This window comes from Streptomyces sp. NPDC001717 (genome assembly GCF_042892775.1).
GTDB lineage: Bacteria > Actinomycetota > Actinomycetes > Streptomycetales > Streptomycetaceae > Streptomyces.
Map to the genome: position 1 here is coordinate 115,344 of NZ_JBIAUK010000012.1, position 107,883 is coordinate 223,226.

Consider the following 107,883-nt stretch of genomic DNA (forward strand, 5'->3'; position numbering starts at 1 on the left):
GCCTGGGAGCGTGGCGAGATATCGCCCACGTCCGCCGAGCTCACCGCGCTCGCGGGCGTCCTGTGGTGTTCGCCCGGGGAGCTGCTCGCCGAGCCGGTCACCCTGCGGGAACACCGTATCGCCCGAGGGTTGGCCCCCGAGGAGCTGGCCCGGCGGATCGGGGTGGAACCGGGCTCCTACCAGAAGATGGAGGACTCCGGACGCTGGAAGGGCAACGAGCGCCAGTCCGCCGCGCTGGCGACGGTGCTGGGGCTGACACTGGCCCAGTTCCTGACCGCCACCGGCAGGAACGAGGAGCTCGCCGACGCCCTGCGCAGTGCGGTGACCACCCGCTGGCAGGCGTACGTGAAGCCGCTGGGCAAGCTGCTGCCGATCCCCCGGGGCCACCTGGAGCGGGTGCTGGAGCAGCTGCACGCCGAGTACCAGTCGCGGATGGTGGCGACGCTCAGCTGGGGCAGCGGGGGCGACGCGGCGAACGGGGACGCGGGCCGGGAGTTCCTCGCCGACATCGTGGACCGCTTCTGGAGCCTCGCCGGCGGTGCGGCCTAGTGTTCCGGTCAGAGCACTAGAGCACATCCGGTCCTGTGCGAACGGCCCCGGGCCGTCCCGGAGGGGGACGGAACCGGGGCCGTTCGGCCGCCGAAGTGGGGTCGGAAGTCCCGAGCTCGCGGCGAAGGACCCTGGGGAGCCGGAGGTCTCAGAAGACCGATTCGGCCTCGTACATGCGGCTCTCGGGGACCGTCTTGAGTTCGGTGACCGCGGAGGCCAGCGGGGCCATCACGATGTCGGTGCCGCGCAGGGCGGTCATGTTGCCGTACTCGCCGCGGTGGACGGCCTCGACGGCGTGCCAGCCGAAGCGGGTCGCGAGCACGCGGTCGTACGCGGTGGGGGTCCCGCCGCGCTGGACGTGGCCGAGGATGACCGGGCGGGCCTCCTTGCCCAGGCGGTGCTCCAGCTCGATGGCGAGGCGGTTGCCGATGCCGGCGAAGCGCTCGTGACCGTACTGGTCGATGGCGCCCTTCTCGTACGGCATGCTGCCCTCGGCGGGGTGCGCGCCCTCGGCCACGCAGATGACGGCGAACTTCTTGCCTCGGGAGAACCGTTCCTCCACCATCTTCACCAGGGCGTCCACCTCGAAGGGGCGCTCCGGCAGACAGATCCCGTGGGCGCCGCCGGCCATGCCGGACTCCAGGGCGATCCATCCCGCGTGGCGGCCCATGACCTCGACGACCATCACGCGCTGGTGCGATTCGGCGGTGGTCTTCAGGCGGTCGATGGCCTCGGTGGCGACCATGACGGCGGTGTCGAACCCGAAGGTGCGGTCGGTGGAGGAGATGTCGTTGTCGATGGTCTTCGGCACGCCGACCACCGGCATTCCGGCGTCCGACAGCATCCGGGCGGCGGTCAGGGTGCCCTCGCCGCCGATCGGGATGAGCGCGTCGATGCCGTACCGCTTCGCCAGTTCGTGCGCGTTCTCGGCGGCTTCGTGCAGCCGTGCGCGCTCCATGCGGGCCGAGCCGAGGATGGTGCCGCCTCGGGCGAGAATGCCACTGACGGCATTGATGTCGAGGGGGCGGTAGTGGCCGTCGAGGAGGCCCTTGAACCCGTCCTCGAAGCCGATGACCTCGTCGCCGTGACCGACCAGGGCCCGGTGTACGACCGATCGGATGACAGCGTTGAGGCCCGGACAGTCGCCGCCCGCGGTGAGAACTCCGATACGCATCGTGCTGTGTCTCCTGCTCCTGGTCGTCCGACCGGGCGCGTGCGGGCGACCGGTCGGCCGTAGATATGAAGGGCGTATTGGTGAAGCGTGTCCGATTGTTCCACGGGCCCGGGGTGGGGCGCGCTTCCGGCTGCTCCGCCCAGAAGGCCTTTCGACCCCCCTGACAGGCCCGTTTTCCGGCGGGCGTCCCATCCGGCCGCAGCGGTATCGTCAAAAGGGCAAGCCCCTACCAATCGGGTCAATCAGGTCCACCATGGAACGGAGATTCACGCGTGACGCGCAGCGTGTACGTGACCGGCATCGAGCGGGGGGACGGCCGTCAGGTCGTCGAACTGGGGATCATGGAGATCCTGACCCGGCAGACGGGACGCGTGGGCGTCTACCGTCCACTGCTCCACGACGGACCCGACCGTCTCTTCGAGCTCCTGAAGGCCCGCTACCGGATAGACCAGGACTCGGCGACGGCCTACGGGATGGAGTACCAGGAGGCCTCGGCGATCCTGGCGGAGAAGGGCACCGACGAGCTGGTCTCGCAGCTGGTCGACCGCTACCACCGGCTGGCCCGCGACTACGAGGTCATGCTCGTCCTCGGTACGGACTACGCCGAGACCAACCTCCCCGACGAACTCGCCCTCAACGCCCGCCTGGCCAACGAGCTGGGCGCGGTGGTCGTTCCCGTGGTGGGCGGCACCAAGCACTCCGCCGACGCCGTGCGCGCCGAGGCCCGCAACGCCTACCGCGCCTACGAGAGCCTGGGCTGCCACGTCGTCGCGATGGTGGTCAACCGGGTGGCCCCCGAGGACCGCGACGTCATAGCCGAGCGTCTTGCCGCCCGGCTCCCCGTGCCCTGCTACGTGCTGCCGGACGACAAGTCGCTGTCCGCGCCGACCGTCGCCCAGATCACCCGGGCGCTCGGCGGCGAGGTGCTGCTCGGCGACGAGGCCGGGCTGGCGCGCGACGCGCTGGACTTCGTCTTCGGCGGCGCCATGCTGCCGAACTTCCTGAACGCGTTGACCCCCGGCTGCCTGGTCGTCACCCCCGGGGACCGTTCGGACCTGGTCGTGGGCGCGCTGGCCGCGCACACGTCGGGCACCCCGCCGATCGCCGGTGTGCTGCTGACCCTCAACGAGCGCCCGACGCAGGACATCCTGACGCTGGCCTCGAAGCTCGCGCCGGGCACCCCCGTGGTCTCGGTGGCCGGCAACAGCTTCCCGACCGCCGCCGAACTCTTCTCCCTGCAGAGCCGGTTGAACTCGGCGACCCCGCGCAAGCTGGAGACGGCGCTCGGTCTGTTCGAGCGTCACGTGGACACCCAGGAGCTGCGCGACCTGCTGTCGGTGGCCCGTTCGGAGCGCATCACCCCGATGATGTTCGAGCACGGGCTGCTGGAACGGGCCCGCTCCGAGCGGCGCCGCGTGGTGCTGCCCGAGGGCACCGAGGAGCGCGTGCTGCGCGCCGCGGACGTGGTGCTGCGCCGCGGGGTCTGCGACCTGACCCTGCTGGGCGAGGAGCAGGCGATCCTGAAGAAGGCCGCCGATCTGGGCATCGACATCTCGGGCGCGCAGCTGATCGACCCGGCGACGTCCCCGCTGCGGGAACGGTTCTCCGAGTACTACGCCAAGGCCCGCGCCCACAAGGGCATGACGGTCGAGCTGGCCAACGACGTGGTCACCGATGTGAACTACTTCGGCACGCTGATGGTCCAGGAGGGCCTGGCCGACGGTATGGTCTCCGGCTCGGTGCACTCCACCGCGGCGACCATCCGCCCGGCCTTCGAGATCATCAAGACGAAGCCGGAGGCGTCGATCGTCTCCTCGGTCTTCTTCATGTGCCTGGCCGACAGGGTCCTGGTCTACGGGGACTGCGCGGTCAATCCCGACCCGAACGCCGAGCAGCTGGCGGACATCGCCGTCCAGTCGGCCGCCACCGCGGCCGCCTTCGGCGTCGAGCCCCGGATCGCGATGCTGTCGTACTCGACGGGCACCTCGGGTTCGGGCGCCGACGTGGACAAGGTCCGCAAGGCCACGGAGATCGTCCGCGAGCAGCGCCCCGACCTGGCGGTCGAGGGCCCGATCCAGTACGACGCGGCCGTGGAGCCCTCCGTCGCGGCGACCAAGCTGCCCGAGTCCGACGTGGCCGGCCGGGCGACGGTGCTGATCTTCCCCGACCTCAACACGGGCAACAACACGTACAAGGCCGTGCAGCGTTCGGCCGGTGCCGTCGCGGTCGGCCCCGTCCTCCAGGGCCTGCGCAAGCCCGTCAACGACCTCTCGCGCGGGGCCCTCGTCCAGGACATCGTCACCACCGTGGCGATCACCGCGATCCAGGCGCAGTCCCATCCGCTGCCGCAGGCCCAGTAGTCCTCCACCGCACTCGAAGGAAAGACCCCTCACCGTGACCGCATCGCGCGTACTCGTCCTCAACTCCGGCTCCTCGTCGGTCAAGTACCAGCTCCTCGACATGGCGGACTCCTCCCGTCTCGCGGCCGGCCTGGTGGAGCGCATCGGCGAGGAGACCTCCAGGCTGGTCCACGAGCCGCTCATCGGAAGCGGCGCCGCGGGCGGGCGGCGGGAGCGGCTCGGCCCCATCGCCGACCACGGGGCGGCGCTGCGGGCCGTCGCGGCCGAACTGGCCGCCGACGGGATGGGCCTGGACTCCCCCGAACTGGCCGCGGTGGGGCACCGGGTGGTGCACGGCGGCACGCGGTTCACGCAGCCGACCGTGATCGACGACGAGGTGCTGGCGGAGATCCGGAGCCTGATCCCGCTCGCGCCGCTGCACAACCCGGCGAACGTGACGGGCATCGAGGTGGCGCGCTCGCTGCGCGCGGACATCCCGCAGGTGGCCGTCTTCGACACCGCCTTCCACTCGACGATGCCGGAGTACGCGGCCCGGTACGCGATCGACGCCGCGACGGCCGACAAGTACTCCATCCGGCGGTACGGGTTCCACGGAACCTCGCACGCCTACGTGTCGCGGGCGACGGCGGCGCTGCTCGGCAAGGCGCCCTCGGACGTGAACGTGATCGTGCTGCACCTGGGCAACGGCGCCTCGGCCTCGGCCGTGCGCGGCGGGGTCTGCGTGGAGACCTCCATGGGGATGACCCCGCTGGAGGGTCTGGTCATGGGGACCCGCTCGGGCGACCTCGACCCTGCGGTCGTCTTCCACCTGGCCCGGGTGGGGGGCCTCTCGGTGGATGAGATCGATTCGCTCCTGAACAAGAAGAGCGGTCTGCTGGGCCTGTGCGGCGACAACGACATGCGCGAGGTTCAGCGGAGGGCGGAGGAGGGCGACTCCTCGGCGCAGCTCGCGCTGGCCTCGTACGTGCACCGGCTGAAGAAGTACATCGGCGCCTACTCGGCGGTGCTGGGCCGGGTGGACGCCGTCACCTTCACGGCCGGGGTCGGGGAGAACGCCTCCTGGATCCGGGAGGCCACCGTGGAGGGTCTGGCCGAGCTGGGCCTGGCGCTGGACCTGGAGGCCAACGCGGTGCGCTCCCCCGAGCCGCGGCTGGTCTCGGCGGAGTACGCCCGGGTGGCCGTGGCCGTGGTCCCGACCGATGAGGAACTGGAGATCGCCTCCCAGGCGTACGCGCTGGTTACTCGGTAGTCACTTGGAGTTTCCGCCAGACGGAATATTCCGCTACGAAACAAACGGATAGGATCCGCTTCATGCGCCGTTCCAAAATCGTCTGCACGCTGGGCCCCGCCGTCGACTCGTATGAGCAGCTGAAAGCGCTCATCGAGGCAGGTATGAACGTGGCCCGATTCAACTTCAGCCACGGGTCCCAGGCAGAACACCAGGAGCGGTACGACCGCGTCCGGAAGGTCTCCGAGGACACCGGGCGCGCCGTCGGCGTCCTCGCCGACCTCCAGGGTCCGAAGATCCGTCTGGAGACCTTCGCCGAGGGTCCCGTCGAGCTGGTGCGCGGTGACGAGTTCACCATCACCACCGAGGACGTCCCGGGTGACAAGTCCATCTGCGGCACCACCTACAAGGGCCTCCCGGGCGACGTCGCCAAGGGTGACCAGATCCTGATCAACGACGGCAACGTCGAGCTGCGGGTGACCGAGGTCGACGGCCCGCGGGTGCGGACCATCGTCATCGAGGGCGGTGTCATCTCGGACCACAAGGGCATCAACCTGCCGGGTGCCGCGGTCAACGTCCCCGCCCTGTCGGAGAAGGACGTCGACGACCTCCGCTTCGCCCTGCGGATGGGCTGCGACATGGTCGCCCTGTCCTTCGTCCGCGACGCCAACGACGTCAAGGACGTCCACAAGGTCATGGACGAGGAGGGCCGCCGGGTCCCCGTCATCGCCAAGGTGGAGAAGCCCCAGGCCGTCGAGAACATGGAGGCCGTCGTCGCGGCCTTCGACGCGGTCATGGTGGCCCGTGGCGACCTGGCCGTCGAGTACCCGCTCGAGAAGGTTCCGATGGTCCAGAAGCGGCTCATCGAGATGTGCCGCCGCAACGCCAAGCCGGTGATCGTCGCGACCCAGATGATGGAGTCGATGATCACCAACTCGCGGCCGACCCGCGCCGAGGCCTCCGACGTCGCCAACGCGATCCTCGACGGTGCCGACGCGGTCATGCTGTCCGCCGAGTCCTCGGTCGGCGCCTACCCGATCGAGACCGTCAAGACGATGTCGAAGATCGTCGCGGCGGCCGAGGAGGAGCTCCTGTCCAAGGGCCTGCAGCCGCTGGTCCCGGGCAAGAAGCCCCGCACCCAGGGCGGCTCCGTCGCCCGCGCGGCCTGCGAGATCGCGGAGTTCCTCGACGGCAAGGCGCTCATCGCCTTCACCCAGTCCGGTGACACGGCCCGCCGCCTGTCGCGCTACCGCGCCACGCAGCCGATCCTGGCCTTCACCACCGACCCGCACACCCGCAACCAGCTCACGCTGAGCTGGGGCGTCGAGTCGTACATCGTCCCGCACGTGGACACCACCGACGCGATGGTCGACCTGGTGGACGGCGAGCTGCTCAAGCTCGGCCGCAACAACGAGGGCGACACCGTGGTGATCACGGCCGGCTCGCCTCCCGGCGTCCCGGGCACCACCAACATGGTCCGGGTCCACCACCTGGGCGGCGGCGAGCGCGACTGACGTCGCGGCGCTCCGCACCGCTGCAACTCTGCCGCACAGAGGCCGAGGGCCGGCACCCGATCGATCGGGTGCCGGCCCTCGGCATGTGTGCGCACGCGGTGCGGGACCGTTCGGGACTACTCCGGCGGGCCGATGTAGTTCTTCAGCCCGGGCACCGTCAGGGTGCCGCCGAACTGGCCGGCCTGGACGACCTTGACGTTCGTGAAGAACGCGAACGGGACGTTCAGGGGCGGCGGGCTGTTCGGGGTGAACTCGATCGGGATCAGACCGAAGAGGTTGCCCTTGAGGCTCTCCGTGTACATCGTCACCGTGCCGCCGCGGATCTTGGACGTGGAGCCCGGACGCGACTTCAGGTGGGCGACGTTCTTGTCCTTGCCGACCGTCTGGTACAGGTCCTTGATGTCCAGCGAGTCCGCGGTGAACTTCAGGACCTTCTTGGTCTTGCCGCCGGCCGTCTTCACCTCGACGATGCCGTGGTAGTCCAGGCCGTAGAGGGTCAGGAGCGAGCTGTCGAGGTACCAGGGCTCGTCCGGCAGGAGCGGGATGCCCTGCTCCAGCTCGGCGTCGGCCAGGGCCTTCGCGTCGTAGGTCGGACAGGGGAAGGGTTCCTTCCCGTCCGGGTCCTTCGTCGCCGCGTCCTTGGCCTTGTCCTCCTCGGCCTTCTTGCCCGTCTCGTCCTTCGGGTTCGTGACGGTGTCCTTGACCTCGTCGGACAGTTCCTCGACGCCGACGCCCGCCTTCTTCGCGGCGTCGCGGATCGCGTCCGCGGCCGGATCCGGAGCGGGGGCCTTCGGCGGGGTCGTCTTCGGGGTCGTGGACGGCGTGGGGGTGGGGGTGGGGGTGACCTTCGGGTCCGCCGGGGGCTTGGTGAGCCCGTCGACGATGCCCTTGAGGGCGTCCCCGACACCCAGCGGGTCCAGCGGGTTGGTGGACTTGGTCGGCGTCGGCGTGGCCGAGGGAGCCGGCTGCTTGTCCGCCGTGGACCCGGCGGTCCGGGACTTGTCGGCCGCGGGCTTGGTGGCCGTCGGGGTCGGGGACGCCGTCCCGCCCGGCTTCGGCTTCGCCGAAGCGCTCGGCGCGGGGGTCTGCGTGGCCGACGCGCTCGGGGACGGCGACGTCGAAGGCGACGGCGACTTCGACTCCGCGGGTTCGTCGGACCGCGTCACACACGGCCCGGGCGCGAAGGGGATGTCCTTGTCGTCCGCCACGGCCAGCTTCGGCGCCATGCCCATTCCGACGAACACGGCCGTCGGCATCGCCGCCAGCGCCATCGTCTTGCCGACGGGTATCTGGAGCTTGGTCAGCAGCGACTTCCTGGGTGCCGCGTGCCGCGGCCCCTTGATCTCACGGGACTCTGCGCCGGGGGCCACGCCCCGCTGCGTCTCGTCACCCCGCACTGTTCCTCCCGCCATCGGCGTGGGCAGTCATCTCGCTCGGGTGTGCCGTTTCCGTCGCCCGGGGCGCGGGTACGCCCTGGGGACCCGCCATCGACTCCGCCTTGGTCATGTCGACCGCGGCGGCCGGAGGCTGGTCCGCGGGCTCCTCGTCCGCGGGCTGCCCGGGGGCCCACGACAGCGCGAGGGCGCCGCCGATCATCGCGGGGATGAAGCCGAGGCCGAAGCCGCCGAGGTTGGACACCGGGATCGAGACCAGGGCCAGCAGGATCGAGGCGACACCGGCGAAGACGCGGATGGCCTGCTGGAACCACAGGGCCAGACCCAGCGTGATCAGCAGGACGCCGATGATCAGCGCGCCGGCGCCACCCGTGGTGGCCATCGCGAGAGTGATGTTGCCCAGGCGCAGGTCGGCGTACGGGAAGTACGCGATCGGGAAACCGCTGACGAGCGTGAACAGCCCGGCCCAGAACGGACGGCGGCCGGTCCAGGCGTGGACGTAGTAGTACACCACGGTGAGCCAGGCGTCGTCTTCGGCGCGAACGTATACGGGGGCCTTGGGGTTCATGGACAACAGCTCCCTGGAAACGGGTGGTACGGAGAACTCTGTGGAGCCCGGACGGGGCGGACGGCGTCGCATCGCGCCGCCGGCCGCCCCTCCGGTCACTCAACCGGGACCGACTACTTCTCGTCCTGGTAGCACGGCTGGTCGCCGCCGAGCAGACGCAGCTTCAGGTCGGGAAGCTTGAACGTGCCCGCCGTGGTCGCCCACGCCTTCTGGCGCACGTTCGTCAGGACCGCCTTGTCCGCGCGCTGCGAGAACGCGTACGGGCTGGCGACCGTGCCGGCCTGCGGCTTCGTCTTGTGGCTCGGGTCACCGACCGCGACACCGATGTCCAGGTTCTGGAACTCGGCGTCGGTGTCGAGCTCGGCAACATCCAGGTAGATGTTGTCGGCGACGGCCGGCTTGCCCTTGTGGCCGGTGCGCAGCTGCAGCGTGATGTTGCCCAGCGGAGTCGGGGTCACCAGCGACTGGCACATGTTGGTGATCTCGGCGTGGCTGAACCCGGAGATGGTGACCGGGTGGTGCTGCGCGTTGCCCTTGAGGTCGTGACCCTCGGCCACGCCGCCGTACTGGATGAGGTTGTCACCGTCGAGCTTGTCGGCCGAGACCTTGAAGTCCTGGCCGGAGACGCTGAAGGACGCCGCGAGGGCACCCTGCGCCAGACCCACACCGACCGCGGCGGTGGCCGCGATGCTCGGCACCATGACGAGCGCGAAGCGCTTCCATCTGGTCCCGCCACGAACCTGAGAACTCATTTCGTTCCTCCTTCTCGGACGTACATCTCCGGTCCGGGCCCTGCCCGTCCTGGGATGGGAGAAGTGCTACGTCCTCGGGAAGGAGCGCAGGCGGCCGGGCCGCGGCTGTGCCACGTCCGAAACACCGGCGATCACCCCCGAGCGACAACCACTGGGCCACGCGTTCGCGCAACCTGGAGGACAGGCCCCACCGTGTGGCAGGAACCCCCCTGTCCAACAGCCGGTGCCACTGCCACCGGCCGGCTCGGTGGGGACCCTCCACCGCGTTCCGAGTGAGCGGCTCTGCGGGAAGGACCGAGCGTCGCCGATCGTGGTCCATTCCAGGCCGGGGCACAAGGGGGTTCGTTACTGGCGGGTAACGGCAAGATAACCGGGACACGACCCGCTGCCGCCGAGTGACGACACAGGGTGTCACCGAGGGCCACGACAGATCGGGGGAAGAGTGAACACTCCGGACAGTTCACGGGGTTCGACTTACTACGAGTAACAGCGACCGCGATTGCCAAGTTTTGGCAAAGTGCGGCCGCTGTTTATCTCTGTGTCAACAAATCGTCGGCTTCTCGAGCCGGTGCCGAGCGGGCGCCGGGACGTGCCGGAGCACGTGCCCGGGGCCGCTCAGGAGCCTCGCTAGAACAGCACCCGCGCCAGCGCCGTGCGCGCGGCCGTGACCCGCGGGTCGTCCGCGCCGATGACCTCGAACATCTCCAGCAGCCGCAGCCGCACGGAGTCCCGCTCGTCACCGAACGTCACGCGCACCGTGTCCACCAGGCGCCCGAAGGCGTCCTCCACGTGACCGCCGACGAGGTCGAGGTCGGCCGCGGCGATCTGGGCCGCCGGGTCGCGCGGGTTCTCGGCGGCCGCGGCGCGCACCGCCTGCGGGTTCATGTGCTGGACCCGGGCGAGGAGCTCGGCCTGCGCCAGGCCCAGCTTGGCCTCGCTGTTGGTCGGGTCGTCGGCGAGTACGTTCTTGTACGCCTGAACGGCGCCGCCCAGGTCGCCCGCGTCCAGCGCGACGACGGCCGCCTCCAGCAGCGCGTCGTGCGGACCGGCCGGGACCTCGGCCTCGGCGGCGTCCGCGGCGATCGCCTCCGCGTTCGGGTCCACCTCGATGCCGATGATCCCGAAGCGCTCCTCGGCGACCTGGATCAGCTGGGCGAGCGTCTCGCGGATCTGCTGCTCGGGGGCCACGCCCTGGAACAGCGGCAGCACCTGGCCCGCGACCACGGCGAAGACGGCCGGGATGCCCTGGATGCCGAACTGCTGCATCAGCATCTGGTTGGCGTCGACGTCGACCTTGGCCAGCACGAGGCGGCCGTTCGCCTGGACGGTCAGGCGCTCCAGGAGGGGGCTGAGCTGCTTGCACGGCTCGCACCACTCGGCCCAGAAGTCCAGGACGACCGGGACCTCTGCGGAAAGCTGGAGCACATCGCGTTCGAACCCGGCTTCGTCTACGTCGATGACGAGCGCGGACGGCGGCACGGCGCCGGCGGCCGGGCCGCTTCCGCCGCCCTGGCCGGCCTGGCGCGCCGCTTCGGCGCGGGCCTGCTCGGCCTTGGCCTTGGCCTCGCCGGCCGCCTTCACCGCGGCGAGGTCGACGACGCCGCTCATGGACATGTTTCTGGGCTGCATGCGTACATCCTCCCCCGTGTGCGCGCGCCGACGAAAAAGATCGCGTGAATTGGCCATGGTGCCGCCGTGGCGCGATCCTGGTGCCGCCTGTTGTCGGTCGGCGCCGGGTCCCCACCTGGCGCCTGTAGCTCTTCGCGTGGTTGTCGCTCTTACGCTACGAGCCGTAGCGTAACTCCTCCTGAGTCCTCGGCGCCCCGTGATTTGAACCACAGCGATTCGTGATCCGCCGGTTCCGCTACTGACGGGTATGGTCTCGGCCATGCGCAACGCCAGCCCCGGCCGCACCGGCCGCCCTCGCAGCGCCGCGGCGGACGCGGCGATCCTCGCCGCGACGCGGGACGCGCTGGTCGACCTCGGCTGGTCGAAGCTGACGATGGGCGACGTCTCGGCCCGGGCGGGCGTCGCCAAGACCACGCTCTACCGCCGCTGGGCGAGCAAGAACGAGCTGGTCGTGGACGCGGTGGCGGAGCTCTTCGACTCCCTCGAACTGCCGGACCGGGGCTCCCTCGAAGCCGACATCGAGGACGTGGTGCTCCAGTTCGCCGGGCTGCTCCGGCGCCCGGAGGCCCGTACGGCCCTGATGGCGGTCGTCGCGGAGTCCACCCGGGACGAGGCCCTGCGTGACCGGATCCGGTCGGCCATCGTGGACCGGCAGAAACGTCTCGTCGTACTGGGTCGCGAACGGGCGCAGGCCCGCGGCGAGCTCCCGCGCGAGGAGGACCAGGCCGTCGCCGGCCACACCACGGACCTGATCTTCGACGTGATCGCGGGCACGGTGGTGCACCGTGCGCTGGTCAGCTCGGAACCGGTGGACGAGCTGTGGGTCGGCATGTTCACGACCCTCCTGATGCACGGCCTGCGCGGCCCGGTCTGATCCTGCCCGGCCCGATCCGGATCGGGAGCCGGATCGGGAGCCGGAGCCGCCTGATCCGGCCCGACCGGCCGGACGTTCCCTAGAAGGTCCAGGCCCCCGAGCGGCGCGCGGATTCCCGTACCCGCTCCGCCAGTGCCGTGGCCCGCGGGTTGTCGCCGGGCCACGGGCGGCGGCGGCCCGGCCAGTTCGCCCAGCGCAGCGCGTCCGCCTCCTCCTCGGGCCGCAGCCCGGCCGCGACGAGAGCGCCCAGGGCCATCTGGGCGCCGGCGGTCCGGTAGCCGATGTCACGCGCGTCCGGCCAGTACACGCCACCGTCGGTGACGCACACGGCGGCCTCCACTCCGTCCAGCCCCAGTTCGATCCCGTCGCGCACGGCCGCGAGGAACTCCTCGGGCAGCCGCTCTTCCGGCGCCAGGTTCAGGATTTCGGTCCCTCCCGGGCCGGGAGGCTCGAAGTCGGCGACGACGTAGGCGTAATGGCCGCCGCAGCCGCCCCTGTTCATCACCACGCGCGCGCTGACGCCCCGTACGGGAACAGGAAGGCCGGTCATGGCGCCCACCCTACGGGTGGGGCCGTGACCGGCCTTGGGTCGCGCCGACTAGAAGCCCGGGGGCTCCGTGTAGGTGCCCCACTCCTCGCGGAGCACGTTGCAGATCTCGCCCATCGTCGCCTCGGCCCGCACCGCGTCCAGCATCGCCGGGATCATGTTCGACCCGTCGCGTGCGGCGGCCAGCATGGCCTCCAGGGAGGACGTCACCTTCGCGTCGTCGCGGCGCTCCTTGCGGGTACCGAGCGCGCGGACCTGCTCCCACTCCACCTCGTGGCTGACGCGGAGGATCTCCAGGTCGCCGGTGACGGAACCGTGGTGGACGTTGACGCCGACGACCCGCTTGTCGCCCTTCTCCAGCGAACGCTGGTACTGGAAGGCCGATTCGGCGATCTCCCCGGTGAACCAGCCGTCCTCGATGCCGCGCAGGATGCCCGAGGTGATCGGCCCGATGGGGTGCTGCCCGTCCGGGTGGGCGCGCAGACCGCGCTCCTTGATCTGGTCGAAGATCTTCTCGGCGTCGGCCTCGATGCGGTCGGTGAGCTGCTCGACGAACCACGAACCGCCCAGGGGGTCGGCCACGTTGGCGACGCCGGTCTCCTCCATCAGCACCTGCTGCGTGCGCAGGGCGATCTCGGCGGCCTGCTCGCTCGGCAGCGCGAGGGTCTCGTCGAGGGCGTTGGTGTGCAGGGAGTTGGTGCCGCCGAGCACGGCCGCGAGGGCCTCCACGGCGGTGCGCACGACGTTGTTGTACGGCTGCTGCGCGGTCAGGGAGACGCCGGCGGTCTGGGTGTGGAAGCGCAGCCACATCGACTTGTCGCTCTTGGCCCCGTACACCTCCTTCATCCAGCGCGCCCAGATCCGGCGGGCGGCGCGGAACTTGGCGATCTCCTCGAAGAAGTCGAGGTGCGCGTCGAAGAAGAAGGACAGGCCGGGCGCGAAGTCGTCCACGTCCATGCCGCGCGAGAGCCCGAGCTCCACGTAGCCGAAGCCGTCCGCCAGGGTGTACGCGAGCTCCTGCGCGGCCGTGGCCCCGGCCTCGCGGATGTGGTAGCCGGAGACGGACAGCGGCTTGTAAGCGGGGATGCCCTTGGTGCAGTACTCCATGAGGTCGCCGATGAGGCGCAGGTGCGGCTCCGGTTCGAAGAGCCACTCCTTCTGGGCGATGTACTCCTTGAAGATGTCGGTCTGGAGCGTGCCGTTGAGCACGGCCGGGTCGACGCCCTGCCGCTCGGCGGCGACCAGGTACATGCAGAAGGCGGGCACGGCCGGGCCCGAGATGGTCATGGAGGTCGTGACGTCGCCGAGCGGGATGTCCTTGAACAGGACCTCCATGTCGGCGGCGGAGTCGATGGCGACCCCGCAGTGCCCGACCTCGCCCAGCGAGCGCGGGTCGTCGGAGTCGCGCCCCATGAGGGTCGGCATGTCGAAGGCCACGGAGAGCCCGCCGCCACCGGCGGCCAGGATCATCTTGTAGCGCTCGTTGGTCTGCTCGGCGTTGCCGAAGCCGGCGAACTGCCGGATGGTCCACGTCCGACCCCGGTAGCCGGTGGCGTGCAGGCCGCGGGTGTAGGGGTACTCCCCCGGCCACCCGATGCGCTCGAACCCCTCGTACGAGTCCCCGGGCCGGGGCCCGTAGACGGGATCGACGTCATCCCCGGAGAGCGTGGTGAAGTCGGCCTCGCGCTTGCGGGCCTTGTCGTAACGGGCCTGCCAGCGGCGGCGGCCCTCCTCGATGGCGTCTGCGTCCATACCCGTGAATTTACTAGGACGTCCTAGTAAATGTCGATGGGAAACCCCGGGGAGTGTCTCCCCGGGGTCGGATGTCGCGGTGCGGCTCTAGCCGGTCACTAGGCGTTGACGGTGGCCGGGGCGCCGAGCACGAGCGGCTCGACCTCGGCGCGGACCTTGCGCTCGACGAAGAAGGCGGCCAGCGGGATGGTGCCGGAGGCGAGCACCCACAGCAGCTTGCCGAAGGGCCACTTGGCCTTGGAGCCCAGGTCGAAGGCGAAGACCAGGTAGATCATGAAGAGGACGCCGTGGGCCTGCGAGACCGCGAAGGTCAGGTCGGCGCCGGTGTCGAAGCCGTACTTCGCCACCATGCAGGCACAGAGGATCAGGAGCATGACCGCGGTCACGTAGGCCATGACGCGGTAGCGGGTCAGCACGCTTCGTTTCATGCCGTCGAGCGTACGCGTCCGTTTTGAGCGATCTTGACGCGGGCCGGTTCCCGGCCCGGGTCGTCTCTTCCGGATCTTGCCGGACGGCGCGGGTCAGGCAAGATCCGGAAGAGACGGCCTAGTTCTCGTCGAAGTCGGCGGCGGCCACGCGGAGCGGGCGCAGCAGCGCGAAGATTTCCCCGCACTCCTCCGCGTCGTACACGCCCAGACCGAAGTCGATCTCCATCAGGTCCCGGGTGGCGGCCTCGACGACCTCCCGGCCCTTGTCGGTGATGGAGGCGAGCGTGCCGCGCCCGTCGTTGGGGTTGGGCCGCTTGTCGACCAGCCCGGAGCGCACCAGCCGGTCCACGGTGTTCGTCACCGACGTCGGGTGGACCATGAGCCGCTCCCCGATCTTCGACATCGGCAGCTCGCCCGCCTTGGAGAAGGTGAGCAGCACCAGCGCCTCGTAGCGCGCGAACGTCAGTCCGTACGGCTTGACCACCGCGTCGACCTCGCCGAGCAGGATCTGGTGCGCCCGCATGATCGAGGTGATGGCGGCCATCGAGGGCACCGGCCCCCAGCGTTGCTGCCAGAGTTCGTCGGCGCGGGCGATGGGGTCGAAGGGAAGGCTGAGCGGCTTGGGCACGCACCGACCCTACCGGGCGGTCATTTGGTGACCACCCCCGTCTCATCCCTCGGCCGTCCCGCCGGCCCTCCGCGCGACCGGCCGCTCGCCCGGAGGTCGGCCAGGAGCACCAGGACGACCAGGGTCCCGACGACCCCGGCCCCGGCGACGACCCCGTGCACGGGCAGGAACTCGGCGGCGAGGCCGGCGAGGGCCATGCCGACGCCCTGGAGGGTCATCAGCCCGGCGCCGAGCAGGGTCATCGCGCGGCCGCGCAGCTCTTCGGGGACGGCGTCGACGTACCACTGGTCGAGCCCGAGGGTGTGCGCGTGGGCGAGGCCGGCGAGCACGAGGGTGAGGAGGACGCCGGGCACGCCCGGCCGGACGGCGAACAGGAGCAGGACGAGCGGCCCGGCGGCGGCGAGCGGGGCCACGATCCGGGAACGCGTTCGGGCGGTGAGTGCGGAGCCGGCCCAGAGCTCGCCCGCGATCGTGCCGACGGGCATGGCGCACATCAGCAGCCCGAGGACGGCGGTGTCGGCGCCGATGCCGGCGGCGTAGGGGGCGAGCAGCGCCTCGGGGACGACGAGGAAGAGCGGCGGCAGCCAGAAGAGCAGGGTGAGTGCGCGCAGCCGGCGGTCCCCGAGCACGGCCCGGGCGCCGGCGAGCGGAGAGGTGCGGACGCCGGAGCCGCGGGCGGGCCGGAGCGCCGTGCCGAAGCGCAGCAGCAGGGCGGAGGCGAGGAATCCGGCGCCGGTGAGCGCGATGGCTCCGCGCGGCGCGAGGACGGTGAGCAGGAGCCCGCCGAGTCCGAAGCCGATGAGCAGGGCGCTCTGGGCGACCATGCGCAGCAGCGAGCGGCCGAGTACGAAGACCTCGCCGGGGCCGAGGACGTCCGCGAGGGAGGCGTTGCGGGTGCCCTGGAACAGCGGCGCCACGAAGGCCATGGCACAGCGCAGTACGAGGAGCACCGCGACGGGCGCGCCGGGCACGGCCATGGCCGCCGCGCAGGCCGCGCAGAGCAGGTCGCACCCGACGAGCACCCGCCGGGCGGGGTACCGGTCGGCGATCCCGGCGAGCAGGGTGCCCCCGAGGGCGTACGGGAGGAAGCCGAGGGCGAAGGTGAGCGCGCTCATCAGGGGCGAGCCGGTGGCGCGGTAGACGAGGACGGTGAGGGCGATCTCGGCGACGACGACGCCGAGCACGGACATCAGGTGCGCGGCGAAGACGGCCCGGAACTCCCGTACCCGGAACACGGAACGGTAGCCGCGGGGGGCGGTGGTGGGGGTGACGATTGCCATGCGGGCAGCCTGGCGGGGCTACCGTGTCCGGCGTAGAGATTCGTCCTGAGCCGAATGTCCGTCCACGTGCGCGGCATCTCTGCCGGGTCGCCGCCCCCGCACCCCCGGTCCTCAAACGCCGGCGGGGCTGAGTTTTCCAGCCTCGCCGTCATTGAGGCGCGGGGTCCGGGGCGGAGCCCCGGGGAACGGTGGAAGGGCGGGTGGGGGACCGGCTCCGCGCAGCGGCTGCCGCTCGGCCCCGCCCGGCCGCAGCCGCGGCCACCGCCGGAGCGCGGTGGCGGAGCAAAGGGAAAGGGAAGGGAGGGGAACGGCATGGGGTTTCACTACCGGTTCGGGCCCGGGGACCTGTTGCGGTGCCGGTTCGCGGTGTCCCCGAGGTGGGAGACCCAGGAGGCCGTGCGGACCCTCCTGCGACCGCACCGGCAGGCGTACCACCTGCCCTGGTTGCGGCGGGTCCGGACCGCGGCCGAGGGGCTGGACCTGCGGCCGCTCTGGCTGCTCATGCCGCGGACCGGGCACAACCCGGACTTCCTCAGCCCGCCCCCGCTCGGGCCCTCCGTCACGTTCGAGGAGGAGCTCGTACGGGTGAGGGCCGCCGATCCGGGCGCGGCCCGGGAGGATCTGCGGCGGTCCCTCGTCTGCACCCCGGGGGCCCTGGAGAGCGACATCGGGCAGCGCCTGCTCGCGGATCCCGCCCGCGCGGTGCGCGAGCTGGCCGATCTGATGGAGCGGGCCTGGCGGACGCTGGTCGCCCCGGACTGGCCGCGGCTGCGGGCCCTGCTGGAGGCCGACGTCCTGTTCCACTCCCGGCGGCTGGCGGCCGGCGGGCTCCAGGCGCTGTTCGACGGCCTGCACCCGGACCTGCGGTGGCACGGGGACACCGACACCCTCACCATCGACCGGCCCGGTCGCCACGACCGGGCGCTCGGCGGCCAGGGCCTGCTCCTGATGCCGAGCGCGTTCGGCTGGCCCGAGGTGGTCGGCGGCTACGACCCGCCCTGGCAACCCACGCTGGTGTACCCCGCGCGGGGCATCGGCGCGCTGTGGACGGCCACCGCCGGGCCCGCGCCGGACGCGTTGGCCCGGCTGCTCGGGCGGGCTCGGGCGGAGGTGCTCTGCGCGCTGGACGAGCCGGGTTCGACGACCGCCCTGGCCCGCCGGCTCGGCCTGGCGCCGTCCACCGTTTCGGCGCACCTCGGCGCCCTGCACGCGGCCGGTCTGCTCACCTCGGTGCGCCACGGCCACCAGGTCCTGTACGAGCGCACCCCCCTGGCCATCGCCCTGGCCTCGGTGTCGCAGACGGGTGGTGAATGACCGTCATGTCACGATTGACGACGGTTTGTTCCTGCCCCTTCGTTCCGAGGAAGCCGGATGCACCCTGCCGCTCCACGACGCCGTCTGTCGACCCTCCTCGGCCTGCTCCTGCTCCTCGCGGCCGCCCCGGCCTGTTCCGAGGAACCCCCTCCGCCCCGGCCCGGCGCCCCGGCGGCCGCGCCCCCCGCCGAATCCCCCTTCTGGGTCGACCCGCAGAGCGCGGCCGCCCGGCAGGTCGCCGCCTGGGAGGCGGCGGGCCGCAATGCCGACGCCGAGGTGCTGCGCAGGATCTCCGACCGGCCGACGGCCCTGTGGGCGGCGGGTGACGACCCGGGCCCCGGGATCCGCCGGGCCGCCGCGGGGGCCCGCGCCGCCGGGCGGACGATGGTGCTGACCGCGTACGACATCCCGTACCGCGACTGCGGGCAGCGTCCGGCGGGCGGCGCCAAGGACGCCCGCGCGTACCGCGGCTGGATCGGCGCCGTCGCCGACGGCATCGGGGCCGCCAAGGCCCTCGTCGTCCTGGAGCCGGACGCCGTCGCGCACACCGTCGACGGCTGCACGCCCTCCAGTCACCACGCCGAGCGCTACCGGCTGCTCGCAGAGGCCGTGGACCGGCTCAAGCGGAACCCGAACACCAAGGTCTACCTCGACGCGGGCGCTCCGGACCGGATCCGCAAGCCGGCCGACCTCGTCGCCCCCCTCCGCGAGGCGGGCCTGGAGCGCGCCGACGGTTTCGCCGTGAACGTCTCCGGCTTCCGGAGCGATGCGGACGCCCGGGCCTACGGCGCCGAGATCTCGAAGGCCGCGAAGAACGCGCACTTCGTCATCGACTCCGGCCGCAACGGCGACGGCCCGCCGCCCGGCGACGACGCCCGGGCTCGGTGCAATCCCCCGGGCCGCTCCCTCGGACGGCCGCCGACCGACCGTACGGACGACCCGCTCGTCGACGCGTACCTGTGGGTGAAGCGGCCGGGCGACTCCGACGGAACCTGCCGGGGCGGCCCGTCGGCCGGCACCTGGTGGCCCGACTACGCCCTGGGCCTGGCCCGCCGCGCCAAGGAGTGAACCTCCCCGGACGACACACCTAGTGCTCTGGCCGGAAAGGTTTGCCGACTCGCGGCGTCCGGTGCGGTGCATCGCGAGGCGGAGGGCCACGGCTTGTACTGGACGTACTTGCGTGGCCCGACAACGCGGCGAGGTGCCGTGCCGGGCGTCGTGAGGCGGTGAACCTTTCCGGTCAGAGCACTAGGCGCCGGCGCCGCGCCGCAGGCCGTGCCGTACCGCGCGCCGGCCGAGCGGCCCGAGATCCTCCAGTACCCGGGCGAGCCCGGCGAGCTGTTCGAGGGCGTCGAGCGCGCGGCCGGCGCCCACCGGGTCCACCCCCTCGTAGAGCTCGATGCCGACGAAGGAGGCGGCCGTGGCGCGTGCCAGCCCCGCCGGGTCGGTGAACCCGGCCAGCGGTGTCGCCGCCAGCAGCCGGGTGAGCACCGTTTCCAACTCCTCGACCCACAGTCCGAGCCCGGCGGCGGTTGCGGCCGCGAGGGCGGGCGAGCTCTGCCCGGCGGCCAGCATCTGTCCGAGCACGGCGACGTGCCCGCCGGCCCGCTCCTCGGCGTGCATCTCCCGGGCGAACTCCAACAGCCCGGCGAGGCTGTCCAGCTCCGCGAGCCGGTCGCGGTAGCGGGCGACCCGCTGTTCGGCCCCGAACCTGCACGCGGCGCCGAGCAGTTCGTCGACGGAGCCGAAGTGGTAGAAGATCAGCCCCTGCCCCACTCCGGCGGTGGCGGCGATGGTACGGGCCGAGGTCTTGGCGATGCCCTGCTCGACCAGGGTGCGCAGGGCCCCTTCGAGGAGCTTCTCCTTGGTGGAGGCGCTCACGCGCGGGCCTCCTCGCGCACGGGGCGCAGGTCGCGGCGGACGCCGTGGGCGCGGACGTCCACGTACTCGGTCGTGAAGGTCCCCTCGTAGCCGAAGAGCGGGCCGAAGTGCCGGTTGACCACGCGCACCCGGACCCGGAACCGGCCGGTGGCCTCGTCGAAGGACTCGCGCAGCTCCGCGTCGCCGCCGATGAGTCCGGGGACGCGGACGTCCACGGGGCCCTCGCGGAAGCGGTGCTCGCCGGAGCGGATGAGCAGCGAGCCGTCGGGCTCGGCACTCATGTGGAGGTCACTGGCGAGGTGCTGGTGGGTGCCCAGGTAGTCGAGGACGCAGTCCCGTTCGGGGCTGTGCACCATCGTGGCGTCGAATCGGTGGGGACCGCCGGGCAGTCGGAAGGTCCGTACGAAGGTGACGGTCTCCCGCCCGAAGGAGTCGAGGTACGGCATGTTCTCGATGACGAACGGGACGTCCTTCCCCTCCCGCGGAACCAGGATGTTCCGCGTCCCGCCGATCCGCAGGAACGGCTTCACGAAGCGGCCGCCGTGCCAGATCCGCTCCATGACCCCGCGCCCGACGCACCCCTCCCCGCTCTCCAGCCCGACCGAGAAACGGCGTTGGACCTCGGGGTGCAGCCGGTCGAAGTCGGCGCCCATGTGGGCACGGAAGATCGAGGTCATGGCGCCTCCAGACGGACGGGGTTGAGCGATCGCTCAAAACGGCACCCTAGGCGGACTTGAGCACTCGCTCAACCACCTTTCCGGACATGCGAAAGCGCCCCCGGCCGCACAGGGCCGGGGGCGCTCGGAAAACACGGCGGCGGGCGGGTCAGCCCTCCGCGAGGTGGCGTTCCACCGTTTCGACCTTCGACGTGATCCCGTCCGTGACACCGGGGCGGATGTCGGCCTTGAGGATGAACGAGACCCGCGGCGCCCGCTCCTCGACCGCCGCGACCGCGCGCCGGACCACGTCCATGACCTGGTCCCACTCGCCTTCCACGGTGGTGAACATCGCGTCGGTGCGGTTCGGCAGGCCCGATTCGCGGACCACGCGCACCGCGTCGGCCACGTACTCGCCGACCTCTTCGCCGACGCCGAGCGGGGTCACGGAGAACGCGACGATCATGCGCCGGCCACCTCACGCGCACGGGCCGCCACCACGCTGTCGGCCTCGTCCCGCTTCAGGAGCTTGTCGCCGTACAGGCCGCCGAAGGGCAGCAGCGCGAGCACGAAGAACAGGGCGACCTTCTTGAACGGCCACTTCGCCTTGTTCCACACGTCCAGCAGGAAGATCGCGTAGATCACGAACAGGATCCCGTGGAGGATGCCCAGAGGCATCATCAGGTAGTCGACGTCCGAGATGCGGCTCAGCAGCGAGCCGAAGATCAGCAGGGCCGGGAAGGACAGCGCCTCCGGGACGGAGATGAGGCGCAGCCGGTGCAGGGCGGAGGCGGTCTTGATGTCCACGGGGAACCTTCGGGGTGGTGGTCAGTTCCTCCCAGTGTCTCAGCCGCTTTACGAGATCTTGCCCCGGCCCCCGGAACCGGAGGCGGCGGCGCCGCTCCCGGTTGCGTCGCCCGGGTGTGGCGTATATCGGCCGCCGCGCCCTGTTCGCGTTCACCCGCTGCCTATAACGTCTTCCCGTGGCTCAGTTCCGACTCCAAGGCAGCAAGGTGCTCGCCGTCGACCTGACCGGGGATGCCGTGAAAGCGAAGAACGGCTCCATGGTCGCGTACGACGGTCAGATGGCCTTCAAGAAGATGACCGGCGGCGGCGAAGGCCTGCGCGGCATGGTGACGCGCCGGCTGACCGGCGAACAGATGACCGTGATGGAGGTACAGGGGCACGGCACCTGCTTCTTCGCGGACCGCGCGAGCGAGATCAATCTCGTCAACCTGCGCGGCGAGAAGCTCTACGTCGAGTCCAGCAACCTGCTGTGCACCGACGCGGGTCTGCGCACCGGCACGACCTTCACCGGCCTGCGCGGCGCGACGACGGGCAACGGCCTGTTCACCACGACCGTCGAGGGTTCGGGGCAGGCGGCCATCATGTCCGACGGCCCCGCGGTGGTGCTCCGCGTGAGCTCCCAGTACCCGCTCTCCGTCGACCCGGGGGCGTACATCGCGCACACCGGCAACCTCTCGCAGTCGTTCCAGTCCGGTGTGAACTTCCGCACTCTGATCGGCGAGGGGTCCGGCGAGTCCTTCCAGATCCGCTTCGAGGGCGAGGGCCTGGTGTACGTGCAGCCCAGCGAGCGCAACACGATCGGCGGCAACCTCTGATGCCGTTCCGCGAGATCAACTCGAAGATGGTCGAGGCCCAGGTGGTCCCGGGCCAGAAGATGTACAGCCAGCGCGGCGCCATGCTCGCGTACCGCGGCGAGGTCTCCTTCACCCCGAGCCTGACAGGTGGTCAGGGCGGGGTGATGGGCATGATCGGGCGCCGCGTGGCGAACGAGCAGACCCCGCTGATGTCGGTCGAGGGCAGCGGCACCGTGATGTTCGGCCACGGCGGCCACCACATCCAGGTGATCAACCTGACCGGCGAGACCCTCTACGTCGAGGCGGACCGGCTGCTGGCCTTCGACGGCACCCTCCAGCAGGGCACGATGTTCATGGGTTCCCAGGGCGGGGTCATGGGCATGGTCCGCGGCCAGGTGACCGGCCAGGGCCTGTTCACCACCACCCTCAAGGGTCACGGCTCGGTGGCCGTGATGGCCCACGGCGGGGTCATCGAGCTCCCCATCCACCCGAACCGCCCGGTGCACGTGGACCCGCAGGCGTACGTGGCCCACCACGGGGACGTCCGCAACAAGCTCTCCACGGCGCTCGGCTGGCGGGACATGGTGGGGCGCGGTTCGGGTGAGGCGTTCCAGCTGGAGCTGTCCGGTCAGGGCGCGGTGTACGTACAGGCCTCGGAGGAAAAGCTGTGAACTACGGACCCGCATCCGGATACGGTTCGGCCCCGGTCCCCGGCCAGGGCGGCTTCGGCCCCCCGCCCGCGGGCCTCGGCGGCCCCGGCGGCCCGACGGTCTTCGACCCGCACACGCTCCCCTCCGACGACAACGTGAACGCCTACACCTTCTGCGTGGAGCTCAAGGGGAGCCAGTGGTTCCTGCAGAAGGGCAAGATGATCTCGTACTACGGGAGCATCGAGTTCAACGGCATCGGCAACGGCCGCTTCGACCGCCTGCTGCGCACCAGCTTCCACTCGCCGCTGCACGCCAGTGACTGGGTGGTGGCCGAGGGGCAGGGCAAGATGCTGCTGGCCGACCGCGCCTTCGACGTGAACTCGTACGACCTGGACAAGGGCAACCTGACGATCCGGTCGGGCAACCTGCTCGCCTACCAGCCGTCCCTCGCCCTCAAGCAGTCGATCGTCCCGGGCTTCCTGACGCTGATCGGCACCGGCAAGTTCGTGGCTGCCTCCAACGGGCCGGTGGTGTTCATGGAGCCGCCGCTGCGCGTGGACCCGCAGGCGCTCGTGGGCTGGGCGGACTGCCCCTCCCCGTGCCACCACTACGACCACGGCTACATGTCCGGGGTCATGGGCGGGCTGCGTTCGCTCACGGGCATCGGGGGAACTTCGGGCGAGGAGCACCAGTTCGAGTTCGTGGGGGCGGGCACGGTGCTGCTCCAGTCCTCGGAGATGCTGATGGCGGAGCAGAACGTGGGAGCGGTCGGCGCCGGCGCGGCCACGGGCAACGCGCAGGGCGTTCCGGGGGCCGGCCAGGGACCGCTGGGTCAGCTGGGCGTGCCGCGGATGCCGGGGCAGCTGGGTGATCTGCAGCGCCGCCTCGGACTGTGATCCGCACGACCATCCCGCCGATTTTTGTACGTAATTCAACTTCTTAGGTAGAGTTCACTCATGGAGACCATGGAGACCGAGACCGCCACCCGCTGGCTGACGGACGCCGAGCAGTGCCTCTGGCGCACCCACCTGGACGTCAGCAGGCTGCTGATGCACCAGCTGGAAAAGGATCTCCAGCCCTTCGGGCTCACCAACAACGACTACGAGATCCTCGTGAACCTCTCGGAGTCGGACGACCACCGGATGCGGATGAGCGATCTCGCGACCGCGACCCTGCAGTCCAAGAGCCGGCTGTCCCACCAGATCACGCGCATGGAGGCGGCCGGCCTCGTCGTCCGCGTGAACTGCGAGTCCGACCGCCGGGGCCTGTACGCGGTGCTGACCGACCAGGGCATGGAGACCATGCGCAAGGTCGCCCCGCACCACGTGGCATCGGTCCGCCGGCACTTCATCGACCTGCTGGCCCCGGAGGACCTGGCGGCCATCCGCGCCTCCCTGACCCCGGTGGCGGAGCACCTGCGCGCCAATCGCGGCAAGGCCTGAGGCCCGCCGAGCGCCACCGCGCGCCGCCGCGCGGTCGGCCGGACAATGGGCACTATCCGCCCGCTGCCGGCCGATCGCCGAGCAACCGTAAGCGCCATGGCCGGCCTGAGGAGGTCCAAGCCATGAAGCGCAACGTGTACATCTCCGCGGCCGCGTCCGTGGTCCTGATCGTGGGAGGCCCGGTGGCGGCCGCGGCAGCGGCAACCGCCGACACGGCGAGAACCGCCCCCGCGGCGGTGGCCCGGGCCGACCTGGACGCCCAGGGGGCCGCGGAAGCAGCCCTGAAGAAGTACCCCGGCGTCGTCGAGTCCCTCGACAAGGACGGCTCCGTCTGGCACGTCGACGTGATCAGCAAGGACGGCAAGGGCCACGCCGAGCTGGAGGTGGCCTCGAACGGCAAGGTCACCCAGGTCGGCAAGGACACGAACGACGACCCGGGCGAGTACAAGGCCCTGCTCGCCGCCAAGGTCACCGCCCAGCAGGCGATGAAGGCCGCCGTGGCAGCCCACCCCGGCACGGCCTGGGCGGTCGAATGGGACGACGACGACGGCGCGACCTACTGGCACGTCGAGGTCAAGGAATCCAACGGCAAGACCTGGAACGCCCACGTGGACCCCACGACGGCCAAGGTCACCGCCTCCGGCTCGGACTCCAACGACAACGACAACGACTGAACCCAGCCCCCACCGGCGCACCCGGCCCGGCCGGCACATCCAGCCCGCCGGCGTTTGAGGCGCGGGGTCCGGGGCAGCGCCCCGATCTTTCAGCCCCGCCGGCGTTTGAGGCGCGGGGGCCCGGGGGCAGAGCCCCCGCAACGGCGCCGCACCGCACCCCGCGCCCAAGCGCTCCGCGCCCGAGCGGTCAGCCCTCCGTCAGCGTCGCCAGCAACGCGTCGGCCGCCGCGTACGGATCCAGCTCACCGGCGGCGACCCGCCCCGCCAGCGCGTCCAGGTGCGCATCGCCGTGCAGATCGGCCATCCTCGCCCGCAGCGCGGTGACGGCGATGGTCTCCACCTCCCGCGCGGCCCGCGCCGCCCGCCGCTCGGCCAGCACCCCGCGCTCGTCCATCCACGCCCGGTGCTTCTCCAGCGCCTCGACGAGTTCGTCGACGCCCTCGCCCCGCGCCGCGACCGTCTTCACGATCGGCGGCCGCCAGTCCTCGCGGCCGCGCGCCTCCCCCAGCCCCAGCATGTGGTTCAGCTCCCGGGCCGTGGCGTCCGCGCCGTCCCGGTCGGCCTTGTTCACCACGTACACGTCGCCGATCTCCAGGATGCCCGCCTTCGCGGCCTGGATCCCGTCGCCCATCCCGGGGGCCAGCAGCACCACCGAGGTGTCGGCCTGCGAGGCGATCTCCACCTCCGACTGCCCGACCCCGACCGTCTCGACCAGGATCACGTCGCAGCCGGCCGCGTCCAGCACCCGGATCGCCTGCGGCGCGGCCCACGCCAGACCGCCCAGGTGCCCCCGGGTGGCCATGGACCGGATGTACACGCCCGGGTCCGAGGCGTGGTCCGACATCCGCACCCGGTCGCCGAGCAGCGCCCCGCCCGAGAAGGGCGAGGACGGGTCGACGGCGAGGACGCCGACCCGCTTCCCGGCCTTGCGGTACGCGGTCACCAATGCGGAGGTCGACGTGGACTTGCCGACGCCCGGCGACCCGGTCAGGCCCACCACGTACGCCCCGCCCGTCAGCGGGGCCAGGGCGGCCATCACCTCCCGCAGCTGCGGGGACGCCCCCTCGACCAGCGAGATCAGCCGGGCCACCGCTCTCGGCCTGCCCTCACGGGCCTGGGCCACCAGCTGGGGGACGTCCACCGCCGTCATACGTGCTGCGCTCCTCGGGTGCTTCTGGGGTACGGACCGGATGGGACTGCGGCCGTCAGGCCTGCGGCACGCGCACGATCAGCGCGTCGCCCTGCCCGCCGCCACCGCACAGCGCGGCCGCGCCGACACCGCCGCCGCGGCGCTTCAGCTCCAGCGCCAGGTGCAGCACCACGCGGGCGCCGGACATGCCGATCGGGTGACCCAGGGCGATGGCGCCGCCGTTGACGTTCACCTTTTCCGGGTCCACGTCGAGGTCCTTCATTGACTGCACGGCGACGGCCGCGAAGGCCTCGTTGATCTCGATGAGGTCCAGGTCGGCGACCTCCAGGCCCTCCTTCTTCAGGGCGTGCAGGATCGCGTTGGACGGCTGCGACTGCAGCGAGTTGTCGGGACCGGCCACGTTGCCGTGGGCGCCGATCTCGGCGATCCACTCCAGGCCCAGCTCCTCCGCCTTGGCCTTGCTCATCACGACGACGGCGGCAGCGCCGTCGCTGATCTGCGAGGACGTGCCGGCGGTGATGGTGCCGTCCTTCGCGAAGGCCGGGCGCAGCTTGCCGAGGGACTCGACGGTCGTCTCGGGGCGGATGCCCTCGTCGTGCGAGAAGACGACCGGGTCGCCCTTGCGCTGCGGGATCTCGACCGGGGTGATCTCGGCCTCGAAGACGCCGTTCTTCTGCGCGGCGGCGGCCCGCTGGTGGGAGGCCGCGGCGAACGCGTCCTGCGGGGCGCGCTCGATGCCGAGGCGGGTGTTGTGCTTCTCGGTGGACTCGCCCATCGCGATGTTCTCGAAGGCGTCGGTGAGGCCGTCGTAGGCCATCGCGTCGAGCATCTCGATGGCGCCGTACTTGAAGCCCTCGCGGGACTTCGGCAGCAGGTGCGGGGCGTTGGTCATGGACTCCTGGCCGCCCGCGACCACGATGTCGAACTCGCCCGCGCGGATGAGCTGGTCGGCCAGCGCGATCGCGTCGAGGCCCGAGAGGCACACCTTGTTGATGGTCAGTGCCGGGACGTTCATGGGGATGCCGGCCTTGACGGCGGCCTGGCGGGCCGGGATCTGGCCCGCGCCGGCCTGCAGGACCTGGCCCATGATGACGTACTGGACCTGGTCGCCGGAGATCCCGGCCCGCTCCAGCGCGGACTTGATGGCGAAGCCGCCGAGGTCGGCACCCGAGAAGGACTTCAGCGAGCCGAGCAGCCGCCCCATGGGGGTGCGGGCCCCGGCGACGATCACTGACGTGGTGTTGTTCGTTCCGGACATGAGGCACAGCCCCTTGAAGATGAGGAGTGAACGAGGGTTTACCCGAATGTACTGAGCGGTACCCGCGTCGTCACCGGCCTGTCGGTGTGATCGCTGGCACGTTGCGTGACCACCCCCGCGGGCGGTGCACTGGTCCCATGCTGACAAGAATCGACCACATCGGGATCGCCTGCTTCGACCTGGACAAGACCGTCGAGTTCTACCGTGCCACGTACGGCTTCGAGGTGTTCCACTCCGAGGTCAACGAGGAGCAGGGTGTCCGCGAGGCCATGCTCAAGATCAACGAGACCTCGGACGGCGGCGCCTCCTACCTCCAGCTCCTGGAGCCCACCCGCGAGGACTCCGCGGTCGGCAAGTGGCTGGCGAAGAACGGCGAGGGCGTCCACCACATCGCCTTCGGCACCGAGGACGTCCTCGGTGACTCCGAGGCCATCCGCGGCAAGGGCGTCCGCGTCCTGTACGACCAGCCCCGCACCGGCTCCATGGGCTCCTCGATCACCTTCCTGCACCCCAAGGACTGCCACGGCGTCCTGACCGAGCTCGTCACCTCCAACCCCGAGCAGTCGGCCGATCACCACTGACGCTCCCGCGTCACGGCACACCACCGCCGTGGTGTGCCGTCCGCCGTGCGGACACCGCGCGTTTTCTTGATCACATGCCGGGCGGTCCGCCCTTGCGGACCCGAACGCTCCGCATCCACGGTCGAACGCCGCAAAACACCCCTCCGCGGACCCGGCGGGGGAATTGCCGCGAGCCCGCCTCCCGGAGCAGCCGCAAGAGCGCACTGATGTCCCGTATCCCCGGCCGGTAGAGTGGCCATGGCTCGGCCGGGGTTCCGGTGCGGAGACGGGGTCGGGGCCTGTGAGCTCTGCCCCGATATCTGACACCATTCCCCCGGGGGCGTCGTTCAGCGGGCGAGCGATGCTCATTGGGAGTGAGCTTGCGACCAGGGGACGGATGGGACCGCGCTGTGCGGGGCTACGAAAGCCAGGAGAGCCATCAGGCCGAGGCCGACCATCTCTCGCGCTTCGAGGCCGAGATGGAGCGGCTGAAGAAGGAGCGCGGGAAGGCCGTCCAGCACGCTGAGGACCTGGGGTACCAGGTCGAGGTGCTGCGCGCCAAGCTCCACGAGGTGCGACGGGCCCTGGCGTCCCGACCCGCCTACGACGGCGCGGACATGGGCTACCAGGCGGAGCAACTGCTCCGCAACGCCCAGATCCAGGCCGACCAGATGCGCTCCGACGCCGAGCGCGAGCTCCGCGACGCCCGGGCCCAGACCCAGCGCATCCTCCAGGAGCACGCCGAGCACCAGGCCCGGCTCCAGGCGGAGCTGCACGCCGAGGCCGTCAACCGCCGCCAGCGGCTGGACCAGGAGCTCAACGAGCGCCGCCAGACCGTCGAGGCGCACGTCAACGAGAACGTGGCGTGGGCCGAGCAGCTCCGCGCCCGTACGGAGTCCCAGGCGCGCAGGCTCCTGGAGGAGTCCCGCGCCGAGGCCGAGCAGTCCCTGAACGCCGCACGCGCCGAGGCCGCCCGCGTCGCCGAGGAGACCCGGCGCCGGATCGCCGCCGACGCGGAAGCCGCGCGCGCGGAGACCGAGGCCACGCTGCTGCGCGCCCGCAAGGAGGCCGAGCGGCTGCTGACCGCCGCCTCCACGCAGGCCCAGGAGGCCACCGAGCACGCGGAGCGGCTGCGCTCCACCACCTCCGCCGAGGCCGAGCAGACCCGGCAGCAGACCCTCGACCTCGGCCGGGTGGCCGAGGCGCGGGCCCAGGAGGCCGATGCCGCGCTGCGCGGAGCCCGGGCCGAGGCCGAGAAGCTCCTCGCCGAGGCCAAGGAGAGCGCGGCCCGCCAGCTCTCGTCGGCGGAGTCCGTCAACGAGCAGCGCACCCGCACCGCCAAGGAGCAGGTCGCCCGGCTGGTCGGCGAGGCCACCAAGGAGGCCGAGACCCTCAAGGCGGAGGCCGAGCACACCCTGGCCGATGCCCGCGCGGAGGCCGAGCGGCTGCGCACCGAGGCCGGGGAGCTGGCCCGTACGGCCGCCGCCGAGGACATGGCGGCGCAGCTGGCGAAGGCCGCCCGCACCGCCGAGGACGTGCTGAACAAGGCCTCGGAGGACGCCCGGGCCACCACCCGCGCCGCGTCCGAGGAGGCCGAGCGGATCCGTCGCGAGGCCGAGGCGGAGGCCGACCGGCTGCGCCTCCAGGCCGCGGCGACGGCCGATGAGCTCAAGGGCGCCGCGAAGGACGACACCGAGGAGTACCGCGCCCGCACGGTCGAGCTCCAGGAGGAGGCCCGCAGGCTGCGCGGCGAGGCCGAGCAGCTGCGCGCGGAGGCCGTCGCCGAGGGCGAGCGGATCCGCGGCGAGGCCCGCCGCGAGGCGGTCCAGCAGATCGAGGAGGCGGCCCGGACCGCCGAAGAGCTGCTCGGCAAGGCCAAGGCGGACGCGGACGAGCTGCGCGGCGGGGCGACCGCCGAGAGCGAGCGGGTCCGCGCCGAGGCCGTCGAGCGTGCCGGCACGCTGCGCAGGCAGGCCGAGGAGACCCTGGAGCGGACCCGCGCCGAGGCGGAGCGGATGCGCTCCGAGGCCGAGGAGCAGGCGCAGGCCGCGCTGGCCGAGGCGGAGGCGGCGGCCCTCGCACGGCGCGAGGAGACCGAGCAGTCCCTGGCCGCGAAGCGCGCGGAGGCCGACGAGGAGCTCGTACGGCTGCACACGGAGGCCGAGGGCCGGCTGGCCACGGCCGAGCAGACGCTGCGCGACGCCCGCGCGGCGGCGGAGAACATCCGCCGGGAGACGGCCGAGGAGTCCGACCGGCTCCGCGCCGAGTCCGCGGAGCGCATCCGCACGCTCCAGACGCAGTCGGAGGCCGAGGCAGACCAGCTGCGCACCGACGCCGCGGACGACGCGGGCCGGGTGCGCGCCGAGGCCGAGCAGGTCGCCGTACGGCTGCGCAGCGAGGCCGAGACCGAGGCCGAGCGGGTGCGCACCGAGGCGCAGGAGACCGCGGACCGGCTGCGCGCCGAGGCGAAGGCGGCGGCCGAGCGGGTCGCCGAGGAGGCCGCGGAGGCGCTGGCCGCCGCGCAGGAGGAGGCCGCCCGGCGCCGCCGGGAGTCCGAGGAGACCCTTGCCTCGGCGCGGACCGACGCGGACAGCGAGCGGGCCCAGGCCCGCGAGCAGAGCGAGGAACTGCTGGCGCAGGCGCGCAAGCGCTCCGAGGAGGCGCAGGCCGAGGCGGTCTGGCTGACCGAGGAGGCCGAGCGGCGCGCGTCGGAGGTCGTGTCGGCGGCGGAGGCCACCGCACAGCAGGTGCGCGACGCCGTGGCCGGTCTGCACGAGCAGGCCGAGGAAGAGGTCAGCGGGCTGCGCAGTGCCGCCGAGCACGCGGCGGAGCGTACGAAGACGGAGGCCGAGGAAGAGGCCGAGCGGGTCCGCGCCGACGCGTACGCGGAGCGGGAGCGGGCCACCGAGGACGCCAACCGGATCCGCGGCGAGGCCCGCACCGAGACGGACGCGGCGAAGGCCCTGGCCGAGCGCACGGTCGCCGACGCGATCGCCGAGGCGGAGCAGCTGCGCAGCGACACGGCGGAGTACGCGCAGCGGGTGCGTACGGAGGCCACGGACGCGCTGGCCGCGTCCGAGCGGGACGCGGCCCGTACCCGGGCGGACGCCCGCGAGGACGCGAACCGGATCCGCGGCGAGGCGGCGGAGTCCCTGGAGGCGGCCCGCGCCGAGGGGGCCCGGATCACCGCCGAGGCCACCGCGGAGGCGGAGCGGCACACCGAGGAGACCCGCGCCGCGAACGCGGAGACCGTCGGCGAGGCGGCGGCGGAGGCCGAGCGGCTCACCCGCGAGGCCGCCGAGGCCGCGGACGCGACCCGCGCCGAGGCGGCGGCCACCCTGGACGAGGCCCGGGCCGAGGGCAACCGGCTGCGCACCGAGGCCGCCGAGCAGGCGGACCGGCTCATCACCGAGGCCACGGCCGAGGCCGAGCGCCTCACCGAGGAGACCCGCGCGGCCAACGAGGCCACCGTCGGCGAGGCCCAGGCCGCCGCGGAGGCACTGCGCACGAAGGCGGAACGACTCACGGCCCAGGCGGCCGAGGCGCTGGTATCGGCCGAGCGGGACGCGACGCGCGTGCTGGTCGACGCCCGTACCGAGGGCGACCGGCTGGTCGACGAGACGCGCGCGGCCAACGAGGCCACGGTCGCAGAGGCCGCGAAGGTCCTGGAGGACGCGCGGGCGGAGGGCGGCCGGATCATCGGCGAGGCCACCGCGGAGGCGGAGCGCGTCACGGCCGCGGCGAACGAGACCCTGGCGAGCGCCGAGCGGGAGTCCGAGCGGACCCTCGACGAGGCCCGCGCCGAGGCCAACCGGCTGCGCAGCGAGGCGGCCGAGCAGGCGGACCGGCTCATCACCGAAGCCGCTTCGGAGGCCGACAAGCTCACCGCGGAGACCGCCGCGGAAGCGGACCGGCTCACCGCCGAGACCCGCAAGGCGAACGAGCGGACCGTCGGCGAGGCCGCGAACGAGGCCGAGCGGCTGCGCGCGGAGGCAGCGGAGTCCCTGTCCTCGGCGCAGGAGCACGCCACCCGTACCCGGTCGGAGGCCGAGCGGGTCAAGGCGGAGGCGGCGACCGAGGCCGAGCGCATCCGAGGCGAGGCCCGCGACGAGTCCGAGCGGCTGCTGGACGAGGCGCGCGAGGCGGCCAACAAGCGCCGCAGCGAGGCCGCGGAGCAGGTCGACCGGCTCATCACGGAGGCCGCGGCGGAGGCGGACAAGCTCACCGCCGAGGCGGCGAAGCAGGCCCTGGCAGCCACCACGGGGGCCGAGGAGCAGGCCGACGCGATGGTCGACGCGGCCCGCAAGGAGGCCGCGCGGATCACCTCGGAGGCGACCGTCGAGGGCAACTCCCTGGTGGAGAAGGCCCGTACGGACGCCGACGAGCTGCTGGTCGGCGCGCGCTCGGACGCCGCGGCCATAAGGGAACGGGCGGAAGAGCTGCGCGGCCGCGTCGAGTCGGAGGTCGAGGAGCTGCACGAGCGGGCCCGCCGGGAGTCGGCCGAGCAGATGAAGTCGGCCGGTGAGCGCGTGGACAAGCTGGTGCGCGCGGCGACCGAGCAGAGCGTCGAGGCCGAGGCGAAGGCCAAGGCGCTGGTGTCGGACGCGAGCAGCGAGGCGAGCAAGGTGCGCATCGCCGCGGTGCGCAAGGCCGAGGCGCTGCTCAAGGAGGCCGAGACGAAGAAGGCGGAGCTGGCCCGGGAGGCGGAGAGCGCCCTGGCCGAGGCCAAGGCGGAGGCCGAGCGGCTCGTCGAGGAGGGCCGCCGTGAGTTGGAGGTCCTGGTGCGCAGGCGGCAGGACATTCAGGGTGAGATCTCCCGTGTCCAGGACGTTCTTGAGGCGTTGGAATCATTCGAGGCGCCTTCGGGCGGCGCGAAGCCGTCGATCGGCAGCCAGGGCTCGGGGGGAGCGAAGGCCGGCGCGACGGCGGGTTCCACTCGTTCGGGTGGGAAGTCGTCGGAGGGGTAGTCCGTGCGCGACGAGTGTGCTCCTGACGGTGGTTCAGGCGAACGAGTGACAAGCTTTCTGTCGCCTTGCCACTCAAAAGGGGTGTCATTGTCCAGATCAATCGCGGATTGACTCGAAGACACGCCGTCCTGGCGCCTAGGATTCCCCTAACACCTCACGCAGCACCTCATCGGTCTCATTCGACAGGAACCCCATGAGCGACCCTTCCTCCCCCTTCGGCTTCGAGCTCGTGCGGCGCGGTTACGACCGCGGTCAGGTGGACGACCGCATTACCAAGCTGGTCTCCGACCGCGACAGCGCCCTTGGACGTATCAACTCTCTGGAAAAGCGGATCGAGGAACTGCACCTCGAAACGCAGAACGCCCAGGCCCAGGTGAGCGACGCGGAGCCGTCGTACGCCGGCCTCGGCGCCCGGGTCGAGAAGATCCTGCGCCTGGCCGAGGAGGAGGCGAAGGACCTGCGCGAGGAGGCCCGTCGCGCGGCCGAGCAGCACCGTGAGCTCGCCGAGTCGGCTGCCCAGCAGGTGCGCAACGACGCCGAGTCGTTCGCCGCCGACCGCAAGTCGAAGGCCGAGGACGAGGGCGTCCGCATCGTCGAGAAGGCCAAGGGCGACGCCGCCACCCTGCGCGCCGAGGCGCAGAAGGACGCGGCTTCCAAGCGCGAAGAGGCCGACGCCCTGTTCGAGGAGACCCGCGCCAAGGCCGCCCAGGCCGCCGCGGACTTCGAGACCAACCTGGCCAAGCGCCGCGAGCAGTCCGAGCGCGACCTGGCTTCGCGTCAGGCGAAGGCGGAGAAGCGTCTCGCCGAGATCGAGCACCGCGCCGAGCAGCTGCGCCTGGAGGCCGAGAAGCTGCGTACGGACGCCGAGCGTCGGGCCCGCCAGACCGTGGAGACCGCGCAGCGCCAGGCCGAGGACATCGTCGCCGACGCGAACGCCAAGGCCGACCGCATCCGCAGCGAGTCGGAGCGCGAGCTGGCGGCGCTCACCAACCGCCGCGACTCGATCAACGCGCAGCTGACCAACGTCCGCGAGATGCTGGCGACGCTGACCGGTGCGGCCGTCGCGGCGGCCAACCCGATCGTCGACGACGAGCCCGTCTCCCGCGGCGTCCCGGCGCAGCAGACCCGCTGACGCCGCGTTCGCGGTTACCGGGCGGTACGGTTCGCCCGCTTCGCGACCAAAGCAGGGCCGTGCGTCACCTTTCGTAGGTGGCGTACGGCCCTTGGCCGTTCTAGCGTGGCCTGCATGATCGAGCTCGAGGGCCTCACCAAACGATTCGGCGCCAAGACCGCCGTGGACAACCTCAGCTTCCAGGTCAGACCGGGGGTGATCACCGGCTTCCTCGGCCCCAACGGGGCGGGCAAGTCCACGACCATGCGCATGATGCTCGACCTCGACAACCCGACCAGCGGTACGGTCCGGATCGACGGGAAGCACTACCGGGACCTGCCGGAGCCGCTGAAGTACATCGGGGCGCTGCTGGACGCGAAAGCCATGAACGGCGCTCGCAGCGCGTACAACAACCTTCTCTGCCTTGCCCAGTCGAACCGGATCCCCGAGCGGCGGGTCACGGAGGTCCTGGACCTGGTCGGACTGACGGCCGTGGCGAAGAAGAAGTCCAAAGGATTTTCGCTGGGCATGGGCCAGCGCCTCGGAATCGCCTCCGCGCTGCTGGGCGATCCGGAAATCCTCATGTTCGACGAACCCGTCAATGGTCTGGACCCGGAGGGAATTCTCTGGATCCGCAATCTGATGAAGGGTCTGGCGGCAGAGGGACGGACGATCTTCGTTTCCTCCCACCTGATGAGCGAAATGGCCCTGACCGCGGACCATTTGATCGTCATCGGCCAGGGAAAGCTGCTGGCGGACCTGTCGATGGCCGATTTCATTCAGCAGAACGCACGAAGTTACGTCCGACTCCGCTCTCCGCAGCAGGAGCAGCTGAAGGACGTCCTCCACGAGGCCGGGATCAGTTCCATCAGCGTCCCGGCCACCGGCGCGCTGGAGATCGACGGCGTGGAATCGGAACGGCTCGGCGAACTGGCGGCCCAGCACCGGATCGTCCTGCACGAACTCAGCCCGCAGCGGGCTTCACTCGAGGAAGCGTTCATGCGCATGACGGCGGACTCCGTCGAGTACCACGCCCACGCTCCGGGCGACCCCGGGCAGCCCGCCGCCCCGGGAGGCCCCGGCTCCAACCCGGCCAGGCCGGCCGACGTCCCCGCGTGGGGCGCCGGTTTCGAGACGACGCGCAAGGGCGGCGAGTGACCATGTCCTTCTCCGCCGTCCTCCGGTCCGAGTGGACCAAGATCCGCACCGTCGCCTCCACCACCTGGAGCCTGGCCTCCGCCGTGGTGGTCACCACGGGGATCAGCGCCCTGCTGTGCGTGTTCATCAACAGCAACTTCGAGGGCATGAAGCCCGAGGAGAAGGCCACCTTCGACCCGACGCTGACCAGCTTCGCCGGCATGAACCTCGGCCAGCTCGCAGTGATCGTCTTCGGGGTCCTGGTCGTCAGCAGCGAGTACAGCTCGGGAATGATCCGCACCTCGCTGGCCGCCGTGCCGAGGCGTGAGAGCTTCCTCGCGGCCAAGCTCCTCGTGGCCACCTCGCTGGCACTGGTCGCGGGCCTGATCACCAGCTTCCTGTCCTTCTTCCTCGGCCAGGCCATCCTGGGCGAGCGCGCCATCGGCATCGGCGAGCCGCACGTGCTGCGCGCGGTGATCGGCGCGGGCCTCTACATGGCCGTGCTCGCCCTGTTCTCCATGGGCGTCGCGACCATGCTGCGCAGCTCGGTCATGTCGCTCGGCATCCTGATGCCGTTCTTCTTCCTGGTGTCGAACATCCTGGGCGTCGTCTCCGCGACCCGGAAGGTCGCCCAGTACTTCCCGGACCAGGCCGGCTCCAAGATCATGCAGGTGGTCCCGGGCGCGATGGCCGGCGACGTCCCGCCCTACGGACCCTGGGGCGGCTTCGGGATCATGGTGCTGTGGGCGGTGGCCGCGGTACTCGGGGGCTACCTCGTCCTCAAGAAGAGGGACGCGTGAGCCCCGCCTCCGTCTGAAGGACTACGGGTGATCCCCGGGTCGGCCTCAGGGGCGGCTCGGGGATCGGCACGGGACGGAACCACGGGAAGCTCGTTATCCTCTTAAGCCTTACGCGGGCGAAAGTCGTCCCGGCCTGGTAAGGGGCAGTAAAGATGATCGAGGCAGTCGGCCTGACCAAGCGCTATGGCGCGAAGACCGCCGTCGACCAGCTGTCCTTCCAGGTCAAGCCGGGTCACGTCACCGGATTCCTGGGGCCCAACGGCTCCGGCAAGTCCACCACCATGCGCATGATCCTCGGCCTGGACCGACCCACGGCCGGCCGGGTCACCATCAACGGCCACCCCTTCCGGGAGCTGCCGAACGCCCAGCGCCACGTCGGGGCCCTGCTCGACGCCAAGGCCGTGCACGGCGGCCGCCGGGCGCGCAAGCACCTGCTGTCGATCGCCCAGCTCTCGGGGATCCCCGAGAAGCGGGTGGACGAGGTGCTGGCGGTGGTCGGCCTCCAGGACGTCTCCCAGGTGCGCACGAAGGGCTTCTCGCTCGGCATGGGCCAGCGGCTCGGCATCGCCACCGCCCTGCTCGGCGACCCCCAGGTACTGCTGTTCGACGAGCCGGTCAACGGCCTCGACCCCGAGGGCATCCTGTGGGTGCGCAACCTCATGAAGCGGCTCGCCGCCGAGGGCCGTACCGTCTTCGTCTCCTCGCACCTGATGAGCGAGATGGCGCTGACCGCCGACCACCTGATCGTCATCGGTCGGGGCCGACTGCTGGCCGACATGGGCACGCAGGAATTCATCACGCACAATTCGGCCGGATTCGCTCGGGTCCGCGCGGCCGACACCGACCCCGATGGCCGGGACGCACTGGGTGCGGCCCTGCGCGAGGCGGGCGGCCGGGTCCTCCAGGAGGCCGACGGGGCACTGCGCGTGACCGGCCTGGACCTCCCGCGCATCTCCGACCTCGCGCACGGGGCCGGCGTACGGCTGTGGGAGCTGTCACCGCACCGGGCCTCGCTGGAGGAGGCGTACATGCGGATGACCCAGTCCTCCGTGGAGTACACCTCCACCGAGGACCCCCGGGCAGAGCTGTGGGAGCCGGAGCCGCTCACGGTCCCGGCGTGGGAGGAGGACGCGGCCGCCCCGGAGGTCCCGCAGGCCGGGTTCTTCGCTCCCCCGCCGCCCGGAGCGGGCGGCCGGCCCTTCCTGATGCCGAGCAACCCCGGCGAGCTCGCCGGCGCCGTCAAGAACGACCCCGAGGACGCACGATGACCGCCCCGGCCACCTACAGCTCGCCGCTGCCGACACCGAAGCCGCATCTGGGGCACGCCCTGGCCTCGGAGTGGACCAAGATGGTCTCGGTCCGCTCCACCCTGTGGACGCTCGGGGCTCTCGTGGCGACCGTCGTCGGCATCGGGCTGCTCTTCGTCGTGCAGACCGTGGACCAGGACTACGCGAACATCTCCTTCACCACGCCGGCCCTCTTCGGCCTGCTGGTGGGGCAGCTCGCGGTGATGGTCCTCGGCGTGCTGACGATCACCTCGGAGCACGCCACCGGCCTCGCCCGGACCACCTTCACGGCCGCCCCCGACCGGCACCGCGTGCTCACTGCGAAGTACCTCGTCTTCGGCATCACGGCCTTCCTCACCACCGCGGGCTCCGTCTTCCTGGTCGGCATCGCCGCCGCCTTCGCCCACAACGGCTCCGCGGCCGGACCGCACGCGGCGGCCGAGTGGCTCGGCGCGATCGCGGGCTCCTTCTACGTGACCCTGCTCGGCGTGCTCGCACTGGCCGTCGGCGCACTGCTGCGGCACTCGGCCGGGGCGATCGCCGTGATGCTCGGCCTGGTCACGCTGCCGCCGGTGATAGGCGGGATGCTCAGCAGCTGGGAGGCGCTCCAGCCCGTCGGGGCGACGATCCTGCGGCACAACGCGCCGGTGGCCCTGATGAAGCTGTTCGGCATGCCGGCCGGGAGCGACATGGGCCCGCCGACCAGCGACTTCTCCCACTTGGTACTGATCCTGCTGGTCGCCGGCGCCGCCGTGACCGCCTCCTACGTGGCCGTCGGCCGCCGGGACGTCTAGCCGGCGTCAGTACCGGGGCGCGTTGCGGGACCGCTGCACCTTCGAGGTGCGGCGGTCCTTCGCGTTCCAGCAGGCCTTGTGCCAGTGGCGCCGGTCATCCACGCCGCCGTACTCCGGCCAGGCCACCAGGTGCGGGGTGCCGGAGGGGATCTCCTGGTCGCAGCCGGGGCAGCGGTAGCGCTTGCCCGCCGCACTGGCACCCGCGACGTGCCGCACCTTCCAGTCCTCGCCCAGGTACTCCTCGGTGCGCTCCAGCCCGTACCGGTCGAACCCGGTGCCGGTGCGTTCCTCCGGGGTCTCGCCGCCTCGGGGGCGGTTGTGGCGCGGTGACACGTATACCTCACGGATGAGCCGACGGCAGGGACTTTCTCCCAGACTACGCGCAGCGAGCCCCGGTACCCGCAGGGTGGTCGAGGAAGGCGGCCGCGCGACGGGAGATGGCCCGACAATCCCAATAACTTTCCTGTCAGCCCGTGCCTTTGGCACGTGTCAGACGTTGTTGCCATAGGAAGAACCGGTCCACCTGGGGGAGGCCGCGTCAGCCGCGAGGAGGCTAAAGGCGATGCGCGTAGGAGCGTTTGTACTGGCTGCCCAGTTCCCGGGCCAGGGACAGGGCGAGGCACTGCACCGGGCGGTGCGGACGGCGGAGGTGGCCGAGGAGGCCGGGCTCGACGCGGTCTGGCTCGCCGAGCACCACTTCGTCCCGTACGGGGTGTGTCCCTCGGCGGTGACCCTGGCCGCCCTGCTGCTGGGCCGGACCCGGCGGCTGCGGGTGGGCACGGCGGTGAGCGTACTGCCGAACGCGCACCCGGTGGCCCTCGGCGAGCAGGCGGCCCTGCTGCACCTGACCTCCGGGGGCCGGTTCACGCTCGGCGTCGGCCGCGGCGGGCCGTGGGTGGACCTGGAGGTCTTCGAGGGCGGGCTGGACTCGTACGAGAACGGTTTCCCGGAGGCGCTGGACCTGTTGCGGCGCTGGCTGACCGAGCCTCGCGTGGGAGCGGCCGGCGAGCGGTACGGCTTCCGCGAGGTGGCCGTCGTACCGCGCCCCTCGGAAGCGCTCGACGGGGACGGGACGGGACCGGAGGTCATCGTGGCGTGTACCTCGCCGGCCTCCGTCAGGCTCGCCGCGGAGCGGGGGCTGCCGATGCTGCTCGGCATGCACTGCGGGGACGAGGACAAGGCCGAGATGGTCGCGCTGTGGCGGCGCACCGCGCTGGCGGCGGGCCACTCCCGTGCCTTCGTGGCCGGCGCGGGCCATGTGTCCGCCGGGGTGTGCCAACTGGCGGACAGCACGGCCGACGCCCGTGAAACGCTGCTGAAATCGATGCCGGGCTGGTTGAAGCAGGGCCTGGACGCGCACGTGACGGTGGACGGCCGGAGCCGCTCGATGCGGGATCCCGTCGCGTACACGGAACTCCTGTGCGACCTGCACCCGGTGGGTACCCCGGCCCTGGCGGCGGACCGGCTGGCGGCCACGTCCGCCCGGACCGGCATCACGCGCTTCGCCCTCCTGACGGAGGGCTCCGGGGATCTCGCCGCGACGGAGGAGAACGTACGGCGCCTCGGCGCCGAGGTCCTGCCCCGTCTCGGCTGAGATCCGCCGGAGGCACGGGTGGTGCGGGTGGTGCGGGTGGGGCAGGTTGCGCGAATGGTGCGAGGTGTTGCGAGTGGTACGGGCTAGCAGTCGCGCAGTTCCGGCGACTGGTTGAGCAGCTGGCCCCGGATCGAAGTGAACTTGGCCAACCGGTCGTCCACCGAGGGATCAAGCGGGAACACCGCTACCCGGTGACAGTTCTGGAATGCCAGGCGCACTCCGAAGTGGCGCTGCAGGGCACCTCGTATCGCGTCACTCGCGAGAGCGCGCAGCAGCTGCCCACGCGCCTGCTCGTCCGGCGGCGGCGTCTGGTTGTCGGCGAACTCTCCGCCGTCCACTTTCAGCTGGGCCACCAGCGAGCTGATCATCTCCCATGCGTAGGGCAGGGAGGTCCGGACGCAGTCGACGAAGGCGGCTTCGTCGACCTCGCCTCGCTCGGCCTGTTCGAGTAGGGCCGGTGAGACGTCGAGCGACATGGGTTCTCCTCTCGCGGCCCCGGCCGATTGGGTTGCCGGAGCCTTACGGGCAGGGAAGGAGATCGCGACGCAGCGTGCACGCTCCGCAACCTCCCGCTCACCACGGTAGGCGCCCCATGGGTGACGCACCAGGAGAATGCGCATACAACGCGCCATCGGCGAAGGGGGCTTTCAGGGGCGAATCGCGTGGAGGCCTTCTCGTCGAGTAGCGTTGCCGACCATGCGTCTCGTCATTGCCCGCTGCTCCGTCGACTACGCGGGCCGGCTCACCGCCCATCTGCCCTCGGCACCCCGTCTGATCCTCGTGAAGGCTGACGGCAGTGTCTCGATCCACGCGGACGACCGGGCGTACAAACCGCTCAACTGGATGTCGCCTCCGTGCACCCTCAAGGAGGGGAGCGGCGACGAGGCCGGTGTCTGGACGGTCGTCAACAAGGCGGGCGAGAAGCTCATCATCACCATGGAGGAAGTCCTCCACGACTCCTCCCACGAGCTCGGCGTCGACCCCGGACTGATCAAGGACGGCGTGGAGGCACACCTCCAGGAGCTCCTCGCGGACCGCATCGAAACGCTGGGCGAGGGCTACACGCTGATCCGGCGCGAGTACATGACGGCCATCGGCCCGGTGGACATCCTGTGCCGGGACGCCTCCGGCGCGACCGTGGCCGTGGAGATCAAGCGGCGCGGCGAGATCGACGGCGTCGAGCAGCTGACCCGCTACCTGGAGCTGCTGAACCGCGACCCGCACCTGGCCCCGGTCCGGGGCGTGTTCGCGGCGCAGGAGATCAAGCCGCAGGCGAAGGTGCTGGCGACGGACCGCGGCATGGACTGCGTGGTGCTGGACTACGACGCCATGCGCGGCATCGAGGACGACAAGCTCCGCCTTTTCTGAGGCCGTTGCAGGACTGAGGCCGTTGCAGGACTGAGGCCGTCGCAGGCCGTCGAGACGGGCCCGTACGCCGGGGCGCCCTACGGGGTGCCCGGCTGCGGGCCCGTCTCGGTCGCCGAGGCCGACGGGGACACGGTCGCCGACGGGGACGCGGAAGTCTGCGAGGGCGACGGGTCCGGGGACGTCCCCGACGTCTGCGAGCCCGAGGACGTCGGCTGGGACTTCGACGGGGTCGAGGAGGGCTTGCGGGACGGGGTCCTGCCCGGGGTGGTCTGGGCCGTGCTCTCCCCCGGGGTCGGGGACTGCGACGTCGCGGGCGCCACGGGCGGCTGCGCGGCGGGGTCGGTGGTGCCGGGCGCCGAGGACGGGGCGACCCGGGTCGGGTTCGCCGACACCGAGGGACCCTGCGCCGGGGGCGTGGTGTCCTCGGAGCTCATGGCCAGACTCACCACGGTGCCCAGCACCACCGCCGTCAGCGCGCCGGCGCCGGCGATCAGCGCCTTGCGGCGGCGGCCGTGGCCCGCGTCCCGCCCCGCGGCGGGCTGCGGTTCGGGGGCGGCGGCGGGCTTCGGGTCGAGCGGGAACGCGTCCTCGAACACGGCCGACAGCGTGGTGGGCGTGTCCGTACGCGGCAGCAGCGGCACCACGGGGGTCACCCGCGTCACCGCCTCCGGTGAAACCGGCACGGGCAGCGGCGACGTCACCGCGCCGGTGCTCCCCGCCCCGTCGACACGGCCGACACCGGGGCCACCGACCGCGGGCCCCCGCAGTTCGACCCCGCCTCGCGCACCGACACCGGGGCCACCGACACCAGGCCCGCGCAGCTCGCCCCCGCCCGGCGCACCGGCGCCGGCCCAACCGCCGGAGGACCCGGCCGCACCGCGCTGTCCCGTGGGGGCACCGGCAGCCGCGGGCCCGCCCTTGCCCGCCCAGCCCTCCGAGGACGCGGCCGCGCCCTGGCCGCCGGCCGCCCCGGTCCCCCGCAGCGTGAGCCCACCCGGGGCCCCGGCCGTGCCACCCGGACCCGCCGGGGCGGCGGCGCCGTCAGCGCCTGCCGGACCCCCCGCAAGACCCGCCGCGCCACCGGACGCACCCGGGCCACCGGTCGGCCCGGCCGGAACACCGGCACCGGCAGACCCCGGCCCGCGCAGCGTGAGCCCGCCCGCGGCTCCGCCCTCACCGCCCTGCCCGGCGAGGGCGGCGGCGCCACCCGCCCCCACCGGACCCGCCGCAAGGCCCGCCGCAGCAGCGGGCACGCCCGGGCCACCGGCCGACCCCGCCGGAGCGCCGGCGCCACCGGCGCCCGCCCGGCCCTCGGGGAACGCGGCCGCACCGTCCGAGCCGGCCGGGGCACGTCCCGGTGCGGCGGGGGCAGCGGCGCCCGCCCAGCGTGCCGCGCCGCCGGAGCCGGGACGGGCCGCCGGATCACCCGGGACCGCCGGAGGCTCCAGGCGCAGTGGCGGGGACGAGGTCCCCCCCGCCGCTTCGCGGTCCACGACCAGTGCCAGCGCGCGCCGCCCGGCCACCGTGCCCCGCTTGTCGGCCAGCGCGCCGCGCAGTCCGATCGAGGTCTCCAGCTCGGCCCGCGCGCGATCCAGGCGCCCCTCGCACAGGGCGAGCACGCCGAGTTCGTGGTGGAAGTACGCCTGTTCGGCGACCTCCCCCGCCTTGCGCGCGGCCTCCGCGCCGGCGCGCAGCACGCGCTCCCACGCCTCCCAGTGCAGCGAGGCCGCGAACGCGGGGGCCGCCGTCCGTGCGAGCAGTACGGCCGCCACGACGTCCGCGCCGCCCAGCGCGGCGAGCACCGCCTCGGCCTCCACCGCGACCCGCTCGGGGGTCACCGAGGAGTGCCCGGTCCACCAGGCGTAGTGCCGGGCGGCCGTACGGGCCTCCTCGGCGGCGGTGTCCCCGTACCCGGCCTCCTCCAGCTGGCGTGCGACGCCCTCGGCGAGCCGGTAGCGGGCGCCGACCGGGGTCAGCAGCCCGCAGGCGAGCAGCTCCGCCACCGCCGCGTCGGCGTGGGTGTCCCCCACCAACGCCGGCAGGTGCGTGTGGTGCGGCATCTCCCCGCCCAGCGCGCACGCGATCCGCAGGGCCGCGCGCGCCGATTCGCTGACCCGCGAGGCCAGCAGCTCGGCCGGGGCCGCGCCCTCGGCGAGCGTGGGCAGCGGGACGTGGGCGGCGCCGCGCTGGCGTTCCTCGAAGACGCCGGGCTCTTCCCCGTCGTCGTCCTCGTCGCTGTGGTTGAGCTCGTCGCGCTGCCGCAGCAGGGCGGCGGCCTGTACGAAGCGCAGCGGCAGCCCCTCGGAGGCGAACCGCAGGTCGGCCGCCCAGGCGACCTCCGGATCGGTCAGCGGCCGTCCGACGCCCGCCTCCAGGAGGGCCGTGCATTCGGCCTTGCCGAGGCCGTCGAGGAAGACCTCTTCGAGGTGCGCGTCGTCACCGGCGGCCTTCGCCTCGGGGGTCGAGGCCAGCAGGTAGGCGCATTCGGGGGTGGCGCGCAGCAGCTCGTCGAGGCCGGCGGCGCCCATGTCGAGGTCGTCGAGGAGGACGATGGCGCCGATGTCCCGTACGCGGGCGAGGAGCGCGATCCGGTCGGGCCGCTCGCGCGGGGCCTCGTACACGGCCGAGTAGAGCGCCTGGAGGACCTCGCCGGGCTGCTGGTGCCCGTGGCCGGAGAGTCGTACGACGCCGTCGGGCGCCAGGTCCGCGCAGCGGGCGGCGACCGCGTCGAGCAGAGCGGTGCGGCCGGATCCGGCGGGGCCGGTCAGTCGTACGGAGTGGCCGCGGCCGAGCAGTCGGACGAGCCGGTCGCGCTCCTGCTCGCGTCCGAAGAGGGGCCGGACGAGTATCGGCGGTCCGGGCAGCGCGGGCGGACGCGCGGCGGTGTCCCGGGCGGCGCGGGAGGCCGCGTCGCGCTTGGCGGGGCGGCTGGTGTCGGTGCCCGGGCGCAGCGCTTCGATCTCGCTGCCGTCGACGGGGTTGACGGCGAGGGTGAATTCGCCCGCGGTCAGGCTGACCAGCCGTGCGGCGGGCGCGGACGCGGGCGTCCGGAGGGTCCCGCCGGCCGCGGCCCCGGAACGCTCCTCCGGATCGGTCTGCCCCTGCGTAAGGTCCATGACCAAGTCCCCCGATCGCGCTGCGCGCCGTCGCCGTCTTCCCGCCCGGCCTTCGCACACGCCGCTCTCGCTACTGGTCCGGTTTCCGCCCGAACCCTAGACGGTGGCCGGCGGTGCGGGGAACCGCAGGGGTGCCATCACCACCGGACCGTTACGTTTCCGCCGGAAATGTGCAGGTGGCGGGCCCTGGGGTCGGGGCGGTGGCGGCGGGGTCAGACCCGGGGGAGGGACTCGGCTTCCAGGCCGCCCTCGATCGCGAGGATCCGGTGCAGCCGGGTCGCGACGAGCAGCCGCTGCATCTGGGGCGGCACGCCGCGCAGGACGAGACGCCGTCCGGTCCGGCCGGCCCGCCGGTGCGCACCCATGATCACGCCGAGTCCCGTGGCGTCCCACGAGTCGAGTCCGGTGAGGTCGAGCACGAGGTCGCCGTGTCCGTCGTCGAGGGCGGTGTGGAGGGCCGTACGGGCGTCCGCCGCGCTGCGCACGTCGAGGCGGCCCCCGACAGCGAGTTCGGCGTGGTCGCCCCTGATGTGCATGTGTGCTCCCGGCAGTACCGCGTACGTATGGTCCGATTGGTCCGTGGTCGGCAACTCTCACTGCAACTGACTGCCTCACGGGCAGGGAAGTTGCCGACCGTGAGCGAACCGATACCTAATTCACCCCGAGGGGTGATGGCGTTCGAACTGGTGCTCAGTGGCCGGGTCGGCCAGGGCCGACCCGGACCCGACGGCTCAGTGCTTGTAGAAGCCCTGACCGCTCTTGCGGCCGATGTCGCCGGCGTCCACCATCCGGCGCATGAGCTCCGGCGGCGCGAACTTCTCGTCCTGCGACTCGGTGTAGATGTTGCTGGTGGCGTGGAGCAGGATGTCGACGCCGGTGAGGTCGGCGGTGGCCAGCGGGCCCATCGCGTGACCGAAGCCCAGCTTGCACGCGATGTCGATGTCCTCGGCGGACGCCACGCCCGATTCGTACAGCTTCGCGGCTTCGACGACGAGGGCGGAGATCAGACGGGTCGTCACGAAGCCGGCGACGTCGCGGTTGACGACGATGCAGGTCTTGCCGACGGACTCGGCGAACGCGCGGGTGGCGGCGAGGGTTTCGTCGCTCGTCTTGTAGCCGCGTACGAGCTCGCAGAGCTGCATCATCGGGACGGGCGAGAAGAAGTGCGCGCCGACGACCCGCTCCGGACGCTCCGTCACGGCCGCGATCTTGGTGATCGGGATGGCGGAGGTGTTGGAGGCGAGGATCGTGTCCTCGCGGACGATCTTGTCGAGGGCGCGGAAGATCTCGTGCTTGATCTCGATCTTCTCGAAGGCGGCCTCGACGACGATGTCGACGTCGGCGGCGGCGTCCAGGTCGGTGGTCGTCGTGATGCGGGCGAGCGCGGCCTCGGCGTCCTCGGCGGTCAGCTTGCCCTTGGAGACGAACTTGTCGTACGAGGCCTTGATCCCGTCCGTGCCCCGGGTCAGCGCCGCGTCGGTGACGTCGCGCAGCACGACGTCCCAACCTGCCTGAGCGGAGACCTGAGCGATTCCGGAACCCATCAGCCCGGCACCGATGACGGCGAGCTTCCCAGCCACTGCACACCCCAAGTTCTCGATTGGACCCCGGCCCAGTCAGGGCCCGGTCTCGTAGCCACTCCGGCGGAGACTAGCGCCCGGGCGCCGCGGAGTGACCGCGAAGTAACACGCGTCACGTCTCAAATGACGGACATCACACCGTTCCGGCCCAGCAGCCGTGCGCTGCCTCACAGTTCAGGCGTCGCCCTTGTCGTCGTCGGCGTCCACGAGCCTGCGCCTCGGCTCGCGCAGCCGTTCCAGCTCCGCGCGCGCGGCGGGCAGATGGCCGAGTTCGACGGCCATGGACCCGCGGCCGGCGATGTGGTGGGCATCGACCCTGGCCGCGGCGTCGGCGGCGGGCAGCGCGCAGACGTCTTCCCGGGTGCGACGCGGCCGGTGGAGGACGTCACCCGCCTCGTGGACGTTCGGCTCCCCCGCCGTGAGCTCCTCGCGCAGCAGGTCCTTCGCGTAGTCCCAGACGCGCGCGTCGTGCTCGGCGGCGCCGGGCTCCCCCGGGTGGTGCGGGTGCCCGGTCCACGCGTACGCGTGGTCGCGCAGGTCGAGGACGCGGTCCAGTGCCTCGCCCACGCGCCCCTCGGCCGCCTGGGCCCGCCCGCGCCCGGAATTTCCCCGGCGGCCCCGTCTACCCTGGCCGCATGGTGAACCTCACGCGCATCTACACCCGTACCGGCGACAAGGGCACGACCGCCCTCGGCGACATGAGCCGTACGGCCAAGACCGACCTGCGGATCTCCGCGTACGCCGACGCCAACGAGGCCAACGCGGCCATCGGGACGGCGATCGCGCTCGGCGGCCTGTCCCCGGAGGTCGTGAAGGTCCTGGTCCGCGTGCAGAACGACCTGTTCGACGTCGGCGCCGACCTGTGCACCCCGGTCGTCGAGAACCCGGAGTACCCGCCGCTGCGCGTGGAGCAGTTCTACGTCGACAAGCTGGAGGCGGACTGCGACACCTTCCTGGAGCAGGTGGAGAAGCTGCGCAGCTTCATCCTCCCCGGCGGCACCCCGGGGGCGGCCCTGCTCCACCAGGCCTGCACCGTGGTCCGGCGCGCCGAGCGCTCCACCTGGGCGGCGCTGGAGGTGCACGGCGAGGTGATGAACCCGCTGACCGCGACCTACCTCAACCGCCTGTCCGACCTGCTGTTCATCCTGGCCCGGGTGGCCAACAAGGAGGTCGGCGACGTGCTGTGGGTGCCGGGCGGCGAACGCTAGAGCCCCTGCGGGGCAGGGGCCTTTTTCGGCCAGATCGTGTACGTGGCGGCGACCAGTGCGTGGATGCCGACCGCCCGCAGGGCTCCCAGCTGCCAGGCCCGGAGCGAGCCGACGTCGCCCGCGTCGCCGACGTACGCGATCGCGGCCTGGAGCAGGCCGAGGGCCACCGCGGCGGCGACGACCGTACGCAGCCACAGCTTCCACTCGTGGACGGCCCGGGCCCTGCCGTGGCCGGGGCCGGGCGGCTTCGGCCCCCCGGCCAGCCGGTGCGCGGCGTGGCCGTCGAGCCACTTGATCGTGTAGTGGCCGTATCCGACGGTGTAGCCGATGTACAGGGCGGCCACTCCGTGCCTCCAGTCCGCCTCCGCGCCGTTCGCGAGGTCCAGCGTGCCGACCACCAGCAGGACCAGCTCCAGCACGGGCTCGCACAGCAGGACCGCCGCCCCGAGCCCGGGCCGCCTCGCGAGGTAGCGCAGGGCAAGGCCGGCCGCCAGCAGCACCCAGAAGCCGACCTCGCAGGCGATGATCAGCGCGACGATCATGGGACTCCCCCGTCCGCTCGGTTCTCCGTTCCCTCCCAGACTCCCGTCCGGCCGGACCCGCCGCGTCGTCTCCATTGACCATCCGGGCCTGCATCGTTCGATGTACCCGTACCTCGGCCTCCGCGCCGAGGTGCGGGGCCCGCGCACCCTGTTGGATGGGACCGTGACCGAGAAGAGCCTGCGCCCCCACCGCGACGACGTCTTCCTCGCCGTGGTCAGCACGGCCGCGGGCCTGCTGTTCTGGTCGCTCGGCGTCTACAGCAGCCCGGGCCGGGACTTCCTGCCGGCCTGGGTGGCCCTGGTCCCGCTCGTGGCGCTCGGCGCGATGGAGCTGCTGCGCCGCACGCACCCGAATCTGACCCTGGCCGTCGGCACCGTCGGGGTGGTCGCCGACCAGTTCACGGTCGGCAGCCTCGCCACCGTCGTGATCTTCACGGATCTGATGTACGCCGCCGTCGTGTACGGAACGCCGTCCATGGCCCGCCGGCTCCCCGTCACCACCGGCCTGATCACCGTCGTGGTCACGATCGCCTCGGTGGCCTGGCTGCGCACCCCGCAGGCCCTGCTGATCGGCACGATCACCGGCATCGTGAGCTTCGCCCCGGCCCTGACCGGCGCCACCCTGCGCAACCACCGCGAGGCCGCCGAGGCCGCCCGGCTGCGCGCCGAGCAGACCACCCTGCTGGCCGAGATGGACCGCAGTCAGGCCGTGGCCGCCGAGCGGGCCCGGATGGCGCGGGAGCTCCACGACATGGTGGCCAACCACCTCTCCGCCATCGCCATCCACTCCACCGCCGCGCTCTCCATCGACCGGCCGGAGACCAGCCGGGACGCGCTAGGGGTGATCCGGGAGAACAGCGTGCAGGGGCTGGCCGAAATGCGTCGGCTGATCGGGCTGCTGCGCGATGCGGGGGCGGAGCAGGAAGCGGCCGCCGTGCCCTCTCTGGACGGGCTGGAGGCCCTCGTGGAGCAGGCCCGGACCAACGGGTCGGCGAGCGGGCTGGACTTCGTGCTCGCCGACGAGCGGCCACCCGGCCGGGCCCTGCCGGCGCCGGTGGAGCTGGCCGCGTACAGGATCGTCCAGGAGTCGCTGACCAACGCCCTCAAGCACGCCTGTCCGGGCACGGTCACCGTCCGCGTGACCCGCACCGACACCGCGCTGACGGTGGCCGTGGATTCCCCGTACGGGGACCGCCCCGGCCCCCGCGCGCCGGGCTCCGGGGCCGGGCTGGTCGGCATGCGGGAACGGGCGGAACTGCTCGGCGGGGAGTTCGAGGCGGGCCGGAGCGGCGAATCGTGGCGGGTACGGGCGAGCCTGCCCGCGGAACTGGAGGCGGTGGAGGCATGACCATCCGGGTGGTGGTGGCGGAGGACCAGAGCGCGGTACGGGCCGGGCTGGTGCTCATCCTGCGCAGCGCGGGTGACATCGAGGTGGTGGGCGAGGCCGCCGACGGGGAGGAGGCGGTGCGCCTGGCCCGGGAACTGCGGCCGGACCTCGTCCTCATGGACGTGCAGATGCCGAGGCTCGACGGGGTGTCGGCGACCCGCCAGGTGGTCGCGGACGGTCTGGCGGACGTCTTGGTGCTGACGACCTTCGACCTGGACGAGTACGTGTTCGGGGCGCTGCGGGCGGGTGCGGCGGGCTTCCTGCTGAAGAACGCCGAGGCGGCGGAGCTGATCGCGGCGGTACGGACCGTGGCGCGCGGGGAGGGCCTGATCTCCCCGGCGGTGACGCGGCGGCTGATCGCGGAGTTCGCGGCTCCGGCGCGCCCGGCGAGACCGGCCGCCCCGCCGGCCCTGGAGACGCTGACCCGGCGGGAGCGCGAGGTCCTGTCCTGCCTGGGCGAGGGACTGTCGAACGCGGAGATCGCCGTACGGCTGGACATGGCGGAGGCGACGGCGAAGACCCACGTGAGCCGCCTCCTGGGCAAGTTGGAGCTCCGCAGCCGCCTCCAAGCGGCCGTACTGGCACAGGAGTTGGGGCTCTAGCGAAGCTCCGGGGGCACCGGTCTGGACCTCTTGACGGTTGGTCCAGACCTTTCTACTCTCACCGCAACACTGTGGTGAGCGTGCCATGACAAAGCGTGCTCACGGGCGGCGCAGGTCCCACCCCCATGTCGACGTCGGCCCCACGACGGAGACGGACCTACGGAGGAGCACCCTTGAGCACAGCACCCCCACCCCGTACCGGGCGCACCCGGTTCTTCACCAGAGTCGCGGCCGTCATCGCCGCCCTCGCCGTGCCCGTCGCCGGGCTCGTCGCACTCGCCGGCCCGGCCCAGGCCGCCGCATCCGCGACCGCGACGTACACCAAGGTCTCCGACTGGGGCACCGGCTTCGAGGGCAAGTGGACGGTGAAGAACACCGGCACCACGACCATCACCTCGTGGACCGTCGAGTGGGACTTCCCCGCCGGCACCGCCGTCACCTCCGCCTGGGACGCCACGGTCACCAACTCCGGCACCCACTGGACCGGCAAGAACGTCGGCTGGAACGGCACCCTCGCCCCCGGCGCCACCGCCAGCTTCGGCTTCAACGGCACGGGCGGCGGCTCCCCGAGCGGCTGCAAGGTCAACGGCGGCTCCTGCGACGGCACCACCCAGCCCGGTGACACTCCCCCCACGGCACCGGGCACCCCCACCGCGACCGGCGTCACCGAGACCGCACTGACCCTGAGCTGGGGCGCGGCCACCGACGACAAGGGCATCAAGAACTACGACGTCTACCGCGGCGGCACGAAGATCGCGACGGTCACCGGCACCACGTACGCGGACTCCGGCCTGACCAAGGCCACCACGTACACCTACTCCGTCACCGCCCGCGACACCATCGACCAGACCGGCCCCTCCTCCGGCAGCCTCACGGTCAGCACCACCGGCGGCACCACCGAGCCGCCGCAGCCCGGCGGCCCCGTCAAGCTGGGCTACTTCACCGAGTGGGGCGTCTACGGCCGCAACTACCACGTGAAGAACCTGGTCACCTCCGGCTCGGCCGCGAAGATCACCCACATCAACTACGCCTTCGGCAACGTCCAGAACGGCGCGTGCACCATCGGTGACGCCTACGCCGACTACGACAAGGCCTACACCGCCGACCAGAGCGTCGACGGCGTGGCCGACAACTGGGACCAGCCGCTGCGCGGCAACTTCAACCAGCTGCGCAAGCTGAAGAAGCAGTACCCGAACATCAAGGTCCTGTGGTCCTTCGGCGGCTGGACCTGGTCCGGCGGGTTCGGCCAGGCCGCGGCCAACCCGGCCGCCTTCGCCCAGTCCTGCTACAACCTGGTCGAGGACCCGCGCTGGGCCGACGTCTTCGACGGCATCGACATCGACTGGGAGTACCCGAACGCCTGCGGACTGTCCTGCGACACCAGCGGAGCGGCCGCGTTCAAGAACCTGATGTCGGCGTTGCGCGCCAAGTTCGGCGGCTCCAACCTGGTCACCGCCGCGATCTCCGCCGACGGCTCCAACGGCGGCAAGCTCGACCTGGCCGACTACGCGGGCGCCGCGCAGTACGCGGACTTCTACAACGTCATGACGTACGACTTCTTCGGCGCCTGGGACGCGAAGGGCCCGACCGCCCCGCACTCCCCGCTCACCTCGTACTCGGGCATCCCGATCGCCGGCTTCAACTCCGAGGCGGCCATCACCAAGCTCAAGGGCAAGGGCATCCCCGGCTCCAAGCTCAACCTCGGCATCGGCTTCTACGGCCGCGGCTGGACGGGCGTCACCCAGGCCGCCCCGGGCGGCACCGCGACCGGGCCCGCCCCGGGCACGTACGAGCAGGGCATCGAGGACTACAAGGTGCTCAAGAACAGCTGCCCGGCCACCGGCACCGTCGCCGGCACGGCCTACGCCAAGTGCGGCAGCAACTGGTGGAGCTACGACACCCCCGCCACCATCGCCGGGAAGATGACCTGGGCCAAGCAGCAGGGTCTGAGGGGCGCCTTCTTCTGGGAGTTCAGCGGCGACACCACGAACGGTGAGCTCGCGAACGCGATCCACACCGGCCTCCGGTAACGACGAAAGCCGGGAGGACGGGGTCCGCCCCTCGTCTTCCCGGCTCTTCGACGCCTGCGATCGGTCAGGCCACGTTCACACGCTGCCCGGGCGGTGCGGCCTCCAGCCACGCCAGGAACCCGGTCAGCGCGTCCTCGCTCATCGCCAGCTCCAGGCGGGTCCCCTGGTGGAGACAGCCGAGCACGACGGCGTCGGACAGCAGGGCCAGCTCTTCCTCGCCCTCGGGCGCGCGGCGCGCGATCACCTCGATGGAGGCCCGCTCCAACACTCGGCGCGGGCGGTGCGCATAGCTGAAGACGCGGAACCACTCGATGCGGTCACCGCCGTACCGGGCGACCCCGTACACCCAGCCCTTGCCGGATACGTCGGGCTCCTCGGCCACGCCCCAACGCAGGCTGCAGTCGAAGGTCCCGCCCGAACGCTGGATGAGCCGGCGGCGCAGCCCGAACACAAACAGCCCGATCACCACCAGGGCTACGACCAGGCCGCTCACAAGCAGAGCGAGGAGCATCTTCACCGACCTCCTCGCTCATCGCATACAGATGAAAAACAGACCTGCATCGCCTCAGCCGCGACCCGCTCCGGAAAATTCCGGAACGGACCGCGGCTGAGGTTTCACACTTTGGTACGGGGCTCAGTGCCCCGCGACGGCGCGCAACCGGACTTCGGCGCGTCGCTCGGATGCCGCATCGGCGTCCGACTTGGCGCGCTCCAGTGCCCGCTCCGCACGCTGGACGTCAATCTCGTCCGCGAGCTCGGCGATCTCGGCCAGCAGGGACAGCTTGTTGTCCGCGAACGAGATGAATCCGCCGTGCACCGCGGCGACGACGGTGCCGCCCTCGCTGGTACGGATGGTCACCGGGCCCGATTCCAGCACACCGAGAAGCGGCTGGTGACCGGGCATGACGCCGATGTCGCCGGACGTGGTGCGGGCGACAACAAGGGTGGCCTCGCCGGACCAGACATTGCGGTCCGCCGCGACCAGCTCGACGTGCAGCTCAGCAGCCAAGGTGGCTCCTCGGGTCACCACCCGGCGGGTCAGCCGGGTGTTGGGTCAAATTCTAATGGGCGTGGGGAGAGGGACGGGACACACCCGCCCCCCTCCTACGAGACACCTGCCGGCGAGCCGGCGGGCCTTCGAACCGGATGCGCTCCTCGCGGAGCGCGCCGGATCAGGAGACGCCCAGCTCCTTGGCGTTGGCCTTCAGGTCCTCGATGCCACCGCACATGAAGAACGCCTGCTCGGGGAAGTGGTCGTAGTCACCGTCGCAGATCGCGTTGAACGCGGTGATCGACTCGTCGAGCGGAACGTCCGAACCGTCCACACCGGTGAACTGCTTCGCCACGTGGGTGTTCTGCGACAGGAAGCGCTCGACGCGACGGGCACGGTGGACAACGAGCTTGTCCTCCTCGCCCAGCTCGTCGATACCGAGGATCGCGATGATGTCCTGGAGGTCCTTGTACTTCTGCAGGATCCCCTTGACACGCATGGCGGCCGCGTAGTGGTCCGCCGCGATGTACCGCGGGTCGAGGATGCGGGACGTCGAGTCCAGCGGGTCCACGGCCGGGTAGATGCCCTTCTCGGAGATCGGACGGGAGAGAACCGTCGTCGCGTCGAGGTGGGCGAAGGTGGTCGCCGGCGCCGGGTCGGTCAGGTCGTCCGCGGGGACGTAGATCGCCTGCATCGAGGTGATCGAGTGACCGCGGGTCGAGGTGATGCGCTCCTGGAGGAGACCCATCTCGTCGGCCAGGTTCGGCTGGTAACCCACCGCGGAGGGCATGCGGCCGAGCAGGGTCGACACCTCGGAACCGGCCTGGGTGTACCGGAAGATGTTGTCGATGAAGAACAGCACGTCCTGCTTCTGAACATCGCGGAAGTACTCCGCCATGGTCAGACCGGCGAGCGCGACGCGCAGACGGGTGCCCGGGGGCTCGTCCATCTGGCCGAAGACAAGGGCGGTCTTGTCGATGACGCCCGAGTCGCCCATTTCCTCGATGAGGTCGTTGCCCTCACGGGTACGCTCACCGACGCCCGCGAACACCGACACACCGTCGTGGTTGTTGGCGACGCGGTAGATCATTTCCTGGATCAGAACGGTCTTGCCGACGCCGGCACCACCGAACAGACCGATCTTTCCACCCTTGACGTACGGGGTGAGAAGGTCGATGACCTTGACGCCGGTCTCGAACATCTCCGTCTTGGACTCGAGCTCGTCGAAGCTCGGGGCCTTGCGGTGGATGGGCCAGCGCTCGGTGACCTCGGCGTTCGCCTCGGGGTAGTTGAGCACCTCACCCAGGGTGTTGAACACCTTGCCCTTGGTGAAGTCACCGACGGGGACGGTGATGCCCTCGCCCGTGTCGGTCACCGGGGCCTGGCGGACCAGACCGTCGGTGGGCTGCATGGAGATGGTGCGGACCAGGCCGTCACCCAGGTGCTGGGCGACCTCAAGGGTCAGCGTCTTGAGCGCGCCGTCCTCGGCCGGGTCGGCGACCTGGACCTTCAGCGCGTTGTAGATGTCGGGCATCGCGTCGACGGGGAACTCCACGTCGACGACCGGGCCGATGACCCGGGCGATGCGGCCCGTGGCAGCGGCCGTCTCAACAGAGGTCGTCATTACTTGTCACTCCCCGCGGTCGCGTCGGCCATGGCGCTGGCGCCACCGACGATCTCGCTGATTTCCTGGGTGATTTCGGCCTGGCGGGCCGCGTTGGCAAGCCGGGAGAGGCTCTTGATGAGGTCTCCGGCGTTGTCGGTCGCCGACTTCATCGCGCGGCGGCGGGCAGCGTGCTCGGAAGCAGCGGCCTGCAGCAGCGCGTTGTAGATGCGGCTCTCGACGTAGCGCGGCAGAAGGGCGTCGAGGACGTCCTCCGCCGACGGCTCGAACTCGAACAGCGGAAGGATCTCGCCCTTCGCACCGTCCTCCTCCACAGCCTTGTCGAGGCTGAGCGGCAGCATCCGGCCGTCGACCGCGTTCTGCGTCATCATCGACACGAATTCCGTGTAGACGATGTGCAGCTCGTCGACGCCGCCCTCGGCCGTTTCCAGCTGGATGGCCTCGATCAGCGGCGCCGCGACGCGCTTGGCGTCGGCGTAGGCCGGGCTGTCGGTGAAGCCGGTCCACGAGTCCGTGACCTTGCGCTCACGGAAGCCGTAGTAGGCGACACCCTTGCGGCCGACGATGTAGCTGTCGACCTCCTTGCCCTCAGCCCGCAGCCGCTCGGTGAGCCGGTCGGCCTGCTTGATGGCGTTCGAGGAGTAGCCGCCGGCCAGACCGCGGTCGCTCGTGATGAGCAGGACCGCGGCGCGGGTCGGCGCCTCGACCTCGGTGGTCAGGGCGTGCTTGGTGTTCGAACCGGTCGCCACCGCGGTCACCGCACGGGTGAGCTCGGTCGCGTACGGCATCGACGCCGCCACCTTGCGCTGCGCCTTGACGATGCGCGAGGCGGCGATCATCTCCATCGCCTTGGTGATCTTCTTGGTCGCCGTGATGGCACGGATGCGACGCTTGTAGACCCGGAGCTGCGCTCCCATGAGTCAGGTCCCTTCCGTCGTCACTTGGAGACGTTGACGGCCGGAACGTCTTCGCCGAGGAGCTTTCCGTCCGAGGTCTCGAACTGGCGCTTGAAGGCGGCGATCGCGTCGGCGATCGAGCCCAGCGTGTCGTCCGACATCTTGCCGCCGTCGGCGATCGAGGTCAGGAGGTCCTTGCGCTCGCGGCGCAGGTGCTCCAGCAGCTCCGACTCGAAGCGGCGGATGTCCTCGACCGGGACGTCGTCCATCTTGCCGGTGGTGCCGGCCCAGACGGAGACGACCTGCTCCTCGACGGGCATCGGCTGGTACTGGCCCTGCTTCAGCAGCTCGACCATGCGCTTGCCGCGCTCCAGCGAGGCCTTCGACGCGGCGTCCAGGTCGGAACCGAAGGCGGCGAACGCCTCCAGCTCGCGGTACTGGGCCAGGTCGACGCGGAGGCGACCCGAAACCTGCTTCATGGCCTTGTGCTGGGCGGAGCCACCGACGCGGGAGACCGAGATACCGACGTTCAGCGCCGGGCGCTGGCCCGCGTTGAACAGGTCGGACTCCAGGAAGCACTGGCCGTCGGTGATGGAGATGACGTTGGTCGGGATGAACGCCGACACGTCGTTCGCCTTGGTCTCGACGATCGGCAGACCGGTCATCGAACCGGCACCCATCTCGTCGGACAGCTTCGCGCAGCGCTCCAGCAGACGGGAGTGCAGGTAGAAGACGTCACCCGGGTAGGCCTCACGGCCCGGCGGGCGGCGCAGCAGCAGCGACACGGCGCGGTAGGCGTCGGCCTGCTTCGACAGGTCGTCGAAGATGATCAGGACGTGCTTGCCGGCGTACATCCAGTGCTGGCCGATGGCGGAACCGGTGTACGGCGCCAGGTACTTGAAGCCGGCCGGGTCGGACGCCGGGGCGGCGACGATCGTCGTGTACTCGAGCGCGCCGGCCTCTTCCAGGGCGCCGCGAACGGACGCGATGGTCGAGCCCTTCTGGCCGATGGCGACGTAGATGCAGCGGACCTGCTTGTTCACGTCGCCGGAGCGCCAGTTGTCACGCTGGTTGATGATCGTGTCGACGGCCAGAGCGGTCTTACCCGTCTGACGGTCGCCGATGATCAGCTGACGCTGGCCACGGCCGATCGGCACCATCGCGTCGACGGCCTTGTAGCCGGTCTGCATGGGCTCGTGCACCGACTTACGGACCATAACGCCCGGGGCCTGCAGCTCGAGGGCGCGGCGGCCTTCGGTCGCGATCTCGCCGAGGCCGTCGATCGGGTTGCCGAGCGGGTCGACAACGCGGCCGAGGTAGCCCTCGCCGACACCTACGGAGAGAACCTCACCGGTGCGGTGCACCGGCTGGCCCTCCTCGATACCGCTGAACTCGCCGAGGACGATCGCACCGATCTCGCGCTCCTCGAGGTTGAGGGCGAGACCGAGGGTGCCGTCCTCGAACTTCAGCAGCTCGTTCGCCATGGCGGAGGGCAGGCCCTCCACCTTCGCGATGCCGTCGCCGGCAACGCTGACCGTTCCGACCTCCTCGCGCGAGGCCGCGTCCGGCTGGTACGACTGGACAAAGTTCTCCAGTGCGTCCCGGATCTCCTCCGGCCGGATCGTGAGCTCCGCCATCTGGGTTCCCTGCTCTCCTTGTTGGGCCTGAAGCTTCTTAGGGGTCTGGGGGCGACCCCCAGGAATCTTCTGCAAGTTCTGCACGGCCCAACCGGGCCGCTAGGAATGCGTTGTACTAGTTGGTGGCTGGTCAGCCGGCCATGCGACGGGTCGCCTCGGTGAGGCGCTCCGCGATGGTGCCGTCGATGACCTCGTCACCGACCCGCACCTGGATTCCGCCGAGGACCGCGGGGTCCACGTCGAGGTTCAGGTGCATCTGGCGGCCGTACAGCTTCGCCAGCACCGCGCCGAGACGCTGCTTCTGCACGTCGCTGAGCGGAACCGCGGTGGTCACGGTGGCGACCATGCGGTTGCGGCGCTCGGCGGCGAGCGTGGAAAGGGACTCGAGTCCCGCTTCCAGGCTACGTCCACGCGGGTGCGTGACGAGACGCGTCACCAGGCGCTCCGTGACGGCGTTCGCCTTGCCGCCGAGCAGGCTGCGCAGCAGCTCGCTCTTGGCGGAGGCGGTGGCCGCACGGTCGGTCAGCGCGGCACGCAGCTCGGTGTTCGAGGAGACGATCCGCCCGAAGCGGAACACCTCGTCCTCGACGTCGTCGAGCGCGCCGGCCTTCTGGGCCGCCGTGAGGTCGGCGGTGGCCGCCAGCTCCTCAAGCGAGTCCACCAGGTCACGGGACTGCGACCAGCGGGACCGCGCCATGCCGGACACCAGGTCGAGGGTCTCCCCGCCCACCTGGCCGGACAGCAGTCGGCCCACCAGCTCGGCCTTGGCCTCACCGGACTGCGCCGGGTCCGTGATGACCCGACGCAGCGAGACCTCACGGTCGAGCAGCGCGGTGACGGCGGCCAGCTCACCGGCGAGCTTCGCCGCGTCGACGGACGAGTTGTCCGTCAGCGCGTCGAGACGCTCGCGCGCGGAGGCCAGCGCCTCGCGGCTCGCTCCGTTCATCGGGCCGCCTCGGCCTTCTCCTCAAGCTCGCTGAGGAAGCGGTCGATCGTACGGCTCTGCCGGGCGTGGTCCTCGAGGGACTCGCCGACGAGCTTTCCGGCCAGGTCGGTGGCGAGCTTGCCGACGTCCTGACGCAGCGCCTGAGCGGCGGCCTTGCGGTCGGCCGCGATCTGGGCGTGGCCGGCAGCGATGATCTCCTCACGCTGCCGCTGGCCCTCTGCGCGCAGTTCTTCCTTGAGCGCAGTGCCCTGCTCCAGCGCTTCCTGGCGCAGGCGCGCGGCCTCGTGCCGGGCTTCGGCGAGCTGGGCCTTGTACTGCTCCAGGACGCTCTGAGCCTCGGTCTGAGCGGCTTCTGCCTTCTCGATACCGCCCTCGATCGCCGCGTGGCGCTCGTCCAGAACCTTGTTGATGTTCGGGAGGAGCTTCTTCGCGAGGAAACCGAAGACGATGACGAAGGCGATCAGACCGATGACGAGCTCGGGGATCGGCGGAACGAGAGGGTTTTCCGTCTCGGCCGCGAGAACCAGGAGGTTCACATCAGTGCCTTTCGTCTAATCGGACTAGTGGTTGCGGCTCGTCTTAGTAGACGAACGGCATGACCAGACCGATGAGGGCGAGCGCCTCACAGAAGGCGAAGCCGAGGATCTGGTTGGCGCGGATCAGACCGGCGGCCTCGGGCTGGCGGGCGAGGGCCTGGGTGCCGTTACCGAAGATGATGCCGACGCCGACGCCGGGGCCGATGGCCGCGAGGCCGTAACCAACGGAGCTGAGGGAACCGGTGACGCCTTCGGCGGCGGCGAGGATCTGGGACATGCCAGTTCTTCCTTCTCTTTCACGGATCCGGTGGGGGTTGGCCACCGGACGACAAGGGGGTTTGGGAGTGGGCCGGACTCAGTGGTGCTCGGCGAGCGCGCCCTGGATGAAGCTGCAGGCCAGGAGGACGAAGACGTACGCCTGGACAGCCTGGATGAAGAGCTCGAAGGCGGTCATCACGATCACCATCACGAACGAGACACCCGCGTAGGCGATGCCGATGCCGTTCAGCAGGTACCAGCTGGCGATCGTGAAGAGCAGCAGCAGGGTGTGACCGGCGAACATGTTCGCGAAGAGTCGGACCGCGTGGGTGAACGGGCGCACCAGGACGTTCGAGAAGAACTCGATGACCATGACCAGCGGGAGGACCGGGCCGAGCGACTTGTCGTAGCCGGTCAGGTTCTTGAAGCCGCCGACGAAGCCGTGGCGCTTGAACGTCACCGACATCCAGATGAAGTACACGATCGCGGCGAGGATGGCCGGGTACGCGATGATCGCGGTCACGGGGAACTGAGCCACCGGGACGATCGACCAGACGTTCAGGATCCACACGAAGAAGAACAGCGAGACCATGAAGGGGACGTACTTCTCGCCCTCCTTCTTGCCCAGCGTCTCGTAGACGATCCCGCGGCGCACGAAGTCGTAGCCGGCCTCGGCCACCATCTGGAGCTTGCCCGGGACGACCTTCGGCTTGCCGAAGGCGGCCCAGAAGAAGCCCACGATGATCAGCGAGCCCAGCAGGGCCAGCAGCATCGGCTTGTTGAAGTACGTGCTGGTGATGCCGGGTTCGCCCCACAGCGGCTCGAAGAGGAACGAGTGCAGGCCCGGTCCGGGGAAGCCACATCCGTCGAAGATGTGACAGTCGGTCTCGAAGGCGAGGACCTGCGTCGGGTCAGCACTCACCGCGGGCTCCTTCAGCGTGGCGCATAGGTACGGCAACCTCGTTGTGTCGGCGCGGCGAGAAGCCGCGGTTCGGCACTGGACTGGTGTTACGGATGGTGGGGCGGCAGTCAGGCATCGAGCCTCGCGATGGAACAGGCGTCAGCTCAGGTGCCCGCGCCCGCAGTGCCGCATATGGCACCGGACGATAGCAGGATCTCGAACGCGCACTTATCCCGGCCCTACCCTTCACGTCTTCGGCCCCGAATTTCCGGGCTTGTCGCCCGGAGTCGAGTCCGGTTCCACGTAAAGGATCTTGGCCTTCATGTGAGCACGGGTCTGCGCGGCGATCCACACGAGGGTGGTCACCACGAGCGTGATCGCGAAGGCCTTGGGGTTGAACAGAGTGGTGTTCTTGAACGCGGCGAGAAAGACGAAGAGCAGCAGGATCTGGGCCGCGTAGAGCATGAGCCCCATGGCCTGGAAGAGATGCGGAAGCGATTTCGCCGTGCGCTGCAGAACGATGAATCCGATGCCCATGAACAGGATCACCAACAGCGTCGCGATGACGGCACCGAGCGCACCCGCGCCACCGACCACGACGGCACTGATCGCAGCGGCGACAGCGCCGGCGACAGCCGTGGGCACGGCGGCTTGCAGGAGAGATCGGACGTCGTTAGACCGCATGGCGGTTTGCTCCGCGTGGTGGTGGGGGCACGGGACTCGTACGGGACGAGCGTAAGCCCGGTCCGAGTGAGGTCCTCGGGCCAATGGACCGTCGCACTACGGTCCTTCGGCTCTGTCGCCGGGTTTAGTGAACGGTATCACAAACTATTTGATGAGAGCTTTACCTGGTGGGTGTGCTGACTGTCACACATGAGAGGGACCCTGCGCGTGTGTGCGCGACAGCCAAGTGTCTTGTGTGCTAAAGGGCGTTCATGTCCGACATGCACCCACCGTCGTCAGCGCGTCGATTCAGCCTTACGCCGGTCGGGGAAGCGCGAACGGGGGCCCACGGCGGTCGCCCCGTTGACGCCGGACACACCTGCCGCGACCGGTCGGACGGGCGCCGGCTCGGCACCCGAGACGTCCTCCAGGGCCGCCTCCGCCGCGGCCTCGGCGGCTCGCGCCGCGTGCCGGTAGCGCGGCGGAACGAGGCCTTCGGCCCAGCGCGGAGCGCGCGGGGTGAAGCGCGGCAGGAGCAGCAGGATCAGGCCGACGGCGCTCAGGGCGGCGATGGCGAGCACGATCCACATCGACGTGGAATGCACCGAATAGGCCACCGCGCCGAAGGCGATGAGTCCTGACCAGAAGTACATGATGAGCACCGCGCGGCTGTGCGAATGCCCGAGTTCCAGCAGTCGGTGGTGCAGGTGTCCGCGGTCCGCGGCGAAGGGCGACTGGCCCTTCCAGGTGCGCCGGACGATGGCCAGAACCAGGTCCGCCATCGGGATCGCGATGACGGTCAGCGGCAGGATCAGCGGGATGTAGGCGGGGAGCATCGCGTGCGTCGCGTTGCGCTCACCACCCGCGAAGAGGGCGAGGGCGTCCGGGTCGACCTGGCCGGTCAGGGAGATCGCGGAGGCGGCCAGCACCAGGCCGATGAGCATCGAGCCGGAGTCGCCCATGAAGATCCGCGCGGGGTGCATGTTGTGCGGCAGGAAGCCCAGGCACATGCCCATCAGGATGGCCGCGAACAGGGTCGCGGGAGCGGCCGACTCGATGCCGTAGCCGAACCAGATCCGGTACGCGTAGAGGAACAGCGCGGCGGCCGCGATGCAGACCATGCCGGCGGCCAGGCCGTCGAGGCCGTCGACGAAGTTCACGGCGTTGATGGTGATCACGACGAGCGCGACGGTCAGCAGGTTGCCCTGCCACTGCGTGAGCGGGACGGTGCCGATGCCCGGGACGGGGATCCACAGGATGGTCAGACCCTGCATGACCATCACGCCGGCGGAGATCATCTGCGCGCCGAGCTTGATCAGGGCGTCGAGTTCGAACTTGTCGTCGAGGACGCCGACCAGCCAGATCAGCGCCGCTCCGGAGAGCAGCGCGCGCGGTTCGTTCGACAGCTCGAAGACACCGTTGAGGTTGCGCAGGTGGTCGGCGACCAGCAGCCCCGCGCACAGTCCGCCGAACATGGCGATGCCGCCCAGTCGCGGTGTGGGCTCGCGGTGCACGTCACGGGCGCGGATCTCCGGCATGGCCCCGGCCGCGATCGCGAACTTCCGCACGGGCCCGGTCAGCAGGTAGGTCACCGCGACCGTGACGCAAAGCGTCAGCAGATATTCACGCACTGGCTGCCCCAGATGTATCGCCGGCCATCTCAGCCCCACACATTAGCTGCGATGTCCCCTCCACCGAGGACGCGAGGGGGCCGTATCCCGGTTCCAGTACGCCCCGCTTGCCCCTGTTACTCCCCGTAAGGTGGAAATTCCCTCGTGAGATCGGCGACCTCCGTACGGGTCTGCGCGCCCTCCCCGCGCAGTGCGCGGGCGAAAAGAGCCGCGATCTCGGTCATCTGGGCCTCCCCCATCCCCTGGGTGGTGACGGCCGCGGTGCCGAGCCGGATCCCGCGCTGGTCCCCGTACGGGAGGGCACAGGTGTCGAGCACGATCCCCGCCGCGGCCAGCAGACCCCGGGCGGTCGGGCCGTCCAGACCCAGCGGGGACGGGTCGGCGGTGATCAGGTGCGTGTCGGTGCCGCCGGTGGTGATCGCGAACCCGTGCTTCTCCAGCGCCTGCGCGAGCACCCGGGCGTTGGCGACGACCCGGTGCGCGTAGGTGGTGAAGGCGGGAGTCGCCGCCTCCCCGAACGCGACGGCCTTCGCGGCGATGGTGTGCATCTGGGCGCCGCCCTGCGTGAAGGGGAACACCGCGCGGTCGACGCGCTCGGCGAACTCGGAGCCGCACAGGATCATCCCGCCGCGCGGGCCGCGCAGCACCTTGTGCGTGGTCGCGCACACGATGTCGGCGTACGGGACGGGGCTGGGCGCGGCCCCGCCGGCCACCAGCCCGATCGGATGGCCCGCGTCGGCGATGAAGTAGGCCCCCACCTCGTCGGCGATCTCCCGGAACACCGAGTACTCCGGATGCCGGGGGTAGGAGATGGACCCGCACACGATCGCCTTGGGCCGGTGCGCGCGGGCCAGCTCCTGCACCTGCCGGTAGTCGATGAGCCCCGTCTCGGCGTCGACCCCGTACCCGACGAAGTCGAACCAGCGGCCGGAGAAGTTGGCGGGTGAGCCGTGGGTGAGGTGCCCCCCGTACGGAAGCCCCATCGCCAGCACGGTGTCCCCCGGCCGCAGCAGCGCCGCGTAGGCGGCCAGCACGGCGGAGGAACCGGAGTGGGGCTGTACGTTGGCGTGCTCGGCCCCGAAGAGCGCGGTGGCCCGCTCCATGGCGACGCGCTCGGCCATGTCGGCGTACTCGCACCCACCGTGGTGCCGGGCACCGGGATACCCCTCGGCGTACTTGTTGGCGAGCGCCGACCCGAGCGCGGCGAGCACCGCGCCGGAGGTGAAGTTCTCGGCGGCGATCATCTGCAGGGTGGTCCCCTGCCGCTGCCGCTCCCCCGCGAGTACGTCCGCCATCTGCGGATCCTGCTGCCGCAGGACGTCCGTGGGCTGGGTGATGACGCTCATGGCACGACTCCAGGGGGTACCGGGTACCAGCCACTGTAGGCCGAAGCCACCCAAATCGCCCTGCGGCGGGCCGCATGCCGGGGCTCCGCCCCGGACCCCGCTCCTCGAACGCCGGAGGGGCTGAAATTGCCCTGCGGGCAATCCAGCGGCGCCAAGTCGGCGGCACCAGCCAAAATCCAGCCCGTCCGGCGCTTGAGGACCGGGTCCGGGCAGAGCCCGGGAAACGGAGAAAGGGCGGGACGCTCAGCGAGAAGCCGGCACACCCGTCAACGCGGTGACGACCGGCTCCAGCGCCTGGTTGATCTCGTCGCCGATCGAGCGGAAGAAGGTGATCGGCGCCCCGTACGGGTCGTACACCTCGTCCGCGTCCGGCGAGGGGGCCAGCAGCCACCCCCGCAACGCGGCCGCGGCCCGCACCAACGCCCGCGCCCGCTCCGCCATGCCGTCGTCCAGCGGCGGCAGCGTGGCCGGGTCTATGGCCCGTACCAGCCGGGTGAACTCCTTCAGCGTGAAGGTCCGCAGCCCGGCCGAGTGCCCCATCGAGATGACCTGCGCCCGGTGGTCCCGCGTGGCGGTCAGCACCAGGTCGGCCCGGATCACGTGCTCGTCCAGCAGTTCCCGCCCGGTGAAACCGGAGGCGTCCGCTCCGAAGTCCGCCAGCACCGCGGCCGCGTTCGCCTCCATCGGGGCCCCCTCGTGGCCCCACGTACCGGCGCTCTCCACGATGAGGTCCCCGGTGACCAGCCCGCCCAGCCGGTGGGACAGGGCGTGCCGCGTCAGCCGCTCGGTGATCGGCGAGCGGCACACGTTGCCGGTGCTGACGTGGAGTATGCGGAACGAGTCCCTCGCTATGCCACGCCCCTCAGGGCTCACGGGGCGACCTCGAGGTCGGGTACGACCTCCCGCAGCTGCTCGGCGGTGAGCGCACCGGCCCGCAGCAGCACGGGAACCTTGCCCGTGACGTCGACGATCGACGACGGCTCGATGCCGGGCGTCGGGCCGCCGTCCAGGTACACGGACACGGAGTCGCCGAGCATCGTGCGCGCGGCGTCGCAGTCCTCGGGCGCCGGCTGGCCGGAGATGTTCGCCGAGGAGACGGCCATCGGGCCGACCTCGGTCAGCAGCTCGATCGCGACGGGGTGCAGCGGCATGCGCACGGCGACCGTGCCCTGGGTGTCGCCGAGGTCCCACGACAGCGAGGGCTGGTGCTTGGCGACGAGCGTCAGCGCGCCCGGCCAGAAGGCGTCGACGAGCTCCCACGCCTGCTCGGAGAAGTCCGTGACCAGGCCGTGCAGCGTGTTCGGGGAGCCGATGAGCACCGGGGTCGGCATGCCGCGGCCGCGGCCCTTGGCGGCGAGGAGGTCGTGGACGGCCTCCGGGCTGAAGGCGTCCGCGCCGATCCCGTACAGGGTGTCGGTGGGCAGCACGACGAGCTCGCCGCGGCGCACGGCGGACGCGGCTTCGCGCAGGCCCGTCTTGCGGTCCGTCGCGTCGTTGCAGTCGTATCGCCGGGCCATCAGCGGGCCTCCTCAAGCAGCGGGGGGGTGACAGGAAGGATCGCGCCCATCACGGCATGGCCTTGCGGGCGGTCGCGAAACGCGGGCGGTTGTTCAGGTCGGGGTGGTCCGCGGCGTCGGCCCAGCCCTGCTCCTCGGCGAAGATCCAGGGGACCTGCCCGCCCTGGGTGTCGGCGTGCTCGATCACGACGATGCCGCCGGGCCGCAGCAACCGGTGCGCGGTGCGCTCGATGCCGCGGATGGTGTCGAGGCCGTCCTCGCCGGAGAAGAGAGCCATCTCCGGGTCGTGGTCGCGGGCCTCGGGGGCGACGTACTCCCACTCGGTGAGCGGGATGTACGGCGGGTTGGAGATGACGAGGTCGACCTGTCCGTCCAGCTCGGGCAGCGCGCTGAGCGCGTCGCCCTGGTGGACGGTGACCCGCGAGCCCTCGGCGTTCTTGCGGGTCCACCGCAGCGCGTCCTCGGACAGCTCGACGGCGTGCACGCGCGAGCGGGGCACCTCCTGCGCCATGGCCAGCGCGATCGCACCGGAGCCCGTGCACAGGTCGACGATCAGCGGCTCGACGACGTCCATCGCGCGAACGGCGTGTATGGCCCAGTCCACGACCGACTCGGTCTCGGGCCGGGGCACGAAGACCCCGGGGCCGACCTGGAGCTCCAGGTACCGGAAGAAGGCCCGGCCGGTGATGTGCTGGAGCGGCTCGCGCGCCTCGCGGCGGGCGACGGCCTCCCAGTAGCGGGCGTCGAAGTCCGCGTCCTTGACGTGGTGCAGTTCCCCCCGTTTGACGCCGTGCACGAAGGCCGCGAGCTCCTCCGCGTCGAAACGCGGTGAGGGCACGCCGGCGGCGGCCAGCCGCTGGGTGGCCTGGGCCACCTCGGCAAGCAGCAAGTTCACGCTGGTCCTCCGGGCTGCTGTCGTACGGGGGGTGGTACGGGTGGTTACCGCGGTGCTGCGCTTCGGCTTACTGCGCGGCCGCGAGCTTGGCGGCGGAGTCGGCGTCGACGCAGGCCTGGATGACCGAGTCGAGGTCGCCGTCGAGCACCTGGTCCAAGTTGTACGCCTTGAAGCCGGTGCGGTGGTCCGAGATCCGGTTTTCCGGGAAGTTGTACGTACGGATCTTCTCGGAACGGTCCACGGAGCGCACCTGGCTGCGGCGCACGTCGGAGGCCTCCTGCTCGGCGGCTTCCTGGGCGGCGGCCAGCAGGCGCGAACGCAGGATGCGCATGGCCTGCTCCTTGTTCTGGAGCTGGCTCTTCTCGTTCTGGCAGGAGGCGACCACACCGGTCGGGATGTGCGTGATGCGCACGGCCGAGTCGGTGGTGTTGACGGACTGGCCGCCCGGGCCGGAGGAGCGGTACACGTCGATGCGCAGGTCGTTCGCGTTGATCTCGACCTCGACCTCCTCGGCCTCCGGGGTGACGAGCACGCCGGCGGCGGAGGTGTGGATGCGGCCCTGGGACTCGGTGGCCGGAACGCGCTGGACGCGGTGCACGCCGCCCTCGTACTTCAGGCGGGCCCACACGCCCTGGCCGGGCTCGGTGGCGCCGTTGCCGCCCTTGGTGCGGACGGAGACCTGGACGTCCTTGTAGCCGCCGAGCTCGGACTCGGTGGCGTCGATGATCTCGGTCTTCCAGCCCACGCGCTCGGCGTAGCGCAGGTACATGCGCAGCAGGTCGCCGGCGAACAGCGCCGACTCGTCGCCGCCCGCGCCCGCCTTGACCTCGAGGAGCACGTCCTTGTCGTCGCTGGGGTCGCGCGGGACCAGCAGCAGGCGGAGCTTCTCGGTGAGCTCCTCGCGCTGTGCGCTCAGCTCCTTGACCTCGGCGGCGAAGTCCGGGTCGTCGGCCGCGAACTCCTTGGCCGTCTCGATGTCCTCGGCCGACTGCTTCCAGGCCCGGAAGGTCGCGATGATCGGGGTCAGCTCCGCGTAGCGCTTGTTCAGCTTGCGCGCGTTGGCCTGATCCGAGTGCACCGAAGGGTCGGCGAGCTTCTTCTCGAGGTCGGCGTGTTCGCCGACCAGTTCCTCGACCGCCTCGAACATCGGGAGACTCCTGGGGTAAAAGTACGAAAGGGCTGCACGTGGTCAGGGACCGGGACGACGACAAAGGCGCCGGTCCAGCCGCCCCCGGATGGTCAGGGGGCGACCGGAAACCGGCGCCTGGGTCGCGCTACTTCTTGGCCGCACCCTTGCCGAAGCGGGCCTCGAAGCGGGCCACACGGCCACCGGTGTCGAGGATCTTCTGCTTGCCCGTGTAGAACGGGTGGCACTCGGAGCAGACCTCGGCACGGATGGTGCCCTCGGTCAGGGTGCTACGGGTGGTGAACGACGCGCCACAGGTGCAGCTGACCTGGGTCTCGACGTACTCGGGGTGAACATCGCGCTTCAAGGTGTCTCCTAGATTCGGGAGGGCGCCGGGTCGCAGGAGCCGAATTGCGCACTGCGTGAACCGGGGCCGACAGACCAGTCTGCCAGGACCGGGCTGCCTGTCAAAATTCTGAGGACGCCTCCCTCAACGGACGGGGGTCGGCATCTATTCCGGCAGGCCCGGAAGACGTCCTCGCCGGAGGCTCACTGGACGACGGAACCGGCCGTGCCCTTGTCACCGGTGGAGTTCGCGGTGGCCTCGGCGGGGATCGGCTGGTCGGCCAGCAGGGCGTCCCAGACCAGCTGGGACTCCTTCTTCAGCGGGGCCACGCGGTTGGGGTCGACCGCGTCCGTGGTGACCGGCAGCGTGATCATGTGCATGTTCTGGGCGTCGATGCCCTGGAGGCTCTGGGCGAAGCCCATGAGGGACTTCACGTCGCCGAGCGCCTTGTCGGTGGTGAGCGCCTTGGTGCCGGTGTCGGCGAGGTCGAGGAGCTTCTTCGGGTTGTCGAACAGTCCGACGGTCTTGACCTGCTTGATCAGCGCCTTGATGAAGGCCTGCTGGAGCTGTATTCGGCCGAGGTCACCGCCGTCCCCGACGGCATGGCGGGTACGGACCAGGCCGAGCGCCTGCTCGCCGTTCAGCCGGTTGGGGCCGGCCGGGAGGTCCAGGTGGCTGTAGGAGTCCTTGAGGGGCTTGGTGGTGGTCACCTCGACCCCGCCGAGGGTGTCGATGATCTTCTTGAAGCCCGTGAAGTCGACCTCGATGTAGTGGTCCATGCGGATCCCCGACATCTTCTCGACGGTCTTGACCGCGCAGGCGGCGCCGCCGACCGTGTAGGCCTCGTTGAACTGCCGGCGCTGGCCGCCGGGGTCGGTCTTGCCGTTGCCCGTGGGGCACGAGGGGCGGGCGGTCATCGTGTCGCGGGGTATGGAGACGATGCTCGCCTTCTTGTGGCCCTCGTACAGGTGGACGATCATCGCCGTGTCGGCGCGGGCGGAGCCGCCGTCGTCCTGTCCGTACTCGGAGTTCGCGCCGCCGCGGGAGTCGGAGCCGAGGACGAGGATGTCCATCGAGCCGTTGTCGATGTTCTGCGGGCGGTCCTTGCCCAGCGCCTGGTCGATGTCGACCGTCTTCAGGTTGCCGTTCAGCTTGAAGTAGAACCAGCCCAGGCCCGCCCCGCCCAGCAGGACCACGCCGGCCGCGCTCCAGGCCACCACGACGAGGGCCCTGCGCTTCTTCGCGGGTTTGCGGCGTCGCCGGCCCGCGGCACGGTGGCCGGCGCCGTTGCTGTCCTGGCTCATGCTCTCCTCAGTCCTGGATGCGGTCCCCTGTCCCTTGACACAGACGGACGAACGTCCTCCAGGGTTCCACGGCCGCCGGGCCCCGGACCGGGGCCGCGACGGACGCGTTCCCTGACGAACACTCCGTAACCCCGCCCTCACCTGCGGTTTCCCGCCGGGACGCGGCACGGCCGCCCCCGGGGCGAGGGGGGTCGCCGTGTGGCGAAGGTCGCACCGTACGCACACGGCCGCCCCTGTCGCGCGTGCGACGGGGGCGGCCGTGTTCAGGTGGAGAGGACTCAGTCGTCGTTCTTGCCCGACGGGGTCGTCTTCGCGATCTGCATCAGGAACTCGGCGTTCGACTTCGTCTGCTTCATCTTGTCGAGCAGCAGCTCGATCGCCTGCTGCGAGTCGAGCGCGTGCAGCACCCGGCGCAGCTTCCAGACGATGGCGAGCTCCTCCGCGTTGAGGAGGATCTCCTCCTTGCGGGTGCCCGACGGGTCGACGTCGACGGCCGGGAAGATGCGCTTGTCGGCGAGCTTCCGGTCGAGCTTGAGCTCCATGTTGCCGGTGCCCTTGAACTCCTCGAAGATCACCTCGTCCATGCGCGAGCCGGTGTCGACCAGCGCGGTGGCCAGGATGGTCAGCGAGCCGCCGTCCTCGATGTTGCGCGCGGCACCGAAGAAGCGCTTCGGCGGGTACAGCGCGGTCGAGTCGACACCACCGGACAGGATGCGGCCGGAGGCGGGCGCCGCGAGGTTGTACGCGCGGCCCAGGCGGGTGATGGAGTCCAGCAGGACGACCACGTCGTGTCCCAGCTCGACGAGACGCTTGGCGCGCTCGATGGCCAGCTCGGCGACGGTGGTGTGGTCCTCGGCCGGGCGGTCGAAGGTCGAGGAGATGACCTCGCCCTTGACCGACCGCTGCATGTCGGTGACCTCTTCCGGACGCTCGTCGACCAGGACGACCATCAGGTGGCACTCGGGGTTGTTCGTGGTGATCGCGTTGGCGATCGCCTGCATGATCATGGTCTTGCCGGTCTTCGGCGGGGCCACGATCAGGCCTCGCTGGCCCTTGCCGATCGGCGACACGAGGTCGATGATGCGGGTCGTCAGCACACCCGGGTCGGTCTCCAGGCGGAGCCGGTCCTGCGGGTAGAGCGGGGTCAGCTTCTGGAACTCCGGCCGTCCGCGCCCGGATTCGGGAGCCATGCCGTTGACGGAGTCCAGGCGCACGAGGGCGTTGAACTTCTCGCGGCGCTCGCCGTCCTTGGGCTGGCGCACGGCACCGGTGGTGTGGTCGCCCTTGCGCAGGCCCGCCTTGCGGACCTGGGCGAGGGAGACGTACACGTCGTTGGGGCCGGGCAGGTAGCCCGAGGTCCGGATGAACGCGTAGTTGTCGAGGATGTCGAGGATGCCCGCGACGGGGATCAGCACGTCGTCGTCGGCGACCTGCGGCTCGTTCGGCGCGAACTCGTCGCGGCCACGACGGCCACGGCGGTCGCGGTAGCGGCCGCGACGGCCACGACGGCCGCCCTCGTCGTCGAAGTCGTCCTGCGGCCCGTTGTCCTGGGGACCCTGACGGTCCTGACGACCCTGCTGGCCCTGACCCTGGCCACGGCCGCCCTGCTGCTGGCGGTCGCCGCGCTCGGCGCGGTCCTGACGGCCGCCCTGGCCGCCCTGCGCGCCCTGGCCCTGGCCGCCCTGGCCCTGCTCGTCGGTCTTGGCGGCGCGCTCGCGGCGGCTCTGACGGTCACCGCGCTCGGCGCGGTCCCCGCGGTCACGACGGTCGCGACGGCCTCGGCCCTCGCCGTCCTGACCCTGTGCGGGGGCGGAGACCGCGGTGGCGGCCTCGGCCTTGGCGTCGGCCTGCGGAGCCGCGACCGTCTCGGTCTTCTGCTCGACCTGGACGACGGTGGCGGGAGCCGAGCCCTCCGGGCTGCCCGACGGGGCGGTGGCCCGACGGCGGCGACGCTCGCCGGCCGGCGCGTCCTCGGAGGCCGGCTGGCCCGGGATCTCGATCTGCGTCGCCGGAGCGGCGGCGGGCTTCTCGGCGGGCGCCTCGGCGGCGGTCTCGCCCGTGCGGGCCTTGCTGGTGGCGCGGCGCTTCGGCTTGGCCTCGGCGGTGTCGCCGGCGGCGGAAGCCGCGGCCTTGGCGGCGCCGCCACCGGCCTGCGCCTCCTTGATGACCTCGATCAGCTGGCTCTTGCGCATCCGCGCGGTGCCCCTGATACCGAGGCCGGACGCGACCTGCTGGAGCTCTGCGAGGACCATGCCGTCAAGGCCGGTGCCGGTGCGGCGGCGCTTGGGCGCGGCGCCCGCGGCGGGAGCACTGGTGTCGACAGAGGTGTCGGCAGCGCCCATCAGATCGGTGGTGTCGCTCACGAAGGGTCCTTCCCTGGAGCGGACGTCGGCCTGTCTGGCTCGGCGACCGGTTGTGCTGTCCGACAGCGGTCTAGGTGTGGACCGTGCCGGGGCGGTGGTCCGCCGGTAGAGATACGGCGGAGAGAAACGTGCGTGGGTGGTACCGGCGAGAAGCCCCCGAGCTGAAAGCGTGGGAATGTCACGCCGATTCCGGAGCGTGCTCGAAACTGCTGGAAGTGATCAAAGCAGTCGGGGAGGCTCCCGGAAGAAAGGTGGTCCCGGATGGGGACACTGAGCACCGAGCCATGGCGGCTTCCGATGCGCACTTGAGACTAACACTACCGGATCCAACAGATATTCCCCCTCTCGATCACCGGCAATCGCGCTGCTTCCGCGCGGGCGGCCTGCCCTGACCGCCCGCCCCTGACCGGCTCTGTTCTGCCCTAGCCGCCCTGGGTACCCAGCGGAAGCACGCTCGCACCCGCGGCGTCGAGCGCGAGCCGGTTCGCGGCCCACCCCTCGCCCGCGAGCTGCGCGACCTTGTCGGCCGCGTCGTTGTCGACCAGCGCGAGGACCGTGGGGCCCGCGCCGGAGATGACCGCGGGGATGCCGTCCGCCCGCAGTCGGTTGACGAGTGCCACGCTCTCGGGCATCGCCGGGGACCGGTACTCCTGGTGGAGCCGGTCTTCGGTGGCCGGCAGCAGGAACTCGGGACGCCTGGTCAGGGCCTCCACGAGCAGACCCGCGCGGCCCGCGTTGACGGCCGCGTCCACGTGCGGGACGGTACGCGGCAGCAGGCCGCGCGCGGTCTCGGTGAGGACGGGCTTGGAAGGTACGAAGACCACCGGAACGATGGAATCGGCGGGGTCCATCCGGATCGCCCTGGCGCTCCCCCCGTCCATCCACGCCAGGGTGAAGCCGCCGAGCAGACAGGCCGCGACGTTGTCGGGGTGGCCCTCGATCTCGGTGGCGAGCTCCAGCAGCGCGGCGTCGTCGAGCTTGGCCTCGCCGCCTATGGTCACGGCGCGGGCGGCGACGATGCCTGCGCAGATGGCGGCGGAGGAGGAGCCGAGGCCGCGGCCGTGCGGGATGCGGTTGGCGCAGACGACCTCGAGGCCGCGCGGCTGTCCGCCCAGCAGGTCGAAGGCGGTGCGCATGGAGCGTACGAGCAGGTGGCTCTCGTCCCGCGGGAGGGTGTCGGCACCCTCACCCGCGATGTCGATGTCGAGGCCGGAGTCGGCCACCCGGACGACTACGTCGTCGTAGAGGCCCAGGGCCAGACCGAGGGCGTCGAAGCCCGGGCCGAGATTGGCACTGCTGGCGGGGACGCGCACCCGTACGGCGGCGGCGCGGAACGCTGGACCGGCCATCGTCCGATGACACTCCTTGTGACTGTGCGAGAACTTCGCTCTTCGCTGGCTCGCTGCGAAATGTACTTGAGAACGTACGACACCCGAAGGCCCTCGGGGCAGCACCACGGTCATATGCGCGGTGGCGGATGTAAGTACAGCGTATCGAAGGAAGGTTCCCTCGCGACATAGGGCGCACAGGAGGCGCACGATGCGTGTCGCACCCCTCGGCTGCCTTCGACGTGCGTTCGGCCGGTTCGGGACCGGCCTCGACGGCCCTTTTGTGGCCGTACGGGGTGAGTTGCCGGGTTCCGGAGGGCCTCCACGGCCCTCCGGAACCGGCTCCCGCGTCAGATCAGGCCGAGCCTGATCGCAGCGGCCTCGGCGTCAACCGGAACGGTGACCGGCTGCGGAGCGCCGGCGATCGCCCAGTCGGGGTCCTTCAGGCCGTTGCCGGTGACGGTGCACACGATCTTCTGGCCGGGGTCGACCAGGCCCTGCTCGGCGGCCTTGAGCAGACCGGCCACCGAGGCGGCCGAGGCGGGCTCGACGAAGACGCCCTCCTGGGCGGCCAACAGCCGGTAGGCGGCCAGGATCTGGCGGTCCGTCACCTCGTCGATGAAGCCGCCCGACTCCTCGCGCGCGGCCAGCGCGTAGTCCCAGGAAGCCGGGTTGCCGATGCGGATCGCGGTGGCGATGGTGTGCGGCTCCTTGACGACCTCGCCGCGCACGATGGGCGCGGAACCGGAGGCCTGGAAACCCCACACGCGGGGCGTACGGGAGGCCAGGCCGTCGGCCTTGTACTCCTTGAACCCCTTCCAGTACGCGGTGATGTTGCCGGCGTTGCCGACGGGCAGCACGTGGATGTCGGGGGCGTCACCGAGCGCGTCGACGATCTCGAACGCGGCCGTCTTCTGACCCTCGATGCGTACCGGGTTGACCGAATTGACCAGCGCCACCGGGTAGTTGTCGGACAGCGAGCGGGCCAGGTCGAGGCAGTCGTCGAAGTTGCCGTCCACCTGAAGGATCTTGGCGCCGTGCACGAGGGCCTGGCCCATCTTGCCCAGCGCGATCTTGCCGCGGGGCACGAGCACCGCGGAGACCATCCCGGCGCGCACCGCGTACGCGGCGGCGGAGGCCGAGGTGTTGCCCGTGGAGGCGCAGATGACGGCCTTGGCGCCGTCCTCCTTGGCCTTGGTGATGGCCATCGTCATACCGCGGTCCTTGAAGGACCCGGTCGGGTTCGCGCCCTCGACCTTGAGGTGCACCTCGCAGCCGGTGCGCTCGGAGAGCACCTGAGCGGGAACGAGAGGAGTGCCACCCTCGCGGAGCGTCACCACCGGAGTCGTGTCCGTCACCGGCAGGCGGTCCCGGTACTCCTCGATGATGCCGCGCCACTGGTGGGTGCGATTGCTGCTCATGGGTCCTTACTCCCCTTCAACACGCATGATGCTGGCGACACCGCGGACGGTGTCCAGCTTCCGCAGCGCCTCGACGGTCCCGGAGAGGGCGGCGTCGGGAGCGCGGTGGGTGACGACGACGAGGGAGGCCTCGCCGTCCTTGCCCTGCTGCCGCACGGTGTCGATCGAGACCCCGTGCTCCGCGAAGGTGGTCGCCACCTGGGCGAGCACGCCCGGCTTGTCCGCCACATCGAGGCTGATGTGGTAGCGGGTGACGACGTCCCCCATGGGGCTGACCGGCAGCTGGGTGTAAGCCGACTCGCCGGGCCCCGTTGCCTCGGCGAGCTTGTTGCGGCAGACGGCGACGAGGTCGCCGAGGACCGCGGACGCGGTCGGGGCACCGCCCGCGCCGGGCCCGTAGAACATGAGCCGCCCGGCGGCCTCCGCCTCGACGAAGACTGCGTTGTACGCCTCGCGGACGGAGGCCAGCGGGTGGGTGAGCGGGATCATCGCGGGGTGCACGCGCGCGGTGACGGACTCGCCGTCGGCGGCGCGCTCCAGGATGGCCAGCAGCTTGATCGTGCAGCCCATGCGCTTCGCGGAGGCGAAGTCGGCGGCGCTGACCTCGGTCATGCCCTCGCGGTAGACGTCGTCGAGGCGGACGCGGGTGTGGAACGCGATGCCGGCCAGGATCGCGGCCTTGGCGGCGGCGTCGTAGCCCTCGACGTCGGCGGTGGGGTCGGCCTCGGCGTACCCGAGGGCCGTGGCCTCGTCGAGCGCCTCCTGGTAGCCGGCGCCGGTCGAGTCCATCTTGTCGAGGATGAAGTTCGTCGTGCCGTTGACGATGCCCATGACCCGGTTGATCTTGTCGCCCGCGAGGGACTCGCGCATCGGGCGGACCAGCGGGATCGCGCCGGCGACGGCGGCCTCGTAGTACAGGTCCAGCCCGTGGGTCTCGGCGGCGGCGTGCAGCGCGGCGCCGTCCTGCGCGAGCAGCGCCTTGTTGGCGGAGACGACGGAGATGCCGTTCTCGAACGCGGTGGTGATCAGCGTCCGGGCGGGCTCGATCCCGCCGATCACTTCGATCGCCACATCGATGTCGCCGCGTTTGAGCAGCGCGGTCGCATCGGTGGTGACGAGCGCGGGGTCGATGCCCTCGCGCACCTTGGAGGGACGACGCACCGCGACGCCGGCGAGCTCGACGGGCGCGCCGATCCTGGCCGTCAGATCGTCGGCGTGCGTCGTCATGATGCGGGCAACTTCCGAGCCGACCACTCCACAGCCCAGCAGCGCCACCTTCAGCGGACGCGTACGCATCATTCGACCTACGCCTTTCGATCTTCCATCAGTACCCCGCGCGCGGCTTGCGCGCGGGGTGGGAACGCGGGGTGAGAACAAGTCTCACGCAATGGACAGCAGTTTCCACCCTCGGTCCAATGCGTGAGACACCCCTTGAGACTCCCGAGGCCATTATTTCTGGGTTCGGAGGGCCTCCCCCAGAAATAACGGAATCACCCGAGGTCGAGTCGCAGGAGATCTTCCTCCGTCTCGCGGCGGACGATCACCCGCGCCTGACCGTCGCGCACGGCGACGACGGGCGGCCGCAGCGCGTGGTTGTAATTGCTGGCCATGGACCTGCAATAGGCGCCGGTGGCGGGCACGGCGAGGAGGTCGCCGGGCGCCAGGTCGGCGGGGAGGAAGGCGTCCTTCACGACGATGTCGCCGCTTTCGCAGTGCTTGCCGACGACGCGGACGAGCATGGGCTCGGCGTCGGAGGTGCGGGACACGAGCGAGATGGAGTACTCGGCGTCGTACAGGGCCGTCCGAATGTTGTCGGACATCCCTCCGTCAACGCTCACATACGTCCGAAGCCCTTCGAGCGGCTTGATCGTGCCGACCTCGTACAGCGTGAAGGCCGTCGGCCCGACGATGGCCCGCCCCGGCTCGACGGAGATCCTCGGCGCCCGCAGCCCGGCGCCCTCGCACTCCCGGGCGACGATCTCGGTCAGCGCCTTGGCGATCTCGTGGGGCTCACGCGGATCGTCTGCGGACGTGTACGCGATCCCCAGTCCACCACCGAGGTCGATCTCGGGCAGCTCCACCCCGTGCTCGTCCCTGACGGCCGCCAGCAGCTGCACGACCCGCTTGGCCGACACCTCGAAGCCGGCCATGTCGAAGATCTGCGAGCCGATGTGGGAGTGGACGCCGAGCAGCTCCAGCGAGTCGTGCCCAAGGGCCCGCCGTACGGCCTCGGCGGCGCTCCCGTCCGCGACCGCGATCCCGAACTTCTGGTCCTCGTGAGCAGTCGCGATGAACTCGTGGGTGTGCGCTTCCACACCCACCGTCACGCGGATCTGCACGGGCTGGCGCACGCCCGCCTCGCGGGCGATGTGCGCGACGCGGGCGATCTCCTGGAAGGAGTCGAGCACGATCCGCCCGACGCCGGCCTCGACGGCCCGGCGGATCTCGCCCTCGGACTTGTTGTTCCCGTGAAAAGCGATCTGGGATGCGGGCATCCCGGCGGCCAGCGCGGTCGCCAGCTCCCCACCGGAACACACGTCCACGTTCAGCCCTTCCTCCCGCAGCCACTTCACGATGGCCTTGGAGAGGAACGCCTTTCCGGCGTAGAACACGTCGGCGTCCTTGCCGAACGCGTGCGCCCAGGCGCGGCACCGCGCCCGGAAGTCCTCTTCATCGAGAAAATAGGCGGGGGTCCCGAACTCCTCGGCGAGCTTGGTGACTTCAATGCCTCCCACCGTCACCACACCATCCCCGTCACGAGTGACGGTCCGGGCCCAGACCTTCTCGTCGAGAACGTTGAGGTCGGCGGGCGGCGGCGAGTAGTGCCCCTCGGGCAGCACATCGGCGTGACGGGGTCCGGCGGGGTGCGCGGAACGGCTCATCGGTATCTCTCTTCGCGTGTCACAGGCGTTCGGGTGCGTCCATGCCGAGCAGGGCCAGGCCGCCGGCCAGCACCGTCCCGGCGGCTTCGGCAAGAGCCAGCCGGGCACGGTGGGCGGCCGAGGGTTTCTCGTCGCCCTTGGGCAGTACGCGGTGCTGGAAGTCGAGCAGCGCGTCGGCCACCTCGACGAGATGCCTGGCGAGCCGCTCGGGCGCACGGTGGTGCGCGGCGGCTTCGAGTACGAGGGGGTAGTCGGCGAGGGCCCGCAGCAGTCCGTGGGCACCGGTCACGTCCCCGGCCTCCGCCCCGAACCCGATCTGCCCGGCGTTCCTGAGCAGGGCCCGGCTCCGCGCATGGGCGTAGCGCACCCGGAAGAACTCGCTCGCCTCGCCCTGGACGAGCAGAACGTCGGGGAACTCGGGGGTCTCGCGCGCCGGCACGGTCAGCACGGCCCAGCGGACGGCATCGGCCCCGTACCGGGCCACCACGTCCCCGTCCCGCTTGGCGACGGGCGCGACGCCCGGCCACGGCCCGCCGTGCCCCTCTCCCTGACTGCGCACGATCCGCACGGTGGCCTCGTGGACGGCCCGCTGCCGCAGCCCGGTGACGGCCTCTGGGCAGAACGGCTCGGTCTCGACGGCTCCGTCGGCGTACCCGTACCGGAGCCCGCGCGCGCGGATGTCCCGTACGAGCGTGGTGGTGGACTGTGCCACGAGGGTGAAGTTCAGGAAGCCCGCGCCGGTGACGTCCGCACGCTCGATACCGGGAACCTCGCCCAGTCGGCGGGCCAGCACGTCCGCCACTTCACCGGGCCCGCGCCCGACGCTCTTGGCGATCTGAAAGGCCACGGGCGTGGCGTAGTCCCCCACCCCACCGGGCCGGGTCCGCTCGACGACGACCCGCTCGGGCACGACCGCCTCGGCCGGCAGCTCACCGTCCTCGACGGCGCGGCGCACGGCACGTACGACGCAACGGGAGAGGTCAGCGGGGGTCACGGGACCAGCCTAGGGGAGACGCCGTCTCATCCCGCGAAGAGTTTCGCCATGTGAACAGAAGCCCTCGGACCGACGCCCGGGCTCAGCACCCGGACCAGCCCCCAGGGGCCGGCGCCCGGACCGAACCCCCCGGACCGAGCCGGGCGAGCCTCAGCCCCTCCCCCTCCCGGCAGGAGCCCCTTTCCTCCCGTCGCGCCGGTCCTTGCGCTCGATCAGCCGCCGCACGACCCGTACCAGCTCGGCGGGCTCGAAGGGCTTCGCGAGAAAGGCGTCCACCCCTGCCGCGATCCCGGCCTCGACCTCTTGCTGCGTACAGGCGCTCACGATCGCAACGGGCACGTCCCGGGTCCGCGGATCGGCCCGCAACTGCGCGGCGGTCCCGAACCCGTCCAGCCGCGGCATGACCACATCAAGAGTGATCGCATCAGGACAGACCCGATGCACCACATCCAGACACTCGGCACCATCATTCGCGGTCACGACCTCGAAGCCCTCCAGCTCGAGATTGACCTTGATCAGCTGCCGGATGACCTTGTTGTCGTCGACAACAAGAACCCGGCCTGAGACGCCTGGCACAACTCGAGAGTAGGTCGACCCAACCCCCCGCGTCCGGGTTTTCGCCACTTCCACCCCGTCCGGGGGACCCACCCTCCTACTCCCGCGTAAACGGGTTCCTGATCACCCCACGGAAGCTGGTAGTGTTCAACCCGTCGCAGCAACACCGGCGACAGCGCCCCCGTAGCTCAGGGGATAGAGCAACGGCCTCCGGAGCCGTGTGCGCAGGTTCGAATCCTGCCGGGGGCACTTCTGCTGGACCAGTGCGATCACGCCGCTGACCTGCGCGAGTGCCAAGCATGAAGACCTGGACCCAGTCCCACTGAGTCCAGGTCTTTGTCGTTGTTACGCACTGATCGCGATAGACCTGCGATAGAGCCCTACTGTGTCCGCCATGACCACACAACCGGACATGCTCCAGATAGCGCTCCAGGGCTTCCACACTGCCCGAGTCCGTTACTACAAGCAGTTGGACGGTGGACACCCCGAGGAGCAGCTGATCGTCCCAACCATCGAAGTGATCTACTGGGCGTGTGTACTCGACGAGCAGCTTGAGAAGCGTGATCCGACGTACACGCAGTCAATGGACTACGGGCGCGAGGTCATGCAAGGCGCCCGCTTCTCGCGAAACCGCGCCACCCACGAGCTCCTCATGCTGATCAAGCGAACAGCGGGCCTCCAAGTCCCGGTCAGGGTGCCCCTACGCCTTGAGGAGATCGTCTGGCTGTCAGTGGACCCTCCCCAGGGCGAGGAACGCACTCAGCGCTGGTACTACGTCCGGCATCTCGCCGATAAGCCGGTCCGCCACACCATTGACACCATTGCTGCCTGGTTCGCTGAGGTTCAGAATCGACCGCACTCCCCTCTACGTGCCGGCCTCCAGCCTTCTGAAGCGTCAGCGCCCTAACCAAGGTCACTGGCAGGCCATCCGAGCTCCTGCTCGATCTTTGCGTTCATCGCTGCCTCTTGGCCGTAGATGCACCCCTCGTACACGCGGTGAATGACCTCAGGTGAGTTGCCAACCCTGCGGGCGACCTCGGCCACGGGTACCCCAGCGTTCAGCCAAGTGGTGATGCAGGTGTGCCGGAGGTCGTATGGCCGTCCGCCAAGGATGGATGCCTGGAGGTCCGGCGGGAGCGCATACTCCCGGGCGTCCTTCCAGACCCTCCAGTACGTGCTGCTGCCGACGAGACCGAGTCGCTCGTTCGTGAAGAGCCGGCCGTCCTTGGCTGTACCGAACTCCTTGAGGTGAGATCGCAGCATGGCAACAAGCGGCGGCGGGATCGGGACCGGCCGGTCGTCTTTGGCCTCCCTGGATTTCAGTCCGCGCTTGTCGTGACGCTCCCCGCTGTCCGTCCACTGCTTGCCCGACACTGGATGCGTGTCCCGGAGGGTGAGAGTCCCCCACCCCTTCTCGGGGAGGTTGCAGTCCGACTTCCTCAGCCCCACAGCCTCGCTCGGGCGGAGCGCCGCGAAGTACATCACCGCATAGAACGCCACCAGACGGCGCCCCTTCTTACGGTCCCACGTCCCGACGTACGAAACCGCGGCGAGCAACTGGGCGGCTTGGGTCTTGTTTACGAGAACGCGCGGGTCAACTCGGTCCGATGCGGAGATCTTCACCCTCTTGAGCGCGGCAAGGGGGTTCTCGGTCAGGAGCTTCCGCTCGATCGCGTATTCCACGGCGGTGTTCAAGGCACGGCGCCGACGGCGGGAAGTCTCCCCTGCCGCAGGCGTCCCGTCCAGCTTGAACGAAAGCCGGTACTGCACGTCTCGCAGAATCTTGGGATCTTCCAACGCGGAAACAAGCAGCGCCTTCTTCGAAAGCCACTGATGGGCATCTTCGAGTTCGGCCGGCGGCTCCAACTCGGCGTTCGCCGGGACAACGGCCCAGCGAAGAGCAAGGCGCAGCTCCTCCACCTCGGGCATTCGCTTGTCCTGCTCCACCATGGCCAGGGTCACCGCCGCGAGACCATCCGCGATGCCTTCGCGTGTCTTGGCAGCAGCCGTGGGCCAGCGCATGGCCATGTACTCACGGCAGAACGTGAACCAGGACAGTTCCTCGCGAGCATCCGCGGGCTCGGCGGCCTGCGCGGCGGCGCGGACTTCCGACTCAGGAAGGCCGTCCTTGATGCGGAAGGCCTCGCCGCGCTTCATGGCCAACCACAGTTCGGACCGTCGGCTTGCAGCAAGCGCCACGGTCGCGAACGTCTTACTGCTGACCTTGCCCCCGACAATCCAGCGGAGTTGGTAGGGGCGGGTCTTGCTCTGCGCCTTGGTCACATTCCACAGCCGGATGTCGAGGGAAAACCCTTCCGGGCCCGAGCCATTGATCTGCTCGGACCCGGGATCAGCGCCGTTCGTCACGCGGTTTCCTCCCGCATCTCCAGCCAGCGGGTCAGCTCCGAGCGCCGGATGCGCACGGACCCGTTCGGGAGCTTGATGGACTTGGGACCTTTCTTGCACTGCCGCCAGCGGTAGAACGTGGCTCGCGGAACACCGATTTCTTCGACCACCTGCGGAATGGTCAGCATTTCGTCGCGGGGCTTGGCCACGGCGAGGCTCCTTCAGGGAAGCAAGAGGATGGGTTGGGGAGCAGAAACCCCCGGACCGCTGACAGAACTGACAGAACCTGGGCGAGAACGCGCTGACCTGCGAGTTCCGGGCTAGGAGTGGCTCTGACAAAACTCGCGGAAACTCTGACAGAACCTCCGGCGGCGGGTTCTGCCACGGTCGACGGGTGGGTTCTGTCAGAGTTTCCGGAGGTTTTGTCACGACGGCCGGAGGGCCTGTTTGTGCAGGTCAGCGCGCTAGGTCGGAGGTTCTGTCAGTTGTGTCGGTCTGACCGGGGTTCTGTCAGGCGTCGCGGCGCACGAGGCGGGGGTGTGCGTCGTACTTCGGGGAGGGCGGCCGGCCGCCGCGTCCGGTACGCGGGGGCGGGGGCTGCTGGCGGATCCAGCCGTGTTCCTCCAACAGGCTCAGGGCTGGGTCGAGGTCGGCCATGGTGGGAAAGTCCCCGCGGGAGAGCTGGCGGAACAGGTCCCGTTTGGTGAAGCCGGTCAACCGAGCATCCCCGAGGTGCGCGAGAACTTGGCGGGCAGCGTCCTGTGCGGGGGCAGCGCCCATGGCGTCGAACACGTGCTGGGCGTGGGCGGTGAAATAGTCGCCGAGGAGGGTGGCGTCGGCCAGGGTCGCGGCCTCGATGCGGCGGGTCCATCCGCTGTCGGGGTGGGTGGCCAGGTGGAGCAGCCCTGCAATACGGGCTACGGCCCCGTCCCGCTTGCTGGCCCACTTCACGATGTCCGCGAGTGAGCCGCCCTTCCCGATCCGGGATTCGGTGACCTTCTGGTAGGCGAGCATGACTGCGTCGGCTTCGGTCGTGAGGGTGAGCACGGCCGGGTCGGTCCATTCATGCAAGGCCATGGCCAGCCCGCCGAGCTGGCGCCTGTATGTCTCGGCCACGTCGTCCGGGATGAGTTGCGGGGTGAGGTTGCGCCGGCCGACGAGGGATTCGGGCTGTGCGTACAGGAACCGGGCCAGGAGTCCCCGGCCGTCGGCGCCTTTGATCTGGCCAATGGACTCAAGGACTTCAGGCTGTACCGCCAGGCCCATGGTTACGGCAGGGTGTTCGATGTGCTGGGACTCGCGGCCCTGACGGTTGACCCGCACCATGTCCCCAGCGTGGCCCTTGAGGAAGATCTCCATGTTCGGGGTGCCTGAGTAGAGGCCCGCGATGATGCCGAAGATGCCGCCCTCGGGTGAGAGCACAGACATGCGGCCGTCCTGCTCGGCGAGGAGGGTGGCCAAGCTCTCCTGGGTGACGTCGTCCGCAACGAGTTGAGGCTTGCAGGGGACCTTGATCTCCTCGGCGGCCTGGGCCAGGGCAATGGCTTCGGCAGTGAGCTGGTCTCGCATTCCGGCCTCGGCGTTCGCGGCCTTGGCCGCGGCCTTGTCGGCGGCGGCCTTCGCGAGGCGTGCGGTGGTCTCGGCCTCGGCGCGTGCGGGGCCGGAGAGTTCCACCAGGGTCTTCTCCACGGCCATGAGCGGCTCGGTCATCAGGGCGAACACGGCGCTCTTACGGTTACCGGGATCCAGGGCGACGGCGGTGTAGAGGTTGACCGGCTCACGCCAGCGTCCGCGCACGCAGACGGTGGCCCGTCCGCCAGCGGCGGTGGCGATGACGGCGAGGGCCAGGCATCCGGCCAGATCTTCGGGTGTCTGGGTCTCCTCGGCGACGGCCGCGACCATGGCGGCCAGCCACGGCGGGAGCGTGTTCACGGGGAAGGCCGGCAGATCACGGCGGGCTGTGAGTGGGACCGGCTCGTCCCATGCCGGTCCGGTCACGTCCTCGGCGGTGAGGGCGTCGAATCCGGCCCACAGGTCGGCGTCGGCGGGAGGGGTGCTCATGCCGCATCACCGGCCACGTTGTGGGTGCTGCGGCGGATGCCGTCGCGGATGCTGGCATCGATGCGCGTGGGGGCCAGGCCCTTGGCCAGGGCGGCACCAGTAAGGGCGTCGGTGACCTCCTGCTCCGTCAGTGTTCCGGCGGCGATCAGCCTGCCGAGGGCGTAGGCCGCGTTGTACAGGGTGGTGTTCTGCGTCCCGGTGACGGCGGCCAACACCTTGGCCACCTCCCCGTTGACCGCAGCGGTCGCGTACCGGTCCGCTTTCCCGATCCTGGACCGGAGAACAGACACGGGGACCGGGGCAGGTACGGGAGGCGGGGTGAGAAGGTCACTAAGCCACGTGGGGAGGGAGGCCGGAGGCGCGTCGTGAATGATCTCGTACGACCCGGTGCCGACGGTGCTGCCGGCCGCGACCACGTACCCGCCCCAGGCGCGCGTGTCGACCTTCCACCCCAGGCGCCCTGCACTCCCACGTAGCCGCTTTTCGGCGGGGGCGGTGAAGTACAGGTGCTGTCCGCCACGGCGGGTGCGCACCGTGAACGTCTCGGTCGGCAACCGCTCGCCGGCCCGCTCGCAGATCATGGCGAACACGTCCAGGCCATCGGTCGCCCCCGCCCAGTCCGCGGGCGCGGGTCCGTCGTCGTCCTTGGGGATGTCGAGGTCTACGACCAAGAGTCCGGCGGGGCCGGTGGCGATGCCGACGTTGTAGGGGGACGTCTGCCAGCACGCGGTGATCTGCTCGGGGTCGAGGGTGGCGCGCTGTTCGGGGGTGCGGTGGCCGTCGGTGCAGCGGCCGGTGCGAGGGCAGTTGCGTTCGGGGTGTCCGGCGGGCCGCTTGTCTCCGGGGCGGAGCGGGAAGACGGGCCAGCCGCGCTCAGCGGCGGCCAGGGCGGCGCGCAGCAGCGCCGGGGTGGGGGTTGGTGTCATGCTGGGGGTTCTCCTGTTTCTGCGAAGGGACGGAGAAGCCGGGGCGGTCGCGGTCTTGTGGTGAGAGGCGACCGCCCCGGGCATGTCTAGGCGGCGGCCGTAGTCGACTCGGCCGCTCTGGAGTGGAGCAGGGCGCGCAGGGCATGGGCTGCCTGTTGCGGGACCACGCCGTTGCCGAGTGCCTTGAGCTGGGCGGTGCGGGAGAGTCCGGGTACGTCAGTGACGTGGCCTGCGGGCAACCCCATGAGCCATTCCACGAATGCGGGACTCAGCCGTCCCACAGGGTCAGTTGGCCCGGGAGCTGCTCGCCCGATAACGGACTCCCAGCGGGTGATGGCGGAGCCGTACTCGCCCCAATGCGGTGCGCCGCCGAGGGGAGCGTCAGATCCCCCTTCGAGCCCCGCTGGTTCGGACCGCCCTTCTCCCCGTCTGACGCTCGTGGCGTCGGCAGGAGCCGGGTGGCATCGGTCAGCGTCATGCCGTACCCCTCGCCGTAGGGCGTCCCGTCCGGCCGGAAGTTCGCCGTGTCCTTCGCGTCGGCCACCACTGGCGTCGGCAGCAGGGACACGACGTGCCGCAGGTTCATCCCGCCCTGCGCCGCGTGCCCGGCCCCGGTCGCCTCCGACGTCGAGGGGGTGGGCAGCAGTGAGGCGACGGCCGGGAGGCCGTCCGGGAAGCCTCGGCCCTTCGCGTCCCTCGCCCGCGGGGTCGGCAGGCCAGGCGCAGAGGAAGAGGCGATTGCGCTGGTGGGCGGCGCCAACGTCGGACGCGCGTACAGTGCCCCAGCACGCATCGAACCCGAGGGAGGCAAGGTCGGCGAGGACGGTGTCGAATCCGAGGGAAAGGTGCCCTGCGACGTTCTCAAAGACCGCGAGTCGGGGTCGTAGAACGCCAAGGGCGGTAGCGATGTGGGGCCAGATGTGCCGGGCATCTTCGGTTCCCTTCCGCTTGCCGGCGGTGCTGAACGGCTGGCACGGGTAGCCGCCGAGGACGACATCGACCGGCGGCGCCTCCGTCCAGTCGGTGGTGGTGATGTCGCCGAGGTTGGGCACGTGCGGGTGGTGGTGGGCGAGGATGCGACTGGCGCCGGGGTCGTTGTCCGCGACCCACGCGAGGTGGCCGCCGATCACGTGCTGTACGGCCATGTCCAGGCCGCCGTAGCCGGTGCACAGCGACCCGAGCCGCAGTGCGGTGGGAGGGCTCATCCGCGGTTCTCCTGCTTTTGCGAAGGGACGGAGAACCGGGGCGGTCGCGGTCTTGTGGTGAGAGGCGACCGCCCCGGGCATAGCTAGAGGTCGGTGAGTGCGGCGGTGGGGATCTCGTAGACGTCGATGACGTCGTTCACGCCGTGCCAGCGACCGGGGGTGTGGTGGATGTAGACCACGTGGAGCGGGATGCCGTCGCGGCCGGTGAAGGCATACACGTTGACCGCGTCCACGTTCTTGGGGCTCTTGCGGGCGCTGCGGATGTGAGACAGGGCCGCGATCACGCTGATGCGCTCAGGCCGGTAGCTGAGGCCATCGACCTGCGTGTACATCGTGGGGTGCTGCGTGGTGCTCAGAGCGGGGCTGGTGCCCATGACGGTGGTCTCCTCAGTGGTGGCGGATCCAGAGGGCGTATTCCTGGCGGACGTAGCCGCGGGGCTCGCGGACGCTGTCCGGGTGGTCGGGGGTGTAGGGGCCGTCGGCGTAGCCGGACGGGCCGAGGCCAGCGGCGTGGTCGATCTCCATGAGGCGCCGGGCAGCTTCGACGGCGAGGGTGGCGGCATCGCCGCCTGCGGGGTCGTCGTCGGTGACCGCGATGCGATCCAGGAGTGCGGCCTTGCGGAGCCAGAACTCACGGCCCTGGATGCCGTGCAGGCAGTCCTGGGCACTTCGAAAGGTCCACCCGATTTCGCTGATGACGCTCGGCGCGGTGGCGTACGCCGCCTCGGGTGCGGGCCAGTGGCGCATCACGCGTTGTCCTCGGGCGTCCAGGCCGCGTCCTGCCAGGCCTTCCACTCAACGCGGTTCACGCCGAGGCGGTGCGGGGCAAAGGCCGTTGCGGCGGCGAGGGCGAGGGTGGCGTGGACCTGCGCGGCGGTGAGGTAGTACCGCTCCAGGTCCGAGCCGCTGGCGTTGTTGAAGGACTCCTGGAGGTATTCCTCAGCCTGGAGGTAGTGCTCGGGCCCGGTCATCGGGTCTTCCCTTCGGTGGTGGAGAGCTGCGGCAGTCCTGCGTCCGTGATGGCCTGCGGGTTGAAGCCGGGCAGCGTGGCGCGCGTGATGAGGGCGTTGGCGAGCTGTTCGGCGTAGGCCGCGCCGGAGCGGGCCACCTCGATCTGGGCTCCGGCGCGCAGCGCTTGGACGCGTTCGACGTGTGCGTGGTCCTCGCGGCGGCCGAGGGTCTGCCGCTCGTGAGCGACGGTTTCGCGGCGGTCGGTGCGCCAGTAGCGGGCGGCGAGTCCGTAGGCGACGGCGGTGGCCAGCGCCCACAGCAGCACGGGGAGGGAGAGTCCGTCGGTGTATCCGGCGACTCCGGCCAGGGCCAGTCCGCCGGATGCGGCGAACGCGGTTCCGGCGATCACGCTGTCACCGGACCGGCCGCCCGAGGCGAACGCGCCGGCCGTCGCGGCTCCGGTGGCGAGGACGACCATGAGCGCGGCGTTTCCGACTGAGTGTTCGGCGCCGTTGGCGTTCCAGATCCGGCCCAGGATGAGCACGGTCGTGGTGGCCAGGGCAGGGGCTGCCTTGGGGGCGAGGTCGATGGCCCAGTGCCGGTAGGTGATGGGGTCGTTCATCCCTGGCTCCCCAGGTCCGAGACGGCCTTGATGATCGCGGTGGTGAGTTCGTTGATGGGGCCGGAGGCGCCGGTGGAGGCGAGGAAGAAGCCGAACATCATGGCGATGAACGCGGAGCCGTAGCCGAGGGTCTTGGAGCGGAGGAGGAAGAACAGGACCAGCCCGAACAGGGCGACGAGCGAGAGGGTGATGGCCATGGGGGTTATCCCTTCGGGGCGAACGTCTTGCGCGGGGCGGGGTTGGCGTCGCGGTAGGCGCGCAGCCAGAGGTTGTAGAGGTGGCGGCCTGTGCGGATGCGCTTGCCGTGGCCGTCGCAGCGGCGGCAGTGCTTGCCGCGCTTGAGGCGGCCCTTGCGGTCGGTCTTCATCGCGTAGCCGAAGCCACGGCACTTGCGGCAGGTGCCGAACGGCGATCCCGCACACAGACCGACGTAACCGAGAGTGATGACGAGTAGGCAGGCGCTAGCAAGGAGGGTGAGGGCCATGGGGTGCCTTTCGGGCGGGGTTTCCGGTGTTTTCGCAGGTCGGCTGCTAGGTGCGAGATCGCTGATGGGGGCCGCTTTGGGGTGCTAGCGGGGGTGCTAGACCTAGCAGCGCCGGCCGCTAGGTCTAGCAGCGGTGCGAGTCAGCTTCCGGACCGCTTGCCGTCACGTTGGGTGATGGTGGTGGTGATGTCGGCGCGGGCGATGCCGCGTCGGGTGGTGCCCTTGCCGGCGGTGGTGGAGCCCCAGACGTCCTGGGCGGTGATGCCGTGCGGCTTGAGGTTGGTGGTGACCGTCTCGGCCTTCCAGCCGCTGTAGACCTCGGGGCGCAGGGCGGCGAGGCGGGCGGCGACCTTCTCGTTCCAGACCTTCTCCTCATCGGCCGGCACCACGCGCAGGATGTCGGCGAGCAGGTCGAAGGAGGCTTCGCCGCTTTCGGGTTCCTGGCCGATGGCGTGGCCGGTGACGTTGCCGTACTCCTCGCGCATCCGGCGGGCTCGCACGACGACTTGTTCGGCGCCGAGCGCGTCCACGAATGCGGAGGCGACGATGCGGGGGTCGTCTCCTTCACCGGCCATCCAGCAGATGCCGCGGTCGGTGCGGGAGAACATCGTGGCCCGGTATCCGGCCTTGTACATCGAGGTGCCCAGCACCATGTCGTTGGCGGGCTGGCCCATGACCTTCAGGCAGAACCGCAGCACCGCGTTCGCACTGATGCCGGTGGGCAGTGACTTCGCGTCCGGGCGCTGGGTGCCGAACAGGGTCACCATGCCGAGGGCCGGGCCGCGCTTGCCGAGGTCGGTGCAGATCTCCTCGATCTCGGCGCCGTACTTGTCGTGCTCGAAAGGGACCTGACACTCATCGAACGCAGCGACGATCGGGTGCAGCCCCAGGGACTTGTCGTTGGCCAGGTCCGGGGTCACCTTCGACTCCGGGCAACGTGAGCGGGGCAGGGACTTGATGACTTTGGCCCTGCGCCGCAGTTCCTGACGCAGCTCTCGCAGGGATTCGAGGACGTAGAGGATGTCCTCGTCTTCGTCCCCGGCCCGGTAGCGGTGGCAGACCGGTTCCAGCGCGCCGAAGTCACCGGTGCCCTTGAAGTCGAACGCGTAGAGCTGGGCGCGGGGGTCCAGTGCGGCGATGAGCAGGAACAGGCGCATCAGGAACGTCTTGCCCATGCGGGGGATGGAGCCGACGACCACGGAGGCGAACATCAGGGTCACGGCGACGTCACCCATGCGCTGGTCGTTGCCGAAGACGACCGGCTTGAACAGGTCCACGCTGCCCGACTTCAGCAGCGGCCAGGCGGGCTTCTTGGTCTCGTTCATGGGCTTGTCGCCCACCCAGAGGATCAGTCGGCCCTCGTGCTCCGTGGGGTCGGCCGAGGGCCAGACGGAGCCGACCTTGCGGCGCAGGCCGGAGGCGAGCGGCTTGCGGGCCTCCATGATGTCTTCCGGGGTGACGCCCCAGGGAAGGTCAAGGTCGGCGCGGTAGCCGGGCCCGTCCCGGGTGATCTCCGAGGTGAACCGCAGGCCGTTCATGTCGCCGCCCTTCTTGATGGCGGCCGACAGCTTGGCGTTTCCGATGTTGTCCAGCGCCCGGAGCACGAGCGTGCCCGTGAGCTTCTGGAGTTCGGTCTTGAGGACGGCGGGCCCGATCACCGGCTGGTCCTGGGGTGCCCCCCAGAAACCGGCGGTGAGGACAGCCGCCGACGCGAGCACGGCGAGCCAGCCGGGGGCCATGACGTACATGGTCAGCGCGAAGCCGGTCCCGAAAATCAGCGCCACGGTGGTGACCAGCGTCCGCAGGCGTACCCGGCTGTCCCGCTGCCGGGAGAGCTTCAGGTACTCGGCGGTGTTCTCCTTGTAGACCTCGTACGCCCTCAGGGGGGCCGCCTCGGCGTCCCACACCCACCGGTTCGTGTCACGGACCAGGCGGGCCATGCCGCGCGGGGCATGCAGGCCGAGCTGGAGCGCGTACCAGGGGGTGCGGATGCCGTGGAAGGCCGTGGCGTAGAACGCGTTGCTCGCGGCGCGCTGGGTGGTGGACACGAACCCCGGCTTCGACTTCAGCCAGCTCGGGATGATCGGCAGGCGCTTGTACGTGGTGACGCCCGGGGACGGCAGGTCGGGCGAGTCGACCGGCCGCGGCCGGGGCGAGTCGTCCTCGTCGTCGCCCGGGTCGGCCGGCGGAGCTGCCGGGGCGGGAATGGGGTTGGCGGGGCGCTTGGTGGTGATGTCGAAGACCTCGGCGCCGGTGCGCTCGGGCTCTTCGCTCTGGCCGGTGGCGTGGACATCAGACACGGTGGTCTGCTCCCTCATGTCGACTGGGGTGGAAGGGCCCGAAAAGCGAGGTGTTCGGGCCCGCCGTGCTGGTCAGGCGGCGCGCTGGTCTTCGGGGTAGGCGCAGGGCACGCACATGCCGAGCGAGGTCGGGATGACGTAGCCCGCGTCCGTGCGGCACTCGGGGCAGGTCCGGCGGGCGGTGTTCGCCTTCGCGAGGGCTGCGGCCTTGCCCGGGGTCATCGGCCGGACCGGCTTGGCCAGGTCGACGCGGTACAGGTAGGCGGTGAGCGGCCCCCGTCGTCGGCGGCGGCGTTCCAGCTGGGCCACGACGTCCTGTCCGCCGGGGCGCAGGCCGGCCGCGCGGAGCTGACGGCGGGTGGCAAGCCCGTCCGGGGCGAGCCGCCAGGAGTAGACGGGTATGCCTTGTCCGGCCATCACGCGGCCGTCGCTTCAGCCGCGGTGGCGCGCTCGGCCTTGAGTGTGTCGCGGAGCAGACGCCCGTTGGCGGAGGAGGTACGGACGGCCTTGCGGATGGCCTCGGCGGTCAGCTCGCCATCGGTCCAGTTGGCCGTGACCGACCGGGCCTCATTCAGCAGCTCATCCGAATCGCGCGTCGGTCGGGGAGTGCGGGCCGACTTCGGTACCCGACCGGTAGCCCGACGCGGAGCCGACTCCACAGCGGCGACTGACTTCACCGGAGCCGTCTGGGGAAGCTCGACCGACTCGACTACCGCAACCGCCTCGGGCAGGGCCACCGGCTCGATGACGGGGATCGGGTCGGCCGACCCAAGCGCAGGAACGTCGGCTGTCACGGTCGGCGCCTCGGGGGTCGACTCGTGCAGGTCAGACCCCAACCGATTTGCGGTGATCTCTAGCGTTTCATCCTGGTTTGCGGGGGCGGTGAACATGGCTGCCAGGGCGGCGTCCGCGCCGGTGGTGAGCCGGTCGCGCTGGACGTCCAAGAGTCGGGCGCCCAGCGACGCGTCGCCCAAGCCGACCTTGCGGGCCAGTCGCCACGACGTCTGGTCGGACCACTTCCGAACCAGCGCCCACGGGTGGTTCGCGGCACGAGCGCGGTGGTAGGCCAGGGACCGCACCACAGCGGCCGCCTTGGCCTCTGCCTCGGCGTCGCGGCCGTCCTGGTGGACCACGATCCGCCGGGCGAGGAACGCCATGCCCTCGGCCGCGACGCACATGCCCATCGGGGTCACGGCGTAGATGACGGTGCGGCCCGGGTCATCGGCGGCCATCGCCGCCATGACCGAGGCGGCAGCGGGCAGGGCCCACAAGCCCACCCGGATGATGCGGGGTGAGGACTGGCCGAGCATCGTCAGCCCGAGCAGCACCAGTGCCAGCACTGCGGTCGCACCCTCACCGGCCGCGACCGCGCCGAGCGCTGTGCCCTTGCCGTAGGCGCGGCTGATGTTGCTGTAGGTGCCCACGCCACCGGCGACGCCGGTGGCGAGCATGGGCAGGAACGCGGCCGTCAGTACGACCCTCTGCACCACGGTCAGTGACGTGCGGGTCTTCATCACGCCGCCTCCCCACGGGTTCCGGGGCGGCCGTCGCGGCGGCCGTTGACCGTGCTCATGGCGGGGACGGTCAGCCGGTGCGCGATGCGCCAGCCTCCGCCGTGCTGCTTGGCCTTGTACATCTGCTCATCCGCGCGCCGCAGCAGTAGCGACAGGTCGCCGGATCCGGTGCGGTGGTAGGCAGCACCGATGGACGCGTGGACCTCGATCGGGCGGCCGTCGAACGGCACCGGCTGGCCGAGTCGGCCGGTCAGCATGAACAGGTCCACGCGCAGCTTGTCGATGCCGTAGCCGGGGATGACAGCGGCGAACTCGTCGCCGCCCAGCCGTCCGGCAATCCCGGCGTGTTCCTCGGCCCACTGGCCCAGGCGCTGCCCGGTTTCGCGGATGACCGCGTCTCCGGCCGCGTGGCCGAGGGTGTCGTTGATCTCCTTGAACCGGTTGAGGTCCAAGACGAGCACCGCGCGCTGGCACTTCTGGGCCAGGCTCTTGCGGGCCCGGCCCTCGAAGGCGTCCCGTGTCCACAGCCCGGACAGCGGGTCGCGGCGGGCAGCATCGATCCGGCGCCGCATCCACAGGCTGTGCACCGACCAGCCGGAGACGAGCGGAAGTGCTGCGGACAGGGCCGTCACGGTGTGACTCATGCCGCCTCCCCCGTACGGGTGGAACGGCCGGCGTCACGGGCCGCGGCCCGCAGGAACGGCACCGTGCGGGTGAGCGCGTCGGCGTAGAGCGCGTCCCACGCGGCGATCTCGTCACCGCCCTCGCCCAGTGCAGCCAGCTCGGCGATGACCTCTCGGGCCACCGCCTCACGGGCCGCCCGCTCCTGGGCGGTCTCGGGGGTGAGCGGGCCGCGGAACAGGTCTCGGTCGAGCCCGAGGGGCAGTTCATCGAAGCCGAGCGCCAGTTCCTCGAACTCGGCGGGGTTCACGATCTCGTGGTTACCGATGTACGAACGCATGTGGATCTCTCCTGATGGGCGAAGGGATCCGGGGCGCCTCGGTCCGTGGTGAGAGGCAGCGCCCCGGGGTGAAGCCCGGAACTTCACGGCTCCCCGCACCCCGCCCGTACATGACGGGCGGGGGAGGCAACCGGCCGCAGCGCTGCAAGCACTGCGGAAGGGAGAGCGAGCCGTGCGAGCAACGCCGGGCGGTGAAGCCCGCAGATGGCTCGCACGGCATGTGCGCAGTGACGCGAGGGGCGCGGCTGGCCGTACCGGTCCAGCACGGCCGGCGCCCGTGGATGTCGGTGGATCACAGGAGCCTCCAAAGCGGAGGGACATGGCTTCACCGGTGCGCCGTTGCCACGGTGCTCCGGTCCCGAGCCTGGGAGTCGGGTGCGTCATCGTCACTGCTCTGACGCCAGCAGGGCGGCGCGTACCGGGTGGCACCCCCCTTCGAAGCGGGGTGTTCTCCAGAGCCAGCACGCAAGAGAAGGTGTTGCCGCCGACGACTACCCGCCGCCACGGGGACGGGGATCACGCCCCGTCTCGTTTCGCTCGAACCCATCGACCACCCATGAGCAGGTGGCTGGGTCGGCACGCTGTTGAGTTGTTAAAGAACGGACGCTGCCTTCGTACTCACCCCCTCGGGCTTTCCTCCGGGCATGAGGAACATGTATTACGTGTTCCTCATCTTGCAGAGAGGGATTCGCTCCGTCAAGCCCTTCGGCTGTTTGGGTTCTGCGAGTCCCTCGCGCTCGATCTGCTTACAGATTGGCCTCAGCGCCGCAGACGCTCGACCCCGCACATGTACGACTTGTGGACGACTTCGCTACGGTGAAGTCGCACCAAGTCGTCCCAGGGGGAGAGCACGGCGTGGCCAACGAACGACTCCGAGGCGCGATCATCGAAAGCGGCCTGACGCTCGATCAAGTGGGGGCGCGCCTGGGCGTATCGGCGAAGACCATCGAGCGCTGGATCGGCGATCCAAAGCGCAAGCCCTACCGCCGTTTTCAGTACGCCACAGCCTCGCTCCTCCAGTGCGAGGTGTCCTATCTCTGGCCGGAGGAACGGACATCCGCCGAGGTGACAGAGGCAGGAAACGCAGAGCTGATCAAGCTGTACCCGCATCGATCAGTTGTGCCGAACCGCCTGTGGCCGCAGCTCTACTCAAAGGCGAAGCAGCACTTCGACGTGCTCGTCTACTCGGGCTTCTGGCTCACGGAGGACCCCGCGTTCCACCAGGTGGTCAAGGAGAAGTCAGCGGCTGGCGTCTCTATCCGCTTCATGCTCGGCGACCCTGAAAGCCCCGCCGTAGCGGTTCGCGGCGCTGATGAGGGGATCGGTTCCGCCATGGCCAGCAAGATTCGGAACGCCCTCGTCAACTACGCCCCCCTGTTCGGGCTCCCCGGGGTTGAGTTCAGAGTCCATGCCACCACCCTCTACAACTCGATCTACCGGGCTGATGACGAGATGCTGGCCAACGGCCACCTGTACGGGGTCGGCGCGTACATGGCCCCAGTCCTGCACCTCCAGCGTGTCCCGGGAGGGGAGCTGTTCGACGCATACGCTGAGAGCATCGAACGGGTCTGGGAAACAGCCAGGCCCATCGCATCGCCCGCCGACTGCGGAGGTCCGCACGCATGAGCCGAATCGACTACTTCCGCGACCCCAACGCGCCAGCGGCCAACTCCGTCGTCCCTTCAGTGACGGCGGTTGTCCGTGACAATGCCGGGCGGCTGCTCGTCATCCACAAGACCGACAACGACCTGTGGGCGCTCCCTGGGGGCGGCCACGACATCGGCGAGAGCATTGGTGACACGGTCGTCCGGGAGGTGGAGGAGGAAACGGGGATCACGGTCGAGATCGACGGCATCGTGGGGCTCTACACCGACCCTCAGCACGTGCTCGCGTACGACGACGGAGAGGTACGGCAGCAGTTCTCAATCTGCTTCCGCGCCCACCCGACCGGCGGTTCACTGCGCACAAGCGGCGAGTCGAAAGAGGTCCGCTGGATGGACCCAGCGGACCTCGACGGCCTGGACATTCACCCGTCCATGCGGCTGCGCATCCAGCACGGCCTGGACGACTCGCGGCACGAGCCCTACATCGGGTGATCTCCAGCGGCAACCTTGGCCATGCGGGTCTCAACCCGCTCCGCGGCTGCGTGGATCTCAGGCGCCGCCCGCTGGATGAACCGGCCGACGATGGTATCGGGCCCATACCTCTGCACGATCTCGTCCAGCCGTTGCGCCGGCGTGGTGTGGAGCCCGTCCGGCGTCGTCGTCATGTCGCAGAAGAGAAGCGCGTCCACGAGTTCGGGTCGCTCCAACTCGAATTCGCTCTCCAGCTCCTGCCTGAGCCCTCGCTCCTCGGCCTCCAGGAGGGCGCAGGAGTGGTGCGCCACGAGCCGGATAACCCGATCGTCCGCGCCTTCCTGGTCGCGGAGGAACCGGGCCCCGTCCAGCGGGTGAAAGCCGGTGGTGGCAAGGCTCGGCGAGTAGCCGATGTCGTGGAGCACCGCAGCCGCTTCCAGCAGCTCCGCGTCAGCGTTGAGGATCGGGCCCAGGGAACGGGCACGCTCGGCAACCCCGAGCGAGTGCACCCAGCGGCGCGGCAGCGGATCGGACAGCAGCGATTCGGAGAGCGAGTACGCCCACGTGGTCAGTCCCATGGCGGCCAAGGTTACGGCCGGCCGGTGGGAGCGGGGAGGGCGCGTACTGTTCGCCCCTTGCCGTGGACAGTGTCGAGCAAGCCGTTCCCCTCCATCTGGGCAAGGGCACGGCGTACTGCCGTGCGGGATACCCCGAAGCGCTCGCAGAGCTTGGCCTCGGACGGGTACGCATCGCCGATCGCAAGCGACTCGTCTGCAATCACCTCAGTCATCCGCTCGACAAGAGAGCGGCGGTCGCCACCACGGGCGACCCGCCAGCCGATACCAGGAGCAGACTCAAGCAGGCCCTCGGCTTCGAGCAGCTTGAGAGCTCGACGGATCGTGTTTCGGGAGACCCCGTGCGCGCTGACAAGGTCAGCCTCTGAGGGCAAAGCGTCAACGATCTCTCCGCCTTCGATCCCTGAACGCAGCGCTTCCGAGATGACCACGTAGGTCCCTCGGGGACTGGCCTGCGACACTTGCTCTCCTGTCTATGCGGGTGTGCTGCCAAGAGTGCCACGACCGATGTGCCCTGCATCCGGCTCGGCCATGCCCCTTAGCCCTGCCACTGCCGAAGCCCAGCCGCCTTCCAGGCCGCCGCGCTGCCGCCGCCCACCACTGGCGGCGACGGCACCACCGAGGCCGCCCGCTGGGGGCATAACCCACCGATCGATCCGGCACCAGCCGCTCGGCCACCCCACCACGACCGGCGGGCTGACCATCAACATCACATGAGATGGCTTTCCGGGAGGGGGCCGACGGTAGGGGGCTCAAGCAGCAAACTCGCTTGTCCGTGTGATCATAAATTCCCGAAGGCGCTCCATGTGCGAGCCGATTACAGATGCCGTCTCGGGGCATATCTGCTTAAGCATAGACAGCGTATCCAGCACTTCATGGATCAGATGGGGCGGGGGGCTTTGCTCGATCAGTCCTTGCAGCTGCGTCGCGGCATTAGCCCAATCCGGGATGGCGCAGTGCACCAACAGAAGTCCAGCATTGGGAAATATCGCCGCGTAATCATCTCTCGGCACCTCAGAAGAGAGCAGCTGAATCGCTCGCTGGAAATGCGCATCAGCCTCACTGCTTCCCGCCATTCGCAAGGCGATTCCATGGACAAAATGATGCCCGACCTCTTCAGGGGTAAGCCTAATGGCGGCGGAGGAATCAAGAAGCGCATTCTCCACGCGACCCATTAGCAGATAGGTCTCTGCTCGACCGTCGAGCGCCCAGCCGTACTCTGGACTTAGCTCAATCGCTCGGGAGAAGTCGGCGATTGCGTCGTCGTAGCGGCCCATGGATCGGTATGTCTCGCCGCGAAGAGCGAAGACCCAAGGGGACCGCGGATCGAGCTGGAGGGCGTGGTCATAGTCACTGATCGCATCATGGTTCCGACCCATAGCCTGGTAAGTCTGAGCCCGCTCCACGACGGCTTGGCTGTCGTCAGGATCCAATTCGACCGCTCGACTGAAGTCGGAAAGTGCGTCGTGGTACCTGCCCATGGTTCGGTAAACATTCCCGCGCCCCACGAAGCTACGATCATCGTCGGGGTCGATTTGAACAGCGGCATTGTAATCGGTAAGCGCATCGCTGTATCGGCCCATAAGCTGGAACGTTCGCCCACGGCCAGCGAAGGCCTGATCGGCTTCGGGATTGAGCCGCAGGGCGTGGTTGAAGTCAGTGAGCGCCTCATCATAACGCCCCATCAACTGGTACGTGAGAGCACGCCCGGCAACCGCCCAGTCGGATTCTCGGTCCAGTTCGACGAGGCGATTGTAGTCCAGGAGGGCCTCTTCATAGCTGCCCTTAAGCCGGTGTGTCAGCGCGCGGCCAGCAGTTGCCCAGGCGGATTGAGGGGCGACCTGCAGGGCCTGATCGAAGTCGGCGAGTGCCTCTTCGTAGCGGCCCATGAATTGGAGGGTATACGCCCGGCTAATAACACACCAGGAAGATTGAGGGTTAAGTTGCAGAGCCTGCTTGAAGTCGGCTAGCGCCTCTTCGTAGCGGTCTGTGATTCGATACACCGCCCCGCGCCCTGCGACAGACCAGAAGTCTTGAGGGTCACTTTCGATGAGGCTGGTGTAGTCGGCGATCGCCTCTTCGTATCGCTCCATCGCCTGGTATGTTTCCGCACGGCTGTATACGGCCCAATCCGCCCGGGCGTCGAGTGCGATTCCTAGATTCAAGTCGGCGAGGGCGCGGTCGTACTGACCCATCAGCCGGTAAGTCTCCCCCCGGCCAGCGTGACATCGAGCAGTTGCCGGAGCGGCCTTAAAGGCTGCGGCGTAGTCAGCTAGAGCCGACTCATAATCTGCTGCTTCCCGATGCTCACGAGCGCGCACAGTGTAGGCCAGAGCTCGCGATGGAGCATCAAGACTGGGTGTGCCGATAAGGAGCGTCAGTACAGCAATGGCGGGGGAATCCTGCTCCCCGGCCGCTTCGAGACGTTCCCCAAAGGAGATCAGGGTGCCGTCCTCGGTGTCGCGCCCTGCCTGCGTGATGGTTTGTGCCCACCGGCGCAAGATTGCGACGTCATGGTCGATGGCATTGATTGCTTGCCGAACGGCATCAAGCAGGGCTGATTTTGGATGCGCACACAAGCGGTGGTAGGTCTCATTGAGCCGCTGTTCACGCCAGGTGAAATCTTCCCAGTACTCGTCTGGATCTTCACCCAAGCTAGCCTCAGCAGCCAAGCGCCACTCTCGAAAGGTGTCACTAAGACGGATATGCGCCTCTTGCCACTGAGAGGGGGATTGGGTCCTCCGTAGGCGCAGCATCGAGGATCTTACGACATCGTGATAGCGGCAACGGCCAGCCTGATGGGAGATAAATGCCAGAGAGCGAAGCCATGCATAATCGTCGGCGGCGGCAGGCGGGACACACGCGCGATAGATATCCTCATTCAACTGAAGAGGTAAAGCGCAAATGAGAGCCACCTCTCGCCGACTAGCATCTTGCTCCCATTTAAGGAATCTCTCAACTGCCGTTTCGGAGGGATCGCCAATGCTGGCAGCGGTTCCTGGGCTGCTGCGGGCGAGCATGTCGACGAGAAGCGGCAGACGCCCTGATAGGCGCAGAACCATCTCGACGCTCGGCTCGTCGGTGACGCCTTGGGTGGCAAGCAATGCGCGGGCTTCGTCGTCAGTAAATACCTCTAGTCCCACCTCGGTCACCTGCCCCAACCGGTCTCCCCAGTTTCGAGGATCCAGGCGCAGCCGTCCGGACAGCACGATCTGCACGTTAACTGGCAACCCACAATGGTTCTCGCCAAATATGATGTCCTGCAACCAAGCATCAAGGATGGGCCCGGTTCGCTCAAACACGTCGAAAAACAGGACCACTCGCTCGCAATGAGCTGCCACCTCTGCCAGATCTTCGAGGAATACCGGCGTGAGCTTCTCCAGCGGCCTCATAACCAGTTGCACATCGTCGTGACTGCGTAGCCGCGTGTTCAGTATCGCCCGCATTCGATCCGCACCCAGTGCCACTTGACGAGGGTCGACAGCCCCGGTGAAGGCTCCGACGCCGGGCAGCATGCCCAAACCAACGAGACCCACCTGCGCCAGCACGGTGCTCGAGGGAGACGCGGGTGCTGGATCCACACTTCCCGGCTCACCTGGGCCCGGTTGTTGCGAGGGTCCCTCGTTTTCGGCTTGGTGCCGGCGCTGGCGGTAGGTAATCAACTGCTTGTCGAATTTTTTTAGTGGGTGTCCCTGCCTACCGAGTCGGCTGCTGATCGCCTCCATCGCCTCCAGGGCGTCATGAATCTCATCGTCCAAGAGAGCCGTCACTACGGAGGCGTGCTCACGTGCTGTCGCCTCCCACTGCCGAACGAGCGTCGACTTCCCCACCCCTCCATTGCCATGCACATGAAACAAATACGGAAAGTCGATCTCCTCTGGGTCCCGCGCGAAAGTATCTCGGAACACAGCCAGCTCACCACGGCGCCCGACAAACCCTTCGCGGCTACGCCCCCGATTGATCTCCTGACGTGACGGCCGACGTCCAGCCACCGCGCACCACCCCCATCCCTTACCTCTCATGATGCCGGGGCAGAGGGACATGAGGAGGGGGAACGGACCGAAGCAGCCAACCCTCAACTGATGAACGCTGGCCGCACAGGTAGCTGGCGAAGCCGGGTAGGGGTTGGAGAGCCCACCTGCGGAGCCTGCTCGCCTCCAACGACGGAAGCCGCGTGCACGGTGTGCGATAGAGCTCGCGGGCTGACGGGATCCGTCTCGGTAAAATTGCAGCTCAGAGCGGTTGCTCGGGCCGCCTTAGGCATGCCCTCCGGAGCCGTGTGCGCAGGTTCGAATCCTGCCGGGGGCACTCCAGCAAGCGCAGCGTGATCAACCCGCTGAACTGCTGAAGTGCCAAGCATGAAGGCCCGAACTCAGTCCCACTGAGTCCGGGCCTTTGTCGTTGTCACGCGTGGGTCCCCGTCTGTCGGGGCCGCGCGGCGGCTCGATGTGTCGCCGGCGGCTCCCGGATGTGTGCGCGCCGCGGACCGGGCGATGACCGGCTGGTCGATGGTGCTTGGTCAGTGGGTGGAAAGGCGAGTTCACGATGACGTTCTTCCGGTGCCGCGGTTGCCGCCGTGCTGTGACGTCGACGGTTGCCGAGCGGCCTCTGCCGAAGCCCGATACGGATGACGGGTGGTACCGGCCGGAGGCGTCGGCCTCGGATGCGAGCGGGCATTGCGACGATCCCATCGTGCGGATGCATCCCGGGACGTTCGCCGTCGATCCCGATCCGTGCGGGCCGCCCTACGTGCTGGACCAATCGTCCGGCCTCCTCGTCGAGTCCGGCCCGAGCGGCACCATCGTGCTCAACCCGGGCGACGGCCTCGGGCTGGAGGAACACCCCGACGTCAGGATGCGCCGCGGCTACTGCTGCGGGATGGACGGTGAGTGGGGGCCCAACCTGGTGTGCACGTGTGGAGCGGTCATCGCCACCGTCTACTCGGATTGCTATCAGGTACAGGAGTTGAGGCTGCAACCTGATGCCGTTGAGCGTTGCTCCTGATGGCCGAACCCGGTGTCAGTGGCCGTCCGTGTGATCCGCGCTCGGATGCGGTGCAGGTTGCGACAGCGATCGCGCGTGACAACGCTTGGTCGTTCTTGGTCATGGGCGAGGAACGGCAGTTCCAGGGAAACGCCGGCTACGAGGACGTCGTGGAGGAGTCCTACGGCTACGTCTCGACCGTGGGCAACCATCGCCGGGAAGGCCCGGGTTCAGGGAACGGACGTCCCAGCAGCCCCGCTACCGCCGCAGTTCGTGCGCGAGCGTCTTCGACCACCCGAGGGTCGAGCGGACGGTTCGTCCCTGTACGTTCCGCAGGCAGACCCACTGGATCGTGCGGTCGTTGCCGAGCACCACGCCGCGACCGCCGCCACCTGGTGACGTGGAACGGCTTCGGGGGCGCTCGGTGGTCCGTACGAGGGGGGTCGGGTGCGGTCTGTGGGATTGGGGGGTGGGTGGGGGTGGGGCCGCTGCGTAGGTTGGGTGGTGAGGCCACCTTGTGCTGCTGACCAGGCACTTTGTGGCGTGCTCTGACAATGAGGATGGGGCGACGCGGATGCGTGAGCTGGTGGACACGGCGCGGCAGTGGGTGGCTGAGGGGCGGGTGGCCTACTTGGCGCGGCCCGTCACCGAGCAGGGGTTCGGACCGCGGGATCCGGGTGGGGCCGTGCTCGTCGATGCCCGGGGGGAGTGTTTCGGCGGGCTGTACCACGGGGTTTTCGACGCCGAGCTCGTCGCCGAGGCCGGGGCCATGGGGGCCGGGGTGACGGCGCGGGTGTGCGAGGTGTCCGTGCGTCGGGCCGAAGCCGAGGAGGCGAAGCTGACCTGTGGTGGGCAGGCCGAGGTGCTGTTGCAGCCCCTGAGCGCCGTTCCGGGGGAATGGTGGGAGCTGCTCGGGGAGGGGGTCGGGGTCGCTCTGGTGACCCGGCTGAACGAGGGTGCCGATCAGGCCGTCAGTGAGGTCGTCCGGGCCGACGGGGCGGCGGTCGACGACGCGGGGCGGCGGGCCGGGGAGCTGCTCGCCACTCGGCGGGCCGGGCGGGACGCGCTGTACGGGGACAACGGCCTGGTGCTGGTCGAGGCGTACCCGTCGGCTCCGTACGTGGTCATCGGGGGCGGGGGTGAGCTCGCGGAGATCATCCGGAGGCAGGCGCTGCTGCTGGGCTGGGAAGCCGTGATGGTGGACGGGGCCGCGGAGGCCAAGAAGGTGATCGCGGCGCGGCGGGATGCCGCGTGCGTGGTCATGCTGAGCCACGACGAGGCGTTCGACGTGCCGACGCTGCGGTTCGCGCTGGCCGAGGGGGTTCCGTACATCGGGGCGCTCGGGTCGCGGCGTACGGCGACGCGGCGGCGGGAGGGCTTGATCGCCGCCGGGGTGACCGAGGCCCAACTGGGGCTGGTCCACGGGCCGATCGGGCTGGACCTGGGCGCGCGGACGCCGGCCGAGACGGCGCTGGCGATCTGTGCCGAGATCCTCGGGGTGCTCGGGGCCCGGATCGGGGCCGGTGCGCTGCGGGACACCGTGGGGCCCATCAATCCCTGACCCGGAGTGCCTAACGGAGCGCGTACCGAAGTGCGCATGTTGGTGGGATGTGCGGGAAAATGGGTCATATGGACATGATCCTGAGCGTGGACGCGGTTCTCACCAACATCGCGTGGTTCGCGGTCGTCGGGTTGCTCGTCGTCGCCATGCTGCTCGGCGGGTTCAAGCTGGGCCAGCGGGTACGTGCCAAGGAGCCGCCGCCCCCGGCCCCCGAGGAGCAACCGCACCTGCCGAACGGCGGGGCGGTCTACGAGGTCCGCGAGGAGCGGGACCCCGTGGAGATCCCCAACGGTGGGCTGAGGCCCCATGAGATGCAGGGGTACGGGAACTTCGGTTCCACCACCTCCAGCCATCCGGACGAGGTCAGGAAGGAACGGGAGTCGGGGTACGAGCGAGTCGAGGGGCCCGGCCCGCACCCGCAGCCGGGGGCTCCGCCGGACGCCGGACGCGGCGCCCATTCCTGATCGTCGATGATCGAGACCTCTGACCCGCGCCGTCGGCGCGGGTCAGAGGTCTGTTCGGAGGCGGAGCACCTCCGGGGGCGGGTGGCGGGCGGAGGTGGCCCGGACCTCGGCCGTGAGGGGCGGGTCCAGGGGGTGGTACGGGACCTCGCCCAAGCCGATCGCCGTGACCGTGGAGGGCGGGTCGGCGGATCGGGGGCGGGTGGTCAGTTCCCGCGCCAGGTCGGATCGGACCGTCGAGGTCAGGGGGCTGGAGACCAGGGGGGTCTCGTCGCCCGCCGGGAGGACGAGCACCAGCGCGCGCGGGTGCCGGGCGGTGCCCGTGTAGCCGACCACCGCCGCGTCGCGCACGTCCGTGTGCCGCAGTTTGCGCCAGCCGCGCCGCCCGGCCGGGTAGGGCTGGTCCAGGCGTTTGACGACCAGGCCCTCGATGCCGCTGGCGGGGAGGGTCTCGTACCAGGTGGCGGCCAGTTCCGGGTCCGTGGTCATGGGGACCGGCTGGAGGGGCGGGCCGAGGGGCAGGAGCAGGTCCACGAGGAGCGCGCGGCGGCGCTCGTAGGGGCGGGCGCGCAGGTCGAGGCCGGCCAGTTCGAGGACGTCGAAGGCGGCGTACGAGGCCGGCAGGCTCTGCGCGAGCGCGGCCGCGCGGGCCGCGGTGGCCGCCGCGCGCCGCTGGACCAGGGCGAAGTCCGTACGCCCCCCGTGCCAGACCACCACCTCGCCGTCCAGGACCGTCCTGGCGGGCAATCGGCGGGCGGCCGCGGCCAGGTCCGGGAAGGCGCTGGTCACGATGCGGCCCGAGCGGGCCTGGAGCGTGACGTCGTCCTCCGTGCGGACGACGAGGAGGCGGTGGCCGTCGAACTTCGGCTCGTACGCCAGTCCGGCCCCGCGCGGCAGTGTCCGTACGGCTGCGGCCAGCGCGACGCGGATCACGGCAGTCGCCCCGCCAGGTCGGGATCGAGGAGAGGGGCGAAGAGGTCTCCGTCGCGGGCGAGCCGCGGCCCGATGTCGTCGGCGAGGAAGAGCAGGTCGTCGGGGGTGCGGCAGGCCCGGACCTCCTCCCAGGAGACGGGCGCGGAGACGGTCGGCAGCATCCTCGCGCGCAGGGTGTAGGGGGCCGCGGTGGTCTTGGCGGCGGCGTTCTGGCTGTGGTCGACGAAGACCTTCCCGGGGCGCAGGGCCTTCGCCATGCGGTGGACGATCAGGGCCGGGAGCGCGCCTTCGGCCTCCTGGGCGAGGGCCTTGGCGTACGCGGAGACCTGCGCGGACGGGGTCGGCTCCAGGGGGATGGAGAGGTGCAGGCCCTTGGAGCCCGAGGTCTTGGCGTACGCGCGCAGGCCGTCGGCGGCAAGCCGGTCGCGCAGCCAGAGGGCGGCGGCGCAGCACTCGACGACGGAGGCCGGCGGGCCCGGGTCGAGGTCCAGGATCAGGCGGTCGGCGACGGCGGGGCTGCCGGCGGGCCACTGGGGGGTGTGGAACTCGACGACCAGGTTCGCGGCCCACATGAGGGAGGGCATGTCGGCGACGACGACCTGTTCGGCGGACGGCTCGTCGGAGCGGGGCACCGGGGTGGTCCTCACCCAGTCGGGCGTACCGGGCGGCGGGTTCTTGGTGAAGAAGAGCTGCCCGTCCGGGCCGTCCGGGTAGCGCAGGAAGGACACCGGGCGGTTGTCGACGTGAGCCAGGAAGGGGGCCGCGACGGTGGCGTAGTAGTGCAGCACCTCGCCCTTCGTGAAGCCGGTCTCGGGGTAGATGACCTTGTCGAGATTGCTGAGCGTGATGCGACGGCCCTCCACCAATGTGATCGGCGTCATACGATGAGACTGCCACGAAACCGGACGAAGCGGGCGAGCGATGCGATCCATTTGGAACGGGGCGATCTCCTTCGGCTTGGTCAGCATTCCGATCAAGCTCGTGAACGCCACCGAGAGCCACTCGATCTCCTTCCGCCAGATCCACCTCGCCGACGGGGGCCGCGTCCGGTACCGGAAGGTGTGCGAACTGGACGGGGAGGAAGTGCCGGCCGCCGAGATCGGCAAGGGGTACGAGGAGGCCGACGGGTCGATCGTCCCGATCACGGAGGAGGATCTGGCGCAGCTGCCGCTCGCGACCGCCCGGACCATCGAGATCATGTCGTTCGTCCCGGCCGAGGAGATCGATCCGCTCCAGATGGACGCGGCGTACTACCTGGCGGCGAACGGGGCGACGGCGGCGAAGCCGTACACGCTGCTGCGGGAGGCGTTGAAGCGGAGCCGGAAGGTCGCCATCGCCAAGTACGCGCTGCGGGGACGGGAACGGCTGGGGATGCTGCGGGTCGTCGGTGACGTGATCGCGATGCACGGGCTGCTGTGGCCGGACGAGATCCGGGAGCCGGAGGGAGTGGCTCCGGAGGCCTCGGTCTCGGTACGGGACGCCGAACTCGACCTGGCGGACGCCCTGATGGCCACGTTGGGGGACGTGGAGCTGAGTTCGCTGAAGGACGAGTACCGGGAGGCCGTGGAGGAGCTGATCACGGCGAAGGCGGGTGGGGCGTTCGAGCCGTCGTCCGAGGCGGTGGTGAAGCCGGCCGGCGGGCAGGTGATCGACCTGATGGCGGCGTTGGAGCGGAGTGTTCGGGCGGCGAAGGCGTCTCGGGGGGAGGGTGTGGGTGAATCCGGCGCCGACGCCGGTGCCGACGCCGGCGAGGCGGAGGCCGAGGTCACTCCGATTCGGCGGAAGCGTGCGGCGTCGGCTGCGGCTGCGGCTGCGGCTGCGCCGAAGGCGGTCGGGGGGAAGAAGTCGACGGCGGCTTCGGCCAAGAAGACCGCGGCGGCCTCGAAGAAGACGGCGACCGCCAAATCCACGTCCAAGTCGACGTCCAAGTCGACGACCGCGGGCAAGGCGGGGGGTACGAAGTCCACTTCGGCCGCGGCGAAGAAGACGGCGGCGGCTTCGAAGAAGGCTGCCACGCCGCGGAAGCGGACCTCGGCCTGAGGGTGTGCGGGGGGGCGTGGGCGGGCGGGCGGGCGGGTGTTGCCTGCGGCGCTGTCCCCCACCCCGCCCCTTCCCGAACCGGGGCTCCGCCCCGGACCCCGGTCCTCAAACGCCGGACGGGCTGAAAGCCCGCGCCTCAAACGCCGGACGGGCCGAATGGGCCGTCGGTGGGGCTGAAGTAGGTTCTCGTGTCCCGGGCCAGGGCGAACAGGGCTTCCACGTCGCCCGGTTTGAGGGTGGTCGGGGCCGTGGTGAGGGAGGGCAGGGCGGTCAGGGGTTGGAGGATGCGGATGTCACGGACCGTGGGGGCCACGTCCACGCGGGAGGCGTCCACGAGCGCCAGGGCCGGGATGACCTCGGCCTCCAGGGCCCGGCTCGCGCGGGCCGCCGCGCGGCGGAGCCAGCGGGGGTCCGGGCGGGGTTCGGCGCGGCCCACCGTGAGCAGGAGGTCGCCGACCGCGGCGCGCTGACGGCGGCCGGGGGCCGTGCGGACGCAGAAGATCCCCGCCGGGCCGATGAGCAGGTGGTCGATGCGGCCCAGGCCCGGGAGCGGGACGCAGTGCAGGATGCGCCAGCCGTCGGGCTCCAGGGCGTCGAGCACGTCGCCCATCCGCTGCTGGGCCACCAGGTCCTGGCGGAGGCGGTGGCGGGCCCGGGTGCCCGCCGGGCCGTGTTCCAGTTCGCCGAGCAGGGCCTCCCCCGGCCGGTTCGGCGCCAGGTCCGCGTCCGGCGGGAGGGCCAGGCGTCGCAGGTCGGCGGCGGTGGGGACCGGGGGCGGGCCTATGGAGACCGTCCCGCTCAGATACGGGCGGAGTGCCGCGAGTATCGCTTCCCGGTGGTCGTCCGCCAGGACGCTGATGCGGTTCGCCTGGCGGTCGTACCAGGCCACCGCCTGCCCGTCGGGCCGATTGACGTACAGCCGACCACGGCCTGCGCGGCCGGCTGACGGCATTACTTTGAGAGCCGACATCGAGCTCACCCCCCACCGTCCATGGGAGCAGCCCCGGCCGCGCACGGCAATCCCCCGGATGTGTAACGACTCCGACGGAACGTTGCGGCTCCGCTGTTACACGAACGGGGCTCCGCCGCAACGGCGGGCCCCTACGTTTGTCCCACCTGGACCCGCCAGGCCCTGACCAGCATCGGAGGACTCCCCGTGAGCATCGTCCGCCGTCGCACCCTCGTTCGCGCCGCCGCCGTGACCGCCTGCGCCGGAAGCCTGCTGGCCGTACCGACCGCCGCCGCGCTCGCCGAGGGACTGCCCGCGGCCTCCTCCGCGCACTCCCCCGCCCCGCAGCGGACCCTCGTCAAGACCCTCGCCCTCGCGGACGGGGTGTCCACGGCGAACGTCTACCGGGTCTCGAAGGGCGTCTACCAGGCCGAGATCCTGGGCGCCGACGGGCACCGCACCACCACTCTGACCAGTGGTGACGGCTCCGCCGGCGGTACCGGGGCGCTGCATGCCGCGCTGGACTCCGACGGGCGGCTCACCTCCTGGGCCGGGAACGTCACCGACCCGCAGGGCGGCCACGTCCTCGCCGGCGACGGCCACAAGACCGCCACCCGCAGCGGGCACACCGTCCCCGTGGCCGCGGCAGGCAAGGCGGGGACCGTGCAGCGGCTCGGCAATCTGGCCGACGGGCCCGGCGAGGGCGTGTTGCTGCTCGCCGCGGGCGGCGGCATCGCGGCCATCGGCGCGGCCGGGCTCGGCTTCGCGATGCTGCGGCGCGGCCGGACCAACGGCTGAGGGACCGGTCGGGCAACCGGTCGGACGGCCGGTCGAGCAGCCCAGCCGGCGACCCGCCGAGGAACCGGCCGCGGAGGGGTGGCCTGCGGGGCGCGCCGGATACGGAGCGGATACGGACGGGCCACGGATCATTGACGCGCGTCAACACCGTGGGCAAACAGGGTGGAGCTCCGCATAAGGTTGACGCGACCGGCTGTCGTGGCGCGGGCAGGAGGGCGCGGCGTTCTGTGATCAGGTTTCCGTTGCGTGCAGCGGCCGCCGTCCTCGTCGTGGGCGCCGTCGCGCTGCTCCCGCTGCTGACCGGCTGCGGCGACACGGGCGGGCTCGCCGGTGCCGGCGCCACGCCGACCGCGCGCGGGCCCGTGCACCTGTGGCCGGAGCGCAAGGGTGCGACCGTGCCGCCCGCCGATCCGGGCGGGGCTCCGCCCGAGTACGTCAAGGGGATCCCGCCCGTCAAGGACCAGGACGTACACGCCGTCGACCCGGTGGCACTGGTCCAGGCGGAGCTGCGCGCGCACCCGGGCACGGACGTCGGCCCCGACGGAATGCCCGCGAAGACCGCCTCCGCGATCCTCGCGTGCCGGGAGGGTGACGAGGACGCGGAGGACGGTTCGGGCCCGGCGGGGTGCCCGGTGCTGAAGCCGTACTACCGGGACCTCACCGGGAACGGCAAGGACGAGCTGATCATCGGCATCGAGTTCGGCACCGGCCCGGACGTCCCGGAGAAGGAGATGTCCGTACGGGTGTACACGGCGGACCCCGACGGGCGGCTCAACCGGATCATGGCGACCACGCAGAGCGTGATCACCGTGGAACTGGCCGGCCAGGACGTGATCCTGCGTGCTCCCAGCGGCAACAACGGCTACGAGCTGATCACCGCCTGGTCCTGGGACGAGAAGCAGCTCACCATGCTGCCGACGCGCGAGCAGATCGTACGGGTGCCGGCCAATCCGCAGGAACCGGCGAAGCCCTCGGGCGGGAGGACTCCGTCGCGTACCAAGGCTCCCGGGGGCGGGGGCGGTACGGGGCCCGGTACGGGCAGCGGGCGCGGCAACGGCGGCGGTGGCGGTGGCGGTGGCCGCCCCGGCGTCGGGACCGGCTCGCTGTGAAGGTCCGGCTGCCCGCCTGGACGGCCACGCTGACCTGGAAGTCGGCGTGTTTCATCGTGGTGATGTGCTGCACCCTGGCGGCCCTGCTGGGTGCGCTCGTGCACGTCGAGGTGACCCGGCAGACGGTGGCCACGGCCCGGGACAAGGCCCTCGGCAAACTGCACGACGTCTCCCGCGCGTACGAGGCCGGCGAGGCCCTGCCGCCCGGTTCGGGGCTGGACCCCGCGGGGCTGCCGACGAAGCTGCGGGCGCTGGCCGTCAGAGGGCACCGGGGCACGATGGTGGCGGACCTCGACGGCCGCCCGACGATGTGGGCGGCGGCGCCCGCGGACGGGCGGGCGCTGGCCACGGCCGTCGACTACGAGCAGAGCGCGCGCACCATCAACGGGCTGGACAACGCGATCATCGGGTCGTCGGTCCTCGCGATCGGCGGGACGCTGCTGGTGGGCGCCTTCGCGGTGACCCGCGTGACCCGGCGGCTGCACCAGACGGCGTCCGTGGCGCGGAGGATCACCCAGGGCGACCTCGACGCCCGGGTCGGCGACCCGCGCACGAAGGATCCCTCACGGCACCAGGACGAGGTGTCGACGGTCGCCGGGGCGCTGGACACGATGGCGGGGAGCCTGCAGACGAAGCTGGAGAGCGAGCGGCGGTTCACGGCGGACGTGGCGCACGAGCTGCGGACACCGCTGACGGGGTTGCAGGCGGCGAGCGAGCTGCTGCCGGAGGGTCGGCCGACGGAGCTGGTGCGGGAGCGCGTGCGCACGATGCGGCAGCTGACGGAGGACCTGCTGGAGATCTCGCGGCTGGATTCGGGCAGCGAGGTGGTGGAGACCGACCTGCACCAGCTGGGGCGGCTCGCGGGGCGGGTGGTACGGGCCTCGGGGACGGACGCGCACACGGAGCTCGTGGTGGTCCGGGACGCGCACGTGGAGACGGACCGGCGGCGGCTGGAGCGGGTGCTGGGGAATCTGGTGGCCAACGCGCACAAGCACGGGCGGGCGCCGGTGGTGCTGACCGTGGACGGGCCGGTGGTGACCGTACGGGACCACGGGGACGGGTTCCCCGACTACCTGATGGAGCACGGGCCGCAGCGGTTCCGCAGTGACGGGGGCAAGGGGCACGGGCTGGGGCTGACGATCGCGGTGGGGCAGGCGGAGGCGATCGGCGCGTCGCTGTCGTTCCGGCGGGCGGAGGGGGGCGGGGCCTTGGCGGTACTGGTCCTGCCGGAGCCCCCGCCGGACGCGCCTCCTCCGGCGTAACCCGCGGCCTGGCCTCCCCCCGCCGGGGTGCCGCCGCGCCGTCGGGGACGGGTGTACGGCGAGCCCCCGCAGGGCGTCGAACGCCGGTGCTCGGCGGGGCGGCCTCCACTCGGCACCCCCGCGCCGTCGGGGTCGGGTGTGCGGTGGGGCGCCCCCGCAGGGCGTCGAACGAAACCCGCTCGTGTTGCCGGTGCCGCATGGGGTTCGACGCCCGAGGAGGTG

The 107,883-nt window shown here is 70.6% G+C and carries 105 protein-coding genes, 1 tRNA gene and 1 pseudogene (1 of these 107 cut by a window edge); 36 read left to right on the plus strand and 71 right to left on the minus strand.

Going from position 1 to position 107,883, the window contains the following annotated elements; genetic code table 11:
- Window positions 1-549, plus strand: the 3' portion of a protein-coding gene (locus ACFYZL_RS20800) for a helix-turn-helix domain-containing protein (RefSeq protein WP_384750550.1). Its footprint begins 132 nt before the window's first position; the window shows 549 of its 681 coding nt (coding positions 133-681); its start codon lies off the left edge, out of view; the stop codon is at window positions 547-549.
- 148 nt (window positions 550-697) lie between these two features.
- On the opposite strand, the gene ACFYZL_RS20805 is transcribed toward ACFYZL_RS20800, so the two are convergent.
- Window positions 698-1,723, minus strand: a complete 1,026-nt coding sequence (locus ACFYZL_RS20805; protein ID WP_384587305.1) for an ATP-dependent 6-phosphofructokinase — start codon at window positions 1,721-1,723, stop codon at window positions 698-700.
- A gap of 272 nt (window positions 1,724-1,995) precedes the next feature.
- Here ACFYZL_RS20805 and pta point away from each other — a divergent pair, with 272 nt between their 5' ends.
- The 3 genes from pta to pyk all read left to right on the plus strand — a co-directional run bounded on the left by pta (window position 1,996) and on the right by pyk (window position 6,825).
- Window positions 1,996-4,083, plus strand: coding sequence for a phosphate acetyltransferase (gene pta / locus ACFYZL_RS20810; protein WP_388680724.1), 2,088 nt, complete (start codon window positions 1,996-1,998; stop codon window positions 4,081-4,083).
- A gap of 34 nt (window positions 4,084-4,117) precedes the next feature.
- A complete protein-coding gene (locus ACFYZL_RS20815; RefSeq protein WP_388680727.1) occupies window positions 4,118-5,332 on the plus strand; it encodes an acetate/propionate family kinase in 1,215 nt (404 codons plus the stop codon).
- A 62-nt stretch (window positions 5,333-5,394) separates the two neighbouring features.
- Window positions 5,395-6,825 (plus strand): pyruvate kinase, encoded by a 1,431-nt coding sequence (gene pyk / locus ACFYZL_RS20820; protein ID WP_384750559.1) that lies wholly within the window; start codon window positions 5,395-5,397, stop codon window positions 6,823-6,825.
- 116 nt (window positions 6,826-6,941) lie between these two features.
- Here the strand turns inward: pyk and ACFYZL_RS20825 are convergent, their stop codons facing one another.
- From ACFYZL_RS20825 to ACFYZL_RS20840, 4 genes are all read right to left on the minus strand, one after another.
- Window positions 6,942-8,222 carry a hypothetical protein gene (locus tag ACFYZL_RS20825; protein WP_384750562.1) on the minus strand — a complete coding sequence of 427 codons (1,281 nt, stop codon included), beginning with the start codon at window positions 8,220-8,222 and terminating at the stop codon, window positions 6,942-6,944.
- Window positions 8,212-8,787 (minus strand): DUF6114 domain-containing protein, encoded by a 576-nt coding sequence (locus tag ACFYZL_RS20830; RefSeq protein ID WP_384750565.1) that lies wholly within the window; start codon window positions 8,785-8,787, stop codon window positions 8,212-8,214. Before ACFYZL_RS20830 ends, ACFYZL_RS20825 begins: the two co-directional genes overlap by 11 nt.
- 113 nt (window positions 8,788-8,900) lie before the next feature.
- Window positions 8,901-9,539, minus strand: a complete 639-nt coding sequence (locus ACFYZL_RS20835) for a DUF6230 family protein (protein ID WP_384750568.1) — start codon at window positions 9,537-9,539, stop codon at window positions 8,901-8,903.
- A 627-nt stretch (window positions 9,540-10,166) separates the two neighbouring features.
- Window positions 10,167-11,168 carry a tetratricopeptide repeat protein gene (locus ACFYZL_RS20840; RefSeq protein WP_384750571.1) on the minus strand — a complete coding sequence of 334 codons (1,002 nt, stop codon included), beginning with the start codon at window positions 11,166-11,168 and terminating at the stop codon, window positions 10,167-10,169.
- A 259-nt stretch (window positions 11,169-11,427) separates the two neighbouring features.
- On the opposite strand from ACFYZL_RS20840, the gene ACFYZL_RS20845 reads away from it, so the two are divergent.
- Window positions 11,428-12,042, plus strand: a complete 615-nt coding sequence (locus ACFYZL_RS20845) for a TetR/AcrR family transcriptional regulator (protein WP_384750574.1) — start codon at window positions 11,428-11,430, stop codon at window positions 12,040-12,042.
- Between the two features lie 79 nt (window positions 12,043-12,121).
- On the opposite strand, the gene ACFYZL_RS20850 is transcribed toward ACFYZL_RS20845, so the two are convergent.
- The 5 genes from ACFYZL_RS20850 to ACFYZL_RS20870 form a co-directional block, all read right to left on the minus strand.
- Entirely contained in the window at window positions 12,122-12,592 is a 471-nt protein-coding gene (locus tag ACFYZL_RS20850) for a hypothetical protein (protein WP_388680732.1), read from the minus strand.
- 48 nt (window positions 12,593-12,640) lie between these two features.
- Window positions 12,641-14,341 (minus strand): methylmalonyl-CoA mutase, encoded by a 1,701-nt coding sequence (locus ACFYZL_RS20855; protein ID WP_384756543.1) that lies wholly within the window; start codon window positions 14,339-14,341, stop codon window positions 12,641-12,643.
- 98 nt (window positions 14,342-14,439) lie between these two features.
- Entirely contained in the window at window positions 14,440-14,769 is a 330-nt protein-coding gene (locus tag ACFYZL_RS20860; RefSeq protein WP_384587285.1) for a DUF3817 domain-containing protein, read from the minus strand.
- Between the two features lie 118 nt (window positions 14,770-14,887).
- A complete protein-coding gene (locus ACFYZL_RS20865) occupies window positions 14,888-15,397 on the minus strand; it encodes a MarR family winged helix-turn-helix transcriptional regulator (RefSeq protein WP_384587283.1) in 510 nt (169 codons plus the stop codon).
- Between the two features lie 20 nt (window positions 15,398-15,417).
- A complete protein-coding gene (locus tag ACFYZL_RS20870) occupies window positions 15,418-16,677 on the minus strand; it encodes an MFS transporter (protein WP_388680737.1) in 1,260 nt (419 codons plus the stop codon).
- A 312-nt stretch (window positions 16,678-16,989) separates the two neighbouring features.
- On the opposite strand from ACFYZL_RS20870, the gene ACFYZL_RS20875 reads away from it, so the two are divergent.
- A complete protein-coding gene (locus tag ACFYZL_RS20875; RefSeq protein ID WP_384756537.1) occupies window positions 16,990-17,991 on the plus strand; it encodes a DUF5937 family protein in 1,002 nt (333 codons plus the stop codon).
- Between the two features lie 57 nt (window positions 17,992-18,048).
- Complete coding sequence (locus ACFYZL_RS20880; protein WP_384756535.1) at window positions 18,049-19,059, plus strand: glycoside hydrolase family 6 protein; 1,011 nt, start codon at window positions 18,049-18,051, stop codon at window positions 19,057-19,059.
- Between the two features lie 180 nt (window positions 19,060-19,239).
- Here ACFYZL_RS20880 and ACFYZL_RS20885 read toward each other — a convergent pair whose 3' ends face one another.
- The 4 genes from ACFYZL_RS20885 to ACFYZL_RS20900 form a co-directional block, all read right to left on the minus strand.
- Window positions 19,240-19,872 carry a TetR/AcrR family transcriptional regulator gene (locus tag ACFYZL_RS20885; RefSeq protein ID WP_384756532.1) on the minus strand — a complete coding sequence of 211 codons (633 nt, stop codon included), beginning with the start codon at window positions 19,870-19,872 and terminating at the stop codon, window positions 19,240-19,242.
- A complete protein-coding gene (locus ACFYZL_RS20890; RefSeq protein ID WP_384756530.1) occupies window positions 19,869-20,549 on the minus strand; it encodes a DUF4166 domain-containing protein in 681 nt (226 codons plus the stop codon). Before ACFYZL_RS20890 ends, ACFYZL_RS20885 begins: the two co-directional genes overlap by 4 nt.
- Window positions 20,550-20,697: 148 nt before the next feature.
- Entirely contained in the window at window positions 20,698-20,994 is a 297-nt protein-coding gene (locus tag ACFYZL_RS20895) for an MTH1187 family thiamine-binding protein (protein ID WP_345499757.1), read from the minus strand.
- Window positions 20,991-21,335 (minus strand): DUF3817 domain-containing protein, encoded by a 345-nt coding sequence (locus tag ACFYZL_RS20900; RefSeq protein ID WP_384756527.1) that lies wholly within the window; start codon window positions 21,333-21,335, stop codon window positions 20,991-20,993. Before ACFYZL_RS20900 ends, ACFYZL_RS20895 begins: the two co-directional genes overlap by 4 nt.
- A gap of 176 nt (window positions 21,336-21,511) precedes the next feature.
- Here ACFYZL_RS20900 and ACFYZL_RS20905 point away from each other — a divergent pair, with 176 nt between their 5' ends.
- The 5 genes from ACFYZL_RS20905 to ACFYZL_RS20925 all read left to right on the plus strand — a co-directional run bounded on the left by ACFYZL_RS20905 (window position 21,512) and on the right by ACFYZL_RS20925 (window position 24,895).
- The gene (locus tag ACFYZL_RS20905) at window positions 21,512-22,150 is read left to right on the plus strand and encodes an AIM24 family protein (RefSeq protein ID WP_388680743.1); all 639 of its coding nucleotides are present in this window, start codon (window positions 21,512-21,514) and stop codon (window positions 22,148-22,150) included.
- The gene (locus tag ACFYZL_RS20910) at window positions 22,150-22,800 is read left to right on the plus strand and encodes an AIM24 family protein (protein ID WP_384595834.1); all 651 of its coding nucleotides are present in this window, start codon (window positions 22,150-22,152) and stop codon (window positions 22,798-22,800) included. Before ACFYZL_RS20905 ends, ACFYZL_RS20910 begins: the two co-directional genes overlap by 1 nt.
- Window positions 22,801-22,934: 134 nt before the next feature.
- Window positions 22,935-23,675: an AIM24 family protein gene (locus ACFYZL_RS20915; RefSeq protein ID WP_384595840.1), complete on the plus strand. Its 741-nt coding sequence runs from the start codon at window positions 22,935-22,937 to the stop codon at window positions 23,673-23,675.
- A gap of 69 nt (window positions 23,676-23,744) precedes the next feature.
- Complete coding sequence (locus ACFYZL_RS20920; protein ID WP_384756546.1) at window positions 23,745-24,221, plus strand: MarR family winged helix-turn-helix transcriptional regulator; 477 nt, start codon at window positions 23,745-23,747, stop codon at window positions 24,219-24,221.
- Between the two features lie 122 nt (window positions 24,222-24,343).
- Window positions 24,344-24,895 carry a PepSY domain-containing protein gene (locus tag ACFYZL_RS20925; protein ID WP_388680746.1) on the plus strand — a complete coding sequence of 184 codons (552 nt, stop codon included), beginning with the start codon at window positions 24,344-24,346 and terminating at the stop codon, window positions 24,893-24,895.
- Window positions 24,896-25,082: 187 nt separating this feature from the next.
- Here the strand turns inward: ACFYZL_RS20925 and meaB are convergent, their stop codons facing one another.
- Together meaB and ACFYZL_RS20935 are read right to left on the minus strand one after the other, a co-directional pair.
- A complete protein-coding gene (gene meaB, locus ACFYZL_RS20930; protein ID WP_384747032.1) occupies window positions 25,083-26,045 on the minus strand; it encodes a methylmalonyl Co-A mutase-associated GTPase MeaB in 963 nt (320 codons plus the stop codon).
- Between the two features lie 55 nt (window positions 26,046-26,100).
- Entirely contained in the window at window positions 26,101-27,303 is a 1,203-nt protein-coding gene (locus ACFYZL_RS20935; RefSeq protein WP_384747030.1) for an acetyl-CoA C-acetyltransferase, read from the minus strand.
- Window positions 27,304-27,440: 137 nt separating this feature from the next.
- Here ACFYZL_RS20935 and mce point away from each other — a divergent pair, with 137 nt between their 5' ends.
- The 7 genes from mce (at window position 27,441) to ACFYZL_RS20970 (ending at window position 37,958) form a co-directional block, all read left to right on the plus strand.
- Window positions 27,441-27,884 carry a methylmalonyl-CoA epimerase gene (gene mce / locus ACFYZL_RS20940; protein ID WP_376658839.1) on the plus strand — a complete coding sequence of 148 codons (444 nt, stop codon included), beginning with the start codon at window positions 27,441-27,443 and terminating at the stop codon, window positions 27,882-27,884.
- Window positions 27,885-28,273: 389 nt separating this feature from the next.
- Complete coding sequence (gene scy, locus ACFYZL_RS20945) at window positions 28,274-32,830, plus strand: polarized growth protein Scy (protein WP_384747028.1); 4,557 nt, start codon at window positions 28,274-28,276, stop codon at window positions 32,828-32,830.
- A 193-nt stretch (window positions 32,831-33,023) separates the two neighbouring features.
- Complete coding sequence (locus ACFYZL_RS20950) at window positions 33,024-33,962, plus strand: cellulose-binding protein (protein WP_384747026.1); 939 nt, start codon at window positions 33,024-33,026, stop codon at window positions 33,960-33,962.
- A 114-nt stretch (window positions 33,963-34,076) separates the two neighbouring features.
- Window positions 34,077-35,099, plus strand: coding sequence for an ABC transporter ATP-binding protein (locus tag ACFYZL_RS20955; protein WP_384747024.1), 1,023 nt, complete (start codon window positions 34,077-34,079; stop codon window positions 35,097-35,099).
- Between the two features lie 2 nt (window positions 35,100-35,101).
- Window positions 35,102-35,878 carry an ABC transporter permease subunit gene (locus tag ACFYZL_RS20960; RefSeq protein ID WP_388680752.1) on the plus strand — a complete coding sequence of 259 codons (777 nt, stop codon included), beginning with the start codon at window positions 35,102-35,104 and terminating at the stop codon, window positions 35,876-35,878.
- 152 nt (window positions 35,879-36,030) lie between these two features.
- A complete protein-coding gene (locus ACFYZL_RS20965; protein WP_384747020.1) occupies window positions 36,031-37,146 on the plus strand; it encodes an ABC transporter ATP-binding protein in 1,116 nt (371 codons plus the stop codon).
- A complete protein-coding gene (locus tag ACFYZL_RS20970) occupies window positions 37,143-37,958 on the plus strand; it encodes an ABC transporter permease (RefSeq protein ID WP_388680755.1) in 816 nt (271 codons plus the stop codon). The genes ACFYZL_RS20965 and ACFYZL_RS20970 overlap by 4 nt, the downstream gene beginning before the upstream one ends.
- Window positions 37,959-37,964: 6 nt before the next feature.
- Here ACFYZL_RS20970 and ACFYZL_RS20975 read toward each other — a convergent pair whose 3' ends face one another.
- On the minus strand, window positions 37,965-38,291 hold the full coding sequence (locus ACFYZL_RS20975) for an ATP/GTP-binding protein (protein ID WP_384747016.1): 327 nt from the start codon (window positions 38,289-38,291) through the stop codon (window positions 37,965-37,967).
- 229 nt (window positions 38,292-38,520) lie between these two features.
- Between ACFYZL_RS20975 and ACFYZL_RS20980 the strand changes: the two genes are divergently transcribed.
- Window positions 38,521-39,552, plus strand: coding sequence for an LLM class flavin-dependent oxidoreductase (locus ACFYZL_RS20980; protein ID WP_384747014.1), 1,032 nt, complete (start codon window positions 38,521-38,523; stop codon window positions 39,550-39,552).
- Window positions 39,553-39,635: 83 nt separating this feature from the next.
- Here the strand turns inward: ACFYZL_RS20980 and ACFYZL_RS20985 are convergent, their stop codons facing one another.
- Entirely contained in the window at window positions 39,636-40,028 is a 393-nt protein-coding gene (locus ACFYZL_RS20985; RefSeq protein ID WP_226724241.1) for an SCO5389 family protein, read from the minus strand.
- A gap of 220 nt (window positions 40,029-40,248) precedes the next feature.
- Here ACFYZL_RS20985 and nucS point away from each other — a divergent pair, with 220 nt between their 5' ends.
- A complete protein-coding gene (nucS, locus tag ACFYZL_RS20990; protein WP_384747012.1) occupies window positions 40,249-40,920 on the plus strand; it encodes an endonuclease NucS in 672 nt (223 codons plus the stop codon).
- A gap of 77 nt (window positions 40,921-40,997) precedes the next feature.
- Here the strand turns inward: nucS and ACFYZL_RS20995 are convergent, their stop codons facing one another.
- The 4 genes from ACFYZL_RS20995 to ACFYZL_RS21010 all read right to left on the minus strand — a co-directional run bounded on the left by ACFYZL_RS20995 (window position 40,998) and on the right by ACFYZL_RS21010 (window position 46,183).
- A complete protein-coding gene (locus tag ACFYZL_RS20995) occupies window positions 40,998-44,036 on the minus strand; it encodes an ATP-binding protein (protein ID WP_388680760.1) in 3,039 nt (1,012 codons plus the stop codon).
- Window positions 44,037-44,248: 212 nt separating this feature from the next.
- Window positions 44,249-44,572: an STAS domain-containing protein gene (locus tag ACFYZL_RS21000; RefSeq protein ID WP_030153791.1), complete on the minus strand. Its 324-nt coding sequence runs from the start codon at window positions 44,570-44,572 to the stop codon at window positions 44,249-44,251.
- A 195-nt stretch (window positions 44,573-44,767) separates the two neighbouring features.
- Window positions 44,768-45,616, minus strand: a complete 849-nt coding sequence (locus ACFYZL_RS21005; protein ID WP_384588930.1) for a 3-hydroxyacyl-CoA dehydrogenase family protein — start codon at window positions 45,614-45,616, stop codon at window positions 44,768-44,770.
- Between the two features lie 174 nt (window positions 45,617-45,790).
- Window positions 45,791-46,183, minus strand: coding sequence for a hypothetical protein (locus ACFYZL_RS21010; protein ID WP_388680763.1), 393 nt, complete (start codon window positions 46,181-46,183; stop codon window positions 45,791-45,793).
- A gap of 68 nt (window positions 46,184-46,251) precedes the next feature.
- Here ACFYZL_RS21010 and ACFYZL_RS21015 point away from each other — a divergent pair, with 68 nt between their 5' ends.
- Window positions 46,252-46,824 carry a cob(I)yrinic acid a,c-diamide adenosyltransferase gene (locus tag ACFYZL_RS21015; protein ID WP_384747005.1) on the plus strand — a complete coding sequence of 191 codons (573 nt, stop codon included), beginning with the start codon at window positions 46,252-46,254 and terminating at the stop codon, window positions 46,822-46,824.
- Here the strand turns inward: ACFYZL_RS21015 and ACFYZL_RS21020 are convergent.
- The gene (locus ACFYZL_RS21020) at window positions 46,821-47,366 is read right to left on the minus strand and encodes a hypothetical protein (RefSeq protein ID WP_384747003.1); all 546 of its coding nucleotides are present in this window, start codon (window positions 47,364-47,366) and stop codon (window positions 46,821-46,823) included. The genes ACFYZL_RS21015 and ACFYZL_RS21020 overlap by 4 nt on opposite strands.
- 163 nt (window positions 47,367-47,529) lie before the next feature.
- On the opposite strand from ACFYZL_RS21020, the gene ACFYZL_RS21025 reads away from it, so the two are divergent.
- From ACFYZL_RS21025 to ACFYZL_RS21035, 3 genes are all read left to right on the plus strand, one after another.
- Window positions 47,530-48,714, plus strand: coding sequence for a sensor histidine kinase (locus ACFYZL_RS21025; RefSeq protein WP_384747001.1), 1,185 nt, complete (start codon window positions 47,530-47,532; stop codon window positions 48,712-48,714).
- Complete coding sequence (locus tag ACFYZL_RS21030) at window positions 48,711-49,355, plus strand: response regulator (protein ID WP_384746999.1); 645 nt, start codon at window positions 48,711-48,713, stop codon at window positions 49,353-49,355. Before ACFYZL_RS21025 ends, ACFYZL_RS21030 begins: the two co-directional genes overlap by 4 nt.
- 125 nt (window positions 49,356-49,480) lie before the next feature.
- Window positions 49,481-51,385, plus strand: a complete 1,905-nt coding sequence (locus ACFYZL_RS21035) for a glycosyl hydrolase family 18 protein (protein WP_384746997.1) — start codon at window positions 49,481-49,483, stop codon at window positions 51,383-51,385.
- Window positions 51,386-51,449: 64 nt separating this feature from the next.
- On the opposite strand, the gene ACFYZL_RS21040 is transcribed toward ACFYZL_RS21035, so the two are convergent.
- The 25 genes from ACFYZL_RS21040 to ACFYZL_RS21160 all read right to left on the minus strand — a co-directional run bounded on the left by ACFYZL_RS21040 (window position 51,450) and on the right by ACFYZL_RS21160 (window position 77,566).
- Window positions 51,450-51,896 (minus strand): DUF2550 domain-containing protein, encoded by a 447-nt coding sequence (locus ACFYZL_RS21040; protein ID WP_384588951.1) that lies wholly within the window; start codon window positions 51,894-51,896, stop codon window positions 51,450-51,452.
- A 123-nt stretch (window positions 51,897-52,019) separates the two neighbouring features.
- Complete coding sequence (locus tag ACFYZL_RS21045; protein ID WP_329379191.1) at window positions 52,020-52,394, minus strand: F0F1 ATP synthase subunit epsilon; 375 nt, start codon at window positions 52,392-52,394, stop codon at window positions 52,020-52,022.
- 163 nt (window positions 52,395-52,557) lie between these two features.
- A complete protein-coding gene (atpD, locus tag ACFYZL_RS21050; RefSeq protein WP_366681012.1) occupies window positions 52,558-54,000 on the minus strand; it encodes a F0F1 ATP synthase subunit beta in 1,443 nt (480 codons plus the stop codon).
- Window positions 54,000-54,917 (minus strand): F0F1 ATP synthase subunit gamma, encoded by a 918-nt coding sequence (locus tag ACFYZL_RS21055; protein ID WP_384746995.1) that lies wholly within the window; start codon window positions 54,915-54,917, stop codon window positions 54,000-54,002. The genes atpD and ACFYZL_RS21055 overlap by 1 nt, the downstream gene beginning before the upstream one ends.
- A 20-nt stretch (window positions 54,918-54,937) precedes the next feature.
- Entirely contained in the window at window positions 54,938-56,533 is a 1,596-nt protein-coding gene (gene atpA, locus ACFYZL_RS21060; protein ID WP_384746993.1) for a F0F1 ATP synthase subunit alpha, read from the minus strand.
- Between the two features lie 130 nt (window positions 56,534-56,663).
- Window positions 56,664-57,479 carry a F0F1 ATP synthase subunit delta gene (locus tag ACFYZL_RS21065; RefSeq protein WP_376658940.1) on the minus strand — a complete coding sequence of 272 codons (816 nt, stop codon included), beginning with the start codon at window positions 57,477-57,479 and terminating at the stop codon, window positions 56,664-56,666.
- On the minus strand, window positions 57,476-58,015 hold the full coding sequence (locus ACFYZL_RS21070; protein ID WP_384588962.1) for a F0F1 ATP synthase subunit B: 540 nt from the start codon (window positions 58,013-58,015) through the stop codon (window positions 57,476-57,478). The genes ACFYZL_RS21065 and ACFYZL_RS21070 overlap by 4 nt, the downstream gene beginning before the upstream one ends.
- A gap of 43 nt (window positions 58,016-58,058) precedes the next feature.
- Window positions 58,059-58,292, minus strand: a complete 234-nt coding sequence (gene atpE, locus ACFYZL_RS21075; RefSeq protein WP_030857147.1) for an ATP synthase F0 subunit C — start codon at window positions 58,290-58,292, stop codon at window positions 58,059-58,061.
- Between the two features lie 78 nt (window positions 58,293-58,370).
- Entirely contained in the window at window positions 58,371-59,210 is an 840-nt protein-coding gene (atpB, locus tag ACFYZL_RS21080) for a F0F1 ATP synthase subunit A (protein WP_384747034.1), read from the minus strand.
- Window positions 59,211-59,420: 210 nt separating this feature from the next.
- Entirely contained in the window at window positions 59,421-59,858 is a 438-nt protein-coding gene (locus ACFYZL_RS21085; protein ID WP_384746990.1) for a hypothetical protein, read from the minus strand.
- Between the two features lie 275 nt (window positions 59,859-60,133).
- Complete coding sequence (locus ACFYZL_RS21090; protein ID WP_388680773.1) at window positions 60,134-61,468, minus strand: MraY family glycosyltransferase; 1,335 nt, start codon at window positions 61,466-61,468, stop codon at window positions 60,134-60,136.
- Window positions 61,469-61,584: 116 nt separating this feature from the next.
- Window positions 61,585-62,814, minus strand: coding sequence for a serine hydroxymethyltransferase (glyA, locus tag ACFYZL_RS21095; protein WP_384746989.1), 1,230 nt, complete (start codon window positions 62,812-62,814; stop codon window positions 61,585-61,587).
- Window positions 62,815-63,057: 243 nt separating this feature from the next.
- Complete coding sequence (locus ACFYZL_RS21100) at window positions 63,058-63,687, minus strand: protein-tyrosine-phosphatase (protein ID WP_384746987.1); 630 nt, start codon at window positions 63,685-63,687, stop codon at window positions 63,058-63,060.
- A complete protein-coding gene (locus tag ACFYZL_RS21105) occupies window positions 63,684-64,331 on the minus strand; it encodes an L-threonylcarbamoyladenylate synthase (protein ID WP_384746985.1) in 648 nt (215 codons plus the stop codon). The genes ACFYZL_RS21100 and ACFYZL_RS21105 overlap by 4 nt, the downstream gene beginning before the upstream one ends.
- A 49-nt stretch (window positions 64,332-64,380) precedes the next feature.
- On the minus strand, window positions 64,381-65,226 hold the full coding sequence (prmC, locus tag ACFYZL_RS21110; RefSeq protein WP_384746983.1) for a peptide chain release factor N(5)-glutamine methyltransferase: 846 nt from the start codon (window positions 65,224-65,226) through the stop codon (window positions 64,381-64,383).
- A gap of 67 nt (window positions 65,227-65,293) precedes the next feature.
- On the minus strand, window positions 65,294-66,373 hold the full coding sequence (gene prfA, locus ACFYZL_RS21115; protein ID WP_384746981.1) for a peptide chain release factor 1: 1,080 nt from the start codon (window positions 66,371-66,373) through the stop codon (window positions 65,294-65,296).
- Window positions 66,374-66,500: 127 nt separating this feature from the next.
- A complete protein-coding gene (rpmE, locus tag ACFYZL_RS21120; RefSeq protein ID WP_007266580.1) occupies window positions 66,501-66,719 on the minus strand; it encodes a 50S ribosomal protein L31 in 219 nt (72 codons plus the stop codon).
- Window positions 66,720-66,901: 182 nt separating this feature from the next.
- Complete coding sequence (locus tag ACFYZL_RS21125) at window positions 66,902-68,002, minus strand: LCP family protein (RefSeq protein ID WP_384746979.1); 1,101 nt, start codon at window positions 68,000-68,002, stop codon at window positions 66,902-66,904.
- A 278-nt stretch (window positions 68,003-68,280) separates the two neighbouring features.
- Complete coding sequence (gene rho / locus ACFYZL_RS21130; RefSeq protein ID WP_384743947.1) at window positions 68,281-70,365, minus strand: transcription termination factor Rho; 2,085 nt, start codon at window positions 70,363-70,365, stop codon at window positions 68,281-68,283.
- 422 nt (window positions 70,366-70,787) lie between these two features.
- Complete coding sequence (gene thrB, locus ACFYZL_RS21135) at window positions 70,788-71,714, minus strand: homoserine kinase (RefSeq protein ID WP_385122060.1); 927 nt, start codon at window positions 71,712-71,714, stop codon at window positions 70,788-70,790.
- A gap of 329 nt (window positions 71,715-72,043) precedes the next feature.
- Entirely contained in the window at window positions 72,044-73,114 is a 1,071-nt protein-coding gene (gene thrC, locus ACFYZL_RS21140; protein WP_384743943.1) for a threonine synthase, read from the minus strand.
- A 6-nt stretch (window positions 73,115-73,120) separates the two neighbouring features.
- Entirely contained in the window at window positions 73,121-74,410 is a 1,290-nt protein-coding gene (locus ACFYZL_RS21145; RefSeq protein ID WP_384586237.1) for a homoserine dehydrogenase, read from the minus strand.
- Window positions 74,411-74,604: 194 nt separating this feature from the next.
- Window positions 74,605-75,996, minus strand: a complete 1,392-nt coding sequence (gene lysA, locus ACFYZL_RS21150) for a diaminopimelate decarboxylase (RefSeq protein ID WP_384743941.1) — start codon at window positions 75,994-75,996, stop codon at window positions 74,605-74,607.
- Between the two features lie 19 nt (window positions 75,997-76,015).
- Window positions 76,016-76,990 (minus strand): ArgS-related anticodon-binding protein NrtL, encoded by a 975-nt coding sequence (nrtL, locus tag ACFYZL_RS21155; RefSeq protein ID WP_388680784.1) that lies wholly within the window; start codon window positions 76,988-76,990, stop codon window positions 76,016-76,018.
- 150 nt (window positions 76,991-77,140) lie between these two features.
- Window positions 77,141-77,566: a response regulator gene (locus ACFYZL_RS21160; RefSeq protein WP_384729804.1), complete on the minus strand. Its 426-nt coding sequence runs from the start codon at window positions 77,564-77,566 to the stop codon at window positions 77,141-77,143.
- A 156-nt stretch (window positions 77,567-77,722) separates the two neighbouring features.
- Between ACFYZL_RS21160 and ACFYZL_RS21165 the strand changes: the two genes are divergently transcribed.
- A tRNA-Arg gene (locus ACFYZL_RS21165) sits at window positions 77,723-77,794 on the plus strand.
- A gap of 145 nt (window positions 77,795-77,939) precedes the next feature.
- Window positions 77,940-78,452: a hypothetical protein gene (locus ACFYZL_RS21170; protein WP_388680789.1), complete on the plus strand. Its 513-nt coding sequence runs from the start codon at window positions 77,940-77,942 to the stop codon at window positions 78,450-78,452.
- On the opposite strand, the gene ACFYZL_RS21175 is transcribed toward ACFYZL_RS21170, so the two are convergent.
- The 17 genes and pseudogenes from ACFYZL_RS21175 to ACFYZL_RS21255 all read right to left on the minus strand — a co-directional run bounded on the left by ACFYZL_RS21175 (window position 78,449) and on the right by ACFYZL_RS21255 (window position 90,915).
- A complete protein-coding gene (locus ACFYZL_RS21175; protein ID WP_388680791.1) occupies window positions 78,449-79,912 on the minus strand; it encodes a tyrosine-type recombinase/integrase in 1,464 nt (487 codons plus the stop codon). The genes ACFYZL_RS21170 and ACFYZL_RS21175 overlap by 4 nt on opposite strands.
- A complete protein-coding gene (locus tag ACFYZL_RS21180) occupies window positions 79,909-80,100 on the minus strand; it encodes an AlpA family transcriptional regulator (protein WP_128637127.1) in 192 nt (63 codons plus the stop codon). The genes ACFYZL_RS21175 and ACFYZL_RS21180 overlap by 4 nt, the downstream gene beginning before the upstream one ends.
- A 301-nt stretch (window positions 80,101-80,401) precedes the next feature.
- Complete coding sequence (locus ACFYZL_RS21185; RefSeq protein WP_388680795.1) at window positions 80,402-81,952, minus strand: YfjI family protein; 1,551 nt, start codon at window positions 81,950-81,952, stop codon at window positions 80,402-80,404.
- On the minus strand, window positions 81,949-82,878 hold the full coding sequence (locus tag ACFYZL_RS21190) for a bifunctional DNA primase/polymerase (protein ID WP_388680798.1): 930 nt from the start codon (window positions 82,876-82,878) through the stop codon (window positions 81,949-81,951). The genes ACFYZL_RS21185 and ACFYZL_RS21190 overlap by 4 nt, the downstream gene beginning before the upstream one ends.
- An 86-nt stretch (window positions 82,879-82,964) precedes the next feature.
- On the minus strand, window positions 82,965-83,123 hold the full coding sequence (locus ACFYZL_RS21195; RefSeq protein WP_388680888.1) for a hypothetical protein: 159 nt from the start codon (window positions 83,121-83,123) through the stop codon (window positions 82,965-82,967).
- A 534-nt stretch (window positions 83,124-83,657) separates the two neighbouring features.
- Window positions 83,658-84,164: pseudogene (locus ACFYZL_RS21200) on the minus strand (DNA cytosine methyltransferase); the annotation flags it as partial.
- Between the two features lie 2 nt (window positions 84,165-84,166).
- The gene (locus tag ACFYZL_RS21205) at window positions 84,167-84,457 is read right to left on the minus strand and encodes a hypothetical protein (RefSeq protein WP_388680801.1); all 291 of its coding nucleotides are present in this window, start codon (window positions 84,455-84,457) and stop codon (window positions 84,167-84,169) included.
- A 13-nt stretch (window positions 84,458-84,470) separates the two neighbouring features.
- On the minus strand, window positions 84,471-84,830 hold the full coding sequence (locus tag ACFYZL_RS21210) for a hypothetical protein (protein WP_388680804.1): 360 nt from the start codon (window positions 84,828-84,830) through the stop codon (window positions 84,471-84,473).
- Window positions 84,830-85,054 carry a hypothetical protein gene (locus ACFYZL_RS21215; RefSeq protein WP_388680807.1) on the minus strand — a complete coding sequence of 75 codons (225 nt, stop codon included), beginning with the start codon at window positions 85,052-85,054 and terminating at the stop codon, window positions 84,830-84,832. Before ACFYZL_RS21215 ends, ACFYZL_RS21210 begins: the two co-directional genes overlap by 1 nt.
- Complete coding sequence (locus ACFYZL_RS21220) at window positions 85,051-85,656, minus strand: hypothetical protein (protein WP_388680810.1); 606 nt, start codon at window positions 85,654-85,656, stop codon at window positions 85,051-85,053. The genes ACFYZL_RS21215 and ACFYZL_RS21220 overlap by 4 nt, the downstream gene beginning before the upstream one ends.
- The gene (locus ACFYZL_RS21225; RefSeq protein ID WP_007266562.1) at window positions 85,653-85,853 is read right to left on the minus strand and encodes a hypothetical protein; all 201 of its coding nucleotides are present in this window, start codon (window positions 85,851-85,853) and stop codon (window positions 85,653-85,655) included. The genes ACFYZL_RS21220 and ACFYZL_RS21225 overlap by 4 nt, the downstream gene beginning before the upstream one ends.
- Before the next feature lie 5 nt (window positions 85,854-85,858).
- The gene (locus ACFYZL_RS21230) at window positions 85,859-86,140 is read right to left on the minus strand and encodes a hypothetical protein (protein WP_388680813.1); all 282 of its coding nucleotides are present in this window, start codon (window positions 86,138-86,140) and stop codon (window positions 85,859-85,861) included.
- A 140-nt stretch (window positions 86,141-86,280) separates the two neighbouring features.
- Window positions 86,281-88,458 (minus strand): cell division protein FtsK, encoded by a 2,178-nt coding sequence (locus ACFYZL_RS21235; protein WP_388680816.1) that lies wholly within the window; start codon window positions 88,456-88,458, stop codon window positions 86,281-86,283.
- A gap of 54 nt (window positions 88,459-88,512) precedes the next feature.
- Window positions 88,513-88,857 (minus strand): RRQRL motif-containing zinc-binding protein, encoded by a 345-nt coding sequence (locus ACFYZL_RS21240; RefSeq protein WP_388680819.1) that lies wholly within the window; start codon window positions 88,855-88,857, stop codon window positions 88,513-88,515.
- Window positions 88,857-89,954, minus strand: a complete 1,098-nt coding sequence (locus ACFYZL_RS21245) for a conjugal transfer protein (protein WP_388680822.1) — start codon at window positions 89,952-89,954, stop codon at window positions 88,857-88,859. The genes ACFYZL_RS21240 and ACFYZL_RS21245 overlap by 1 nt, the downstream gene beginning before the upstream one ends.
- Entirely contained in the window at window positions 89,954-90,598 is a 645-nt protein-coding gene (locus ACFYZL_RS21250; protein WP_388680825.1) for a GGDEF domain-containing protein, read from the minus strand. Before ACFYZL_RS21250 ends, ACFYZL_RS21245 begins: the two co-directional genes overlap by 1 nt.
- A complete protein-coding gene (locus ACFYZL_RS21255) occupies window positions 90,595-90,915 on the minus strand; it encodes a hypothetical protein (protein WP_388680828.1) in 321 nt (106 codons plus the stop codon). The genes ACFYZL_RS21250 and ACFYZL_RS21255 overlap by 4 nt, the downstream gene beginning before the upstream one ends.
- A gap of 855 nt (window positions 90,916-91,770) precedes the next feature.
- Between ACFYZL_RS21255 and ACFYZL_RS21260 the strand changes: the two genes are divergently transcribed.
- On the plus strand, window positions 91,771-92,541 hold the full coding sequence (locus ACFYZL_RS21260) for a helix-turn-helix domain-containing protein (protein ID WP_388680831.1): 771 nt from the start codon (window positions 91,771-91,773) through the stop codon (window positions 92,539-92,541).
- Complete coding sequence (locus tag ACFYZL_RS21265; RefSeq protein WP_388680834.1) at window positions 92,538-93,011, plus strand: NUDIX hydrolase; 474 nt, start codon at window positions 92,538-92,540, stop codon at window positions 93,009-93,011. The genes ACFYZL_RS21260 and ACFYZL_RS21265 overlap by 4 nt, the downstream gene beginning before the upstream one ends.
- Here ACFYZL_RS21265 and ACFYZL_RS21270 read toward each other — a convergent pair.
- The 3 genes from ACFYZL_RS21270 to ACFYZL_RS21280 all read right to left on the minus strand — a co-directional run bounded on the left by ACFYZL_RS21270 (window position 92,999) and on the right by ACFYZL_RS21280 (window position 97,323).
- Window positions 92,999-93,568, minus strand: coding sequence for an HD domain-containing protein (locus ACFYZL_RS21270; RefSeq protein ID WP_388680837.1), 570 nt, complete (start codon window positions 93,566-93,568; stop codon window positions 92,999-93,001). The two genes, ACFYZL_RS21265 and ACFYZL_RS21270, sit on opposite strands and share 13 nt — an antisense overlap.
- Before the next feature lie 11 nt (window positions 93,569-93,579).
- A complete protein-coding gene (locus tag ACFYZL_RS21275) occupies window positions 93,580-94,026 on the minus strand; it encodes a GntR family transcriptional regulator (RefSeq protein WP_388680840.1) in 447 nt (148 codons plus the stop codon).
- Window positions 94,027-94,317: 291 nt separating this feature from the next.
- Window positions 94,318-97,323, minus strand: coding sequence for a tetratricopeptide repeat protein (locus ACFYZL_RS21280; RefSeq protein ID WP_388680843.1), 3,006 nt, complete (start codon window positions 97,321-97,323; stop codon window positions 94,318-94,320).
- A gap of 787 nt (window positions 97,324-98,110) precedes the next feature.
- Between ACFYZL_RS21280 and ACFYZL_RS21285 the strand changes: the two genes are divergently transcribed.
- The 3 genes from ACFYZL_RS21285 to ACFYZL_RS21295 all read left to right on the plus strand — a co-directional run bounded on the left by ACFYZL_RS21285 (window position 98,111) and on the right by ACFYZL_RS21295 (window position 100,573).
- Window positions 98,111-98,569, plus strand: a complete 459-nt coding sequence (locus tag ACFYZL_RS21285) for a hypothetical protein (protein ID WP_388680846.1) — start codon at window positions 98,111-98,113, stop codon at window positions 98,567-98,569.
- A 553-nt stretch (window positions 98,570-99,122) separates the two neighbouring features.
- Window positions 99,123-100,109: an XdhC family protein gene (locus ACFYZL_RS21290; protein WP_384743849.1), complete on the plus strand. Its 987-nt coding sequence runs from the start codon at window positions 99,123-99,125 to the stop codon at window positions 100,107-100,109.
- A gap of 68 nt (window positions 100,110-100,177) precedes the next feature.
- Window positions 100,178-100,573, plus strand: a complete 396-nt coding sequence (locus ACFYZL_RS21295) for a DUF6479 family protein (RefSeq protein WP_388680849.1) — start codon at window positions 100,178-100,180, stop codon at window positions 100,571-100,573.
- A 42-nt stretch (window positions 100,574-100,615) separates the two neighbouring features.
- On the opposite strand, the gene ACFYZL_RS21300 is transcribed toward ACFYZL_RS21295, so the two are convergent.
- Both ACFYZL_RS21300 and ligD read right to left on the minus strand, forming a co-directional pair.
- Window positions 100,616-101,500 (minus strand): ATP-dependent DNA ligase, encoded by an 885-nt coding sequence (locus ACFYZL_RS21300; RefSeq protein WP_388680885.1) that lies wholly within the window; start codon window positions 101,498-101,500, stop codon window positions 100,616-100,618.
- Entirely contained in the window at window positions 101,500-102,384 is an 885-nt protein-coding gene (gene ligD, locus ACFYZL_RS21305) for a non-homologous end-joining DNA ligase (protein WP_388680852.1), read from the minus strand. The genes ACFYZL_RS21300 and ligD overlap by 1 nt, the downstream gene beginning before the upstream one ends.
- Window positions 102,385-102,424: 40 nt before the next feature.
- Here ligD and ACFYZL_RS21310 point away from each other — a divergent pair, with 40 nt between their 5' ends.
- The gene (locus ACFYZL_RS21310; protein ID WP_388680855.1) at window positions 102,425-103,543 is read left to right on the plus strand and encodes a Ku protein; all 1,119 of its coding nucleotides are present in this window, start codon (window positions 102,425-102,427) and stop codon (window positions 103,541-103,543) included.
- Between the two features lie 136 nt (window positions 103,544-103,679).
- On the opposite strand, the gene ACFYZL_RS21315 is transcribed toward ACFYZL_RS21310, so the two are convergent.
- Window positions 103,680-104,513: a nuclease-related domain-containing protein gene (locus tag ACFYZL_RS21315; RefSeq protein ID WP_388680858.1), complete on the minus strand. Its 834-nt coding sequence runs from the start codon at window positions 104,511-104,513 to the stop codon at window positions 103,680-103,682.
- A 186-nt stretch (window positions 104,514-104,699) separates the two neighbouring features.
- On the opposite strand from ACFYZL_RS21315, the gene ACFYZL_RS21320 reads away from it, so the two are divergent.
- The 3 genes from ACFYZL_RS21320 (at window position 104,700) to ACFYZL_RS21330 (ending at window position 107,661) form a co-directional block, all read left to right on the plus strand.
- Window positions 104,700-105,290, plus strand: coding sequence for a hypothetical protein (locus tag ACFYZL_RS21320; protein ID WP_384743841.1), 591 nt, complete (start codon window positions 104,700-104,702; stop codon window positions 105,288-105,290).
- Window positions 105,291-105,532: 242 nt separating this feature from the next.
- On the plus strand, window positions 105,533-106,399 hold the full coding sequence (locus ACFYZL_RS21325; protein WP_388680861.1) for a hypothetical protein: 867 nt from the start codon (window positions 105,533-105,535) through the stop codon (window positions 106,397-106,399).
- Window positions 106,396-107,661 carry an ATP-binding protein gene (locus ACFYZL_RS21330; RefSeq protein ID WP_388680864.1) on the plus strand — a complete coding sequence of 422 codons (1,266 nt, stop codon included), beginning with the start codon at window positions 106,396-106,398 and terminating at the stop codon, window positions 107,659-107,661. The genes ACFYZL_RS21325 and ACFYZL_RS21330 overlap by 4 nt, the downstream gene beginning before the upstream one ends.
- Window positions 107,662-107,883: the final 222 nt, after the last annotated feature.

Excerpts from the sequence above, each read along its gene's own strand:
- ACFYZL_RS20805 (WP_384587305.1), bottom strand. The coding sequence starts at position 1,723 with ATGCGTATCGGAGTTCTCACCGCGGGCGGCGACTGTCCGGGCCTCAAC.
- pyk (WP_384750559.1), top strand. The coding sequence starts at position 5,395 with ATGCGCCGTTCCAAAATCGTCTGCACGCTGGGCCCCGCCGTCGACTCG.
- ACFYZL_RS20830 (WP_384750565.1), bottom strand. The coding sequence starts at position 8,787 with ATGAACCCCAAGGCCCCCGTATACGTTCGCGCCGAAGACGACGCCTGG.
- ACFYZL_RS20835 (WP_384750568.1), bottom strand. The coding sequence starts at position 9,539 with ATGAGTTCTCAGGTTCGTGGCGGGACCAGATGGAAGCGCTTCGCGCTC.
- ACFYZL_RS20840 (WP_384750571.1), bottom strand. The coding sequence starts at position 11,168 with ATGCAGCCCAGAAACATGTCCATGAGCGGCGTCGTCGACCTCGCCGCG.
- ACFYZL_RS20845 (WP_384750574.1), top strand. The coding sequence starts at position 11,428 with ATGCGCAACGCCAGCCCCGGCCGCACCGGCCGCCCTCGCAGCGCCGCG.
- ACFYZL_RS20850 (WP_388680732.1), bottom strand. The coding sequence starts at position 12,592 with ATGACCGGCCTTCCTGTTCCCGTACGGGGCGTCAGCGCGCGCGTGGTG.
- ACFYZL_RS20855 (WP_384756543.1), bottom strand. The coding sequence starts at position 14,341 with ATGGACGCAGACGCCATCGAGGAGGGCCGCCGCCGCTGGCAGGCCCGT.
- ACFYZL_RS20860 (WP_384587285.1), bottom strand. The coding sequence starts at position 14,769 with ATGAAACGAAGCGTGCTGACCCGCTACCGCGTCATGGCCTACGTGACC.
- ACFYZL_RS20870 (WP_388680737.1), bottom strand. The coding sequence starts at position 16,677 with ATGGCAATCGTCACCCCCACCACCGCCCCCCGCGGCTACCGTTCCGTG.
- ACFYZL_RS20875 (WP_384756537.1), top strand. The coding sequence starts at position 16,990 with ATGGGGTTTCACTACCGGTTCGGGCCCGGGGACCTGTTGCGGTGCCGG.
- ACFYZL_RS20880 (WP_384756535.1), top strand. The coding sequence starts at position 18,049 with ATGCACCCTGCCGCTCCACGACGCCGTCTGTCGACCCTCCTCGGCCTG.
- ACFYZL_RS20890 (WP_384756530.1), bottom strand. The coding sequence starts at position 20,549 with ATGACCTCGATCTTCCGTGCCCACATGGGCGCCGACTTCGACCGGCTG.
- ACFYZL_RS20895 (WP_345499757.1), bottom strand. The coding sequence starts at position 20,994 with ATGATCGTCGCGTTCTCCGTGACCCCGCTCGGCGTCGGCGAAGAGGTC.
- ACFYZL_RS20910 (WP_384595834.1), top strand. The coding sequence starts at position 22,150 with ATGCCGTTCCGCGAGATCAACTCGAAGATGGTCGAGGCCCAGGTGGTC.
- ACFYZL_RS20920 (WP_384756546.1), top strand. The coding sequence starts at position 23,745 with ATGGAGACCGAGACCGCCACCCGCTGGCTGACGGACGCCGAGCAGTGC.
- ACFYZL_RS20925 (WP_388680746.1), top strand. The coding sequence starts at position 24,344 with ATGAAGCGCAACGTGTACATCTCCGCGGCCGCGTCCGTGGTCCTGATC.
- meaB (WP_384747032.1), bottom strand. The coding sequence starts at position 26,045 with ATGACGGCGGTGGACGTCCCCCAGCTGGTGGCCCAGGCCCGTGAGGGC.
- ACFYZL_RS20935 (WP_384747030.1), bottom strand. The coding sequence starts at position 27,303 with ATGTCCGGAACGAACAACACCACGTCAGTGATCGTCGCCGGGGCCCGC.
- mce (WP_376658839.1), top strand. The coding sequence starts at position 27,441 with ATGCTGACAAGAATCGACCACATCGGGATCGCCTGCTTCGACCTGGAC.
- ACFYZL_RS20950 (WP_384747026.1), top strand. The coding sequence starts at position 33,024 with ATGAGCGACCCTTCCTCCCCCTTCGGCTTCGAGCTCGTGCGGCGCGGT.
- ACFYZL_RS20955 (WP_384747024.1), top strand. The coding sequence starts at position 34,077 with ATGATCGAGCTCGAGGGCCTCACCAAACGATTCGGCGCCAAGACCGCC.
- ACFYZL_RS20960 (WP_388680752.1), top strand. The coding sequence starts at position 35,102 with ATGTCCTTCTCCGCCGTCCTCCGGTCCGAGTGGACCAAGATCCGCACC.
- ACFYZL_RS20965 (WP_384747020.1), top strand. The coding sequence starts at position 36,031 with ATGATCGAGGCAGTCGGCCTGACCAAGCGCTATGGCGCGAAGACCGCC.
- ACFYZL_RS20970 (WP_388680755.1), top strand. The coding sequence starts at position 37,143 with ATGACCGCCCCGGCCACCTACAGCTCGCCGCTGCCGACACCGAAGCCG.
- ACFYZL_RS20980 (WP_384747014.1), top strand. The coding sequence starts at position 38,521 with ATGCGCGTAGGAGCGTTTGTACTGGCTGCCCAGTTCCCGGGCCAGGGA.
- ACFYZL_RS20985 (WP_226724241.1), bottom strand. The coding sequence starts at position 40,028 with ATGTCGCTCGACGTCTCACCGGCCCTACTCGAACAGGCCGAGCGAGGC.
- nucS (WP_384747012.1), top strand. The coding sequence starts at position 40,249 with ATGCGTCTCGTCATTGCCCGCTGCTCCGTCGACTACGCGGGCCGGCTC.
- ACFYZL_RS20995 (WP_388680760.1), bottom strand. The coding sequence starts at position 44,036 with ATGGACCTTACGCAGGGGCAGACCGATCCGGAGGAGCGTTCCGGGGCC.
- ACFYZL_RS21000 (WP_030153791.1), bottom strand. The coding sequence starts at position 44,572 with ATGCACATCAGGGGCGACCACGCCGAACTCGCTGTCGGGGGCCGCCTC.
- ACFYZL_RS21015 (WP_384747005.1), top strand. The coding sequence starts at position 46,252 with ATGGTGAACCTCACGCGCATCTACACCCGTACCGGCGACAAGGGCACG.
- ACFYZL_RS21020 (WP_384747003.1), bottom strand. The coding sequence starts at position 47,366 with ATGATCGTCGCGCTGATCATCGCCTGCGAGGTCGGCTTCTGGGTGCTG.
- ACFYZL_RS21030 (WP_384746999.1), top strand. The coding sequence starts at position 48,711 with ATGACCATCCGGGTGGTGGTGGCGGAGGACCAGAGCGCGGTACGGGCC.
- ACFYZL_RS21035 (WP_384746997.1), top strand. The coding sequence starts at position 49,481 with ATGTCGACGTCGGCCCCACGACGGAGACGGACCTACGGAGGAGCACCC.
- ACFYZL_RS21040 (WP_384588951.1), bottom strand. The coding sequence starts at position 51,896 with ATGCTCCTCGCTCTGCTTGTGAGCGGCCTGGTCGTAGCCCTGGTGGTG.
- atpD (WP_366681012.1), bottom strand. The coding sequence starts at position 54,000 with ATGACGACCTCTGTTGAGACGGCCGCTGCCACGGGCCGCATCGCCCGG.
- ACFYZL_RS21055 (WP_384746995.1), bottom strand. The coding sequence starts at position 54,917 with ATGGGAGCGCAGCTCCGGGTCTACAAGCGTCGCATCCGTGCCATCACG.
- atpA (WP_384746993.1), bottom strand. The coding sequence starts at position 56,533 with ATGGCGGAGCTCACGATCCGGCCGGAGGAGATCCGGGACGCACTGGAG.
- ACFYZL_RS21065 (WP_376658940.1), bottom strand. The coding sequence starts at position 57,479 with ATGAACGGAGCGAGCCGCGAGGCGCTGGCCTCCGCGCGCGAGCGTCTC.
- atpE (WP_030857147.1), bottom strand. The coding sequence starts at position 58,292 with ATGTCCCAGATCCTCGCCGCCGCCGAAGGCGTCACCGGTTCCCTCAGC.
- ACFYZL_RS21085 (WP_384746990.1), bottom strand. The coding sequence starts at position 59,858 with ATGCGGTCTAACGACGTCCGATCTCTCCTGCAAGCCGCCGTGCCCACG.
- glyA (WP_384746989.1), bottom strand. The coding sequence starts at position 62,814 with ATGAGCGTCATCACCCAGCCCACGGACGTCCTGCGGCAGCAGGATCCG.
- ACFYZL_RS21105 (WP_384746985.1), bottom strand. The coding sequence starts at position 64,331 with ATGGCCCGGCGATACGACTGCAACGACGCGACGGACCGCAAGACGGGC.
- prfA (WP_384746981.1), bottom strand. The coding sequence starts at position 66,373 with ATGTTCGAGGCGGTCGAGGAACTGGTCGGCGAACACGCCGACCTCGAG.
- ACFYZL_RS21125 (WP_384746979.1), bottom strand. The coding sequence starts at position 68,002 with ATGAGCCAGGACAGCAACGGCGCCGGCCACCGTGCCGCGGGCCGGCGA.
- thrB (WP_385122060.1), bottom strand. The coding sequence starts at position 71,714 with ATGGCCGGTCCAGCGTTCCGCGCCGCCGCCGTACGGGTGCGCGTCCCC.
- thrC (WP_384743943.1), bottom strand. The coding sequence starts at position 73,114 with ATGAGCAGCAATCGCACCCACCAGTGGCGCGGCATCATCGAGGAGTAC.
- ACFYZL_RS21145 (WP_384586237.1), bottom strand. The coding sequence starts at position 74,410 with ATGCGTACGCGTCCGCTGAAGGTGGCGCTGCTGGGCTGTGGAGTGGTC.
- lysA (WP_384743941.1), bottom strand. The coding sequence starts at position 75,996 with ATGAGCCGTTCCGCGCACCCCGCCGGACCCCGTCACGCCGATGTGCTG.
- ACFYZL_RS21170 (WP_388680789.1), top strand. The coding sequence starts at position 77,940 with ATGACCACACAACCGGACATGCTCCAGATAGCGCTCCAGGGCTTCCAC.
- ACFYZL_RS21185 (WP_388680795.1), bottom strand. The coding sequence starts at position 81,952 with ATGAGCACCCCTCCCGCCGACGCCGACCTGTGGGCCGGATTCGACGCC.
- ACFYZL_RS21190 (WP_388680798.1), bottom strand. The coding sequence starts at position 82,878 with ATGACACCAACCCCCACCCCGGCGCTGCTGCGCGCCGCCCTGGCCGCC.
- ACFYZL_RS21195 (WP_388680888.1), bottom strand. The coding sequence starts at position 83,123 with ATGGGGTTGCCCGCAGGCCACGTCACTGACGTACCCGGACTCTCCCGC.
- ACFYZL_RS21205 (WP_388680801.1), bottom strand. The coding sequence starts at position 84,457 with ATGGGCACCAGCCCCGCTCTGAGCACCACGCAGCACCCCACGATGTAC.
- ACFYZL_RS21210 (WP_388680804.1), bottom strand. The coding sequence starts at position 84,830 with ATGCGCCACTGGCCCGCACCCGAGGCGGCGTACGCCACCGCGCCGAGC.
- ACFYZL_RS21215 (WP_388680807.1), bottom strand. The coding sequence starts at position 85,054 with ATGACCGGGCCCGAGCACTACCTCCAGGCTGAGGAATACCTCCAGGAG.
- ACFYZL_RS21220 (WP_388680810.1), bottom strand. The coding sequence starts at position 85,656 with ATGAACGACCCCATCACCTACCGGCACTGGGCCATCGACCTCGCCCCC.
- ACFYZL_RS21225 (WP_007266562.1), bottom strand. The coding sequence starts at position 85,853 with ATGGCCATCACCCTCTCGCTCGTCGCCCTGTTCGGGCTGGTCCTGTTC.
- ACFYZL_RS21230 (WP_388680813.1), bottom strand. The coding sequence starts at position 86,140 with ATGGCCCTCACCCTCCTTGCTAGCGCCTGCCTACTCGTCATCACTCTC.
- ACFYZL_RS21235 (WP_388680816.1), bottom strand. The coding sequence starts at position 88,458 with ATGAGGGAGCAGACCACCGTGTCTGATGTCCACGCCACCGGCCAGAGC.
- ACFYZL_RS21240 (WP_388680819.1), bottom strand. The coding sequence starts at position 88,857 with ATGGCCGGACAAGGCATACCCGTCTACTCCTGGCGGCTCGCCCCGGAC.
- ACFYZL_RS21245 (WP_388680822.1), bottom strand. The coding sequence starts at position 89,954 with ATGAAGACCCGCACGTCACTGACCGTGGTGCAGAGGGTCGTACTGACG.
- ACFYZL_RS21250 (WP_388680825.1), bottom strand. The coding sequence starts at position 90,598 with ATGAGTCACACCGTGACGGCCCTGTCCGCAGCACTTCCGCTCGTCTCC.
- ACFYZL_RS21255 (WP_388680828.1), bottom strand. The coding sequence starts at position 90,915 with ATGCGTTCGTACATCGGTAACCACGAGATCGTGAACCCCGCCGAGTTC.
- ACFYZL_RS21265 (WP_388680834.1), top strand. The coding sequence starts at position 92,538 with ATGAGCCGAATCGACTACTTCCGCGACCCCAACGCGCCAGCGGCCAAC.
- ACFYZL_RS21270 (WP_388680837.1), bottom strand. The coding sequence starts at position 93,568 with ATGGGACTGACCACGTGGGCGTACTCGCTCTCCGAATCGCTGCTGTCC.
- ACFYZL_RS21285 (WP_388680846.1), top strand. The coding sequence starts at position 98,111 with ATGACGTTCTTCCGGTGCCGCGGTTGCCGCCGTGCTGTGACGTCGACG.
- ACFYZL_RS21290 (WP_384743849.1), top strand. The coding sequence starts at position 99,123 with ATGCGTGAGCTGGTGGACACGGCGCGGCAGTGGGTGGCTGAGGGGCGG.
- ACFYZL_RS21295 (WP_388680849.1), top strand. The coding sequence starts at position 100,178 with ATGGACATGATCCTGAGCGTGGACGCGGTTCTCACCAACATCGCGTGG.
- ligD (WP_388680852.1), bottom strand. The coding sequence starts at position 102,384 with ATGACGCCGATCACATTGGTGGAGGGCCGTCGCATCACGCTCAGCAAT.
- ACFYZL_RS21310 (WP_388680855.1), top strand. The coding sequence starts at position 102,425 with ATGCGATCCATTTGGAACGGGGCGATCTCCTTCGGCTTGGTCAGCATT.
- ACFYZL_RS21315 (WP_388680858.1), bottom strand. The coding sequence starts at position 104,513 with ATGTCGGCTCTCAAAGTAATGCCGTCAGCCGGCCGCGCAGGCCGTGGT.